Consider the following 99,032-nt stretch of genomic DNA (forward strand, 5'->3'; position numbering starts at 1 on the left):
CAGCTGCGGTGCCAACTGGCCGCAGGCCCTGGTCCGGGCGGTGCTGCCCAATCTGCGCGGGGCACTGCTCAACGCGGCCTTCCTCACCCTGGCGCTGGTGCTCGGCGAGTTCACCGTCGCCCGGCTGCTCGGCTTCCAGCCCTTCGCCGTGTGGATCTACAACGTCGGCGGCTCGCAGGCCCAGATGTCCGTCGCCGTGTCCGTGCTCAGTCTCCTGGTGACCTGGGCCCTGCTCCTCGCGCTCGCCGGTGCCGGCGGCCGTGACCGAACCGCTTCCTCCCGGGGATGAACCATGAGTGTCAGCACGCCTGAGAAGGCCACCACCGCCGCCACTGTCGAATTCCGGTCCCTGCGACGGGAGTTCGGCGCCACCGTCGCCCTCGACGGACTCGATCTGACCGTCCGCCCCGGCGAGTTCCTCGCCCTGCTCGGGCCGTCCGGCTGCGGCAAGACCACCGCGCTGCGCATGCTCGCGGGGTTCGAACACCCCGACTCCGGCGCGGTGCTGGTGGACGGCGAGGACGTCACCTCGGTCCCGGCGCACCGTCGTGACGCCGGGATGGTCTTCCAGTCGTACAGCCTCTTCCCGCATCTGAACGCCGTCGACAACGTGGCGTTCGGACTGCGCATGCGCAAGGTCCGTACGGCCGAACGGCGGTCCCGGGCCGCCGAGTTGCTGGACCTTGTCGGGCTCGGTGACAAGGGGGAGCGGTTCCCGCACCAGCTCTCCGGCGGCCAGCAGCAGCGCATCGCGCTCGCCCGTGCCCTCGCCCTGCGGCCCCGCGTGCTCCTCCTCGACGAGCCGCTGTCGGCCCTCGACGCCAAGGTCCGGCTGACGCTCCGCGAGGAGATCCGCCGGCTCCAGCAGGAACTCGGGATCACCACCTTGTTCGTGACGCATGATCAGGAGGAGGCGCTGTCCGTCGCCGACCGGGTCGCCGTGATGCGCGCCGGGCGGCTCGAACAGTGCGCCGAGCCCGCCGAGCTGTACGGCCGTCCGGCCACCGCCTTCGTCGCCGAGTTCGTCGGCACGATGAGCCGGATCCCGGGCACGTTGAAGGACGACCGGGTCGAGGTGCTCGGTCAGCGGCTGCCGGTCGACGGACAGGCGCCGGACGCGAGCGAGGTCGACGTGCTCGTACGGCCCGAGGCGGTCCATGTGCGCGCGGACGACACCGGTACGGCCACCGTCGTCGCCACCGCCTTCCTGGGCGCGGTCGTCCGGGTCACCGTACGGCTCGCCGACGGCACCGAGGCCAAGGCCGACCTGCCCGCCCACGAGGCCGCGGGTCTGGGCGCCGGAGCCGCCGTGAGCGTGTCGCTGCCCGAGCGGCCGGTGCTCGTGGCGGACCGTACCCAGAAGTAGCGCTTCCAGAAGCCCGGCCCGGAAGTATCCAGAAGCCAGAAGCCCAGAAGTAAGGAATGACAACAACGTGACCCCCCACCCCCGACTCCCGCTCCAGGCCGTCCTGTTCGACATGGACGGAACGCTCGTCGACACCGAGCGGCTGTGGTGGGAGGCGGTGGAACGCGTTGCCGGGCGGACGCTCGGCGAGGCCGACGAGCCCGATGTGCTGGGCCGGCCGGTCGAGTACACCGCCCAGTGGCTGGCCGGTAGCACCGGCAGGTCCGGCGCCGACCTCGCGGCCGAGCTGCACCGGGAGTTCGCGGACCGCGTCCGCACCGGCATCGTGCCCCGCCCCGGCGCCCTCGACCTGCTGGACGCGCTGGCCGCGGCCGGCGTTCCCACCGCCCTGGTCACCGCGTCCCCACGCGCGGTCGCCGACCTCGTGCTCGCCGCGCTCGGCGCCGGCCGGTTCGCCGCCTCCGTCACCGCCGACGACACCGGCCGCACCAAGCCCGCCCCCGACCCGTACCTCGCCGCCTGCCGGGCCCTCGATGTCGACCCGGCGGCCTGTGTCGCCGTCGAGGACACCGAGACCGGGGTCGCCTCCGCCGAGGCCGCCGGCTGCGCGGTCCTCGCCGTGCCCTCGCTCGCACCGATCGGGGGCGCCCTGGGCCGGACCGTCCGGGACACCCTCGTCGGGGTCACCCCGAAGGAGCTGAGCGACATGGCCGTACCCGAACTGCGGGTCATGTCCTGGAACCTGTGGCTCGGCGGCAGCCGGATCGACGACCACCGGGCCAAGCAGGTCAAGGCCGTTCTCGACGCCGGCGCGGACGTCGTCGGACTCCAGGAGACCGCCGGCACCTCGGCCCGGGAACTCGCCGGGGCCCTCGGCTGGCACCACCACACGGCCGGGGAGAACCTCGGGATCATCAGCCGGTACCCCATCACCGCCCGCTTCGGCGACCCGGAGGTCGGCTTCTACGGAGCCGCCGGGGTGCGGATCGCCGTACGTCCCGGACGCGAGGTCGACATCTGGACCGCGCATCTGCACTACACGCCATACGGTCCCTACGAGTTCCACTTCGACGGGCTCGGGGCGGCCGAGCTGATCGCCCACGAGGAGCTGCGGCTCGGGCAGTTCCGGGAGGCGCTGCGGCGGATCGGGGACGGTCCGGTGCCCGTGGTGCTCGTGGGGGACTTCAACTGCCCGTCCCACCTGGACTGGACGGACGTCGAGTGGCCGGTGACCAAGGCGGCCGAGGAGGCGGGGTTCCGCGACTCCTACCGGGAGGTCCATCCGGATCCGGTGACCGCGCCGGGGCACACCTGGTCGCCCATCCATCCCGTGCGGGAGGACGGCAGCGGGCGGCCCGAGCCGCAGGACCGGATCGACTACGTGCTGCACAGGGGGCTGCGCGTAGTCGATTCCCGGACCTACGTCAGCGGCATCCCCCTGCCCTGGCCCGAGGTGGCGGGCAACGACTGGCCCTCCGACCACGCGGCCGTCGTCAGCACGTTCGCCGTCGAGTCCTGACTCGGGGTTACCGGGGGCAACCATTGCGGTCATCGGGGGCATCCCGTAGGTTGTGCCGGGCTCCTTACTCGCTGGTAACACCGGTAGGCAATCCATGCGCTGGCCCTCCGCCACCCTCCGGCCGGGGGGACCCTCATCCCGCTTCGCTCGCCGACCCACCACCGTCCGCGCGCGGATCGTGGCGCTGGCCCTCGCACCGGCCGTCGCGCTGACGGCTCTGTGGAGCTTCGCCATGGTCTCCGTCACCGCCGAACTACGCGCGCTGATCCGGCTCCAGGGGGTGTACGACGACTTCGGCACCCCCGTCGACACCGCCGTCGGGCAGATCCAGATCGAACGGCGGCTGTCGGCGGCCTACCTGGGCGCCCGGCTCGACACGGCGAACGCCGCCGGCCTGCTCGCCCAGCAGCGGCGCACCGACCGGGCGGTGGACGCCATGCGGGACGCGATCCGGGGCGGTGACCGAGGCCGCCTCAGCGACCGGCAACGCGAGGCTCTCGACGCGATGGTGACCGCCACCGGCGGGCTGGAGGGACTGCGCGAGCGGGTGCTGTCCCGGAAGATCTCCTGGGACGGCGCCGTCAGCGACTACAGCGCCCTGGTGGAGCCCGGTTTCGACGTCGAGTCCACCCTCACCGCCCTGCAGGCCGGACAGCTGGCCCGGGAGTCGCAGGTGGTGATCGACCTGGTGCGGGTGCGGGAGTTCGTCTCGCGCGAGGACGCGCTGGTCGCGGGGGCACGGGCCGCCGGGCGGCTCACCGACGGGCAGTACGACGGCCTCACCGCGACCATCGAGGACCGGCGTGTCTTCGAGCGGACCTACGTCCCCGACCTGCCGTCCGACTCACGGGCGCTGTTCGAGCGGTTCCAGCGCGGCGAACTGCACCGCTCGCTGGTGCGCGGCGAGGACGCGCTGCTGCGGGCGGGCGCGGACCGGGCCGGTGCGGCCGTCGCCGCGGACACCTGGCGGTCGACCACAGACCGGGCCGTCAAGCAGTACATGCTGCTGTGCACCGAGTCCGCCGAGAACTCCGCCGCGCGCGGCCGGGCCTTCGCCTACGGGGAGCTGACCAAGGCGGTCGTCGTCGCTGTGGTCGGGCTGGCGGCGGCGGGGCTCTCGCTGTGGTTCGCGGTGCGTGGGGCACGCCGTATCTCGCGCCGTCTGGAGACCCTGCGGGACGCGGCCGACCTGCTCACCGCGCATCAACTTCCCGCCCTGATGGGCCGGTTGAGCGCGGGTGAGGACGTGGACGCGGTCACCGAAGCGCCGCCGCTGGCCGCCCGGGAGGCCGGGGACGACGAGATCGGGGACGTCGGCCGGTCGTTCAACAGGGCGCGGCTGGCCGCCGTCGAGGCCGCGGTGAAGCAGGCCACGCTGCGCAGGGGCCTGTTCGCGGTCCTCCTCAACATCGCGCGCCGCAACCAGGCCCTGGTCCACCGGCAGCTGAAACTCGTCGACACGTTGGAGCGGCGCACCGACGACCCGGCCGTCCTGGGCGAGCTGTTCCGTATCGACCATCTGACCACCCGGATGCGCCGGCACGCGGAGAGCCTGATCATCCTCTCCGGCGCCACCCCCGGGCGGCGCTGGCGGCGGCCCGTGCCGGTCGCAGACGTGGTGTCCTCGGCGGTCGGCGAGATCGAGGACTACACCCGGGTCGTGGTGCCGCCGATGCCCGAGGTCGGGGTCGCCGCGGACGCCGTCGCCGACGTCGTGCACCTGGTCGCCGAGCTGCTGGAGAACGCCACGGTGTTCTCGCCGCCGCATACCCAGGTCACCCTGCGCACCGGCCGGGTCGGCCGGGGCTTCACCCTGGAGATGGACGACCGGGGCCTCGGCCTGGACGCCGAGCAGCTCGCCGAGGCCCACCGCACCCTCACCGACCCCGAGGCCTTCGACCCGACCCGCCACGACCGCCTCGGCCTCTACGTCGTGGGCCGCCTGGCCGCCCGGCACGGCATCGAGGTGACCCTTCGGGACTCGCCGTACGGGGGCACCACCGCGGTGGTGCTGCTGCCGACGGCGGTGCTGGCGGAGGTGGAGCCGGAGAGCGGCCGACGGGGAGACGAGCGAGGGCGGCGGCCGTCCGCGGAGGAACACGGCAGTCGGCCGACGCGTGCGGAGGGCCGACCCGCGTCGGCGGTCGACGTCCTGCCGCCCCCCGGCGGTACGGCGAGCGCCGGGGAATCCCCGGCGCTCGGCGGAGTGGCCCCGTCGGCGCCGGCCGGCGGGGCCGGAGCGGGCCACGACATGGAGCCCCGGCCGAGCCGGATCGAGGATCCCGCCCCCGACGTGCCCCCGGCCCTGCCCACCCGCGACGTGCCCCCGGCCCTGCCCACCCGCACCCGCCAGGCCTCCCTCGCCCCCGAACTGCGCGCCGCTGGCCCGCCGGCCCCGGCGCCGCCCGTCGAGCGCGAACTGGACGCCGACGAGATGCGGGCGGTCTTCGGAGCCTTCCAGCGCGGCCTTGACCGAGGGCGCAGGGGGCTTCCGACCGGACCCGAGGAGCCGGACCACATCGAGGAAAGGACGCGCGCCGACCATGACCAGTGACGACCAGCCCCAGCCACCCGACTCGACCGCCGGCCCCGGCTCGGCCGCCGGTTCGGGTTCGTCCGCCGGCCCCGGCTCGGCCGCCGATTCCAGCTCGGCTGCCGTCCCCGGTTCGGCCGCTGCCCCCGGTTCGGCCGCCGGTTCCGGTGGCGCTGCCTCCGCTTCCCGGTCCGGCCGCGGCCCGCTGCCTGGCGACGGCCCAGGGCCCGGCGCCCGGCCCGGCAGTGATCTCGGCTGGCTGCTCGACGACCTGGTCGCCCGGACCGACCATGTCCGGCAGGCTGTGCTGCTCACCGCGGACGGGCTTCCGCTCAGCCACTCCGAGGGCATGCGGCGGCGGGACATCGAGCATCTCGCGGCCGTCTGCTCCGGCTTCCACAGCCTGGCCCGCTCGGCCGGAGACCGATTCGGCGCCGGAGAGGTGCGGCAGACCATGGTGATGCTCGACGACGCCTACCTCTTCGTGACCCCGGCCGGGCACGGCAGCCGGCTCGCCGTCCTCAGCGACGTCCGCACCGACGTCGGCCAGCTGGCCCACGAGATGGCCCTGCTCGTCCGCCGCCTCGGCCGCCACCTGGACGCGGCCGCCCGCTCGACCCCCTGACCCCGCGGTGAGCGACGAGTACTGGTACGAGGACGAGACCGGCTCGCTGGTCCGCCCCTACACCGTGACCCGTGGCCGTACCGAGCCGTCCGGACGGCACACCATCGACCTCATGTCCCAGGTCACGGCGGTGGACGCGGACCCGGCCGAGCCGGACGTCGACCATGCCCGCGCCGCCCTGCTCGCCCTCGTGCGGCGCGGTGCCCGCCCGGTCGTCGAACTCGCCGCGGACGCCGACCTGCCGCTCACCGTCGTACGCGTCCTGCTCGGTGACCTCGCCGAGGCCGGCCTGGTCCGCATCGACCGGCCGCGCCAGGTGGAACCGGCCGGTCAGGGCGCCGACCCCGCGCTGCTGAAGGAGATCATCGAGCGGCTGAGGGAGCTGTAGGGAGGACTCCGGCGCAACGAATCGCCGCCCGGCGCCTGTATCACGCAACGAACCGCTCGGCCACGCGCAACGGCTCCTCCTTGTCCGGCCCGGCCCGCCGACTTACCGTCTAAAGGGCCCCAGACCCCCTCCGTACCCGGTGAGGACCCGTATGCGCACCGCCCTGCTCCAGAGCTCCGGCCGTCCCGGCTCGACCGTCGAGAACCTCAAGGTGCTCGACGAGACCGCCGGCCGGGCCGCCGCCGCGGGCGCCGCGCTGCTCGTCGCCCCGGAGATGTTCCTGACCGGCTACGCGATCGGCGACGACATCGCCCGCCTCGCCGAGCCCGCCGACGGCGACAGCGCGGACGCGATCGCCGAGCTGGCCCACCGGCACGGCCTGGCGATCGCCTACGGCTACCCGGAGCGTGCCGGTGACGCCGTCCACAACTCCGCCCAGCTGATCTCCGCCGACGGCACCCGGCTCGCGAACTACCGCAAGTCCCACCTCTTCGGCGGCTTCGAGCGCGACCACTTCACCCCGGGCGACCAGCCGGTCGTCCAGGCGGAGCTGAACGGCCTCACCGTCGGGATCATGATCTGCTACGACGTGGAGTTCCCGGAGCCCGTCCGCGCCCACGCCCTGGCCGGCACCGACCTGCTGCTCGTCCCGACGGCGAACATGCACCCGTTCGAACTCGTCGCCGAGTCCCTGGTCCCGGTGCGGGCCTGGGAGAACCAGATGTACGTGGCCTACGCCAACCGCATCGGCCACGAAGGCGAGTTCGAGTTCTTCGGGCTCTCCGCGCTGGCCGGACCCGACGGGGTCGCCCGTGCCCGCGCAGGCCGCGGCGAGGAACTCCTCCTCGCCGACGTCGACCCCGCCCTCCTCGCCGCCTCCCGCGAGGCGAACCCGTATCTGAAGGACCGCCGCCCCGGCCTCTACGGGTCCCTGGTCTGACCTCCCCCCCCCCACCCCTCTTCTCGCACCTTTTCGCATGTCGCAAGGAGTCCGTACCCCATGACGTCCACCGTGCCCAACGCCGTCGAGCACGCAGACGAGCAGCAGCCGCCGATCACCATGTTCGGGCCGGACTTCCCGTACGCGTACGACGACTTCCTCGCGCACCCGGCGGGCCTCGGCCAGATACCGGCGACCGAGCACGGCACCGAGATCGCCGTCATCGGCGGTGGGCTGTCCGGCATCGTGGCCGCCTACGAGCTGATGAAGATGGGCCTGAAGCCGGTCGTGTACGAGGCCGACCGGATCGGCGGACGGCTGCGGACCGTCGGCTTCGAGGGCTGCGACCCCTCGTTGAGCGCCGAGATGGGCGCGATGCGCTTCCCGCCCTCCTCCACCGCCCTCCAGCACTACATCGACCTGGTGGGACTGGAGACCCGGCCCTTCCCCAACCCCCTGGCGGAGGCGACCCCTTCGACCGTCGTCGACCTCAAGGGCGAGTCGCACTACGCCGAGACGGCCGCCGACCTGCCGCAGGTCTACCGTGACGTCGCCGACGCCTGGAACAAGTGCCTCGAAGAGGGCGCCGACTTCTCCGACATGAACCGCGCCCTGCGCGAGCGGGACGTGCCGCGCATCCGCGAGATCTGGTCCCGGCTCGTCGAGAAGCTCGACAACCAGACCTTCTACGGCTTCCTCTGCGAGTCCGAGGCCTTCAGGTCCTTCCGGCACCGCGAGATCTTCGGTCAGGTCGGCTTCGGAACGGGCGGCTGGGACACGGACTTCCCGAACTCGATCCTGGAGATCCTGCGCGTCGTCTACACCGAGGCCGACGACCACCACCGCGGTATCGTCGGCGGCAGCCAGCAACTCCCGCTGCGGCTCTGGGAGCGCGAGCCGGAGAAGATCGTGCACTGGGCCTACGGCACCTCGCTCGCGACACTGCACGAGAACGGCGAGCCCCGCCCCGCCGTGACCCGGCTGCACCGCACCACCGGCAACCGGATCACGGTGACGGACGCCAACGGCGACATCCGCACCTACCAGGCGGCGATCTTCACCGCCCAGTCCTGGATGCTGCTGTCGAAGATCGCGTGCGACGACTCGCTCTTCCCGATCGACCACTGGACCGCCATCGAGCGCACCCACTACATGGAGTCCTCGAAGCTGTTCGTCCCCGTGGACCGGCCGTTCTGGCTGGACAAGGCCGTCGACGACAGGGGAAACCCGACCGGCCAGGACGTGATGTCGATGACGCTCACCGACCGCATGACGCGCGGCACCTACCTCCTCGACGACGGCCCGGACAAGCCCGCCGTCATCTGCCTCTCCTACACCTGGTGCGACGACAGCCTGAAGTGGCTGCCGCTGTCCGCGAACGAGCGGATGGAGGTCATGCTGAAGTCGCTCGGCGAGATCTATCCGAAGGTCGACATCAGGAAGCACATCATCGGCAACCCGGTGACCGTCTCCTGGGAGAACGAGCCCTACTTCATGGGCGCGTTCAAGGCCAACCTGCCCGGCCACTACCGCTACCAGCGGCGCCTGTTCACGCACTTCGTGCAGGACCGGCTGCCCGCGGACAAGCGGGGCATCTTCCTCGCCGGCGACGACATCTCCTGGACGGCGGGCTGGGCCGAGGGCGCCGTCCAGACCGCGCTGAACGCGGTCTGGGGCGTCATGCACCACTTCGGAGGCGAGACCGACCCGGCCAACCCGGGCCCCGGAGACGTCTACGACGAGATCGCGCCGGTCGAACTCCCCGAGGACTAGGGCGTGTTTCGAGTCGTGATCAAACTGTCTGCTTCGCCCGCCGCCTGTGCGACTCGCGTGAGAGCATCCGTCCATGAGCAGCGACCTGGAAGTGAGTGCTCTGGCGATCAACGTCACGATCCCGCAGGCTCTCCGCTGGACGGACACTCGACGTGGTGAAGAGTTCCAACTGACCACGCTCAACGTCCGGCTTCTCCCGGACGGTCACCTCGCCGCGAAAGCCTATGGCCGACCAGTCGGCGGTGGTCGGGGCGCATATGTCTCGTTCCCGGTCCCCGACGAACCAGAACTGGCAGCTCTGATTGTCGACGCGGCCAGCCGCGCCGGGACGTTGTGGGCCGCGCACAGCGGTCTCGGCTGAGCCTGGGCCGTGTCCGATGGGTCGCGTGACTCGCCTCGCGGTGGATCGTTTCGGTCGACGTGGGGCGGGGTGATCTCTCCGATGAGGAATGGGCTCGGCTGGAGCCGCATCTGCCACGGAGCGCGGGCCGGGGTGGCCGGTGGCATTGTCACCGCCGGGTGATCAACGGGATTCTGTTCCGGCAACGGACCGGTCGGTCACCGTCGCCTCGATCCGGCTGTGGCTGCGCACGTGAGATCCGCCCGCCTCTACTCCAGCATGCGTTCCGCACCATCCGGGACCCAGGGGAAGGGGACATCAGGCCACCGCGTGGCAGCCCACGCGTCGACATCGACGTCGAGAACGGCATCGATGAAGGCCTGAGGCGGGCAGTGGTCGTGGGCGGTGATGTAGTGCGTGATCAGGAACGGAGCAGCATAGGCAATCCCGGGCTCGCCCGGGATCCGCACCTCTCCGTTCCCCTCCGGAGCCACTCCCTCAGGACACAGGTCGCACTCGTGCACCCCCAGGCAGACGTTCATCCACTGGACCTGTTGAACAGCCTTCAGCTTCTCCACGAACGCCGTAGGGACGGTTCCTGTCGAGTGCCGTCTGCCGGCCTCCGACCACCCGATGTTCAGGCGGGTGTATTCCGGGCGGTACCAGAGTCCGTAGAAGCCTGACTCCCTGTCGATGAACGAATCATCATCCGGGTAGGCGTACTCGCTGAGATCGTCGTAGAACACCCGCACATCATCGCTGCGCTGCCAAGGCGAGGCCGCGCAATTCCACGACCCCTCGGACACGACCTGGTACCGCGACAGGCAACGTTCGCCGCGTCGCGACGCCCGACACGCGTTCTCGCCGCACCGGCCGAAAGCCCGAGTACATCCCGTACGAGGGCTTCCGTCCGGCACTCCCCCAGCCTCCGGCCGGGGGGACCCCCAGAGAACGCCCCGGACGCCGCTCCCGCACGGGCAGACGTTGCCTGCCGCGGCACTAGACCCCGGCCGCCCGAGCCTTCTCGTACACCTCCGCGGCGACGTCCTTGAGCTCCTGGACGTCCCGCGGAGTGGTCTGGAGGTCGACCAGGATCTCCTCCAGGCCGACCGCCGCGTGCGCCACCAGGTCCTCGACTATCTGGTCGGCGCTGCCCTGGAAGGGGCGGCGGTCGGTGCCGTCATAGGACTTGGCCGTGTACACGGCGTTGACCCGCACGACCGTCTGGATCGGGTCCGTGCGGCCGCGTTCGGCCGCCAGGTCCTGCAACTCCCGCCACTGGCCGGCCAGCTGCTCGGCGCCCATGCCCACCGGCAGCCAGCCGTCGGCGTGGTCGACCAGCCGCCGCTGGGCCTTCTTGTTGCCCGCGGCCAGCAGGATCGGGATCGGTCGGGCGGGTTTGGGACCGACCACGGCGGAGGCGATCTTCGTCAGCCGGCCGTCGTACTTCACCGGGTCCGGGCCCCACACCGCCCGGCACACCTCGATCAGTTCGTCGAGCACCCTGCCGCGCTCCTCGAATGGCCGGATGCCGGCGGCCGCGTACTCGTCGAGCGACCAGCCGGTGCCCAGGCCGGCGATCACCCGGCCGCCGCTCGCCGCGTCCAGCGAGGCCAGGGACTTGGCCAGTTGGAAGGGGACGTGCAGCGGCGCCACCAGCACGCTGCTGCCGAGCCGCGCCCGTTCGGTGGCCGCGGCGGCGAGGGCGAGCGTGACCAGGGGCTCGGCCACATCCCGGTACGAGTCCGGCCAGGGGAGGCCCGCGATGCCGTACAGGCCCTGGGTGGCGGGCTCCGGGAAGAGGGCCCGTTCGAAGACCCACAGGCTGTCGTAGCCGATCTCCTCGGCGGTGCGGGCCACGTCGGGAACGTCCGTGCCGAGGGAATACTGCCGCATCTGGGGGAGGCCGAGGCCTAGCCGCGTCGTCATTCCGGTGCTCCTTCGTGATCGGGTGCGGGCCGTCAACGTAAGGCGATCACAAAGGGATCCCGAAGCGGCTCGCGCGTCGATCGGATCAGGCCACGTCAGCCGCGCAGCGGGGTGAGCAGCATCCGGCCGGCCAGCCCCACGGCCGCGTCCAGCCGTTCGGTGAACTCCTCGGCCAGGTCCCCGAACCGGCGCAGCGCCCACAGCGCCCGCGCCGCCGACCAGGTGGCGTCCCGGGCCCGCTCCAGGCTCCAGGAACCGAGCAGATGGGTCAGCGGATCGGCGATCTGGAGCAGGTCGGGACCCGGCATCAGATCCTCGCGGATGCGCTCCTCCAACGAGACGAGGAGCTCGCCCACGCGGTCGAACTCGTCCTCCAGATCGGCCGGTTCGCAGCCGAGCGTACGACAGCTGTCCACCACGGCCAGCGCCAGGTCGTGCCCGATGTGGGCGTTGATGCCCGCGAGCGCGAACTGCAGCGGTCGTACACCGGGATGGCGGCGGAACTGGAACAGCGGCCGCCAGCAGGCCGGCGGACGGCGGTCGTCGGCGGCCGCGTCCACGGCGGCCAGGTACCGCTCCGCGAACCGTACGTCCAGCGTCGCGGCGGCTCTGGGGTCCCCGAACCGGCCGGCGTCCAGCCGCCGTTCGACCTCCTCCGTGACGGAGAGGTAGACACGGTTGAAGACCGCGATCCCGTCCCGCTCGGGCAGGGCCGCGTCCAGGGCGCGCATCCGGAAGACGACGGTGTCGACCGGAGCGGTGAGGTGTTCCGAGTGCGCCATGGGGGAAGGGTCCCAGCCCTAGGCTGGCGGGCGTGCCGACGGGCCCGGCGCATCCCCGGAACGGGGGACGGGCCCGTGGCGCGGGAGGGGGAGCACAGCGTGCCTGGCTCACATGCCCGGCCCAGCGGCGAGGGGAGGCGGGCGGTCGTGCTTGTCGTGGCCTCGGTCGTCGCCGCCGTGGGCACCGCGACCGGGATGCTCTCGGCGCTCGGCGAGGAGGGCGGCGGGGGAGCGGGTCAGGCCCGGCCGGCGGTGGTGCGCACGACCGTGGTGCGTACGACGGCGGTGCGTACGACGGGTTCGGTGCCACGGGACTCGGCGCCACGGGACTCGGTGCCACGGGAGACGGCGTCGTCCCGTACGCCGTCCGTCCCGAAGCCGTCACCGACTCCCCGGCGGACCACAGCGACCCCGGCCGCTCCCACGGTGCGCGGGCAGCAGGCGCCCCGCCTCTACCGCCACCCCGACTCCCAGGTCGCCGACTGGGTCCGCGCCCACCCGGACGATCCGCGCGCCGCCGTCATCGCGAACCGCATCGCCGGCCGGCCGGCCGCCGTGTGGTTCGCGGACTTCGCCCCGGCGACCATCACCTCCCGCGTCCGCGCCGTCACCTCGGCGGCCTTTGCGCAGGGCCGGGTCCCGGTGCTGGTGCCGTACGCGATCCCGGACCGGGACTGCGGCGGGGCCTCGCAGGGCGGGGCGCCGGATCTCGGCGCGTACGACGGCTGGATCGACGCCTTCGCGCGGGGGCTGGGCTCCGGCGAGGTGATCGTGATCCTGGAGCCGGACTCCATCGCCCAGTCCGGGTGCCTCTCGGCCACCCACCGTGCCGCCCGGTTCGCCTCGCTGGCCCGCGCCGGCCGGGTGCTGAAGGCGGCCGGCGCGAAGACCCGGGTCTACTATGACGCCGGGCACTCCGGCTGGAACCCGCCCGCCCGGCAGGCGGCCCTGCTCAGGCAGGCCGGAGCCAGGTCGGGCGACGGCGTCTTCAGCAACGTCTCCAACTTCCGGACCACCGCGGACGAGATCGCCTACGACCGCCGGGTCCTCGACGCCCTCGGCGGCCCGGCCGGGCTCGGCGCGGTGATCGACACCAGCCGCAACGGCAACGGCCCCCCGGCGAACGGCGCCTGGTGCGACCCGGCGGGGCGGCGGATCGGGCAGGCGCCCACGCTGCACACCGGTCAGGCGCGGATCGACGCCTACCTGTGGATCAAGCTGCCGGGGGAGTCCGACGGCTGCAAGGGCGCCGCCGGGACCTTCACCCCGTCGTACGCCTACGACTTGGCGTCGTCGGTGGTTCCACACGTCGGCCATCTGTTGCCCACGACGGCGCCGCACGCGTTCAATGCCATTGCCCGGGACTTCCTTCCCGGCGAATCCCAGCAGAGGCATTGAGTCGTGACGGTCCGAGACCGCTTCAAGCCGCGAGCGCCTGCGATCACGATCCGCCCGGCATGCCTCGGTCGTACCCCGGATTGCCCGGTTCAAGGAGCGGAGGCTCGTCCGTCATGTGGGCGGGAGCCAGGACGCGCAGGGCGTGGTAGCCGATGACGACGATCAGCGTTCCCAACGCGATGCCACTGAGCTGGAAGTTGGGCGTGAGGGTCAGGCTCACGTTGCCGATTCCGATGATGAGCCCCGAAGCCACCGGAACCAGGTGCAGGGGGTTGGAGAGGTCGACGCGGGAACGAACCCAGATCTGGGCGCCCAGCAGGCCGATCATGCCGTAGAGGATGACCGTGATGCCGCCGAGGACGCCGCCGGGAATGGCGGCCACAACGGCACCGAACTTGGGGCAGAGCCCGAACAGGATCGCGAAGGCGGCGGCGCACCAGTAGGCCGCGGTCGAGTAGACACGCGTGGCGGCCATGACACCGATGTTCTCGGCGTACGTGGTCGTGGCAGGGCCGCCCACGGACGTCGACAGCACCGTCGCCGTACCGTCGGCCATGATCGCCGTACCGAGCCTGTCGTCCAGTGGTTCACCGGTCATCTCACCCACAGCCTTGACGTGTCCCGCGTTCTCGGCGACGAGGGCGATGACGACGGGCAGGGCGACCACGACCGCCGAGAGGGAGAAGCTCGGGGCATGGAAAGTCGGAAGGCCGATCCAGTCCGCCTTGGGCACGCTCGAGAGGTCGAGACGCCAGTGGCCGACCGGCTTGGTGCCGCCGGCGGGGGAGTGGATCTTACCGAACGCGCGGTCGAAGACCCATGAGATGGCGTACCCGAAGGTCAGCCCGAGGAAGATCGCGATACGGGACCAGAAGCCGCGCAGTACCACAAGGGCGAAACCCGTGAACAGCATGGTCAGAAGCGCCGTCCACTGATCCTGGGGCCAGTAGGTGCCCGCGGTGACCGGAGCCAGGTTGAACCCGATCAGCATGACCACCGCGCCCGTGACCACGGGAGGCAGTACGGCGTGGATGACGCGGGCCCCGAGAGCGCGTACGACCGCCCCGCACAGGAAAAGGACCGCGCCGACGACCAGCAGCGCGCCGGTGAGCGTCGCCGCGTCACCCCCCTGTGCCTTGATGACGGCGGCCACACCGATGAACGACAGGCTGCTGCCCAGGTAGCTCGGAATATGGCCCCGGGTGATGAGCAGGAACAGGATGGTGGCCACGCCGGAGGCCATCACGGCAAGGTTGGGATCCAGACCCATCAGGATGGGGGCGACGAAGCAGGCGCCGATCATGGAGACCACATGCTGCGCGCCGAGACCGACAGTGCGCCCCCAGGCGAGTCGCTCGTCCGGTCTCACGACCTCACCCGGTGCGAGGCTCTTGCCGTCGCCGTGCAGCTTCCAGCCGAAGCCCGCCATGGTCTTGCTCCTTGATGTGCTGCCGGGTTGGTGCTGAGACCCGCCGGCCGTACCGGGGGCTCGACGACTAGCGGAACATGCGGTTCAGGTGCATGCCGACAGGACGGGCCGTGAGAGTGGGGATTCGTCCCGCGCCCTCGCGTTCTGCGGGGAAGCGCCGGTCTTCGCGCTCATCAGGGGTTCTGGGGCGCCACGAAGGACGCACCGGACATCGCGACCACGTGCTGGGCGCCGAGCCCGACCGTGCGGGGCCAGGAGAGCCGTTCGCCGGGGCGTACCACCGCTCCGGGCGCGGGCGTGCGCCCGTCACCGTGCACTTTCCGGCGCACGCCGAGATCCATGGTGGGGGATCGCCTTCTTCGAAGAGCTGTGAAGACGGTTTCGTACGTGAAGACGGTCCGAACCATTGTCATGGCCACCTGGCGGTCCTACGCTCGCACGGTCCCACTCGTGAACCAAGTTCACATACCTGATTACCGGCTGCTTCCTGTCTGATCGGAGTGCTCGATGAGTGGAAGATCCCGCGCGGCCGTCGTCCTGACGGCACTGGCGGCCATCGGGGCCGTCCTCGTCCCCTCCGCCCATGCGACCGCGAGGGCGCCGAAGGCCCCCGACACCGCCGTGCTCGACGGCGCTCGCCTCCAGCGGACCAAGGCTGACCTCGACCACGGCGACCCCCAACTCCGCCGCGCCGTCAAGGACCTGACGACCCGCGCCGACGCCTGGCTGGACCAGGGCCCCTGGACGGTCGTCGACAAACCGAAGCCCGCGCCCGGTGGTGACGTCCACGACTACCTGAGCCAGGCCCCCTACTGGTGGCCCACCACCACACCCACCGCCGACAACCCGTGGGGCTGCCCCTACGTCCAGCGCGACGGCCAGCGCAATCCCGAGGTCGACACCGGCACCGATCGCCAGGACGTGGAGAAGGTCTTCGACTCGACCTACGACCTCTCCCTGGCCTGGTACTACACGGGCAAGCAGCAGTACGCGCAGAAGGCCGGACAGGTCCTGCGCACCTGGTTCCTCGACCCGGCGACCCGGATGAACCCGAACCTCGACCACGCCCAGTTCATCCCGTGCAAGTACGACGGCCGGGCCATCGGCATCATCGACTTCTCCCAGTCGTACACGAGCGTGGTCGACGCCCTCGCGATCCTCGCCACCGGCGCACCCGGCTGGAGCGCCGACGACCGCGCCGGGATGCGCAGTTGGAACACGGACTTCCGTGACTGGCTGAAGAACAGCGCCTTCGGCAAGGAGGAGGGCGCCGCCGCCAACAACCACGGCACCTTCTACGACATGCAGCTCGCCGCCCTCGCCTACGCGACCGGCGACAAGGCACTGGCGAAGAAGACCGTGCTGGACGCGCGGGCCAGGCGGATCGACCCGCAGATCGCGGCCGACGGAAGCCAGCCGCAGGAGCTGGCCCGGACCAGGAGCTGGCACTACTCGACCTTCGACCTGGTCGCCTACACCCGGCTCGCGGCCATCGGCCGGCATGTCGGGGTGGACCTCTGGACCTACCGGGGGCCGGACGGGCAGAGCCTGTTCAAGGCCGTGGACTATCTGCTGCCCGCCGCGACCGGGGCCACCGCCTGGCCCTATCCCGAGCTGGAGTTCTACCGCTACGCGGCGTCCGACGTCGTCCACGCGGCGGCCGACGCCGGCGACAAGGCGGCCCAGCGGGCGGTACGACAGCTGGAGGCCCCGCCCGGCGGTGACCTCTGGGCACTGCGGCCGGCCGCCGAGCAGCTCGACTCGATCGCGGGCTGAGGCCGCCGGTAGGGCTCCTGAGCGCTCGCTTAGACTGGCGTCAGCTGAAGGTCAGCGCAATGTCAGCAACGCCCAGGAGCCCCACCCGTGACCGCCGAAGCCCCGACCGCCCCCGCCCTGTCCCACGGCCGGCTGATCCCCGTCACCGTCCACTTCGACGACCTGGACGCGCTCGGGCTGCTCCACAACGCCCGCTACCCGGTGATGGTCGAGCGGGCCTGGGCCGAGCTCTGGCAGGGGCACGGCTTCGCCTTCGAGGGCGACTGGGCCGCGGCCGAGGACGCCTGCAACGCGGTCCGGGAACTCCGGATCGGCTACGAGGCGCCGGTCACCCGCCCGGGCACCTACGCCGTCCATCTGTGGCTGGAACGGCTCGGCAACACCGGCCTGACCTACGGCTTCCGGTTCTGCTCGGCGGACGGCGCGACCACCTACGCGCACGGCACCCGGGTCCTGGTCCGGCTGGACGCGGCCACCCTGCGCCCCACGCCGTGGAGCGAGCGGTTCAGGGCCGCGGGCCGGGAACTGCTGCGGCCGGCGGGCTGACCTCCGCCCGCGCTCCGCGCTCCCCGGGCCGCAGCACACCCGCGAACGCCACCAGGCCGCAGGTGAGCGCCGTGACCACACCGAACGACACCACCAGGCTGGTCGCCTGGGCCACCCCGCCGATCAGGCTGGGCGCGATCAGCCCCGAGGTGTAGGTGATCGTCGCCACGCCGGCGATGGCCTGACTGGGGTTCGGCCCGGCGTGCCCGGCCGCCGCGAAGCACAGCGGTACGACGACCGCGATGCCGAGGCCCATCAGCGCGAAACCGGTCATCGCCACCGCCGGATGCCCGGCGAGGACGATCAGCAGCCCGCCGAGCGCGGCCAGCACACCCCCGGCGCGCACGGTGCGGACGGTGCCGAAGCGGTTCACCACCGCGTCCCCGCTGATCCGGGCGATCGCCATGGTCAGCATGAACCCCGTGGTGGTGGCCGCCGCGAGCCCGGCCGAACTGTCCATCCGGTCCCGCAGGAACACCGCCGACCAGTCCAGGCTCGCCCCCTCCGCGAACACCGCGCAGAAGCCGACCGTGCCGATCAGCAGCGCCGACCGGGGCGGCAGCGCGAACCGCGGCGGCGGCTCCTCGTCCTCGCCGGGCTGCACGTCCAGCACCCAGCCGGCCGCCAGTACACCGAGCGCGGTGAGGGCCGCGGCGGCCAGCGCGAAGTGCAGCCGGGCGTCCGAGCCGAGGTGTGCGGCGAGGGTGCCCGCCGCCGAGCCGATCAGGGCGCCTGCGCTCCACATGCCGTGCAGCCCCGACATGATCGACCTGCCGAGCAGCCGCTCGACCTCCACGCCGAGCGCGTTCATCGCGACGTCGGCCATGCCCGCGCTGGCGCCGTACACGAACATCGCCAGGCAGAGCGTGTACAGGTTCGGCGCGAGCGACGGCAGGACCAGTGAGAGCGTCCACATCGCGATCAGTCCGCGCAGCGCCGTACGGCTGCCGAAGCGGTGGCTGATCCGGCCCGCCAGCGGCATCGAGCACGAGGCACCGAACGCGGTGAAGGCGAGCGCGAAGCCGAGCTGGCCGGCGCTCAGGCCGGCATGGTCCTGGATCCAGGGCACCCGGGTCGCGAACGAGCCGGTGACGGCACCGTGCACGGTGAAGACGGCCGCGACGGCGTACCGCGCGCGTTTCACCTCGTGCTGCTCGTAGCCCGCGTCTCTCATGGCTTTCATGGTCCTGCCCCTCCCCGGGCGGTTGCCGCCCCGCTGTCGCGCCGTAAACTATCAGGGACCCTGCCTGATAGATAGGGAGCGATGTGGCCGTCCTGGGCCGCGTCGATCTGGGAGGATGCCCGTCATGCCCGCATCACCGAGCACCGCCCGGGCCATCAACGACCGGCTCGCGCTGACCCTGCTCCAGCAGCAAGGCCCGCTCACGGCAGGGCAGTTGAAACAGCTGACCGGGCTGTCCCGGCCGACCGTCGCCGACCTCGTGGAACGGCTCACCGCGTCCGGCCTGATCACCGTGGTCGGCGAGTCCGGTGAACAGCGCCGGGGACCGAACGCCCGGCTGTACGGCATCGTCGCCGACCGCGCCTGTCTGGCCGCCGTCGACGTCCGCACCGAGAGCGTCTCGGTGCTGGTGTCCGACCTGGTGGGGCGGGTGCTGGCCGAAGGGTCGGTGCCGGTCGGGCCGGAGGCGGGAAGGGTGGCCGCGGGGGAGGCGGCGGCCGTCGAGCAGGCGGTGGAGCTGGTCGAGCGGACGGCCAAGGAGGCGGGTGCCGTCGGCGGCGGGCGGTTGCACACCGTCGGCATCGGGGCGCCCGGGCTCATCGACCCGGCGAGCGGCGAACTCCGCGACTCGGCGGGCCTGCCGGCCTGGCACCGCCGGCTGGTCGCCGCCCTCCAGGAGCGGTTCCCGCAGGCCCGGGTCGGCGTTGAGAACGAGACCAATCTGGCCGCCCTCGCCGAGCAGCAGGAGGGTGTCGCCCGCGACCGCGACACCTTCGTGCTGCTCTGGCTGGGGCACAGCTGCGGCGCCGCCGTCGTCCTGGACGGCAGCCTGCGCCGGGGCGCCTCCGGCGGCACGGGAGAGATCGGCTTCCTGCCGGTACCGGGCACCCGCTCACTGCCGTCGGCGACGGACTGCGCGGGCGGCTACCACTCGCTGGTGGGGGCGGCCGCGATCACCGAACTGGCCGCGGAACACGGGCTGGACCCGGCCGGGCCGGCGGACCCCGAGCCCGCGGCCGCGCGGTTGGTGGCGGAGGCGGTCCGGCTCAGGGAAGCGCCCCGAAGGGGCACGGGACCGTATTCGATGTGCGGCTACCGCCGCGTGGGCGCGACCAGCCACGACGGACCCGCGGGGGACCGCCGGCCCCACCCGGCGGACTCCACCGGCTTCCTCGACGCCCTGGCCGACCGCATCGCCGTAGGCGTGGCAGCCGTCGTAGCCATCCTGGACCCGGGGTGCGTGGTCCTCGGCGGCGAGATCGGCTCGGCCGGCGGCGCCGCGCTCGCCGCACGGGTCGAGGAGCGGCTGCGCGGGATGTCCCCGCTGGCCACGGAGGTACGGGCGAGTGCCCTCGGCGGCGGGGCGGTGCTGCGCGGAGCGTTGCTGACGGCACGGGAGCGCGCACAGGACGAACTGTTCGCGCCGCGGGACCGCTGACCAGACCGCTGGGTGGACGACCCGGCGACGGGCAAGGGCCGTCGTCACCGCCGCCGGGCTCGCACGAACGATAAATGGACTAGACCAGTAGGGTCAATAGCTGCGGATCAAGTCAAGTTGCCTGGTCCGAGGGCCCGTTGGGCGCCGGTCAGGCGCGTGATGGCCCGTCAGGGAAGTCCAGTGGCATGGTCTGTGAGGCAGCCCACACGGTTCCCCTGCATGGACCACCCCCGGGCGTGGCACACTGGCCGTGTACCAGAAGCAGCGCACTCCGGGGTCGGTGAAACTCCGAACCGGCGGTTACAGTCCGCGACCCGTCCGCTTCCAGCGGCCGGTTGACCAGGTGAAATTCCTGGACCGACGGTTAAAGTCCGGATGGGAGGCAGTGCGCGGCGGGCGAGCATGTACCTGTGCGCGCCGCCGTATCTGGTCTCGTCCGTGACGGGCGGGACCTTGTCGGCGTCGCTCCCGGTGTGCTCTTCCGTCCTTTCTGTCGTTCGTCGACAGGCCCCGGAGTCCGTGCCCCGTTGAGGCAGGAGGACCCGGGAAGTGTTCACCGGAATCGTCGAAGAGCTGGGTGAGATCACCGCCGTCGAGAACCTCGGCGACGCCTCCCGTTTCCGGCTCCGTGGCCCCGTAGTGACCGAGGGCGCACAGCACGGCGACTCCATCGCCGTGAACGGGGTCTGTCTGACCGTCGTGGAGCACGAGGGCGACGAGTTCACCGCGGACGTCATGCAGGAGACCCTCAAGCGTTCCTCCCTCGGCGCGCTGGACGTCGGCTCCCGCGTCAACCTGGAGCGCCCCACCGCCGTCGGCTCCCGGCTCGGCGGCCACATCGTGCAGGGCCATGTCGACGGCACCGGTCAGGTGCTGTCCCGGACCCCGTCCGAGAACTGGGAGATCGTCAAGGTCTCGCTCCCCGCCGACCTCGCCCGCTATGTCGTCGAGAAGGGCTCCATCACCGTCGACGGCATCAGCCTCACCGTGGTCGAGGCCGGTCCCGACTACTTCACCGTCAGCCTCATCCCGACCACCCTCGACCTGACCACGCTCGGCCGCAAGCAGCCCGGCGACCCGGTCAACCTCGAGGTCGACATCGTCGCCAAGTACGTGGAGCGGCTGCTCGCGAACACGCAGGGAGCAGGCCGGTGAACTGGCTGAACTCCGAGGCCTACGTCCTGTTCGGCCAGCACATCCTCTGGTCGGACATGATCGGCAACATCCTCGGCCTGATCGCGCTCGCCCTCGGCTGGCGCCGCGACCTGTGGAGCTGGCCGGTCCAGTTCGCCTCCGGCCTCATCCTCTTCGGCGCCTTCTACGGCCATCTCACCGGCAGCGCCGGCAAGCAGGCCGTCGTCATGGTCGTCGCGCTGTACGGCTGGTGGCAGTGGAACCGCAACAAGGGGAGGGTCGAAGACGGCGGGGACGGCCACATCGCCCCCCGGTTCGCCACCTGGCGCGAGCGCAGCGCCATGGTCGCCGCCGCGGCCGTCGGCACCGTCGCCGTCGCCCTGCTCTTCAAGGCCAACCCGTCCCTGTCCTGGGACCCCTGGCCGGACGCCTACATCTTCGTCGGCACCGTCGTCGCCATGTACGCCCAGGCCCGCGGCATGGTCGAGTTCTGGATCGCCTGGCTCCTGGTCGACCTGGTCGGCGTCCCCCTCAACTTCGCCAACGGCTACGCCTTCTCCGGCTTCGTCTACGTCATCTACGGCGCGCTCGTCCTGTGGGGCATGCGCGACTGGTGGCTGCGCTCCCGCCAGGGCACGCGGCCCGCTCTGGAAGGGGCACCCGCATGACTGCCCACCCGTCGCCCACCACCACCCCGAACGAGGCGCTTCGCGCCGTCCCTCTTGTCCCACCGATTCTCTACCGCACCGACGGCATCGAGGACCTCACCCTCGACCCGGTCGAGCAGGCCATCGCCGACATCGCGGCCGGCCGCCCGATCGTGGTCGTCGACGACGAGGACCGCGAGAACGAGGGCGACCTCGTCATCGCCGCCGAGAAGGCCACCCCCGAGATCATCGCCTTCATGATGAGCGAGTGCCGCGGCCTGATCTGCGCGCCCATGGAGGGCGCCGAACTCGACCGGCTCCAGCTGCCGCAGATGGTCGAGGACAACACCGAGTCCATGAAGACCGCGTTCACCGTCTCCGTGGACGCCTCCGCCGCGCACGGCGTCACCACCGGCATCTCCGCCGCCGACCGCGCCACCACGCTCCAACTGCTGGCGAGCGGCGGCGCCGAGCCGACGGACTTCGTCCGCCCGGGCCACGTCTTCCCGCTGCGCGCCCGGCCCGGCGGCGTCCTCACCCGCAACGGTCACACCGAGGCCGCCGTCGACCTGGCCCGGCTCGCGGGCCTGCGTCCGGCCGGCGCCATCGTGGAGATCGCCGGCGAGGACGGCAGGATGCTCCGCCTCCCCGAGCTGATCCCGTTCGCCCGCAAGCACGGCCTGACGATCATCTCCATCGCCGACCTGATCACCTACCGGCGCTCCGCCGAGCCCACCGTCCGTCGCGAGGCCGAGGTCAACCTGCCCACCAGGCACGGGACTTTCACGGCGTACGGCTACCGCTCCACCACCGACGGCATCGAGCACGTCGCCCTCGTCCACGGCGAGATCGGCGACGGCGAGGACGTCCTGGTCCGGGTCCACTCCGAGTGCCTCACCGGAGACGTCTTCGGCTCCGCCCGCTGCGACTGCGGCCCCCAGCTCGACGCCGCCCTGGAGCGCATCCAGGACGAGGGCCGGGGTGCCGTCGTCTACCTGCGCGGACACGAGGGGCGGGGCATCGGGCTGCTGTCCAAGCTGCGCGCGTACGAACTCCAGGAGCGCGGCCGGGACACCCTCGACGCCAACCTGGAACTCGGCCTGCCCGCCGACGCCCGCGACTACGCCGCCGGCGCCCAGATCCTCACCGACCTCGGCGTCCGTGGCGTCCGGCTGATGACCAACAACCCCGACAAGACCGACGCGCTGCTCAGCCATGGCCTCAAGGTCACCGGCCGGGAGCCGATGCCCGTACAGGCGGGCGAGCACAACCTCCGCTACCTGCGCACCAAGCGGGACCGGATGGGCCACGACCTGCCCTGGCTGGACACCCCTGCCGTGTCCGGCTGCGGCAACCAGTAAAGAAACAGCACTGAGGAGAGACGTGAGCGGCAAGGGTGCACCGGAGTTGTCCGTACGCAATGTCAGCGACCTGCGGGTCGCCGTCATCGCGGCCCAGTGGCACGAGAAGGTGATGGACGGACTGGTGGACGGCGCCCTGCGCGCCCTGCGCGACCTGGGGATCGACGAGCCGACCCTGCTGCGGGTCCCCGGCAGCTGGGAGCTCCCGGTCGCCGCCAAGGCCCTCGCCGGCCGCGGCTACGACGCGGTGGTCGCCCTCGGCGTCGTCATCCGCGGTGGCACCCCCCACTTCGAGTACGTGTGCCAGGGCGTCACCCAGGGGCTCACCCAGGTCTCCGTCGAGACCGGCGTCCCGGTCGGCTTCGGCCTGCTCACCTGCGACAACGAGGAGCAGGCCCTGGACCGGGCCGGCCTTGCGGGCTCCAACGAGGACAAGGGCCACGAGGCGGTGACGGCGGCGGTGGCGACGGCGGCCACCCTCCGCTCAGTATCTGAACCCTGGCACTGAGCGACGCGGCGTTTGGCGTAGTCTGGCGCTCACCATGTCCAACAAGACTTTCGAGGAGCTCTTCACCGAGCTCCAGCACAAGGCCGCCCACGGCGACCCCGCCACGTCCCGCACCGCCGAGCTGGTCGGGAAGGGGGTCCATGCCATCGGCAAGAAGGTCGTCGAAGAGGCCGCCGAGGTCTGGATGGCCGCCGAGTACGAGGGCAAGGAAGCGGCAGCCGAGGAGATCTCGCAGCTGCTCTACCACGTCCAGGTGATGATGGTCGCCCGCGGGATCTCGCTGGACGACGTCTACGCCCACCTGTAGAACCTTTTCCGACAAACCCCCCTTTTTTCGAGTAAAGGAAGCCGACCTCATGCTGCGCATCGCCGTCCCCAACAAGGGTTCCCTCTCAGGACCTGCGGCGGACATGCTGCATGAGGCCGGCTACCGGCAGCGCCGGGAGTCCAAGGAACTCCGCATCGTCGACCCGGTCAACGACGTCGAGTTCTTCTACCTGCGCCCCCGGGACATCGCGATCTACGTCTCCTCCGGCCGCCTCGACATCGGCATCACCGGCCGTGACCTGCTTGTCGACTCCGGCGCCCACGCCGAGGAGATCCTGCCGCTCGGCTTCGCCCGCTCCACCTTCCGCTTCGCCTCCAAGCCGGGCGCGGCCGACGGCCTGGCGGACCTGAAGGGCAAGACGGTCGCCACCTCCTACGAGGGCATCGTCGCCAAGTACCTCGCCGACAGCGGCGTCGACGCCTCCGTCGTCCACCTGGATGGCGCCGTCGAGACCGCCATCGAACTCGGTGTCGCCGAGGTCATCGCCGACGTCGTCGAGACCGGCACCTCGCTGCGCAACGCCGGCCTGGAGGTCTTCGGCGAGCCGATCATGACCTCCGAGGCGGTCGTGATCCGCCGGGCCGGCGCCGACATCGAGGAACCCAAGGTCCAGCAGTTCCTGCGCCGCCTCCAGGGCGTCCTGGTCGCCCGGACGTACGTGATGATGGACTACGACTGCCGGGTCGAGCAGCTGGAGAAGGCCGTCGCGCTGACCCCGGGCCTGGAGTCCCCGACCGTCTCCCCGCTGCACAACGAGGGCTGGGTCGCCGTCCGCGCCATGGTCCCCACCAAGGACGCGCAGCGGATCATGGACGATCTGTACGACATCGGCGCCCGCGCCATCCTGACCACGGCCATCCACGCCTGCCGCCTCTGAAACGCCCTCGAGAGATGTCCGAGCTTCCTTCCCTTCCCGTCACCTTCCGGCCGGGCCACACCCGCGTGATCCTGCTCACCGCCGGCGTCGCCATCTTCGCCACCATCTCCGGGGTCGCGCTGCTCCTCGAACAGCTCGGCCCGGGGGAGCAGCTCAGCTTCGTCGTCACCGGCGCGCTGATCTTCTGGGTGCTGGCCCAGCTGGCCCGGGTGAAGGTGGTCGCCGACGAGTCCGGGGTCACCGTCGTCAACATCGCCAGCAAGCGGCGTCTGGACTGGGCGGAGATCCTCCAGGTGAACCTCCGACCGGGTGACCCGTGGGTGTTCCTGAACCTCAGCGACGGCACCAGCCTGCCCGTGCTCGGCATCCAGCCGGGCATCGCCAAGCAGCGCGCCATCGCCGACGCCAAGGCGCTGCGGGCCCTCGCCGAGGCCCACGCGATCCACGACCCCGAGCAGCACCAGGGCTGAAATCACGCAACTTCGGGGCCACCTCCGGGTCGTCCACCCTGCCGTAGTGGGCCCTGTCTTGATTAATCTGTTGGCGGAGGCTTTTCACGTCCCGCCTCCACCCCTGTAGCGCGCCCGGCGCACAGGGGTTCCTGCTACCCGAGGAGTGACCCTCTCCGGCGATGGACGGATCGTCCTGTAGTACCTGCGCCGCCCCCTCCCGACATACCGCGGACCCCCGCTTCGGGGTCCGTGACGAATCGGAGGCGGCGGCATCATGACCACCCCCCTGCTGCTCCTGGCGGCCGCGCTCCTGCTCATCCTCGCCAACGGCTTCTTCGTGGCCGCCGAGTTCGGCCTGGTGACCGTGGAGCGACCCGAGGCCGAGAAGGCCGCCGCCGACGGCGACAAGCGCGCCGGTACGGTCGTCGAGTCGCTGAAGGAACTGTCCTTCCAGCTCTCCGGCACCCAGCTCGGCATCACCATCACCTCCCTGGTCGTCGGCATGCTCGCCGAACCGGCACTGGCCGAGCTGCTGCGCGGCCCGTTCACCGCGATCGGCCTCCCCGAGGGCGCCGTCTCCGGTATCTCGGTCGTCGTCGGCATGCTGCTCGCCTCGGCGATCCAGATGGTGATCGGCGAACTCGTGCCCAAGAACTGGGCGGTCTCCAAGCCGCTCCAGGTCGCGCGCTTCGTCGCCGGCCCGCAGGCCCGCTTCTCGCGCCTGTTCCGCCCGGTCATCGCCGCGCTGAACACGGTCGCCAACCGGCTGGTCCGCGCCCTCGGCGTCGAACCCACCGCGGAACTGGCCTCCGCCCGCACCCCGGGTGAGCTGGTCTCGCTGGCCCGGCACTCCGCCCAGGCGGGCGCGCTGGAGCAGGACACGGCCGACCTGTTCGTCCGCACCCTGTCCCTGGGCGAGCTGACCGCGCAGCACGTCATGACCCCCCGAGTGAAGGTCAGCGCACTCCAGGACTCGGCGACCGCCGAGGACGTGGTCAACCTCACCCGGGCCACCGGCCTGTCCCGTTTCCCGGTATACCGGGAGAAGATCGACGAGATCGTCGGCATGGCCCACCTCAAGGACGCCCTGGCGGTCTCGGTCCACGACCGGCTGCGCACCCCCGTCGGCCGTATCGCCCGCAAGGCGCTGCTCGTCCCCGAGACCCTCCCGGTCCAGCCGCTGCTCGCCCGGCTCCGCTCCGAGCAGCCCATCGCGGTAGTCGTCGACGAGTACGGCGGTACGGCCGGGGTGGTCACCCTGGAGGACATCGTCGAGGAACTCGTCGGCGAGGTCCGCGACGAGCACGACAGCCCGGACGCGCCGGAACTCGCGGCCGCCCCGCCGCAGGACGGCAAGCCCGCATGGGACGTCGACGGCAGTGTCCGCGTCGACATCCTCCAGCGGATAGGACTCGACGTTCCCGAGGGCCCCTACGAGACGGTCGCCGGCCTGGTCGCCGACCTTCTCGGCCGGATCCCGGCGCCCGGCGACCGGGCCGAGCTGCCCGGCTGGCGGCTGTCGGTCCGCAGGGTCGGCCACTACCGCGCCGAGCGGGTCCGCCTGGTCCGCACCGCCCCCGCCGTCGCGGAGGCCGTCCGATGAGCGTTCTCCAACTGGTCTTCGCTGCCCTGCTGGTGCTCACCAACGGTTTCTTCGTGGGCGCGGAGTTCGCCCTTGTCTCGGTCCGCCGCAGCCAGATCGAACCGCTGGGCACGGCCCGGGCACGCCAGGTCCTCTACGGCCTGGAACGGCTCCCGCAGATGATGGCCGCGGCCCAGTTCGGCATCACCGTCTGCTCGCTGACGCTGGGCGCGGTGGCCGAGCCGACCGTGGCACACCTGCTGGAGCCGGTGTTCGAGGCCGTGCACCTGCCCGAGGGCGTGATCCACCCGCTGGGCTATGTGATCGCGCTCGCCGGAGTCGTCTTCTTCCACCTGGTCATCGGCGAGATGGTGCCGAAGAACCTGGCGATGGCGGCGCCCGAGAAGGCGGCGCTGTGGCTGAGCCCCGGCCTGGTGGCGTTCGCGCGCGTGTGCCGGCCGATCACGGTCGCCCTGGGCGCCTGTGCCCAGGGCATCCTGAAGCTGTTCCGGGTGGAGCCGAAGGACGAGGTCGAGGCCGTCGTCACCAGCGAGCAGCTCAACCGGCTCCTTGAGGACTCCGGCCAGGCGGGCCTCCTCGACCCCGAGGAGCAGGAGCGGCTGGAGGACGCGCTGGAACTGGGCTCCCGCCCGGTGACCGACGTACTCCTGCGCCGCGAGTCCCTGATCACGGTCCCCCCGTCGGTCACCCCGGGCCAGATCGTGGAACTCACCGCCCGCACCGGGTACTCCCGCTTCCCGGTCGCCGCCGAGTCCGGTGCGTTCATGGGCTACGTGCACGTGAAGGACGTGCTCGACCTGGAGGACTCCGACCGTGCGGTGCCGCAGCAGATATGGCGCCCGATGACGACCCTGCGGGCCGAGCTGCCCCTCGACGACGCGCTCACGGTGATGCGCCGAGCGGCGACACACCTCGCACAGGTGGCCGACGCCCACGGCAGGGTCCTGGGGCTGGCGGCACTGGAGGACGTGCTGGAACTGCTGGTGGGCGAGGTGACGGACCCGGCACACCGGGCGGAACGGCCGACCAGGCCGCCCGAGCCCCGGGCCAGCGGAGAGCCGGAGGAAGTGGCGGTGGGCTGAACACCGCGGGGAACTGCGGGCCGGCTGTGGCCGGTCGCGCGGTTCCCCGCGCCCCTACGGGGCACGGCCCGCCCGCACCTACATACCGGCCGGATCCTGCGGTCCCCGCCCCGACAGCACCTCCCCGTACGCCTGCATCAGGTCCGGCAGCCGTAACGTGGCCAGGTCGTCCCGCGACAGCGCCCCGGGATACACCGACAACCGCAGGTCCCGGTACGCGCAGCTCTTCTCGTACAGCGTCCGCAGGAACCGTCCGTTGCCCAGCTCGTCGATCCACCCCTGGTCGACCACGTGGCCGGCGATCGACCGCAGCTCCTCCAGCGCCTCCTCGTCCCAGGCGTCACCGTTCTCCGTGGCCAGCACCTCGCCGATCGAGGTCAGCTCGAGGGGGCGGTAGGAGGGAAAGTCCACGCGGGTCGTGAAGCGGGAGGAGAGCCCGGGGTTGGCGGCCAGCAGCCGGTCCATGCCCTCCGGGTAGCCGGCCAGGATCACCACCAGGTGGTCGCGGTTGTCCTCGGCCCGCTTCAACAGCACCTGCAATGCCTCGTCGCCGTACGCGTCCCCCTTGCCGTAGCCGGAGTTGGACAGCGAGTACGCCTCGTCCACGAACAGCACCCCGCCGATCGCGGAGTCGATCAGCTCGTTCGCCTTCACGGCTGTCTGGCCGAGATACTCGCCCACCAGATCGGCCCGCTGCGCCTCCACGAGGTGGTCCCCGCCCAGCAGACCGAGTGCATAGAACACCCGTCCGAGAATCCGGGCGACCGTGGTCTTCCCGGTGCCCGACGGGCCGGAGAAGACGAAGTGGCGTTTCGGCGGCTGCACCGGCAGCCCCTGCCCGGCTCGCAACCGGGCCATGTTCAGCTGCGCCGACAGCGCCTTGACCTGCCGTTTCACAGGCTCGAGCCCGACCATGCGCTCCAGCTCGGCCAACGCCTCCTCGAGCAACGCGGGGTCGGTCGGCCCGGCCGGCAGCGGAGGCGAGGGTACGACCTTCTCGCGCACCGCCGGATCGACCACGGACGGCATCGCCCCGGCCGGCGGCTCGGACTCCCCGAACCGCAGATCGCGGCCCTCCGTACCGAAGAGCGGGTCGAGCAGGTCCGGCCCGTCCACGACGTCCTGCCCGGCGCCGGTGAGCGTGATCGCCGCGAGGTCGGCGCTGTCGTCGTACCCGTCGCCCTCGGCGATCGCGGCCAGCCGTGCCGAGGTGTCCATGAACGCGGGGTCGACCCGGTGCACGGCCCGGTACAGCGGAAGCGCGGCGGCGCTGCGCCCGGTGCCCTCGTGCGCCCGCGCCAGCCAGTAGCGCAGCTCCTTGCGCTGCGGCTGCTCGCTGCGGCAGCGCATCAGCGCCGCCGAGAGCAGCGGTTCGGCCTGGCCGTACATTTCGAGGCGGACCCGGGCCATGCCGCCGAAGAGCCCCGCCTCGATGCCGAGCATGGCGTCGTCGAGGAGCGGGTCGGTGTGCCGTACCAGCTGCTCCCAGTCCTTGACCAGGTAGGCCCGGCAGGCGTGCAGGAAGCGGACCTGGGGGTCGGCGTCCACGGGCGGCAGCCCGGCGAGGGCCCGGTCGAGTTCCGGGACGTGCCGGCCGTCCAGCCAGTGGGAAGCATGGGCAAGCAGGAGATCGCGCGGGTTCTCAAGGACCGGCTGCACCCACCAGCCCAGCCAGTACCAGGAGTTGAGCGCCCGGCGGTGCCGGGCGCGCTGTTCTCCGAAGCGGTCCCGGTGCCGGAACATTCTGAGCAGCGCGGTCGTCGTGTCGACGCGCAGCGCGTGCAGCCCGAGCCAGGCGTCGGCCATCCCGGGATCCATCCGTACCGCGGCGCGGAACTCCTCCTCCGCCTGCGGATAGGCGCCCATCGTGTAGGCGTCCACACCTCGCAGCCAGGCGAGGTCGGCCGGGGCCTCGGGGCCCTGCGTGCCGAAATCCATCACGTCCCCCACAAACCGTGCCCCCGTGGTTGGCCCCCGGGCTCCCCCCGATGGCCGCCGTTGGTCGAACCGCTGTGCCGCGGACCGGAGTTGCAGATGCGCGAAGCAGCCGTTCGAAGGTCGCACCGAGGGCATCGTACCTGCGGTTCCACCGCCCGCCGAAGGGTGCCGCACAGGCCGTTTGGCGAGGTGGGAGCAGATCGGGCGGACGCGGCTCGGTGACCGAGGGTGAGCAAGGAAGCGCACGCCGCGTGCACAAAAGGGGTAAAGGGCAGAACGAAGCCCCCGATCACGGGGGAACAACCGGGGGCTTCGCGACTGCGGGGCGGCTCCCAAGGGCCGCACATTCAGAACGTAAGTCCTGTACGGCCCTTGGGTCAAGCCGAGTTGAGGTACTGAGGCAACTTCTTACAGGCCCCTCTTCACAAGTTCAGCACACTGCCGACGGTCCCTCACGGTGAGTGACCGTCTGGTCCGGTCCAACGGTGTTCACGGGCCCCGGAAGCACCTCGTACCCCTTCTGTGACTGTGTCACCAGAAGGTCGGAGTACGGCCTTGAGGGGTCCTCGGCGAAGTGCGCGCGTTCCGACCGGACCCATTCGACCCAGAAGTCCCGCTGTTCCGTGCCGTCCCGCAGTCTGCCCCGGGTCCAGGACTCGTCCGGTGGCACCTCCATCCACAGCAGCCGCGCCAGGAACGGGCGCAACGCCCGCCGGCCGGCGCCGACGCCCTCGACGAGGATCACCGGGGCCGGCGGCAGCGGGCGGGGCGGGCCGAAGGTGCGGGCGCGCCAGTCGTAGGGCGCGTAGTGAGCGGTCTCGCCGCGGCCGAGCGGCTCGATCACCTGGGTCAGCAGCCGGCCGGTCCAGGCGAACAGCTCCTCGTGGCTGGCGATGTCGTCGAGGTGGAGCACCGGCGCCCCGCCCAGCGCGGTGGCCAACCGCCCGGCGAAGGTGGTCTTTCCGGAGCCGGCGTGCCCGTCGACGCCGACGAGACGGACCGGGCCGCAGGAGGGCGGCAGGCCCTGGAGCGTGGCAGCGAGACGGTGAATGACGATTCCCGAGGTGTGCTGAGGTGTGGTGTGGTGTCGCGTGGTGTGGGGTGTTTTCCGGAAACATTCTAGTAGTGCGGCGCATAGCGGGCGTTCACCGCCCCGGAAAAGTAGCGGCTTGAACTAATTTCGAGCCGTTCTCCAGTGGCCCGCCAATATTTCCGACCCACTGACCGATATGTCGAAATCGGAAGTTCCCGGTGCGCCCGCCGCTGAGTAGGGTGCTTTCTGCGCGACTGCGACGCGTCGAACGGAGATGGACAGGGGAAGATGGCCGCGGAGTTATTCGAAGGGCAGTACGTATGGCATCCGGCGGCCGATGACCGCTTGCTCGCGAGCGTGTGCGTGGATGTGCGCGCCGGGAGATATCGCAGCGCCCGCGAGGCCCTGGCCGAGACGCGCACCGACTTCGCCCTACGCGCCCACCGCTCCCTGGTCCTGGCCTCCGAGGCGGCCGGTACCGATCTGGTGGAGCGCTGGCTGGCCGAGGAGCCGAGCCCGGAATCCGCGCTGATGTGGGCCCGGGTGGCCGTGCAGCGGGCGATCCGGGCGGCCGACGCCCGCGACGAGCGCGCCGAGGCGCTGGAGCGGATCGCCCTCGCCGCCTGCGACCGGGCCTCCGTCACCGACCCCGCCGACCCCACCCCCTGGGCCGCCAAGCTGGCCATGGCCCGGCTGCACCGCCCGCACGACCGGGCCCCCGGCGGCCTGCTGACCTCGCCGCCCGGCCCCTGGCGGCTGTTCGCGCACACCCTCGCCCTCGACCCCTGGCACCGTGAGGCCCACCACCGCTTCCTGTCCTTCTTCTTCACCCGCTACGGCGGCTTGGTCAACGCCGCCTGGGACGTCGCCGCCTTCCTCGCCCAGCGGGCCCCCGCGGACTCGGCGATACGGCTGTTGCCCCTGGTCGCGCTGGTGGAGAGCCACAACCCCACCCAACTGCTCGCCGAGCGGGTCTGGGAGCAGCCGCAGTGGCGCGCCACCGCGCTGTCGATCTACCGCAACTGGCTGCCCACGGTGGCCGGATACCGCTTCACCCCGGTGCTCGACCTGGCCTACCTCGCGCACGCGCTGGTCATGGCCCAGCGTGAGTTCGAGGCCAGGGCGGTCTTCACGGCCATGGGGCGGTACGCCTCACGGATGCCCTGGAGCGTCTTCGGCGAGCCCGTCGAGCAGCTCTCCCGGGCCCGCCGCGCCTGCGGCCTGCCCGTCCCCTCGTAGAGAGACCCTCACAGAGAGAAAGGCCGGTAAGTGTCAGAACGCACAGCGGACCCCGTCATCCGCGACGACGACGATGCGACCCTGCACGCGATGGGTTATCCACGGAAACTCACCCGCCGATTCCAGGCGTTCGACAATTTCGCGATATCCTTCACCATCATCAATATCCTCTCGGGTATTTTCTCGTCCTTCGGATTCGGTATGAACGCGGGCGGCCCCCGCATTCTCGTGTTCGGCTGGATCGGCGTCTGTGTGATGGTACTGTGCATCGGCGCCGCCATGGCGGAAGTCGCCTCCGCCTATCCGACGAGCGGCGCGCTGTATTTCTCCGCGGGCAAGCTCGCGAAGCGGCACAAGGGTGCCTGGTCCTGGTACACGGGCTGGCTGAACTTCGTGGGCCAGATCGGCGGCACGGCGGCCACCGGATACGCGGCCGCCACCTTCATCCAGGCCTTCGTCGCCCTGCAGTGGCCCTCGTACACCCCGACCGCCCACCAGACGGTCCTGATCACGGCCCTGATCATCGTGGTCCAGGGGCTCGCCAACACCTACACCGTGCAGCTCGTCGCCCTGCTGAACCGGATTTCCGTGTGGTGGCTGCTGATCGGACTCGTGGTGATCGTGAGCACACTGATCGTGATGCCGGCCCACCACCAGTCGGCGTCCTTCGTGACGCATTTCGTGAACAACACCGGCTTCACCAACGGCCTTTACGGCGGCATGCTCGGCCTGCTGGTCACCAGTTGGACCTTCACCGGCTTCGACGGCAGCTTCCACATGTCCGAGGAAACGGTCCGGGCGACCGTGAACGCCCCCAGGGGGATCATCCGCTCGATCGGCTATTCGGCGATCACGGGCCTCGTCCTGATGCTCGCGCTGGTGTACAGCATCGGCGACTACGACAAGGTGGCGAGCTCTTCCGCGCCGCCTGTCCAGATTCTCATCGACGGACTCGGCATGGGCTGGGCCAAGGCGATGCTGCTCGTCGTCATCGGCGCCATGCTCTTCTGCGGCCTCGCCAACCTCACCAGCAACACCCGGCAGATCTTCGCCTTCTCCCGTGACGGCGCCATGCCCGGCTCCCGCCTGTGGCACTCGGTCTCGCCGCGCACCCGTACCCCCGTCAAGGCCGTCTGGCTGGCGGTGGCCTGTTCCCTCGCCCTGGTCGTGCCGGGCTGGTGGTCGCACACGGCGTTCACCGCGATCGTCAGCGTCAACGTGGTCGGACTGTTCCTCGCCTACGCCGTGCCGGTGTTCCTGCGGCTGCGCCTCGGTGACGAGTTCCAGCCGGGGCCGTGGAACCTGGGCCGCTGGAGCAGGCCGGTCGGCTGGCTGGCGGTGATCTGGATCCTGCTGAGCAGCGTCCTGTTCATGCTGCCGCAGGCCTCACCGATCACCGTCGACACCTTCAACTACGCGCCGATCGCGCTGGCCGTCGTCCTGGTCGTGGCCACGGTCTGGTGGTTCGCCACCGCCCGCCGCCGTTTCCAGGGCCCGGTCAGCTACGGCCGCCCCGACGAGGTCGCCGCGATGGACCTCATCTGACGGCGGTGAAGGAGGCCCCGGCGAAGGGCGCCGGGGCCCTTTCAGTGGACAAGACCAATATTGGTGGGCGTGCCATGGGCGGAAGTGCTGGCAGGGGCATGCGGCCTGCTCCATAGTTGGCGCACAGTCTCGTACCGGACCAGCAGCTCCGTGCCCACCTGGGGGTCGTCCACCCATGAGCAGAGCCGAACAGCCGTCCCGCAGAACAGTTCTGGCCGCCGCCTGCGTCGCGGCCGCCGCCGTGGCCCAGGCAGTGGTCCCGGCGGTCCCCGCGGCCGCGGCGCCGGAGACCGACACCGAGGACACCGGCCGGGCCCAGACCCGTCCCGTCGACTACTGCTCGTGGACCACCCACGGCGACTGGGAGACCGGCACCGCCGAGGGCGTCGTTGCGGTCGCCGGGAACCGCCCCGGCGTGGTGATCGGCACCCCGGCCGGCACCACCTCCTACACCGACCCCCACACCGGCACCACCGCCCGCTGGGAGTACGGCACCTGGACCGGCCCGGTGCACCGGCTCACCGTGCCCGCCACCGAGACCATCGCCTCCTGGAACGCGGACACCCCGGCCGGTACCTGGATCCAGGTCGAACTGCACGGCACCTACTCCGACGGCACCGCGACCCCCTGGTACGTGATGGGCCGCTGGGCGGCCGGCGACCAGGACATCAGGCGGACCTCGGTGGACGGCCAGACCGACGGCAAGAGCAGTATCTGGACGGACACCTTCGCCATCGACGACGCCACCACCGGCCTGCGTCTCACCTCGTACCAACTGCGCCTGACCCTCTACCGCAAGCCCGGCACCAAACTCACCCCGACCGTCTGGCGGATCGGCGCCATGGGCTCGGACGTCCCGGACCGCTTCACCGTCCCGGCCTCCACCCCGGGCCTGGCCCGGGAGCTGAAGGTCCCGCGCTACTCGCAGGAGATCCACAAGGGCCAGTACCCCGAGTACGACAACGGCGGCGAGGCCTGGTGCAGCCCGACCTCCTCGCAGATGATCGTCGAGTACTGGGGCGGCCGGCCCACCCCCGCGCAACTGGCCTGGGTCGACCCGTCGTACACCGATCCCCAGGTCTGCCTCGCGGCCCGCTCCACCTACGACTACCAGTACGCGGGCTGCGGCAACTGGCCGTTCAACGCCGCCTACGCGGCCACCTACAAGGATCTCCAGGGCGTGATAACGCGACTCGGCTCGCTCACCGACCTGGAGACGCTGATCGCGGCCGGCATCCCGGCCATAACGTCCCAGTCGTTCCTGGAGAGCGAGCTGACGGGCGCCGGTTACGGCACCTCGGGGCACCTCATGACGGTGATCGGCTTCACCGCGGACGGCGATGTGATCGCCAACGACCCGTTCTCGGCCGACGACGACGCGGTCCGCCGGGTCTATCCACGGCGGGAGTTCGAGAACATCTGGCTGCGCACCAAGCGGTACAACGCCAGTGGCAAGGTCGCCTCCGGCACCGGAGGCGTCTGCTACCTGTACTTTCCCGCCTGCCCGACCGCGAGCCAGCGCAAGGCGCTCGCGGCGGTGGGCGTGCGCTGACCGGGTGCGACGGCGGCCCCCGTACGGACCGGGGGCCGCTCCGCTGTGACCAAGCTCTCCGCCGCAAAAGCCGCAATCGGTGGCATGGTGGACGACATGACCACGCACTCCACCACCGCCGCCCGCGCTCGCACCGGCGGCCCCAAGGACGACGGCCCGAAGGTCCTGGAACACGTCATGGGCTGGACCCTTGTCGTGGTCATCGCCATGCTGGTGACCCAACTCGGGCTGCTGTGAGCTGACCCACTATCCGACCTGGCATACTGCGGATGTCCCGCAGCCCGCTGAGACCAGGGTCTAAATTGAATATTAGTCAACAGCGTGCCGCCGCCCGTCCCCGGGCGCGCGGCACCGAGCGCTCGGTGGCCCGCCGTGCCGAACTCATCGCCATCGGGCGGAAGTTGTTCGCCGACACCTCGTACGACGCGCTCTCCATGGATGACATCGCCAGGCAGGCGCATGTCGCCAAAGGGCTGATCTACTACTACTTCCAGTCCAAGCGCGGCTACTACCTGGCGATCATCCAGGACTCCGTCGCCGACCTGGTCACCTACGCGGCGAGCGGCCTGGATCTGCCTCAGGTGGACCGCGTCCACCGCACCGTCGACAGCTATCTGCGCTACGCCGAGCACCACCAGGCCGCGTACCGCACGATCGTCAGCGGCGGCGTCGGCTTCGACACCGAGGTGCACTCCATCCGGGACGGGGTGCGCGAGGCGATGGTCGCGACCATCGCCGAAGGCGCCTACGGCCGCACCGACATCGCCCCGCTCGCCAGGATGGGCCTGCTCTCCTGGCTGTGCAGCGTGGAGGGTGCCACCCTCGACTGGATCGCCCACTCCGAACTCTCCCGCGACACGATGCGCGACCTGCTGGTCAAGACGCTCGGCGGCACCATGCGCGCGATCGAGGAACTGGACCCCGCGTACCGCGCCCCGGCCCCGGCCCGCCGGGAAGCCTGACACGTGCAAGGGGCGGAGGTCTCGTGGAACCCCCGCCCCAAGCCCCCCGTGACCGGGGTCAGTTGACGGCCTTGACCAACTCGCCGCCCGCGGTGTCGCCGCTCAGCTCCCAGAGGAACGTGCCGCCCAGGCCCTGCTGGTTCTTGTACGTCATCTTGGTCGCGATGGTCGCCGGGGTGTCGTAACTCCACCAGTCGCTGCCGCACTTGGCGTATGCCGTGCCGCCCACCGTGCCGGTCGCCGGGCACTTGGTCTTGAGCACCTTGTAGTCCTCGATGCCCTGCTCGTACGTTCCCGCCGCCGGACCGGTCGCCGTGCCGCCGGGGGCCGCCTGGGTCACTCCGGTCCAGCCGCGGCCGTAGAAGCCGATGCCGATCAGCAGCTTGGACGCCGGGATGCCGAGGCCCTTCAGTTTGGCGATGGTCGCCGATGTGTAGAAGTTCGCCTTCGGGATGCCCGAGTAGGAGTTCAGCGGTGAGTGCGGGGCCGTCGGCCCGGCCGCGTCCCAGGCGCCGAAGTAGTCGTACGTCATCGGGTTGTACCAGTCGACGTACTGCGCCGCGCCCGCATAGTCAGCCGCGTCGATCTTGCCGCCGGTGGTCGCGTCGGCGGTGATCGCGGCCGTGACCAGCGCGCTGCTCCCGAACTTCGAGCGCAGGGCCGCCATCACGTTCTTGAACGCGTCCCGGCCGCTGGTGTCACAGGTGTTGCCGCAGGCGTTCGGGTACTCCCAGTCGATGTCGATGCCGTCGAAGACACCCGCCCACTTGGAGTTCTTCACCAGGTCGTAGCAGGACTGGGCGAAGGCGGCCGGGTTCCTGGCAGCCTCGCCGAAGCCGCTCGACCAGGTCCAGCCGCCGAAGGACCAGAGGATCTTGAGGTTCGGGTGCTTCTTCTTCAGCTTCAGCAGCTGGTTGAAGTTGCCGCGCAGCGGCTGGTCCCAGGTGTCCGCGACCCCGTCCACCGACTCGGCGGCGGTGTGGGCGCGGTCGGTCGCCGCGTACGAGTCGCCCATCGCGCACTTGCCGCCGGTGACATTGCCGAAGGCGTAGTTGATGTGGGTGAGCTTCGCGGCCGAGCCGGAGGTCTCGACGTTCTTGACCAGGTACTTGCGGTCGTAGACACCCCATTCCGTGAAGTAGCCGACGACCTTGGAGCCGGCCTGCACCTGGGGAGCGGACGGGGTGGACGGGGCGGCCGCGGACGCCGTGCCCGCGCCGGCCAGCAGCCCGGCGCCGAGGACGGCACAACAGGCCGCGGAGAGCAGCGCCCGGAACCGGGAGCGGTGAGAGGTGTGCATCGGGTGTCTCCTCCTGGGGGAGAGGGGAACGCGCGCCGATTGGCATGAACGCGGTAAAGCGTTGGTCATGAACCTTAGGAGGACTAGACCAGTCGGGTCAATGGTTCGGACCAATTTCGGGACGCCCGGATGTTGTCCTGGAATTCGAGAAGTAAGCGGTCGTTAACTGGTGACGGAAGGTCCCCGATCGGGCATACTCACTGCGCAGCCCCTGGTCAGCAGCTTCCGTAACCCGGAACGCCCACCTCGGCCGCACTCGAACGACAGGCGGAGCCGCCCCTACCCGACGGGCTGTGGCCGCCGGTGCCCGACAGGGAGGAGACCGACGCCATGTCCGACCGCGACCCGCAGCCGGTGGAGCGTCAACTGCCCACGGACGAGGCGAGGGACCTGATCTCACTCGTCCGGGAGATCGCCCAGCGCGAGATCGCGCCCCAGGCGGCCGAGGAGGAGGACGCCGGACGCTTCCCGCGCGAGGTCTTCACCCTGCTCTCCGCGTCAGGCCTGCTCGGCCTGGTGTACGACTCGGAGTACGGCGGCGGCGACCAGCCGTACGAGGTCTACCTCCAGGTCCTGGAGGAGCTGGCCGCGGCCCGTCTCACCGTCGGCCTCGGAGTCAGCGTGCACACCCTCGCGAGCTACGCGCTCGCCGCCTACGGCACCAAGCAGCAGCAGGTCGAGCACCTGTCCGCGATGCTCGGCGGCGGCCTGCTCGGCGCCTACTGCCTGTCCGAGCCGGCCTCCGGCTCCGACGCGGCCTCCCTGCGCACGAAGGCGGTCAGGGACGGCGACGACTGGGTGATCAACGGCACCAAGGCCTGGATCACGCACGGCGGCATCGCCGACTTCTACACCGTCATGGCCCGCACGGGCGGTGAGGGCTCGCACGGGATCACCGCCTTCCTGGTCCCCGGCGACGCCGAGGGCCTGAGCGGGGCGGTTCCCGAGAAGAAGATGGGCATGAAGGGCTCGCCCACCGCCCAGGTCCACTTCGACGACGTCCGGGTCCCCGACGAACGGCGGCTCGGCGACGAGGGCCAGGGCTTCGCCATCGCCCTGTCCGCACTGGACTCCGGCCGGCTCGGCATCGCGGCCTGCGCCATCGGCCTCGCCCAGGCGGCCCTGGACGAAGCGGTCGTCTATGCCACCGGACGGCGGCAGTTCGGCCACCCCATCTCCGACTTCCAGGGCCTGCGCTTCATGATCGCCGACATGGCCACCCAGATCGAGGCCGGCCGGGCCCTCTATCTCGCGGCGGCCCGGCTGCGCGACGCGGGCCGGCCGTTCGCCAAGCAGGCCGCCATGGCCAAGCTGCACTGCACCGACACCGCGATGAAGGTCACCACGGACGCCGTCCAGATACTCGGCGGTTACGGCTACACCGCGGACTTCCCGGTCGAGCGCTATATGCGCGAGGCCAAGGTCCTGCAGATCGTCGAGGGCACCAACCAGATCCAGCGGATGGTCATCGCCCGTCATGTGGCGGGACCTGAAAGTCGCTGAACTGCCCGCGTGAGACCGTCGGAGCCGCCAGCCTGACCCACTCCGGGTCATGGCGGCCCGGCAGGGTGCGGCCCCGGTCGGCCCAGGTCCGCATCAGATCGCGGTAGATCGGCGGATCCTGCGGCGCGGGAGGCGGGGCCGATGCCGCGGGCGGGGGCACGAAGATACGGCGCTGACGGCCGAGGGCGGTGTAGGTGGTCGTCATGCCCGGCCAACGCGGGGGCGGCCGCCCTGGTCACCGATCCCTCGAATCGCGCGTGAGTTCGTGGACGTCCGGTCCCGGATCTGGCCTCCCTCTGTTTTCTGACGTACCGTCAGCCGGACCGTCTCCAGCCTCCGGGGAGGCCTGCCATGGCCGACGACCGTCCCGTACCGCTCGACGAGTACCCGGTGCACCAGGTCCCGCTCTCCATGAAGCACGTCGCCACCGGCGACCGGAACGCCTATGACCGCTGCATCTTCCACGTCTTCGACCACAGCGGCCGCGCCCTGCTCATCCTCGGCCTCGGCGTCTACCCGAACGTCGGAGTGATCGACGCCTACGCCACCCTGCGCACCGGGGACATCCTGCACGCGGTACGCGCCTCGGACGCCCTCGGCGACGACCGGATGCGGCTGGCGGTCGGCCCGCTGCGCATCGAGGTCGAGGAGCCGCTCCGGCGATTCCGCCTGACCTGCGACGACGACGCGCTCTCCTGCGACCTCAACTGGACCGGCGACTTTCCGGCCCTGTGGGAGCCGCACCACCTGCAACGCCGGGGCGACCGGCTGACCTTGGAGGGCCGCAGGTTCGTGCAGGCCGGGGGAGTGTCCGGGGCGATCCGGGCCGGCGGCGAGGAGTTCCGCGTCGACCCGGCCGGCTGGACCGGCACCCGGGACCGCAGCTGGGGCGTCCGCCCGATACCGGGGGAGGAAGGCGGGCGGCTCGCCGAGGAGAACCCGACCGAGGGCTTCCACTGGATCTGGTGCCCGGTCCGCTTCGAGGACCGCTTCCTGATGGTCGTCACCCAGGAGGACGCCGACGGCTACCGCACCCTGAACGACGCCACCCTGGTCCGTCCCGGCCGGCGCGACCGCCAACTCGGCTGGCCCCGGGCCGAGATCGGCTACCGCTCCGGCACCCGCCACCCGGAGCACGCCGTCGTCCACCTCGGCGACGCGCGGGGGCCCCAGGAACTGGAGGTGGAGATCCTCGCCTCCTCGCCGCTCGCGATCGGCGCCGGCTACCCACCGGCGGACGACTGGCAGCACGGCACCTGGCAGGGCCACGCCTGGGTGGACCGCCGTACCTACGACATGACAGCGCCCCACCCCCGCGCGGCCTACGGCGTCACCGACCACTCCGCCCGCTTCCGGCTGGACGGCCGGGTCGGCCACGGCATCTTCGAGCACGGCTCGTTCGGCAGACACGATCCGAGCGGCTTCACCGGCTTCGACTCGGTGGCGCCCTGACGGAGGAGACACCGGGATGACGACGACACCGCGCCCACGCACCACGACTCGCGACCCGGAGGACCTCACCCGCCGGCTGACCGCCTGGCTGGACGCCCGGCTCCCCGGCGCCAAGGCCGTCGGCGTCACGGTCCCCGCCGCCAACGGCATGTCCAGCGAGACCCTGCTGTTCGAGGTCGAGCACCCCCATCCGCCGCAGCGCGCCTGCGCGTTGAGACTGGCGGCGGACCCGTCGGCGTACACCGTCTTCCCGTCCTACGACCTCACCCGCCAGTACCGCACCATGCGGCTGGTCGCCGAACAGACGGATGTGCCGGTGCCCCGCGTCCTCTGGCTGGAGGAGGACCCCGGACCGCTCGGAGCCCCCTTCTTCGTCATGGAACGGGCCGAGGGCCACGTCCCACCCGACGTCATGCCCTATACGTACGAGGGGAATTGGCTGCACGCGGCGAGCGATGCCGAACGTGAACGACTCGAAGCGGCGTCCGTCGGCCTGTTGGCCCGGCTGCACGACCAGGTCCCGCTCACCCAGACGGAGTTCCTCGCCCTCCCCGGGGAGGGCGACACCCTGCGCCGGCATGTCGAGTCCCAACGCGCCTACTACGACTGGGTGGTGGACGGACTCGCCCGCTCACCCCTGATCGAGGCCGCGTTCGACCGGCTTGCGGAGCTGTGGCCGAGCGAGCCCGGCACACCGGTCCTCAACTGGGGCGACGCGCGCATCGGGAACGTCGTCTACGACGGCTTCGACCCCGTCGCCGTCCTGGACTGGGAGATGGCGGCACCGGCTCCGCGCGAGGTGGACCTCGGCTGGACCATCTATCTGCACCGCTTCTTCCAGGACCTGACGGCCGCCTCCGGACAGCCGGGACTGCCCGGGTTCCTGCGCCGCGACCGCGTCGAGGCCCGCTACGCCCGGCTGACCGGCCACACCCCGCGGGACATGGACTTCTACACCCTGTACGCCGCCCTGCGGCACGCGATCGTCATGCTGCGCATCGCCTATCGGCAGGTGTACTTCGGTGAGGTCGCCGTCCCGGCGGATCCGGACACACTGATCCTGCACCACGGCAGTCTGCGCGCCATGGTGCAGGGCAGCTACTGGGCTGCGGTGCGGTGACTCAGGCGGCCTGACGGCCGACGTCACTGCCGCCGAGGCGCATCGCCGGTACGCGCATCGGGCGCGAGCCCGGGCCGCCGACGTGCGAGAAGGGCTGCGTCCGCCAGTTCAGACCCTGCGGGAGGGTGAGCAGGAGAGCGGTGTCCTGCTCCTGCGGCTCGACCGACTCGTCCGCGGACGGGGCCTCGGCCGCCGCACGGCCCGTACCGGCACAGACCGTCAGACCGAACGGGTTCCACGGCGAGGCGCACAGCGCGTGCTCCGGCAGGAACTCCTCGTCCGCCAGCAGGGCGATGGGCTGCGCACAGTCCGGGCAGACCACCCGGTACATCTCGAACGTGTCGTACGCGTCCAGCTCCTCGGCCTCGTAGAGGTCGGGTTCGACGCCCTCCGGCTCGGGCTCGACAACCAACTGAGGGCGCTTGGGCGTGGGACGACCAGGGCGCTTAAGACTCTGCATGGGTAACTCCCCCTCGGGCTGGGCCGTGACGGCACTGCGGCCTCGACCACAGCAAGCACTTCCCGTCCGGTCTCGGCGGTAATCACGAGACCATCACGGACCCTGCCCGGGGGCTGTGTCCTTCGTCACATGCCGCCCGCAGGTGCCCGGTGCGGTGGTTTTGTCCCTCAGCAGGCTCACAACCTGCTCCTCGTGACATCACGAACCGGCCATGACCTGCGCCGCCGAGGTATCCCAGGAGATCAGCCGCACGGTAGCTTTTGCGCCATGGAGGAGCTGGACCGTCAAATCGTGCAGCTGCTCGTCAAGGACGGGCGGATGAGCTACACCGACCTGGGCAAGGCCACGGGTCTTTCCACGTCGGCCGTGCACCAGCGGGTGCGCCGGCTGGAACAGCGCGGCGTCATCCGCGGCTATGCCGCGGTCGTCGACCCGGAGGCCGTCGGGCTGCCCATGACGGCGTTCATCTCGGTCAAACCGTTCGACCCCAGCGCCCCCGACGACATCGCGGACCGGCTGGCCGGCGTCCCCGAGATCGAGGCGTGCCACAGCGTGGCGGGCGACGAGAACTACATCCTCAAGGTGCGGGTGGCGACCCCGCACGAGCTGGAGGAGCTGCTGGCCCGGCTGCGCGGCCTGGCGGGGGTGTCGACGCGGACGACGGTGGTGCTGTCCACGCCTTACGAGGCGCGGCCGCCGCGGATTTGAGCGCCGTTGAGCTGTCGGCCGTTCGTCGGCTGCGGGTGGTTGGGGGGCTGGTCGCGCAGTTCCCCGCGCCCCTTTCGGGGCACGTTCAGGGCGCCCCTCGTTCAGAGTGATCGGTGTGAGGCGCGAGACTGGTTCCCATGAGCGAGCGCAGCCCCGAATCCCAGACCGTCCTCCTCCGCCGCGGAGAGGTCCACAGTCCCGCCGATCCGTTCGCGACCGCGATGGTCGTGGAGCACGGGCAGGTCGCCTGGGTCGGGTCCGAGGGGGCTGCCGACGCCTTCGCGGACGGGGTCGACGAGGTCGTGGACCTGGACGGCGCCCTGGTGACCCCCGCCTTCACCGACGCCCATGTCCACACCACCTCGACGGGTCTCGCCCTGACCGGCCTGGACCTGTCCGGGGCCGGTTCCCTGGACGCGGCCCTCGCGCGGGTACGGGCCTTCGCCGCCGCCCGGCCGGACGACCGGGTCCTGCTCGGGCACGGCTGGGACGCCTCCCGCTGGTCGGACGGCCGCCCGCCGAGCCGCGCCGAGCTGGACGCGGCCACCGGTGGACGCCCGCTCTATCTCTCCCGTATCGACGTCCACTCGGCGGTCGTCAGCACGGCGTTGCTGGACCTGGTCCCCGGTGCGGTCTCCCGGGAGGACGCCCCGCTCACCAGCGACGCCCACCACGCCGTCCGCGCCGCCGCGTTCGCGGCCGTGACGCCCGCACAGCGCGCCGAAGCCCAGCGCACCGCCCTCGCACACGCGGCCTCCCTCGGCATCGGCACCGTCCATGAGTGCGGCGGGCCGAAGATCTCCTCCGAGGACGACTTCACCGGCCTGCTGCGGCTCGCCACAACGACGCGCGGACCCAGGGTCGTCGGTTACTGGGCCGAGGAGGACGCCGACAAGGCGCGGGAGCTGGGCGCGCTCGGCGCCGCCGGTGACCTCTTCGTGGACGGCGCGCTCGGGTCCCACACGGCCTGCCTGCACGAGCCCTACGCCGACGCCGGCCACACCACGGGCTCCGCCTACCTGGACGCGGCCGCCGTCGCCGCCCATGTCACGTCCTGCACCGAGGCCGGCCTCCAGGCGGGCTTCCACGCCATCGGCGACGCCGCTGTGAGCGTCGTCGTCGAGGGCGTGCGCGCCGCCGCCGAGAAGATCGGCCCGGCCCGCGTCCGCGCCGCCCGGCACCGCGTCGAGCACGCCGAGATGCTCACGCCCGAGCACATCGCCGCCTTCGCCGAGTTCGGTCTGATCGCCTCCGTACAGCCCGCCTTCGACGCGCTGTGGGGCGGTAAGGAAGGCATGTACGCCCAGCGGCTCGGCGCCGAGCGGGCCCGCACCCTCAACCCCTACGCGGCCCTCCTCAAGGCCGGGGTCCCGCTCGCCTTCGGTTCGGACAGCCCGGTCACCCCGCTCGACCCCTGGGGGACCGTACGCGCCGCCGCCTTCCATCACACGCCCGAACACCGGGTCTCCGTACGCGCCGCCTTCACCGCGCACACGCGGGGCGGCTGGCGGGCCATCGGCCGCGACGACGCGGGCGTCCTGGTGCCGGGCGCGCCCGCCGACTACGCGGTCTGGCGGACCGGGGAACTGGTGGTCCAGGCCCCGGACGACCGGGTCGCCCGCTGGTCCACCGACCCGCGCTCCGGCACTCCCGGCCTGCCCGATCTGACCCCCGGCCGTGAGCTGCCGGTCTGTCTGCGGACCGTGGTGGGCGGCCGGACCGTGTTCGTACGACCGGGCGAGTGACCCGGCCGCATTCGTACGGCCGGGCGAGTGATCTCCCGGGGTGGCGCGGCCGTGATCGACGGCCGCCGCCCCGTCGCGCGACCTGCGCATCCTCCGCGCTGACCAGCGGTTTGAGGCTGTTCGCGCAGGTCAAACGGCTGTTGACAGCCAGCGGCAGCGGGCCGGTAGGTTCGGCCGAGTCCACCACCGGACGCCCGACCGGGGAGCAGTTCGCGCACTCGTCGCAGCGCCGCTGGGTCAGGGACGGTGTGCCGCACCGGGGCACCGTCACTGGGAGCCAGGCTCAGCGCCCGCGCCGACGAGGGAACGTTCCGGCCGGTCGGGAGGTGTGACCCGGGTGGGGCCCGGACGCTCAGTAGACAACGGCTTTCGGTCGACCCGCAGCCAGCGGGTCCCTGGTCGGCCCGAAGGGCGCCGGGCCCCCATCCGTAGTCGAACGGGCTGGCGAAATCACGGATGAACGCCACCCGAAACGGGCATCCTTACCCCGTTCTTTCGGAATTGACACCACCACACGAACGAGCTGTCACGTCAGTGCAGGCTGTGGCCACTATGGTGGTCCCCTGCGTACGACATGAAGGGGCAGCAGTGAACGACGGCGACGGGACCCTCGCGGCACAGGCCCAGGAGAGGCGGTTCGGCCCGCTCGGCATGGCCTTGGTGATCATTCCCACCTACAACGAGGCGGAGAACATCAAGTCCATCGTCGGCCGGGTACGCCAGGCCGTCCCCGAGGCGCACGTTCTGGTGGCGGACGACAACAGCCCTGACGGCACCGGCAAGCTCGCCGACGAACTGGCCGCCGAGGACGACCACGTCCAGGTGCTGCACCGCAAGGGCAAGGAGGGCCTGGGCGCCGCCTACCTCGCAGGCTTCCGCTGGGGCATGGACAACGGCTACGGCGTGCTCATCGAGATGGACGCCGACGGCTCCCACCAGCCGGAGGAGCTGCCCCGCCTGCTGACCGCGCTGAAGAGCGCCGACCTGGTGCTCGGCTCCCGGTGGGTGCCCGGCGGCCGGGTGGTGAACTGGCCCAAGTCCCGCGAGTTCATCTCCCGGGGCGGTTCTCTCTACTCCCGCCTCGCACTCGACCTCCCGCTGCGGGACATCACCGGCGGCTACCGCGCCTTCCGCCGCGAGACCCTGGAGGGCCTGGGGCTCGACGAGGTCGCGTCGCAGGGCTACTGCTTCCAGGTCGACCTGGCCCGCCGGGCGATCAAAGCCGGCTTCCATGTCGTCGAGGTGCCCATCACCTTCGTCGAGCGTGAGTTGGGCGACTCCAAGATGAGCCGCGACATCATGGTGGAGGCCCTGTGGCGGGTCACGTCATGGGGTGTCACCGAGCGGATGGGCAAGATCACCGGCAAGGGCAAGCCGTCCTAGCCGGTACAGCGGGCACCGCCGTCACAGCGAACGCCCGGAAACCCCACAGTTCTCGTTGATCATCCTCTTATCCCGCGCTGAGCCGGGCCCAGGCACACTGGGAGCATGACGACTGGCGCGCAGACCCCTCCGCAGACCACCCGGCCCCGGCGTTCCCGGCTCGGCAGATACCTGCCGCTGGGCATCGCCGCCTGGCTGGTGCTGGAGATCTGGCTGCTGACGGTGGTCGCTGGCGCGGCGGGCGGCATGACCGTGTTCCTGCTGCTGGTGGCGGGCTTCGTCGCCGGAGCCGTGGTCATCAAGCGGGCCGGGCGCCGTGCCTTCCGGAGCCTCAACGAGGCGATCCAGCGCGGCGGCTCACCGGAGCGCGGTGGTGGCAACGGCCTGATGATGCTGGGCGGCCTGCTCCTCATGATCCCCGGCCTGGTCTCCGACGCCCTCGGCCTGCTGCTCCTGCTGCCGCCGGTCCAGAAGGCGGTCTCCCGCCTCACGGAGCGCACCCTCGACCGCAAACTCGGCGCGTCTGCCCCCGGCACCCTCGGCGACGCCTTCCAGCAGGCCCGCATCCACCGCCCGGACGGCAAGGTGGTCCAGGGCGAGGTGATCATCCGGAACGACGGTCCGGAGCCGGGCGACGGGCCGACGGGGGAGCGGCCGCCGCTGACGCGCTGACGGCACTCCAAGAGGGCCGGTCACTCCGAGAGGGCCGCTCACTCCGAGAGGGCCGCTCACCCCACCAAGAACCGAGGGCGCCGTACGTTCACTGAACGTACGGCGCCCTCGATGGGTTGTGTCGGCTTCCCGTTACACGGAACTATGCGGACTTACGGCTGTCCCGGGGATGAATCGCGATGTTCATCGCGCCGGAGCGCAGAACCGCCAGACGCTCCTCGAGGACCTCTTCGAGTTCCTCACGGGTGCGTCGCTCCATCAGCATGTCCCAGTGGGTACGCGCGGGCTTGGCCTTCTTCTCTTCAGGGCCGTCACCGTCCACGAGGAGTGCCTGGGCCCCGCAGACCTTGCACTCCCACTCCGGCGGGATCTCCGCCTCGACCGAGAAGGGCATCTCGAACCGATGCCCCTTCTCGCATGCGTACTCCACGGCCTGGCGCGGGGCCAGGTCGATACCGCGGTCCGTCTCGTAGCTGGTCACTACGAGGCGCGTACCGCGAAGAGCTCGCTCACTCATGAATCGTGCCTCCCGGGCTTGTCGCCCACAGGACAGGTGTCGCTGTCGTCGTCATCCGGTCAACGTCCGGTCGGCGGTAAAGATTCCCGTTCCGGGTCATGCGTCGCCGTCGTAGCCGCCCCTTGTTGTACCCACCAGCGCCCGGTTTGTCACATCTGCTAACAGATGTCACCCACCGTTTCGGCATCTTTGACGCGCAGTAACGGTACGCCTGGCAGGCCAAACGCGTACACTACCGCCCTTCCGCGTTGAACGCTAAATCTTCCCGCTGGATCTTCTGCTAGACCTTCTGCGGAACCGGGTTGCCGGCCTCACCGATCGCCCGCCGCACCGGAACCCGCGCAAGCAGCGCGAAACCGATGACGAAGAAGGCCACCAGCGAGATGATCGCCGAGCGGTAGCTTCCGGTCAGCTGGAAGGTGATCCCGAACAACAGAGGTCCCAGCCAGCTCATCCCCCGATCGCTCATCTCGTACGCCGCGAAGCACTCGGCTTCTTTGCCGGGCGGTACGAGATGCGAGAACAGGGAGCGGGACAGCGCCTGGCTGCCGCCGAGGACGAGACCGATGCCGGCCGCCAGGACGAAGAACCACACCGGAGCCCCGGCGGGCAGGAAGTACCCGGCCGCCAGCGTCACCGTCCACGCCACCAGCGACCCGAGGATCGTGCGCTTGGCCCCGTACGTCCGAGCCAGCCGCCCCATCGTCAGGGCGCCGACCACCGCCAGCACCTGGACCAGCAGGACGGCCCCGATGAGCGTCGACTGACCGAGGCCCAGCTCCTCGGAGCCGTAGACGGACGCCTGGGAGATCACGGTCTGGATGCCGTCGTTGTAGACGAGGTACGCCAGCAGGAAGGACAGCGTCAGCGGATGGCGGCGCATGTCCCGGACGGTCGCCGCGAGTTGGCGCAGTCCGGGCGCCGTCGCCTCGGCCGTCCTGCCGCCCCGGTCACGCAACCGTCGTAGCGGTACGAGGGTGAAGGCGCCCCACCACAGACCCGCCGCGGCCAGGCAGATGCGGACCGCCTCCGTCTCGGAGAGGCCGAAGGAGTCGTGGGCGGAGTACAGGACCAGGTCGGCTATCAGCACCAGCGAACCGGCCGCGTAGCCGAAGGCCCAGCCCCGGGAGGAGATCGTGTCGCGTTCCTCGGGCGGGGCGATCTGGGGGAGGTAGGAGTTGTAGAGCATCAGGGCGACGGACTGGGCGGCGTTCGCCACGATCAGCAGCAGCCCGCCGAGCAGGTAGCGGTCGCCGTCGAGGAAGAACATGCCCGTGGTCGCCAGGGCCCCGGTGTACGCGGCCACGCCGAGCAGCTGCTTCTTGCGGCCCGTGCGGTCGGCCACGCTGCCCACCAGGGGCATCAGCACGACCGCCAGGATCACCGACAGGGAGACCGAGTAGGCGAAGAACGAGCCCGACCGGACCGGGATGCCGAGCGGGTGCACATAGCCGTCCCCGTCGGCCGCGTGGTCGGCGACCGACGTGAGGTACGGGCCGAGGAACACGGTGAGCACGCTCGTCGAGTAGACCGAGCACGCCCAGTCGTAGAAGTACCAGCCGCGCTGTTCGCGCCGCAGCTCGGTGACCTCGTCCGAGGCCCCCGCCCGCACGGTTTCGGTGCCCACCCGTGCCCTCGCCTTTCCCGCAGCAGTGCCGTCGCGCGTCTCAGACCCAGACGCCGCGGTCCTGCATGACCTCACGCAACGTGTCGATGTGATCGGTCATGATGCCATCGACTCCCAGGTCCAGGAGCCGGTGCATCCGTTCGGGTGCGTTGATGGTCCACACGTGGACGTGCAGCCCGCGCGCGTGGGCCGCGCGGACGAAGCGCCGGTCGACGACCGGGACACCCGACTGCGACTCGGGCACCTGTGCGGCGACCGCCGACCGGCGCACCGAGGCGGGCAGCCCCCAGGAGCGCAGCCGCAGTCCGACCACACCGCGGGTGCCGAACGAGGTGGCCAGCCGCGGCCCGGCGATGCGCTGCGCGCGCAGCACCCGCGCCTCCGAGAACGAGCCGACGCACACCCGGTCGTAGGAGTCCGTCCGGTCGATCAGGTCCAGCAGCGGCCGCAGTGCCGGCTCCGCCTTGGCGTCCACGTTCCAGCGGACGTCCGGGAACTCCTCGAGGAGTTCCTCGAAGAGGGGGAGCGGCTCGCGGCCCGCCACGCGCGCGTGCCGTACGTCCTCCCACGGCAGGTCGCCGATCCGGCCCGTCCCGTCGGTGACCCGGTCCAGGGTGTCGTCGTGGAAGGCGACGAGCCGGCCGTCCGCCGTGGCGTGCACATCGGTCTCGATGTACCGGTAGCCGAGCGCCACGGCACGCCGGAACTGCGCCACGGTGTTCTCCAGGCCGTCCGCGGCCCCGCCACGGTGGGCGAAGGCGATGGGGCCGGGGTGGTCCAGGTACGGGTGGCGTATCAGCGTGCTCACGGTCGAAGTATGGCCTGCTCAGATGACCCCTTGGCAACGACCGTGCTGCCTTGGGATGCCACCGGAACGGCGAACACCTTCAGGAACAACTGGGCGAGGGGCCCGATGGAGACGGCGTAGAGCAGGGTCCCGACGCCGATGGTCCCGCCGAGCGCGAATCCCGTGACGACCACCGCGACCTCGATCGCCGTCCGGATCAACCGGATCGAACGTCCGGTTCGCCGGTGCAGACCCGTCATCAGACCGTCCCGGGGACCCGGCCCGAAGCTCGCCGCGATGTACAGCCCGGTCGCCGCTCCGTTGAGTACGATTCCCGCCGCCATCAGCGGAATCCGCACGGCGAACGCGTGCGCGCCGGGAACGACGGCGAGCGTGGCGTTCATGGCGAGGCCGATGACGAACACGTTGGAGACCGTGCCGAGGCCCGGGCGCTGGCGCAGCGGGATCCACAGGAGCAGCACGGCCGCGCCCACGATGATCGACACCGTGCCGATGCTCAGCCCGATGTGCTCGGCCAGACCCTGGTGGAGCACACCCCAGGGCTCCAGGCCGAGGCCCGCCTCGACGAGAAGCCCGGAACTCACGCCGTACAACGTGAGCCCCGCGTAGAGCTGGATCAGCCGTCGCCCGACCCGGCCTGGCGTGGACAAGAGGTACCCCCTGCTGGTGATGGTGGACTGGTTCATGTCACTCTGTGGCTTGGGGGGAAAGCCATCCATGGCCAATTCGGGGAAGGTGGACTGATTCTCATGGCGCAGTGGACCTCGGCGGTGGGTGCCGCACAGCTCGGTCGGTTGCTCAACTCGCAGCAGGACCGCCCGGCCGGCCCCGGCACCCGGCGCCCGCCCGCCTACCGTGCGCTCGCCGACGGGATCCGGCTGCTGGTCCTCGAAGGACGCGTCCCGGTCGCCGCCCGACTGCCCGCCGAACGCGAACTGGCCCTCGCCCTGTCCGTCAGCCGTACGACCGTGGCGGCGGCGTACGAGGCGCTGCGCGCGGAGGGATTCCTGGAGTCCCGGCGGGGCGCCGGCAGCTGGACCGCCGTCCCGGCGGGCAACCCGCTGCCCGCCCGCGGCCTCGAACCACTGCCGCCGGAGGCCCTAGGTTCGCTGATCGACCTGGGCTGCGCCGCCCTGCCCGCGCCCGAACCGTGGCTGACCCGCGCCGTCCAGGGCGCCCTGGAGGAACTCCCGCCGTACGCCCACACACACGGCGACTACCCGGCCGGGCTCCCGGTGCTGCGCGCGATGATCGCGGAGCGCTACACCGCGCGCGGGATCCCCACGATGCCCGAGCAGATCATGGTCACCACCGGTGCGATGGGTGCGATCGACGCGATCTGTCATCTCTTCGGCGGGCGGGGCGAGCGCATCGCCGTCGAGTCACCCTCGTACGCCAACATCCTCCAGCTGATGCGGGAGGCCGGCGCCCGGCTGGTCCCCGTGGCGATGGCGGAGGGCCTCACGGGCTGGGACATGGACCGCTGGCGCCAGGTCCTGCGGGAGGCGGCGCCCCGGATCGCGTACGTCGTCGCCGACTTCCACAACCCCACCGGGGCGCTCGCCGACGAGGACCAGCGCCGCCGGCTGGTCGACGCGGCCCGCTCGGCGGGCACGGTGCTGGTCGCCGACGAGACGATGAGCGAGCTGTGGCTGGACGAGGGGGTGGAGATGCCCCGGCCGGTCTGCGGCTTCGACCCGGCGGGCTCGACCGTCGTCACGGTCGGCTCCGCGAGCAAGGCCTTCTGGGCGGGCATGCGCATCGGCTGGGTGCGGGCGGCCCCCGACGTCATCCGCAGCCTGGTCGCCGCGCGGGCCTACGCCGACCTGGGGACGCCGGTGCTGGAGCAGCTGGCGGTGAACTGGCTGTTCGGCACGGGGGGTTGGGAGCATGCGGTCGAGCTGCGCCGCGTCCAAGCCCGCCAGAACCGGGACGACCTGCTGACCGCGGTACGGCGGGAGCTGCCGAGCTGGGAGTTCGAGGTCCCGCGGGGAGGGCTCACGCTGTGGGTCCGGGCGGGCGGTCTGTCCGGCTCCCGGCTGGCGGAGGCGGGGGAGCGGGTGGGGGTGCGGGTCCCGTCCGGGCCGCGGTTCGGGGTGGACGGCGCGTTCGAGGGCTACGTGCGGCTTCCGTTCACCGTGGGGGGACCGCTGGCGGAGGAGGCGGCGGCTCGACTGGCCGCGGCGGCGCGGTTGGTGGAGGCGGGGGCGTCCGGCGGGGGCGAGGCGCCGAGGACGTTCGTGGCGTAGGGGTAGGCGGTGGTTCGGTTGTGGCTGCGGCTGTGGTGGGGGCTGGTCGCGCCCAACGTGGCGGAGCCGCACGTCGATACTGCCCCGTGCCCCATACGGGCACGTGCAGCTGCGGGCAGTCGTGCCTCCCCCCGGTGCCTCCAGGGCCTGGGAGGGGCCCCAGGACGGCGCGGGTGGGCGCGGCGGCACCCTGCGAGGCCGGTAAGCGACCCACCCCCCACCTCAGCCCTCGGCGACCGCCGCTTCCATGGGCACCGGCTGCTCCGCCGGCTCACTCCGCGGCGGCAGCAGCTCCAGTACCGCCTGCCGGTCCGCGTCGCTCGTCGCGTCGTCGTACGGGTCCGGCGTGGCCGGCACCTGGAGCCGCAGCACCGGGCCGTGGCCCAGCCGGGCATAGCCCCGGCCCGGCGGCATGTGGGCCAACGGTGTCGTGTGCGGCGGCGCCCCCAGTGCCGCCTCCAGTTCGTCCGGCAGCGCCGGCCCGAGCACGACACGCGCGCGCGTGTGCTGTCGTAGCGCCTCGCTCACCGCGTCAGTGCTGTCGAGGTGCTCGGCGACCACCACGGTGACGTTCGCCGCGCGGCCGTGCCGGAGGGGGGTCTGGAGGAGGGCTCCCGGGTCCTTGTGGCCGTTCGCCGAGGCCAGGTGGACGAAGGCGCCGGGACGGTCCAGCAGGATCCACAGCGGGCGTCGGCAGTCGTCCGGCGGCGGCTGGCCGGCCTGCCGCGCGCCGTTGAGGGCGATGAGCCGCCGTTCCGTCTCGTGCGCGGCCCATTCGAGGCCGGCCAGCGCTCCGGCGAGACCGCACTCCACAGCGAGGACCCCGTCCCGGCCGGAGAGGCACGCGTACTCGCCGGTGCCGCCCCCCTCGAGGATGAGCACGTCGCCGTACTGGAGGGCCTGCAGCGCAACCGAGCGCAGCAGGGTCGAGGTGCCGCTGCCGGGGCGGCCCATGACCAGCAGATGGGGTTCGGTGGAGCGGGCGCCGGTGCGCCAGACGACCGGCGGGACGTCCCGCTGCTCCTCGCCGTGGGCGAGCGGGAGCGTGCGCTGGATCTCGGTGGGGTCGGTGAAGCCCAGCACCGTCTCGCCCGGCGCGGTGACGAAGCGCTGGGCGGCGATGTCGGTGGGCAGCGGGGCGAGGACCGTCACCGTGAGCCGGTTGCCCTCCTCGTCCCAGGCGAAGTGGTACTCGCGGCCGCGCCCGGACTTCGCGGTGAGCAGGTACTCGATCCGGGCGCGGGCCTCGGGCTCGCCGTCCGGGAAGTACGCGGGGTAGCGGATCATGAGCTGGCTGACACGGCCGGCGTCGTCGAACTCGTGGGTGAGGAAGGCCTTCTCCCACTCCCCGCCGTGCGCGTACAGCGGCGCCGGGTCCTCGGCGGCCGAGAAGTACGGCACGAGGGCCTCGTACAGGGACTGGAGCCGCTGGGTCTGCGACTCGTCGGGGCCCTCCGGCGGGGGCGGGGTGCGGTCGCGGCCGTGCCAGGCGCTCGCCGCCATCAGGGTGATGACGGCGAGCAGGGGTCCGTACGGCACCAGAGCCACGACCAGGACGACCGAGGCCACCAGGAACAGCAGCGGCCCACGCTTGTCCTTCGGTGTCTCCGCCCACCTGTGCCGCCCGGCCGAGGCCAGCCGACTCAGCCCGCGGGTCACGGTGATGAGCGGGTGGAGGACGTCGGTGGCGTTGTCGGCAGCCGTCCGGGCCAGCTCCCGGCTTCGGGCGAGCTGCGCGGTGCCGTTGCTCAGAATGCGGGGGAGAGGGCGCCGGGCCACTGCTGTCTCCTGATGGTGCGTAGGGACGGAAGGGGCGTCAGAACTTGATGCCGCCGAGCAGGCTCGCCAGGCTCTCGCCGCCTGCCTTGATGCTCGGTGCGATGGCCGTGCTGGCGAGGTAGAAGCCGAAGAGTGCCGAGCACGTGGCGTGCGACGGCTTCAGTCCGTCCTTGCGGAAGAAGAGGAAGACGATGATGCCGAGCACGATGACGCCTGAGATGGAGAGGATCATTTGAGATCTCCTGGTGTCGAAGGGGGACAGTCACCATGAGTTCTTCCAGCATCACAGCAGGTATCTATACGATTAAAGGTGCAAATGAGTGAATTTCGGCTGATTTCACTCGATCGGCGGATCATTCCTGACCGCTGCCGCCCAGCTCGGGCGGTGTCCGGTGGGGTCTCGGCGACCGCTCGGAGGAGCTGTGGAGATCTTTACCTCGGACAGTTCCGGTCATGTGCCCCCTGAAGCCAGTACGCTGGCGATTCACTCGTACGGCCGCGTGGCCCACCCGTTGCCGTACGCTCCCTCCGTCCACGGAAGTCCCCGCAGCACACAGGAGAGGCGGTCCGTTCGATGAGCGAAGCCCCCGACCCCGAGGTCGTGGAGCTGGCGACCAAGATCTTCGATCTGGCCCGGCAGGGGCGGACCGAGGCGCTCGTGGCGTACCTCGACGCGGGCGTTCCGGCCAACCTCACCAACGACCGCGGTGACTCCCTCGTGATGCTCGCCGCCTACCACGGGCACGCCGACGCGGTGCGCGAGCTGCTCGGCCGGGGTGCCGAGGCGGACCGGATCAACGACAGAGGCCAGACCCCGCTCGCCGGAGCGGTCTTCAAGGGCGAGACAGAGGTCATCAAGGCGCTCGTGGAGGCCGGCGCGGACCCCGCGTCGGGCACTCCGTCGGCCGTCGACACCGCGCGGATGTTCGGCAAGACAGAACTTCTCGAATTGTTCGGCATCCACTGAACCATCCCTTCCGACCAGCGAAAACACACAAAACGGGGGAGGCGGTACAGGGCCGCCGAAATTTCGGTCGCGGCAGGTCGAAGTGCCGAGTCATCATGACGTCGTGATTCACGGACGCGATGGCTGGGCAGGTGTTGCCGCACCGCGCGGGCCGTGATGCGGCCCGCATGGGCCACTGACGAGAGGCAGAGAGAAATGGTCTACAGCAAGCAAGAGACGGCGGGCGCTCCGACGTTGTGTCACGCGGCCAGGTAGTGCGTGTTCTCCGGTTGCGTCGACGCTTGATGTGAGGCTGTTTCCCATGTTCGATCCGGTCATAGCGCCCAGCGGTACGCTGCTCGGCCTGCTCCAGCGGGGCCGTGGCGACGGCACGCTGCACGCGCTCACCGCCCCGCGCGCCGAAGCGCTCGCGGCGCTGAACCACTGCGTGCTCCGCGACCCCCGCCACGACTGGCAGGTGGAGAACCGCTCCCTCTACTACGCCCGCCTCTATCTCGACCTGAACGGCGAGCTGGACGCCATCGAGGCGCATCTCTTCGACCCCGACGACGTCCTCGACTCCGAGGAGTCCCGCACCGGCCTCGCGCTGGCCGTGCTCGGCCACCTCGCCTCCTACGGCAGGCGGGACGCGCTCGAACTGCTGCGCAGGTACGCCGCCACCGGCACCAACTGGGCCTGGGCCCTGGACGAGCTGGCGCTGCGCGACGACGACGCGGCCCTGTGCGCGCTCGCCGCCCCGGTGCTGGCACGCTTCACCACGGACGCCGAGGGCGAGGCCGAGCTGGCCGCCGCCGTACGGGACGCCTTCGAGCCACGGCCCTGGCGGCTGTGGGCCGAGGATCCCCGCGAATCGATCGCCACGCGCGTGCGTGCCGCACAGGAAACCGGCTGTTTCGACCGCTGGCAGCGCCAGATGCGACCTACCGGGCCCCGTCCGGGGTGGAGCGTGCGCGCGGTCTTCGAGTGGGCCCAGCAGGGCGTCGAGCGGGGCGCGGCCCTCCATGTGCCGGCCGCCCGCTGCCTGGTCGCCGTGGCCGGGCCCGAGGACCGGCCGGAGATCCTCCAGGCAGCCAAGGACGGCACCGACGGGGCCCGCTGCACCGCGTTGCGCTACCTCGCCGACAGCAACGACTCCGACGCGCTGACCCTGATCGAGGCCGCGGTGATCGACGGCACCTCCGTCGTCGTGGAGGCCGCCATCGACGCCTTCGAACGCATGCGCAGTATCGCCGCCGTCGACCGCGCCCGCGGCTGGGCCCGCCGGCCCGACGCCCTCGGCGCCGCCGCCGGCCGGATGCTCGCCTGCCGGGGCGGCGCCCAGGACAGCGAACTGGTCCTCGCCGCCCTGCGGGAAGCCGTACGCGGCGAAGGCCCCGACGCACCGACCCTGTGGACCCTCGTCGACGGCACCGGACGCCTCGGCATCGCCTGTGCCGCGCCCGTCCTGCGGCACGTCTACCGTGAGACGGCCTCGTCCCATCTCCGCGGCCGCGCCGCCCGCGCCCTGGCCGCCACCGATCCCTCCTTCGCCACCGGCTTCGCCGTCGAATGCCTGTGGGACTGCGAGGAGACCACCCGCGAGATCGCCGCCCGGCACGCCGAGACCGGTGACGCCCGGGTCGTCGAACAGCTCCGCCGGCTCGCCGCCGACCCCGCCGAGGAGGACGAGGTCCAGACGGCCGTCCGCAGCCGTATCGGACCGGACACCCCCGCCGTGTGAGACATCGCCACGGGGGACCACGGCGTCAACTCGGGAACCACGGGGGATCCCGCATACGTTCCATGCGCGGAAGTCCGCCCGCCAAGTGAACGACCGGTGACCGGCGGACCAGCCGGATGTGGACGGGGTCTGACCTGCTCGGGTGTGCAGGGCAACGCTCATGGGACGTTTAACCATCGGAAAGATCCACTTTGACGCGGCCACGTCCAGCGCGGCGACAACACCGGTATGCGTGTCGTCATCGTGACCGAATCCTTTCCCCCCGATGTGAACGGCGTGGCCCACTGCGCGCTCCAGACCGCCCGACACCTCGTCGATCGCGGTCACGCTCCCCTCGTCGTCGCTCCGGCTCCCGCCCCCGGAAACAGGCTCGCCGCGGCCGCCGCGCCGTGCCCTGTCGTCCACGTCCCCTCCCTTCCGCTCCCGGGCTATCCCCAGGTCCGCGTGGCTCTCCCCAGCCGCAAGCTCGCCGCCGCACTGATCGAGCACCGCACGGACGTCGTCCACCTGGCCAGCCCCTTCATCCTCGGCGTCCGCGGCATGGCCGCCGCCGCCCGGCTCGGCATCCCCGCCGTCGCCGTCTACCAGACCGACCTGGCCGGATATGCCCGGACCTACGTGGGCGCCGGTGAGGCGGCCGCCTGGCGGCGGATACGGTCCGTCCACGGCGCCGCCGACCGCACCCTCGCTCCGTCCACCGCGTCGATCGGCGACCTGGAGTCACACGGGGTCCCCCGGATCCAGCTGTGGCAGCGTGGCGTGGACACCGTCCGCTTCCGCCCCGAGTTCCGCGACGAGGCGCTGCGCCGCGAGATCGCCCCGAACGGTGAGGTCATCGTCGGCTACGTCGGCCGTCTCGCCCCCGAGAAGCAGGTCGAACTCCTCGCCGGGGTCTGCGGCCTGGAAGGCGTCAAGGTCGTGATCGTGGGCGACGGGCCGAGCCAGGTCCACCTCACCGAGGCGCTGCCCGGCGCGGTCTTCCTCGGCCGCCGCACCGGCGCCGACCTCGCCCGGATCTTCGCCTCGTTCGACGTCTTCGCGCACACCGGCCCCTTCGAGACGTTCTGCCAGACCGTCCAGGAGGCCATGGCCAGCGGTGTCCCGGTCGTCGCGCCCGCCGCCGGCGGGCCGATCGACCTGGTCGACCACGGCCGCACCGGGTTCCTGGTCCCGCCGCGCGACGCGGGCGCCGTCCGTGAGGCCGTGGCCTCCCTGGTGGCCGACCCCGCGATGCGGGCCGGCTTCGGCGCCGCCGCCCGCGCGACCGTCGAGGGCCGCACCTGGGCCGCGGTCGGCGACCAGCTGATCCAGCACTACGAGGACGTGCTCGCGGCACGTCGGCCGGTGGTGGCGGCATGAGCGGTGAATCCCTGCGCATCGTCCGGCTCGCCAACTTCGTCGCGCCCTCCTCCGGCGGCCTGCGCACCGCCCTGCGTGAACTCGGGAAGGGTTTCGTGGCCGCCGGTCACGAATCCGTCCTGATCGTGCCCGGCGAGCGCTACTCGGACCGGGTCGAGGAGCAGGGCCGGGTCATCACCCTGCCCGGCCCGGTGCTGCCCGGCACCGGTGGCTACCGCGTCCTCGTCGACAAGACACGCGTGCAGACCCTCCTGGAGCACCTCGCCCCGGACCGCCTGGAGGTGTCCGACCGCACCACCCTGCGCTGGACCGGCCGCTGGGCCCGGCGCGCCCGGATCCCCGCCGTGATGGTCTCCCACGAGACCGCCGACGGCGTCCTGCGCACCTGGGGCATGTCGGAGAACATGTCCCGGCGCACCGCCGACGCCCTCAACATCCGTACTGCGCACACCTACGCGCGCGTGGTGTGCACCACCGAGTTCGCCGAGCGCGAGTTCATCCGCATCGGCGCGCGCAATGTCGTACGCGCCCCCCTGGGCGTCGACCTGACGGGCCGCCACCCCTCGATGCGCGACCTCGACCTGCGGGCGCGGTACGCCGGCGAGGACGAGGCACTGCTCGTCATGTGCTCGCGGCTGTCCGTGGAGAAGCGGCCCGGGACCGCCCTCGACGCCGTGGAGGCACTGGTCCGGCGCGGCCGCCGGGTGATCCTGGTCGTCGCCGGTGACGGGCCGCTGCGGGCGCGTCTGGAACAGCGCGCGCGGGAGCGCAGGTTGCCGGTGACCTTCCTGGGGCACGTCTCCGACCGGGACATCCTGGGCGCGCTGCAGGCGTCCGCCGACGTGGCCATGGCGCCCGGCCCCGCCGAGACCTTCGGGCTCGCCGCCCTGGAGGCCATGGCCTGCGGGACGCCCGTGGTCGCCAGCGCCTCCTCCGCGCTGCCCGAGGTGATCGGGTCCGCGGGGGCCACCGCGGCCGATCGCGGGGAGGCGTTCGCCGACGCCGTGGAGATGCTCCTGGAGCGGCCCGGACCCGAGCGCCGGGAAGCGGCACGCGCGCGTGCGGAGTGCTTCGGCTGGGGGACGGCCGTGGAGGCCTTCCTCGCCGCGCACGACGCGTCGGTGCTGTGCCGTCGTGACGAGAACGGAACGACGGAACCGATCCGTCGTGTCGTGCCGGAGGGCGTGGCATGAGAGCGGTTCGGTTCGTGGCGCTGGGGGACTCGCTGACCGAGGGCGTGGGTGACCCCGCCGGCGACGGGTGGCGCGGCTGGGCCGCGCTGCTGTCCGGCGGACTCGCCGCGAAGGACGTGGACTTCACCAACCTCGCGGTCAGCGGGGCGCAGACCCGGGACGTGCTGGAACGCCAGACCCCGGCCGCACTGGACCTGCGCCCCGACATCGTCGCCGTCGTCATCGGCGTCAACGACACCCTGCGCTGCACGTTCGACATCCACGCGGTGGCCGAACGGCTCGACAAGGTCTACGCGGCCCTGACCGCGCAGGGCGCGACCCTGCTCACGGCGTGTCTGCCCGACCCCGGCTCGATGTGGGGACTCCCGGGCGCCCTGTCCCGCCCGCTGGCCCGCCGGGGGCGCGCGGTCAACATGGTGGTGCACGCGCTGTCCGAGCGGTACGGGGCCGTCCACCTGCACGCGGCGGAGGGCGCCTGGCTCACCGACCGCGAGATGTGGAGCGCGGACCGGCTGCACCCGGGCGAGCGTGGGCACCGGCAGCTCGCCGTCCGCTTCCACGCCCTGCTCGCCCCGCTGGGTATGGCGACGGGCACGGCGCCGTCCCCCGAGCCCGAGTTCCCGCCGCCGACCAAGAAGGCGAGTCTGTTCTGGCTGGCCACGGCCGGCACCGCCTGGGTGATCAGGCGGTGCCGCGACCTGCTGCCCCAGCTGCTGCGGCTGGCCGTCGACGAGATGCGGCACCGCCGGAAGGGCACCAGCGCCCGCCTGGACCTGAGCGCGTCCGCCGCCGTGTCCGCCGCGCTGGCCGCCCTCCAGCCGCCGGAGCGGCCCGCCGACGCCGCGTGAGGACGATGACGTCACGCGCGGACGACGGTGCCGGTGGTGGCACGCGGACGACGGCGTCGGCGGTTGGCACGCGGATGGCGCCGGTGGTGGCACGACGGTGCCGGATGAGGCCGTTACGGCGGCTCAGCGACGGCGTACGGCCACGAAGCGGACCGGGATGCCCGGGACCGCCTGGGCCGCCGCCGGAAGGTCGGCGGCGCGCACCACCGCGATCACCGGATAGCCGCCGGTGGTCGGATGGTCGGCCAGGAACACCACCGGACACCCGTTCGGCGGCACCTGGACGGCGCCGAGGACCATGCCCTCGCTGGGGAGTTCACCCGGACGGGCCCGCTCCAGGGCGGGCCCTTCCGTGCGCAGCCCGATGCGGTTGCTCGCCGACGACACGCGGTACGCGCGCGAGGTGAACGCCCGGACGGCCGCGGGCGTGAACCAGTCGGCGCGCGGGCCGAGCGTCACCCGCAGCACGAGCTCCGTGGGCGGGGACGGCTGCGGTACGACGTCCACGCGCGCGTGCGGGCCCACCGGAGTGCCCAGCGGCAGCACCGTGCCGTCCGCCAGGGGGGCCGGCCCGAGCCCGGAGAGCAGATCCGTGGCACGGCTGCCCAGCACCGGCTCGACGGCGATCCCACCGGAGACGGCCACATAACTGCGTACGCCGCACCGCGCCGCTCCCACTTCGAGCAGCTCCCCGGCCGGAACCACCACGGGCGCGCCCCACGCCACCGGGCGCCCGCCCACCGCCACCGGACCCGGCGCACCCCCGACCGCGACCACCACCGCCGAACGCGGCCGCACGGCACACCCGTTGAGGGTCGTCTCCAGGACGGCCGCGTCGGGGGAGTTGCCGACCAGCCGGTTGACGAGCGCCGCGGCGGGCGCGTCCAGCGCCCCCGAACGGGGTACCCCGAGATGCGCGTACCCGGGGCGTCCGCGGTCCTGCACGGTGGTCAGCGCACCGGCCCGTACGACGACGAGCGCACGGTCGGTCATACGCCCCCCACCGGCACGAACCGCACGCGCGCACCCGGCGTCAGCAGCGCGGCCGGCACCCGCGCGTGGTCCCACAGCACCGCCTCCGTCGTTCCGATCAACTGCCAGCCGCCCGGCGAGGAGCGTGGGTACACGCCCGTGTACGGCCCGGCCAGCGCCACCGCGCCCGCGGGCACCGCCGTGCGCGGAGTGGCGCGGCGCGGCACGTCGTAGCGGGCGGGGAGTCCGGTGAGATAGCCGAAGCCGGGCGCGAAACCGCAGAAGGCGACCGTGAACTCGGTTTCCGCGTGAATGCGGGCCACCTCCCGCTCGGGCACCCGCCAGTGGGCGGCGACCTCGGCGAGGTCCGGGCCGTCGTACCGCACCGGCAGCTCGATCGCCGCATGCGCGCGTGGCGGGGTGGGCGGAATCTCCGCGGCGGCCAGTTCGGCGGCCCAGCGGGTCGGGTCGTCGAGGCCGTCGAGCAGGACCGTGCGGGCGGCCGGCACGATCTCGCGGACCCTCAGCGAGCCCTCCGCACGCCGCCGCGACAACTCGGCGTGCAGGGCCTGGGCCTCCGCGCCGGAGCCGACCTCGACCAGGAGGGCGTCGTCACCGACGAGATGGGTTGTCATGGTCATGGGCGCGCTGGCCTCGGTCGTCGGGCTCGTGTTCAGGCTGGGGTTTGTGTCCACGCTCGAGTCCGTGCTCGTGTTCATGTTGATGTTCGTGCTTGTGCTCATGCGAAGGCCGCTACGGTCACGCCCGCCTCCGTGAGCCGCGTGCGCACCCTGCGCGCCAGCTCCACGGCGCCCGGGGTGTCGCCGTGCAGGCAGAGTGAGCGGGCGCGCACGGCGATGCGCGCGCCGGAGTGTGCTGTGACCGCGCCGGAGCGCGCCAGCTCCACCGAGCGCTCCACGACCGCCTCCGGGTCGCTCACCACCGCACCCTCCCGTCCGCGCGGGACGAGGGTGCCTTCGTCGGTGTAGGCGCGGTCCGCGAACGCCTCCGTGACAGCCGGCAGCCGCGCCTTCCCGGCCAGCTCCAGCAGCCGCGAGCCGGGCAGCCCGAGGACGGGCAGCGAGGCGTTCGCGAGGAGCACGCCGTCGATCACCGCGGCGGCCTGCTCCTCGTCGTGCACGACCCGGTTGTAGAGCGCGCCGTGCGGCTTCACGTACGCCACGCGCGCGCCGGCCGCGCGAGCGAAGACCTCAAGGGCACCGATCTGGTAGGCCACCTCGGCCGCCAGTTCGCCGGACGGCACGTCCATGGCGCGCCGGCCGAACCCCGCGAGGTCCCGATAGGACACCTGGGCTCCGATCGTCACCCCGCGCCCGGCCGCCAGCTCGCACACCCGCCGCATGGTGGCCGCGTCCCCCGCGTGGAAGCCGCAGGCCACGTTGGCGCTGGTGACGACGGACAGCAACTGCTCGTCGTCGGTGAGCCGCCAGCGGCCGAAGCCCTCGCCGAGGTCGGCGTTCAGGTCGATCGAGGTCATGGATCCGGTGTCTCTCGTGTCAGGCCACGCGGTACTGCTCGTCGCGGGCGTCGCTGATGAACATCTGGCCCGGTGCGTGCGTGATGGCGAACGGCGGCCGGGAGGCCGTCAACACCGCCTGCGGGGTCACCCCGCAGGCCCAGAACACCGGGATGTCGTCGGGGCCGGCGTCCACCGGGTCGCCGAAGTCGGGTCGGCCGAGATCGTCGATGCCGAGCGCCGAGGGATCGCCGCAGTGCACGGGGCCACCGTGCACGGCCGGGAGCCGACTGCTCTCCTGGATCGCGGCCGACAGACGCTCCGGCGGGACGGGGCGCATCGAGACCACCAGCGGCCCGCTCAGCCGCCCCGCCGGACGGCACGGGCGGCTCGTCACGTACATCGGCACGTTCCGGCCCTGCTCGACATGGCGGATCGGCACACCCGCCTCGGCCAGCGCCCACTCGAACGTGAAGCTGCACCCGAGCAGGAACGACACCAGATCGTCCCGCCAGTAGGCTTTCGCGTCCGTCGGCTCGTCCACCAACTCCCCGTCCCGCCAGACCCGGTAGCGCGGCAGGTCGGTGCGCAGGTCCGCGCCGTCCGCGAGCACGGTGGCCGTGGCGCCGGCGTCGGTGACGTCGAGCACCGGGCAGGGCTTGGGGTTGCGCTGGCAGAACAGCAGCATGTCGTACGCCCAGTCGGCGGGCACCGAGACCAGGTTGGCCTGGGTGTGGCCGGCCGCGACCCCGGCCGTGGCGCCCGTGAGGCCCTCCCGGAAGCGGGCCCGGGCGGTTTTCGGGCTCCACGCGTGCGCGTGCTCGTCGGCCAGGGCGACCGGGCGGTCTTCGGTACGGTTCACGCCAGTTCCTTCCCGCGCGTCTCCGGCAGCCCGAACAGGGCCAGGGCGGCGAGCCCGTACCCGGCCGCGCCGAAGACCAGCGCGCCGCCCACGCCCCAGCTGTCGGCCAGGAAGCCCACCAGGGTCGGGAAGATCGCGCCCACCGCGCGGCCCGCGTTGTACGTGAAGCCCTGGCCGGTGCCGCGCACCGCCGTCGGGTACAGCTCGCTCAGGTAGGAACCGAAGCCGCTGAAGATCGCCGACATACAGAAGCCGAGCGGGAAACCGAGCACCAGGAGTGTGGTGTTGGCGCCGTCCGGGATGTTCGCGTACGCCAGCACACAGACCGCCGACAGCAGCGCGAACAGCCAGATGTTGCGGCGCCGGCCCAGCCGGTCGGTGAGGTATCCGCCGGTCAGATACCCGAGGAAGGCCCCCGAGATCAGGAAGGTCAGATAGCCGCCGGTACCGACGACCGACAGCCCGCGCTCGGACTTCAGATACGTGGGGATCCAGGTGGCCAGCGTGTAGTAGCCACCCTGGACACCCGTGGACAGCAGGCCCGCGAAGACCGTGGTGCGCAGCAGACCCGGTGTCTCGGCGGTGCCCGGACGGAAGATCGCGGCGAACGAGCCGCGCCGTGGGCTCTGTTCACGTACCGCGACCGCCTGTGGGGCGTCGTGCACCCGGCGGCGCAGCCACACCACGAGCAGCGCGGGCAGCGCGCCGGTCCAGAACATGACCCGCCAGGCGAAGTCGTCGCCGACGAACGAGAAGACCAGCGTGTAGACGATCACGGCGAGCGCCCAGCCGACGGCCCACGAGCTCTGGATCGCGCCGAGCGTGCGGCCGCGGTGCCGGGCGCTCGCGTACTCGGCGACCAGGATCGCGCCGACCGCCCACTCGCCGCCGAAGCCGAGGCCCTGGAGGGCGCGGAACACCAGCAGCGTCTCGTAGTTGGGTGCGAAGCCGCAGGCCACGGTGAAGACGGCGTAGGTGATGACCGTGATCATCAGGGCGCGGACCCGGCCGACCCGGTCCGCGACCACGCCCGCCGCGGCGCCGCCGACCGCGGAGACCACCAGGGTGACGGTGGTGAACAGGCCGGTCTGGCCGCTGTCCAGGCCGAAATAGGCCGCGAGCGCGACCATGCTCAGCGGCAGGGTGAAGTAGTCGTACGAATCCAGCGCATAGCCGCCGAAGGCGCCGGCGAACGCGTGCCGGCCGCGCGGACCGAGGGCGCGCAGCCAGCCGAACGCGCCGTCCTCGGCGGTGCGTTCACCCTTGCCCGGGTGCGCGTCGGAGGTCAGGGCCTGCGGTGGAGGAGTCGTGCTCATGGGCACCTCGCAGAAGCATGAAGAGGGGACGGAGGGTGCGGGGACTGAGCGGTGCGGTGCCGTGCCAAGGTGAGCGTGCTGAGCACCGTAGAGGATCGTTCAACGATCCTTCAATACCCACGTTGTTTCGTTCCTGTGTCTGCGGTTGAATTCCGGGCATGGCAGAGCAACTGACGGGACTGGCCGACGATCGTGCCCTCCTCGGGCGCACCAGCACCGCCGAACGGGTCTCCGACATCCTCAGGAGCCGGATCGCCGACGGTTATTTCCCGCCAGGCACCCGCCTGTCGGAGGACGGCATCGGCGGCGCGCTGGGTGTCTCCCGCAACACCCTGCGCGAGGCGTTCCGGCTGCTCACCCACGAACGCCTGCTGGTCCACGAACTCAACCGGGGCGTCTTCGTCCGGGTCCTGACCATCGAGGACGTCGAGGACATCTACCGCACCCGGTCCCTGGTCGAGTGCGCCGTCGTACGCGGCCTCGGCGAGCCCCCGTACGCCCTGGACGGTCTCTCGGCGGCGGTCGCGGAAGGCCGGCAGGCGGCGGCCGGAAATGACTGGAAAGCAGTGGGTACGGCCAATATCCACTTCCATCGGGAGCTGGTCGCCCTGGCCGGCAGCGAACGCACCGACGAACTGATGCGCAGCGTCTTCGCCGAACTCCGCCTCGCGTTCCACATCGTCGACGACCCGCACGCCCTGCACGAGCCGTACCTGGGGCGCAACCAGGAACTCCTCCGGTCCCTGGAGGGGGGCGACAGGCGTGGTGCGGAGCGACTTCTGGAGACGTACCTCACTGATTCACTGGAGCGAGTGGTGGAGGTCTACCGCCGCAGGGTCGGTGAGGACAGCGCCCCCTAGGGGCGCGGGGAACTGCGCGATCAACCCCCACCGGCCCGCACCCGAAGAACCGGCCTGAAGTCACCCCGGCCCCACCGGCGGACCCACCCGCGTCGTTTGGGCCGTTGTCAGACCAAGGACCTAGTCTGTGCACCGTGACTTCGCCTGCGACGACGGACAGCGTTCCGCCCCAGCTCAGCGCGGGGCCGCGCCCCGCACCGGGCCCGGCCGCCGACGAGGGGCTGGCGCGGCGGCTGCGCGCGCTCGCCTGCACCGCGCCGCTGCACGACCTGGACACGCGCAAGGCGAACCTCGCGGGCGAGTACTCGGTCTACGGCATGGCCGAGGTGGCGCTCTCCGCCATCGACCTGGTCACCCTGAACATGGACTTCGACACCGGTGCCGACCACGAGCAGATCGTCGCCCGGCTGATCCCGCGCATCTCCGCCCAGACGCCACACCGCCCCGTCGCCGAGCACGAGCGCGTGGCGCGCTGGGTCCTGGAGAACCTGATCAACGTCGGCAGCGTCGACCGCGGCTTCCGCGCGGTGTACGGCACCTTCGCGCCCGACGGGTCGTATGTCCGCCGGGACTACGACTTCAAGCTGATCGAGGAGGTGCCGGGCCCCGGCGGCACGGTGTATCTCCGGACCACCGACGAGGCGGTCAACGTCCTGGTCGGCGCCCTCGACACGGACGTCACCAGCGCCCAGATCGCGGCCGAGGTCAAGCTGGAGGTGCTGATCAACCGCGGCCGCCTCGCCGACGCCCAGCTCGCCGCCGAGCAGGCCCGCTACCGGACCGTGCAGTACTCGGAGACCCTGCGCCGCGCCCTGGACGCCACCCGGCGCAACGTCCGCGCGGTGGACTGGCTCAACGCCGTCCCCGACATGATCGCCGAGGCCCTGGACCACGTGGCCGACCGCTACCGGCACGAGAACGCGATCCTCACCAACATCCGCAAGGCCCGCGACGAGACCGAGGAGCCGGAGAACAAACGGCGCGCCGCCGAGCTCGTCGACATCGTCAAGGACTGCATCCGGCGCCACACGCAGTTGCAGTCGCGTCTGCTGGAGGCCGGGCCGCTGTTCCGCGCGGAGCAGGACCGGCAGGCGTTCGCGACGCCGATGACGACGTCGGGGACGGACCTGTACGGTCACCTCTTCGCGCCACTGCTGCCGTTGCCGCTGGAGCAGGCGAGCCGGGTCACCGGGGCGTTCTTCGCGCGCGGGACCGGGCTGCGGACGCCGGTGTCGGTGCGGGTGGGCGATCTCGTCGACATACTGCTGACGCCGCCCGTGGAGCGGGAGCATCTGGGTGCGGAGATGCCGGAGCCGGACCTGATCGCCACGCCGGACGACAGCCGGTTCAGCGAGGAGCAGCTGGCGGACGCCATGCGGTTGCTGGACCTTCCGGCCGACGCGCCTCGGCGGTTGTCGGGATTGCTGGCGGAGGCGCGGCGGGCAGGGGGCGAGGATCTGGCCTACCTGGTCGCGTTGCTGGCGGTGCACGCCGCCAGCCCGGCCGTGGGCACGGCCTACCGGCAGGGTGAGGAGAAGCTGCTGTTCGCGGTGGACGACGGCACGGAGCTGGACGACCCCGGCTTCGGCGGCGCCGATCTGATCGTCGGGACCGCGTTGCTGGATGCGGTGGGGATGGCTGCGGATCGGACAGAGGCCGCGTGATGGTGTGTGCCGGGTGCGGGCCGGTGGGGGCTGATCGCGCCCTCGCGGCGGTAGCCACAGAGCCAACACGGCCCCGCGCCCCTGAAGGGCCGCACCAGCGCATCCCTGTTTTCAAGATCGAGGAGTTGTCGTCGTGACCGAGTACGCCGAGGCCGAGGTGTCTGCCGGGTCGGCGCATGCTGCCGTCACCCCGGCCGATGCCGCCGATGCCGCGCGGCTCGTCGCCTTCGGGTTGCAGCCCAAGCTGCAGCCCGCGCGTGATCAGGAGTACACCGAGCTGCTGCGGCGCTACCGGGAGGACCCGGCGTTCGCGCGGCTCGCGGATGCCGTGGCCGCCGGGCTCGGGCTGGTGGTGCTGGAGGTGTCGCCCCGCGCCGGGATGGCAGTGACCGCCGCCGAGGACTCGGTGTTCGCCGTTCGCATGGGCGACTACGCGCGTCGTACGTCCGCGGACGGCAGCGACCGGTTCCTGCACGGGCTCGCGCATCTCGCCGTCGCCGCACTGGCGTTCCCGCGCCCCGAGGACCTGGCCGACGACGGCTACATCGGGCGGATCACGGTCAACGGCGTCGACGCCTTCGTCCGGCAGGCCTGCCGCCGCCTGGAGGAGCGGGCCGACGAGCTGGGAGAGAACACCGACCCGGCCACCGACGCGCCGGGCCTGGAGGCCGCCTGGCGTATCTGGGCCAGACGCAGCGCGACCGGCGCCACCAAGGACGCCCGCCGGCTCGCCGGATCCACCACGGGCATCATCGGCAAGGCGGTCGTCTTCCTCACCGACTCGGGGTTCCTCCAGCGCACCGGCGACGACCAGGGCGGTACCTACCGCACGACGGCCCGCTACCAGCTCCAGGTACGGGACATGGCCGGCAGCGCCGCCATGGCCGAACTGCTGGAACTCGGCGTCGTCCCGGTCACCGACGGCACGGCCGGCCTGCTGCCCGCCGATGACAGCGACGACCTGGTCGCCGACGCCGGACTGCCGTTCCACTCCTGACCGTCCAAACCCCCGCACCTTTCCCCAGACTTACGAGAGTCCGCCATGTACGAGCTGTCCCGGGTCCGCCTCTACTCCATCGGGCCCGCCGGTGCGCGCTACGCCGACACCGTGCTGGACCTGCGGGGCGTCGGCCAGCCGGTGCCCGACCCGGCCCCCACCCAGGCGGAGTTCTTCGAGGAGGAGCCGGTCGGTCCGCCCCGCCGCCCCGCGCCCGCCGGCGTGCTCTTCCTGGAGAACGGCGGCGGCAAGTCGGTGCTGCTCAAGCTGATCTTCTCGGTGATGCTGCCGGGCCACCGCAACACCCTCGGCGGCGCCAGCTCGGGCGTGCTGCGCAAGTTCCTGCTCGCCGACGACTGCGGGCATGTCGCCCTGGAGTGGCAGCACACGCTCACGGGTGAGTGCGTGGTCGTGGGCAAGGTGAGCGAGTGGCGGGGACGGCAGGTCTCCAACGACCCGCGGAAGTTCGCCGAGGCCTGGTACTCGTTCCGCCCCGGGCCCGGACTCTCCCTGGACAATCTGCCGGTCGCCGAGTCCACCGCCGTACGGCCGCCCGTGGAGGGCGCCTCCGGGGCGCAGGGGCGGCGGCGCACCATGAAGGGCTTCCGGGACGCCATCACCGAGGCGGGCAAGGCGTATCCGCATCTGGAGGTGCACTGGGAGGAGATCCACGACCGCTGGATCGAGCACCTCGGCGACCTCGGCCTGGACCCCGAACTCTTCCGCTACCAGCGGGAGATGAACGCCGACGAGGGCGAGGCCGCAGGTCTGTTCGCGGTCAAGAAGGACTCCGACTTCACCGACCTGCTGCTGCGGGCCGTGACCGACACCCGGGACACCGACGGGCTCGCCGACCTGGTCGGCGGCTTCGGCAACAAGCTGGGGCGGCGCGCCGAGCTGATCGCCGAACGGGACTTCACCGCCGGGTCGGTGGATCTGCTGGGCCGGATCGTCGAGGCGGCCGAGGCGCGGGCACGCGCGCGTGACATCCACACCGGCGCGGAGCGCCGTACCCGCACGCTCGCGCGCCGGTTGTCCGCGCGGGGCGCGCAGGAGCGGGTGCGCGCCGCCGACCTCGCCCAGCGCGTCACGGCCGCCGCGTACGCCGTCACGCACTCCGAGGGCGCCCGTGAGCGCAGCGCACTGATCGCCGCCGAACTCGCCTACCGGCACGCCTCGCTGGCACTGGCCGCCGGCGAGAAGTCCGCTGCCGGGCAGAAGCGCGAGCTGGCCGACGCCCGCACCCTGCACGCAGCCTGGCAGGCCGCCGAAGCCGTGCTGCGCCACCGCGCCGCCGCCGACCGCGTCGCGCGCGTGGCCGCCGCCATCCAGGATGCCGAACGGGACGCGGCCCCCGCGCTCGCCGCCCGCGCCAAGGCCGCGGTCGATCTCGTACGGGCCCTGCACGCCGCCGCCGGGAGCGCGGAGCACCTCGCCAACGAGGAGGAGGAGCGCTCCGCCGCCCTCCAGGAGGTCAGCGACTCCGCCTACCGGGACTCGACCTCCGCCGCCACCGAGGCGCAGCGTGCCCGCAGCGAGGTCGGGCATCTGCGCCAGCGCCTCAGCGAGGTCGAGCAGGAGACCGCCGAGGCCGTCCGTGCCGGCTGGCTCGACGACAGCGCGCCGGACGCCGACCCGGCCCGCGCCGCCCTCGCGGCCAGCGACGCCGAGAAGACCGCCGTGGCCGCCTGGGACACCGCGCGCGAGGCCTCCCGCAAGGCGTCCGAGCACGCGCGCGAGGCAGCCTCCGCCGAGTCCCGCGCCGAACTCACGGCCGCCCGCGCGGCAGACGCGGCGACCGCCGCCGAGCGGACCTACGACGCCGAGAAGCGCCTGGCGGAGGCCCTGGCGGCGGAGGAACGGCTCACCGAACTGCTGGGCCTCACCGGTTCGCGTACGACCATCCCCCGGCCCCAGGGCGACAGCACGGAGGACGCCCTCAGCGCCGAGGAACTCGACCGGTTCGCCGACGAGTTGCGCGAGCTGCTCGACGACGCCGTCGGCTCCGCCGAACGGCACCTGTTCGAACTGCGCACCGCGGCCGCCGACGACTCCCGGATCCTCGGCGCTCTGGGCGACGGCGGGCTGCTGCCGCCCGGCCCCGATGTGCTGGCCACCGTCGAGTATCTCGGCGAGCACGGCATCCCGGCGCTGCCCGGCTGGCGCTATCTCGCCCAGGCCGTCGCCCCGACGGACCACGCACGCGTGCTCGCCGCCCGCCCCGAACTCGTCGACGGCGTCATCATCACCGACCCGGACACCCACGCGCGGGCCCGTGAGGCGCTCGGCGCGGCCGCGCTGCTGCCGCGCTCCGCCGTCGCCGTCGGCACGGCCGCCGCCCTGCTCGCGCCGACCCCGGCCGACGACGCCACCCCGGGCGACGTGTTCCTCGTACCGCCGAACCCGGCCATGCACGACGAGCACGCCGCCGACGAGGAGCGGCAGGCGCTGCGCGCCCGGGCCACCGAGCGGGACGAGGAGATCCGCACCCTCGCCACCCGGCTCGGCAAGGACCGCGAGCTGGCCGCGCGGCTCGCCTCCTGGCGCACCGGCTGCCCAGCCGGGCAGCTCGTGGAACTGGCGCAGACCGCGCGGGAGGCGCGCGCGTTCGCCGAGGAGTCCGAGGCCGAACTGGCCGAGGCACGGACGGTACGGGCCGAGACGGAGGAGACGGCCGCCGAGACCGCCCAGGTGCGCGACGAACGGCAGGAGGCCGCACAGAAGGCCCGGCGCGCCGCCGACGCCCTCGCCGGCCTCGCGTTCCGGCTGCGCGAGCGGGCCGGCTGGCAGGTCAAGCTGCGCGAACTCGCCGACGAGGCCGCCGAGTCGGAGGCCCGCGCCCAGACCCGCCTGGAGCGCGCCCGCGCCGCCGACGAGGACCGGCGAGGCGCCCAGCGCGCCGCCGACGACGCCCGCCGCACCGCCCGGGCGCTGCGCGCCGAGCGCGCCGAGATCGCCGGCGCCCCCGACGACGTACCGGAAGCCGACGAGGACGCCCTCAAGTCCTCGCTGCCCGCCCTGCGCGAGGCCTACCGGGCCGCCTCACAGGTGTACGAGAAGGTCGGCGTCGGCGCCGATCTCCGTGCCGAGCAGGCCCGTTCGGAGAGCGACGAGAGCGCCGCGCTCGCGGAGCTGGAACGGCTGACCAACAAGGTCCGCACCCGCGCGGAACAGCTGCTCCAGTCGCCCGACGGCTCCGACGGGCCCTCCCGGCAGGCCGCCGCCGCCCGCGCGGAGGAGCTGGTGCAGCTCCTGGAGACCAGGATGTCCACCGCGAGCGAGCAGCTCGGCCGGCTGCGCGGCGAGGCCGAGCGGCACGCCCCCGAGGACGGCGGGGCACACACCGAGCTGCCCGAGGAGCTCCAGCCGCGCGACGCCGAACACGCGCAGGCCCTGCTGCGCACCACGACCGCCGAACTCGCCGCCCGCACCGAGGCCCTGGCCCAGGCCCGCGAGGCGCACACCGAACTGCTGGACGCCCACCGCGCGGCCGAGGACGCGGCCGGCGGCATCGACGAGATCGCCGCCATGCTCCGCGACCTGCTGCGCGAACACACCACCGAGGAGGAGCAGGAGGAGCCTGAGCCCTACCCCGGCACCCTGGAGGAGGCCCGGCAGTCCGCCGCCGAGGCGCGCCGGTCGCTGCGCGGCTGCGCCGGTGATCTCTCCGCCGCCGAGTCCGCGGTACGCGAGGCGAGCGATGTGCTCGTACGGCACGCCAACTCCACACGGTACGAGGCGGTCCGGACGCCCGCACGACAGCAGATCCGTGAACTGCCCGCCTCCGCACTGCCCGAGCACGCCCAGAAGTGGGCGGACGCCTTCGCGCCCCGACTGCGGGTACTGACCGACGAGTTGGCCCAGCTGGAGCGCAACCGCGATTCGATCGTGGACCGGCTGCGCGGGCTCGTCGAGTCGGCCCTCGCGACCCTGCGGTCCGCCCAGCGGCTGTCCCGGCTGCCCGAGGGGCTCGGCGAGTGGTCCGGGCAGGAGTTCCTCCGCATCCGCTTCGAGGAGCCCGACCAGGCCACGCTCACCGAACGGCTCGGCGAGGTCGTCGACGAGGCGACCCGGGCCGCCGTGAAGAAGAACTCCGACCTGCGACGGGACGGAATGTCCCTGCTGCTGAGGGGGGTGGGGGCGGCCCTGCAGCCGAAGGGGGTCGCCGTCGAGATCCTCAAGCCGGATGCCGTGCTGCGCGCGGAGCGGGTGCCGGTGGGACAGATGGGGGACGTGTTCTCCGGTGGGCAGCTGCTCACCGCGGCCATCGCCCTGTACTGCACCATGGCCGCGCTCAGGTCCAACGACCGCGGGCGCGACAAGCACCGGCACGCGGGGACGCTGTTCCTGGACAACCCCATCGGACGGGCCAACGCGACTTATCTGCTGGAGCTGCAGCGGGCCGTGTCGGACGCGTTGGGTGTGCAACTGCTGTACACGACCGGACTGTTCGACACCACCGCGCTGGCCGAATTCCCGCTGGTCATCCGATTGCGGAACGACGCCGACCTCAGGGCCGGGCTGAAGTACATCAGCGTGGAGGAGCACCTGCGCCCCGGCCTGCCGCAGCAGCCGCAGGCGGGGGAGGCCGGGCACAGCGAGATCACGGCGACCCGCATGTTCAGGAGGCCGTCGGTCTGAAGTACCCAACAGACCGCCGGCCCGAAGTGCTCAAGAGGCCGTCGGCGTGGCCCCTGTCTTCCAACGGCGGCGCCGGTCTCAGGGGTGGGACAGCTGCCCGGTGTTGCCGCCGCGCCGCCGTATCCGCTCCTGTTCGCGCTCGGTGGCCCGCTGTCGCCGCCGCGCCGCGCGCCGCTCGCGGCGGAGCGAGCGTGCCGTGCTGCTCGGCTCGGAGATCACGCCGTTGCGCTGGTTCCACACCTGACGGGTCACCAGGACGTCGACCGCGCCCCAGGTGGCCACCACCGTGCTCGCCACACTGCTGATCACCATCGGGAACGCCAGCCAGGACTCCGCCATCGTGCAGAAGAACGCCACCATGGCCTGGATCAGCGTGACGGCGACGATGATGAGCGCCCGCACCGCCGACGTACGCACCGGATCCGGCATCCGGTACCGCTTGGCGGGCTCCTCCACCCACAACGGTCGGTACTGCGCCTTCTGTTGAGTGCGCGTCCGCGCACCGGAGAGCTCGTCGCCGCCGCGCGGCGAAAGGCCGCCGTCCGGCGCCTCGGGCTCCGGACGCACCGTCGAGCGTGTCGCCGTGCCGTCCTCGGGCGCCAAGTGCCGCTGAGCCGTCCCCATCAAGGTGTCACTCCCCACCGCCGACAGACCCCCTCGCACCGGTGTCCGACGACCCCGGCTCCCCAGTGGCTGCCCGGCTTGCGCTGTTTTACGCCGCCCGGATGCGAGATACGGCTCCTGTGGCCGATTTCGCACCCCTCGCCCATCAACAAGGACGAACGAACTCGCCCGATGATTCCCCACCAGTGAAAATTTCCGGCCAACTGATCCTTCGTGTCGTTCCCGCCTCCATACACGCGAAGTCGGCGCGATCGTGGTGGCAATCTCCCGCAATGCCCGGACATCTCTCCCTGTCCGTTCCCCATGTCCCGGCTCCGAGGCGGAAGTTCATCGTCCGGACGCGTCTTCGAGTTATCCCTGTGGCGGTAGTAGGCTCGCGCCGTTTGTTGACGTACATGTGTACCCCCGGCCGGCGGGGGTCGAGCTGGGGGAGGCCATGCGCTTTCGCGGGAAGTCCATCCGCCGGAAGATCGTGGCGCTGCTTCTCGTGCCGCTGGTGTCCCTGACGGCTGTCTGGGGCTTCGCGGCCGTGCTCACGGGGCGCGAGGTCACCCAGCTGTTCCAGGTGTCGCACATCGTCGAGGACATCGGCTACCCCACCGAGGACACTGCCCGTGTTCTCCAGCAGGAACGCCGGCAGACCCTCGTCTATCTCGCCGACCCGCGCGCCGCCGACGCGCTCGCCGCCCTGCACCGCACCCGCGCCGCCACCGACGGCGCTCTCGCCGAACTGCGGAAGAACGCCGACAAGCAGGACGCCCGCGACGGCATGAGCGCCGACGACGCCGAACGCCTCACCGCCGTGCTCGACGCGTTCGACGGCATCGACGCCCTGCGCCGCAGCGTCGAACAGGGCACCGTCAGCCGCGCCCAGGCCCTCGACCTCTACAACCGCGTCGTCGACCCCTGCTACACGCTGCTCGCCTCCCTCGGCGGGATCGACGACGTCGAGATGGACAAGCAGGCCCGGGCCCTCATCAACATCACCCGAGCCCGCGAACTCCTCTCCCGCGAGGACGCCCTGCTCGGCTCCGCCCTCGTGGTCGGGAAGATCTCCCGCGACGAGACCCGGGAGATATCCGACCTCGTCGCCCAGCGCACCCTCCTGTACGACATCAGCCTGCCGCTGCTGCCGTCGTCGGAACGCGACCGCTTCGACCGCTTCTGGAAGAACGCCGCGACCGCCCCGCTGCGGACCGCGGAGCAGTCCGTGATCGACGCCGGATCCGGTGTGCCGAACGACGTCAGTGCCAAGAGCTGGGACACCGCCGCCGGCAATGTGCTCGACGAACTGCGTACCCTCGACGACCAGGTCGGTGACCGCTACCAGGACCGCATCCGGCCCGTCGCCGTCTCCGTGATCGTCCAGGCGGCCGTCGTCGGTGTCCTGGGCATGGTCGCCGTGATGTTCTCGCTGGTCGTGTCGGTCCGGGTCGGCCGTAGCCTCATCCGCGACCTGCGGCTGCTGCGCCAGGAGGCGCACGAGGCCTCCGGGGTCCGGCTGCCGAGCGTGATGCGCCGGCTGTCCGCGGGCGAACAGGTCGACGTGGAGACCGAGGTCCCGCGCTTGGAGTACGACAGGAACGAGATCGGCGAGGTCGGCCAGGCCCTCAACACCCTGCAGCGCGCCGCCGTGGAGGCCGCCGTCAAGCAGGCCGAACTGCGCTCGGGTGTCTCCGAGGTCTTCGTCAACCTGGCCCGCCGCAGCCAGGTCCTGCTGCACAAGCAGCTCACCCTGCTCGACACCATGGAGCGCAGGACCGAGGACACCGACGAACTCGCCGACCTCTTCCGCCTCGACCACCTCACCACCCGCATGCGCCGGCACGCCGAGGGCCTGGTGATCCTCTCCGGCGCCGCCCCCTCACGGCAGTGGCGCCGCCCCGTCCAGCTGATGGACGTGGTGCGTGCTGCCGTGGCCGAGGTCGAGGACTACGAGCGCATCGAGGTCCGTCGGCTGCCCCGGGTCGCCGTCACCGGCCCCGCCGTCGCCGACCTCACCCACCTCGTGGCCGAACTCCTGGAGAACTCCACGGTGTTCTCGCCGCCGCACACCGCCGTCCAGGTCCTCGGCGAGCGTGTCGCCAACGGCTTCACCCTGGAGATCCACGACCGGGGTCTCGGCATGGCCGCCGAGGCGCTCCTCGATGCCAACCTGCGGCTCGCCGAGACCCCCGAGTTCGAGCTCTCCGACACCGACCGGCTCGGCCTGTTCGTGGTCAGCCGCCTCGCCCAGCGCCAGAACGTTCGCGTCTCCCTCCAGCCGTCCCCCTACGGAGGCACCACCGCCGTCGTCTTCATTCCCGACGTACTGCTGACCGACGACATCCCCGACACCAACGGGATCGGCTTCCGCCTCGACCGCGAGCGGCCCGCCTCGGAGACCGGACCCGAGGAGAGCCGCGCCACCACCCTGACCCAGACGTCGGCGCAGCGCCCCGGGCTGCCGACCGCGCTGCTGGGCGGACCGGTCGAGCTGGAGGCACCCGTCGACCTGGACGCGCTGGACGACTTCCCGGGCGCCCTCACCGAAGAGGACAGCGAGCGCGGCGGTCTGTTCCGACCCCGCCGCTCCCTGGCCCGCGCCGACGACGACACCGCGCCCGTCGTGAGCGAGCTGCGTCAGTCCGCCTCCGACACCGCGGACGGCTTCCGCGACGAGCGTCCCAGCGGCCCCGTGCCGCTGCCCAGACGGAGTACGCCCAAGCTGGTCAGCTCGCACGGCAAGCCCGTCACCGAGCAGCGCTCCCACCGCGCCGAACCGGACGACCGGGACCCGGCGGGTGCGAGCCGGCCCGAACCGGGCGGACTCGCCCCGCTGCCCTCCCGCCGCCGCACCGAGCCGTCCCCGCAGCGCACCGGCGGCCCGGCCGACGGCGTCGAGCCACGGACGGCGCCCGAGCCAGGCGGCCCGGACGAACCCTCCGGGCCCCCCGCCCTGCCCCGGCGCACCCGCCGCTCCGCGATCACCTCCGGCAGCGGCACCGACGACTCCGTCCCGCCCCTCGGCAGCACACCCCCGGAGGCCGCATCCGGCACCCGGCCGCTGCCCAGGCGGGTACGGCAGGCCAACCTGGCCCCACAGCTGCGACAGGACCCCGCCCGACCCGCCGGGCACGAGCCGGATCCCGTCGAGCGTGACGCCGACGAGGTCCGCAGCCGCATGGCCTCGCTCCAGCGCGGCTGGCAGCGCGGCCGGGCGGAGAACACCGCGGGCGACGGGTCCCGGGACGGCACAGCACAAGGAACGACTAAGGGGGACGGTCGATGACCGATCCGAAGGCGACCGGCCACACGGCGACGAACAAGGGTGAGCTGAACTGGCTGCTGGACGACCTGGTGGACCGGGTCGCCAGTATCCGCAAGGCCGTGGTGCTCTCCGGCGACGGCCTGGCCACCGGTGCCTCCAAGGACCTCACCAGAGAGGACGGCGAGCACCTGGCGGCCGTGGCCTCCGGCTTCCACAGCCTCGCCAAGGGTGTGGGCCGGCACTTCGAGGCGGGCAGCGTCCGGCAGACCGTCGTCGAGCTCGATGACGCCTTCCTGTTCGTCACCGCAGCCGGCGACGGCAGCTGCCTGGCCGTCCTCTCCGACGCCGACTCCGACGTCGGCCAGGTCGCGTACGAGATGACACTCCTGGTCAAGCGGGTCGGCGTACATCTGGTGTCCGCTCCGCGCACCGATCTGCCCTCGGGCGGGTAGTGGGATGACATGAGCGGAGACGGTCAGGGAAGAAGTCACTGGTTCGACGACGAGGCCGGACCGGTCGTCCGTCCGTACGCCATGACGCGGGGCCGCACCACCAGTGCGGCCCAGCACCGCCTCGATCTGATCGCGGTGGTCGTCACGGAGGCCCACGCGGACGACCCGGAGGACGACCGGACGCTGTCCCCGGAGCACGTGGACATCGTCGAGCTGTGCCGTGACACCCCGCAGTCGGTCGCCGAACTGGCTTCCGGACTCGATCTGCCCGTCGGAGTGGTCCGGGTCCTCATCGGCGACCTCGTCGACGGGGAACTCGTCCATGTCAACCGCCCCGTACCCCCGGCCGAGCTGGTCGACGAGAGTATTCTGCGTGACGTGATCGACGGCCTCCGGGCGCTGTGACCGGCGCGGATGCGGAGAAGTGACGTGACAGGCTGGCAGTTCTGGGTCGATCGGGGCGGTACGTTCACCGACGTCGTCGCGCGGCGCCCGGACGGCCGGCTGCTCACCCACAAACTGCTCTCCGACAACCCTGCGCGATACGCCGACGCCGCGGTGGCCGGCGTGCGTGAGCTGCTCGACGGCTCCGGCGACCAGGTCGACGCCGTCCGCATGGGCACCACGGTCGCCACCAACGCGCTGCTGGAACGCAAGGGCGAGCGCACCCTGCTCGTCATCACCCGCGGCTTCCGCGACGCCCTGCGCATCGCCTACCAGAACCGCCCCCGGATCTTCGCCCGCCGCATCGACCTGCCCGAGCTGCTGTACGAACGGGTCGTCGAGGCCGACGAGCGCATCGCGGCCGACGGCACCGTCCTGCGCGCCCCCGACCTGGACGCGCTGGCGGGTCCGCTCCGGGAGGCGTACGACGACGGGATCCGGGCCGTCGCCGTCGTCTGTATGCACAGCCATCTCCACCCCGCCCACGAGCAGGCGATCGGCGCGCTGGCCGCCCGCACCGGCTTCCCGCAGATCTCGCTGTCCAGCGAGGTCAGCCCGCTGATGAAGCTCGTCCCGCGCGGCGACACCGCCGTCGTCGACGCCTACCTGTCGCCCGTACTGCGCCGCTACGTCCGCCATGTCGCCGACGAACTCGAAGGCGTCCGGCTGATGTTCATGCAGTCCAACGGCGGGCTCACCGAGGCCGGGCAGTTCCGCGGCAAGGACGCCATCCTCTCCGGACCGGCCGGAGGGATCGTCGGCATGGCCCGGATGTCGCAGCTCGCCGGCTTCGACCGGGTCATCGGCTTCGACATGGGCGGCACCTCCACCGACGTCTCCCACTTCGCCGGCGAGTACGAACGGGTCTTCACCACCCAGATCGCGGGTGTCCGGCTGCGCGCCCCCATGCTGGACATCCACACCGTCGCCGCGGGTGGCGGCTCGGTGCTGCACTTCGACGGCTCCCGCTACCGCGTCGGCCCCGACTCGGCCGGCGCCGACCCCGGCCCGGCCTGCTACCGGGGCGGCGGCCCGCTCACGGTGACCGATGCCAACGTCATGCTCGGCCGGATCCAGCCCGCCCACTTCCCCCCTGTGTTCGGACCCGACGGCGACCAGCCCCTCGACGCCGGCCTCGTCCGCGACCGCTTCACCGGCCTCGCGCGGGAGATCCGCGAACAGACCGGCGACGACCGGACCCCGGAACAGGTCGCCGAGGGCTACCTCAGCGTCGCCGTGGCCAACATCGCCAACGCCGTGAAGCGGATCTCCGTCCAGAAGGGCCACGACGTCACCCGCTACGCCCTCACCACCTTCGGCGGGGCCGGCGGCCAGCACGCGTGCATGGTCGCCGACTCGCTCGGCATCCGCACCGTCCTGGTGCCGCCCATGGCGGGCGTCCTGTCCGCGCTCGGCATCGGCCTCGCCGACACCACCGCCATGCGCGAACAGTCCGTCGAGGCACCCCTGGAGCCCGCCGCCATGCCCGGCGTCCGCAAGACCGCCGACGACCTGGAGGCCGCGGCCCGCTCCGAACTCCTCGCCGAGGACGTCCCGGAGGACCGCATCGAAGTCACCCGCCGCGCCCAGCTCCGCTACGACGGCACCGACACCACTCTCACCGTCGAGCTCACCGAGCCCGACGCGATGAAACACGCCTTCGAAGAACGCCATCACGCCACGTACTCCTTCACGCTCGACCGCCCGGTCGTCGTCGAAGCCCTCTCCGTGGAAGCCACCGGCATCACCCAACCCCCCGATCTCTCCGCCCTCGCCCCGTACGAAGGCCATCCCGCCGACCCGGAATCCGTCCGCCTCCACACCGGCGGCGCCTGGCGCGACGTACCCCTCCACCGCCGCGAGGATCTTCCCCCCGGCGGATCGGTCACCGGCCCGGCGATCATCACCGAGGCCGGCACCACGACCGTCGTCGACGACGGCTGGCGGGCCGCGGCGACCGACGACGGGCATCTGGTCATGGAACGCGCGGCGGTTACGCAGAGTTCCGATCTCGACACAGAAGCGGATCCGGTTCTGCTGGAGGTCTTCAACAACCTCTTCATGTCGATCGCCGAACAGATGGGCGCCCGGCTGGAGTCGACGGCACAGTCCGTCAACATCAAGGAACGCCTGGACTTCTCCTGCGCCCTGTTCGACCCGGACGGGAACCTGGTGGCCAACGCCCCGCACATCCCCGTCCACCTGGGCTCCATGGGGACCAGCGTGAAAGAGGTCATCCGCCGCCGCGGCACCTCGATGCGCCCCGGCGACACCTACGCCGTGAACGACCCGTACCACGGCGGCACCCATCTACCCGATGTCACCGTGATCACCCCGGTCTTCGGCACTGGTGGCACCGACGGCGCGACGGACACGGAGGGTGACCCCGGCACGGCACCCGAGATCCTCTTCTACGTCGCGTCCCGCGGCCACCACGCCGAGATCGGCGGCATCGCCCCCGGCTCGATGCCCGCCGACAGCCGCACCATCGACGAGGAGGGCGTCCTCTTCGACAACTGGCTCCTCACCGAGAACGGCCGGTTCCGCGAGGCCGAGACCCGGCGGCTGCTCGCCGAGGCCCGCTACCCCTCCCGCAACATCCGCACCAACCTCGCCGACCTGCGCGCCCAGATCGCCGCCAACCGCAAGGGCGTCGACGAAGTCGGCCGCATGATCGAGGAGTTCGGCCTCGACGTCGTCCAGGCCTACATGCGCCACGTCCAGGACAACGCGGAGGAAGCGGTCCGCCGCGTCATCGACGCCCTCGACGACGGCGAGTACGCCTACGAGACCGACTCCGGCGCCGTCATCCGCGTACGCGTGCGCGTGGACCGCGACGACCGGCGCGCGACCGTCGACTTCACGGGCACCTCCGCGCAGCTGGACACCAACTTCAACGCCCCGTTCGCCGTCGTCAACGCAGCCGTGCTGTACGTCTTCCGCACCCTGGTCGCCGACGACATCCCGCTCAACGACGGCTGCCTGCGCCCCCTGGACATCGTCGTACCATCCGGATCGATGCTCGCCCCCGAGCCGCCGGCCGCCGTCGTCGCAGGCAACGTCGAGACCTCCCAGGCCATCACCGGCGCCCTCTACGCGGCGCTCGGCGTCCAGGCCGAGGGCTCCGGCACCATGAACAACGTCACCTTCGGCAACGAGCGCCACCAGTACTACGAGACCGTCGCCTCCGGATCCGGAGCGGGCGACGGGTTCCCCGGCGCGAGCGTCGTACAGACCCACATGACCAACTCCCGGCTCACCGACCCGGAAGTCCTGGAGTGGCGACTGCCCGTCCGCCTCGACGAGTTCGCCGTACGGCGGGGCAGCGGCGGCACGGGCCGCTGGCACGGCGGGGACGGCGCGGTGCGCCGCATCCGCTTCCTCGAACCCATGACCGTCTCCACCCTGTCCCAGCACCGCCGCGTGCCGCCGTACGGCATGGCGGGCGGCGCACCCGGGGCGCTCGGCGCCAACCGGGTGGAGCGGGCCGACGGCACGGTCACCGAGCTCGGCGGCAGCGACAGCGCGGACGTCGGCGCCGACGACGTACTAGTCATCGAAACCCCAGGTGGCGGCGGATACGGAAGCCCGTCACCCGATACCCATCAAGCAGGAGAAGAGATCGATGATCTTCGGGCGATCTGAGCGCGGCAAGCCCCCGGTCGAGCCCGTCACGCTCAAGATCCTCGTGGCCGGCGGCTTCGGCGTGGGCAAGACGACCCTGGTCGGCGCGGTGAGCGAGATCAGGCCGCTGCGCACCGAGGAGGTGCTCACCGAGGCCGGGCGTCCGGTCGACGACACCAACGGCGTCGAGGGCAAGCACACCACCACCGTCGCCATGGACTTCGGCCGCATCACCCTGCGCGAGGACCTGGTGCTGTACCTGTTCGGCACGCCGGGGCAGGAGCGGTTCTGGTTCATGTGGGACGAGCTGTCCGAGGGCGCGCTGGGCGCTGTCGTGCTCGCCGACACGCGCCGTCTGGAGGACTGTTTCGCGGCCGTCGACTATTTCGAGCGGCGCTCCATACCGTTCCTGGTCGGCGTCAACTGCTTCGAGGGCGCGGACCGTTACCCGGCCGAGGACATCCGCAAGGCCCTCGACCTCGATGCGGACGTACCGGTCCTGCTGTGCGACGCCCGGGACCGCGAGTCGGTCAAGAAGGTGCTCATCGGCGTCGTCCAACACGCGATGGCGTACGCGGCGGACCACCGGCAGACCGTCACCACCTGAGGCGCCGGCACGGCCCGTACCCCCGCCGACCGGGGTACGGGCCGTGGTCCCGGGGCAGGCGGCTACTCGCCGTCCTCCAGCCAGCCGAAGCTCTTCTCCACGGCCTTGCGCCAGTTCGCGTACTCCCTGTCGCGCACCGACGCCTCCATGGCGGGCGTCCACTCCACGTCCTTCTGCCAGTGCGACTTGAGCTCGTCGAGGTCGTTCCACACGCCGGTCGCGAGGCCGGCCGCGTAGGCGGCGCCCAGACAGGTCGTCTCGGAGACCCGGGGCCGGATGACCGGCACCCCGAGGACGTCGGCCTGGTGCTGCATCAGGAGGTTGTTCCTGGTCATGCCGCCGTCCACCTTCAGGGTCGTGATCTGCACCCCGGAGTCCTGGTACATGGCGTCCACGACCTCCCGCGTCTGCCAGCTGGTGGCCTCCAGGACCGCGCGGGCGAGATGCGCCTTCGTGACGTACCGGGTGAGCCCGGTGACGACCCCGCGCGCGTCCGAGCGCCAATAGGGCGCGAACAGGCCGGAGAAGGCGGGCACGATGTAGGCGCCGCCGTTGTCGTCGACGCTCGCGGCCAGGGTCTCGATCTCGTCGGCGGTGCGGATGATGCCGAGCTGGTCCCGGAACCACTGGACGAGCGCGCCCGTGATGGCGATCGACCCCTCAAGGCAGTACACCGGCGCCTCGTCGCCGATCTTGTAGCCCATCGTCGTCAGCAGTCCGTTCTTGGACGGCACCGGCCGGTCGCCGGTGTTGAGCAGCAGGAAACTGCCCGTCCCGTAGGTGTTCTTCGCCGTGCCGACGTCGTAGCAGGCCTGCCCGAAGACCGCCGCCTGCTGGTCGCCCAGCGCGGACGCCACCGGCACCCCGGCGAGCTGGCCGACGGCGGTGCCGTACACCTCGGCGGAGGACCTGATCTCGGGCAGAACCGCCTCGGGGACGTTCATCGCGGACAGGATGGAGGTGTCCCACTGGAGGGTCTCCAGGTTCATCAGCATGGTCCGCCCGGCGTTGGTGACGTCGGTGACGTGCCGGCCGCCGTCCGTGCCGCCGGTGAGGTTCCAGATCAGCCAGGAGTCGATGGTCCCGAAGGCGATCTCACCACGCTCGGCCCGGTCCCGGAGCCCGGGCACGTTGTCCAGCAGCCAGGCCGCCTTGGGCCCGGAGAAATAGCTGGCCAGGGGCAGTCCGGTCTGGTCGCGGAACCGGTCCTGGCCGTCGCTGCCGCCGAGTTCGTTGCACAGTGCCGCGGTGCGGGTGTCCTGCCAGACGATCGCGTTGTGCACGGGCTTGCCGGTGGCGCGGTCCCACAGGACCGTGGTCTCGCGCTGGTTGGTGATGCCGAGCGCGCTCAGCTGGTCGGCGCGCAGCCCCGCGCCCGCGAGCGCCCCGGCGACCACGGCCTGCACCTTGGACCAGATCTCGGTGGCGTCGTGCTCCACCCAGCCGGGCTTGGGGAAGATCTGCCGGTGCTCGCGCTGGTCGACGGCGACGATCGCGCCGCCGTGGTCGAAGATGATGCAGCGGCTCGACGTGGTGCCCTGGTCGATTGCGGCGACGTACCTCTCGGCGGTGTCCGTCATGGCTACCCCTTGGTCGCTGGGTCGGAAGGCTGCGTGGGATCGGAAGGTCGCGTTTCAGAAGGCCGCGTTGTAGATGAGGCCCGCGAGCGCCCCGCCGACCAGGGGGCCGACGACCGGGATCCAGGCGTAACCCCAGTCGGAGGTGCCCTTGTTCGGGATCGGCAGGAAGGTGTGCACGATCCGGGGGCCGAGGTCGCGCGTCGGGTTGATGGCGTAGCCCGTGGGTCCGCCCAGGGACAGCCCGATCCCGACGACGAGCAGCGAGACGATCAGCACCGTGGTGCCGGACTCGCCGAGCCCCTTGGTCAGCCCGAACGCGAGGATCGGCAGGACCAGCGCGATCGTCGCGATGATCTCGGTGATGAGGTTGGCGACCGGGTTCCGGATCTCCGGGATGGTGGAGAAAATACCGAGCGTCGGTGTCGGTTCCTCCGCGGTCTCCTCGTCGGGCACGTTGGCCTGGAACTGGGCCAGGTACACCAGATACGTCAGAACGGCGCCGAGGATCGCGCCCACGAACTGGCCGAGCAGGTAGACCCAGACCTTGCCCCACTCGCCGGTGTCGACGGCGATGCCGATGGTGACGGCGGGGTTGAGCTGGCCGCCGGAGAGGGGAGCGGCGGTGTAGGCGCCGGCCAGCACGCCGAATCCCCAGCCGAACGCGATCACCACCCACCCCGCCGCTCTCGCCTTGGAGTGTCTGAGGGTGACGGCGGCGCAGACACCGGCACCGAAGAGGATCAGGATGGCCGTGCCGATGACTTCGCCGACGAAAATGTCTCCGTTGCTCATGGCGGCTCCTAGGGCGCTGGCCGGGGAATCGACCCCGGCGCATTGAGCAGGAACGGTTCCCTTGACGACGTCAGCCGAAGGCAGGGAAAGTCCCGCGCCCCGCCCGGCGTCTGTGACGAGCGTGCCGTAGCAGCCGAATCGCCCATGGGGGAGCGGGCCTCAGGACAGGAGCAGCCCATGGCGTAGTGCCTGATTACGCCGAGAATGTACGGCGATGTCGACCGACACCGGAAGTTTTCACCGGCACTCAGGGAGCGTCAAGGTCGCCGACGGCAACGATGACAGGCAACTCGCCGGGAAACAGCTTTCACGGCTCCACCGTCGCACGGTCGGCCCGGGTCGGATACGCGCCCGAGCCGCGCCGGATCTCGTGCCCGGGCAGTCCCGCCCGCCCCAGCACCCAACTCGCCCCGTGCAGCGCCTTGGCCGCCTTCTTGAGGGGCGCGAGACACGCGGCCGCCTCCCGGTGGTCGGCCACACCGCCGGGGCCGCACACGACGGTGGCCAGAGACAGCGTGACGGGACGGCCGCCCGCGGACCAGGGCGCGTCGAGCACGTCGGTCACCAGCCGGTTCAGCCCCTCCTCGTCGGCGAGCACCAGGAAGTCGTCCCCGCCGATGTGCCCCACGCGCGCGTGCCCGGCCACGGCCTGCTGGAGCGCCTGTCCCACCGCACGGATCAGTTCGTCGCCCGCGGCGAACCCGGCGCCGTCGTTGACCTGCTTGAAGTGATCGATGTCCAGCCAGCTCAGGGCGAAGACGCGGCCTTCCGCGATCCACCGGTCCGTCTCGCCCGTGATCGCGTCCGAACCGGGCAGCCGGGTCAGCGGATTGAGTCCGGCCGCCTCCTCGACGCGGGTCTCGGTGAGGGCGCGTACCAGGTCGGCGAGGCGCACGACGCCCACGCAGCGCCCGAGCCGGTCGACGACCGCCACATCGTCCGAGGTGCGGTCCCGGCCGCCGACGGCCACCACGTCCAGGACCTCCCACGCGGTCGCGTCGACACCGACCGTGCGCGGTGCGTCGCCGAGCTTGAAGGCCGGGCGGTCCGCGTACAGGGCGTGGCCGTAGCGGCCGGACATCGACAGCAGGAAGCGGGAGCGGTGCACCGAGCGGACCGGGACGCCCGTCTGGTCCACCAGGAGGACGCCGGAGACGTCCGGGGAGCCGGTCAACAGGGCCCGCACCTGCAACGCGGACGCGGTGACCGGCAGCAGCGCGGCGGGCCGGACGAACTCGCGCACGGACGGCCCGGAGCGCGGCGGGGGCACGGCGGTGGCCGAACGCGGCGGAACGTACACGTCCGCCACCGGGATCCGGGCCGGGGGCGCGAACAGCTCGCCCTGGGCCAGCTGGGCCCCGGCCGACAGCGCGGACGCGTACTGGAGTTCGCTCTCCACGCCCTCGACGGCCAGCAGGGCGCCCAGTTCCTCGCACAGGGTCCGCATCGCCCGTACCGCGGCCGGCCGGCCGAGCAGCGAGGCGTCGAGCTTGATCAGGTCGGGGGAGAGGTCGGTGAGCAGCCGCAGGGGCACGTCTCCGTCGCCGATGCCGTCGGCGCTGATCCGGAAGCCCTGGCCGCGCAGTGCCGCCACGGCCTCCAGCAGGGCCCGGTGCGGCACATGCGTGTACGGCGGCACGATGTCCAGGGTCACCTCCCAGGGCATCCGTCCGGCTTCGCGGATGGCCCCGGACAGTGGGCCGATGCCGCCCAGGTCGGCGAGAGTGGCCGCGAACACGTTGATGTGCAACGGCAGCAGCGCCTCCGTGCGGGCCGCCGCGCGGAGGGCCAACACGGCCAGCCTGCCGTCGAGTTCGGGGTTGCGGCGGGCTTCGGCGAGGATGTCACCGGTCTCGGGGCGGGCGAGGATCTCCAGTGCGGTGATGCCGCCGGTCGTCAGATTGACCACCGGCTGGAAAGCGAAACGGAGAGCATCCGTCCAGGTGCGCACGGGAGCATGATGACGCCATCGGCCTATGCCCAGGGGCAGTTCATAAGACGTTCACGCACCATTTCGAGGTGGTCACGCACGGTGTACAACCTCTGCCGTCACACCTGTCCCGTCAGCGCACCGCTATCACGGACGAGCCGTGTCCGAACAGCCCCTGATTGGCCGTGATCCCCACGCGCGCGTGCGCCACCTGGCGGTCGCCCGCAGCGTCCCTCAACTGCCAGGTCAGCTCGCAGACCTGGGCGATCGCCTGGGCCGGCACGGCCTCCCCGAAGGAGGCGAGCCCCCCGCTGGCGTTGACGGGAATCCGGCCGCCCAGGGATGTCGCTCCCTCGCGCAGCAGCTTGGCCGCCTCGCCCTCGGCGCACAGCCCCAGGTCCTCGTACCACTGCAACTCCAGTGCGGTGGACAGGTCGTACACCTCCGCCAGGGAGAGCTCCTCGGGGCCGATGCCCGCCTCCTCGTAGGCGGCGCGGGTGATCGAGGCCCGGAAGGGCTCCGCCGGGGGCTCGACCGCCGCCGCGGAGTCCGTGGCGATGTCCGGCAGGTCCAGCACCGTGCTCGGATAGCGCGGTGTGACCGTGGACACCGCGCGGATCCGCACCGGCCGGGCCGCCCCGTGCCGGTGCGCGAACCCCAGGCTGGAGAGCACCAGGGCGGCCCCGCCGTCGGAGGTCGCGCAGATGTCCAGCAGCCGCAGCGGATCGGCGACCACCTGGGAGGCGGCGACCTGCTCGGCGGTGACCCGTTCGCGGTAGCGGGCGTACGGATTGAGCGCGCCCAGGGCCGCGTTCTTCACCTTGACCAGAGCGAAGTCCTCCGGGGTGTCCCCGAACACCGCCATCCGCCGGCGCGCGTACAGCCCGAAGTACGTGGGATTGGTCGCGCCCAGCAGACGGAAGCGCAGCCAGTCGGGATCCTCGGGGCGGTCTCCTCCGGCGGGCCGGAAGAAACCCTTGGGTGCCGCGTCCGCGCCCACCACGAGCACCACGTCCGCGAGCCCCGCGAGGATCTGCGCACGCGCCGCGGCGATCGCCTGTGCCCCGGACGCGCATGCCGCGTACACACTCGCGACGCGCGCTCCCTGCCAGCCCAGCGCCTTGGCGAAGGTCGCGCCCGCGACATAGCCGGGATACCCGCCACGCACCGTGTCCGCGCCCACGACGGATCCGATGTCCCGCCACCGCAGTCCCGCGTCCGCAAGGGCCGCGCGGGCCGCCGCCGTCCCGTACTCGACGAAGCTGCGCCCCCACTTGCCCCACGGGTGCATGCCCACGCCGAGGACCGCCACGTCCGCCGTCATGCCCTCACCTCCGTCGGTCGCCAGTGCCAGGTCGTCCAGGCCGTCTCCGCGTCCTCGCTCAGCACTCCGGGGACGACCTCGACCTCCATGCCCACCGCCAGATCGGCGACGGTGATCCCGGGAACCGCCTGCCCCAGCACCACGATCCGCTCGGACTCCAGCTCCACCGCGATCAACGCGTAGGGTTCCCAGGGAAGTTCCGGATCGCTCACATAGGGTGACGGCGGCCGGTATCGGCTGTCGGTGTACGACCAGATCCGCCCGCGCCGGGAGAGTGCGACCTCCTCCAGGTGGCCGCCGGCGCACCCGGGATTGCGGCAGTGGGCGACCTCACGCGGGAAAAATACCGAGGCGCAGGCCGCGCAACGGGTGCCCAGGAGCCGGAACCCGTCCCCCTCGCCCATGAACCAGCCCTCGACCGCGGGCGTGCGTGTGCGCGACAAAGCTCCTCCAGGGCACGAGATCTGACGGAACGTCAGAAGTGTGCCACGGGTCTCCGCAATTGGGCAGGCCGCACCCTCGGGTCACATCCCGCTGTCCGTTCCTGGCCGTTGGCACCGGTTCACTTCCGGAACGAGACGTTCCCCCGACCGTAAGACGTCGCCTTCGTGATCGGATAAAGTCCGCGCGTGTCCGAAAATCAGCACCCAATTGCCAACTCCGCTCCGGACTCGCACTGTTCGAGCTGCGGAGCGCCCTACGGAGCGGGAGCCTCCGGCTGGCCGCGCACCTGCCCGGCCTGCGGCCACGTCGCCTACCGCAACCCCCTGCCGGTGGCGATCGCCCTCCAGCCCGTGTACGACACGAAGGGCGCCGCCCTGGTCGTCATCACCCGGACCGTCGCCCCCGCGCGCGGAGGCACGGCGCTGCCCGGCGGCTACGTCGACGACCGCGAGGACTGGCGGCACGCCGTCGTGCGCGAACTCAAGGAGGAGACCGGCATCGACGCTGCCGCGCGGGACGTACGGCTCGCCGACGCCATGAGCTCACCCGACGGGCACCTGCTGCTGTTCGGGCTCCTCCCGGAACGCCCGGCCGAAGGACTCCCGCCGTCCCGCAGCACGGACGAGACGGAGGGCTGGTACCTGCTGCGCAGGCCCGAGGAACTCGCCTTCCCGCTGCACAGCGTGGCCGTACGCGCGTGGTTCGAGGGCCGCTACTGAGCCCACCGGCTCACCCCAGCCCCCGGATGCGCACCGGGTGCGGCGGTTCGCCCACGCCGTTGTCCCCCTCCCGCCTCACCACCACCCGCCGGCCCTCCCAGCGGGCGACGTAACGCTCGATCTCCGGCTCGTCCCAGCCGTCGCCCGCGTCCGGCACGAACAGCCCGCCCCCGGTCCGTCCCCGGGCGGGCGCCCACACCTCCAGCCGCACACCGCCGTCCTCGTCCCGCACGGGAAGGACGGCACCCGCGCGCGCGAGCACCGGAATCCGCGACAGCGGAGCGTCCACGAGCACCTGCCCCGGTCCCTCGTACGCCCGCTCCGTCAACGTGTCGTACCAGCGCCCACGGGGCAGCTGCACCGCACGCCGGTCGGCGCCCGGGTCCAGCACCGGAGCCACCAGCAGACCGTCGCCCAACAGGAACGCGTCCTCGCAGTCCCGCAGCGCCCGGTCCTCCGGCGCACCCCACCACAGGGGCCGCACATAGGGCGCGCCGGTCCGCCGTGCCAGATGCGCCAGCGTCATGAAGTACGGCAGCAGGCGCCGCCGTTCCAGGAGCGCCACGCGCGCGTGCTCCAGCACCTCGGCCCCGAACTCCCACGGCTCCCTGCGTCCCGCCCGCATGCTCGCGTGCGTGCGGAACAGTGGCAGGTAGGCGCCCAGCTGGAACCAGCGCAGAAACAGCTCGGGCGACGGGCTCCCGTCGAAACCGCCCACGTCCGGCCCGGAGTACGGCACCCCGCACAGCCCGAGCCCCAGCACCAGCGACAGGGACGCGCGTAGCCCCGGCCAGCCGGTCGCGACATCACCGGACCAGGTGCCCCCGTAACGCTGCATGCCGGCCCAGCCGGCGCGGGAGAACAGGAACGGCCGCTCCTTGGGCGCCAGTTCGCGCAGCCCTTCGTAGGCGGCCCGCGCCATGCAGAGCGCGTAGACGTTGTGCGCCTCCCGGTGGTCGCCGCCGCGCCCCTCCAGGGCGTGCCGTGACGCGCGTGGCAGTGTGGACTCGCCGAAGGCGGTGAAGGACGTCGGCTCGTTCATGTCGTGCCAGAACCCGGCGAAGCCCTGCGCGAGCCGCTCCTCGTACAGCCCGCCCCACCACTTGCGCACGCGCGCGTGCGTGAAGTCGGGATAGACCGCCTCGCCGGGCCAGACCACACCCTCCACCAACCGCCCCGTCGGATCCCGCACGAAGGCGTCGACCCCCGTCCCGCTGTCGTAGACCGCGTTGCCCGGCGCGGCCTTCACCGCCGGGTCCACGATCGACACCAGCCGGATCCCGTCCCGCCGCAGCTCCTCGGAGAGCATCGGCAGCTTCGGGAAGTGCTCGTGATCGACGGTGAACACCTGATGGGCGTCGTAGTGGTCGATGTCCAGATGGACGGCGTCCAGTGGCAGACCCCGCTCCTGGTAACCGCCGACGATCCGCCGGACCTCCTGCTCGCCGCCGAAACCCCAGCGCGCGTGATGATGACCCAGCGCCCAGGCCGGCGGCAACGCGGGCGCGCCCGTGAGCGAGGCCCAGGTGTGCAGCACGCGCGCGGGCGTGCCCACCATCACCCAGCAACGCAGCGGACCGCCGTCCATCCGCAACTCGCACCGACCGGTCCGGTCATGGCCGGAACCGGCACCCTCCTCGCCCTCCCGGAGGGTCACCGTGCCGTCCCACGAGGTGTCGTGGAACACCAGATGCGCGGCCGCGTCCGCCACCACCAGCTGCACCGGCATGGTGACGTACAGCGGATCGTCATCGGACCCGAAAGCATGGCCGGGGTCGGTGTTCCACAGCCGGTACGTGCCGTCGCGCAGCCGCGGCCCCGAGGCGCGCCCGCCGAGACCGAAGAACCGCGCGTCCGCGGCCACCTCCGACCGCTGTACCCAGCGCGCCTGGCCACCGCCCACCGGCTCCCACCACCGGGGCGGCTGGTCCCGCCGCAGCATCACACCACCGGGCGTGCACACCTCCACCGCGCCGTGCCGCGAGACGCTGACCGTCACCCGCTCCGCCACGACCCGCCAGCCGCCGTCCGTGTCCGGTTCGAGGACCGCCCGCGGATCCGGCTCCGGACAGCGGCCCGCGAGCGCGTACGACGGCTCGGGACCGGCCCCGTCCCAGCCCCAGAAGACCGCCCCGTTCACCGCGACCGTGATCCGCAGCTCCGAACGGCTGAAGCGGATCACACCGCCACCCGGCCCCGGCACCGCCTCCTGCACCGGACCCGGCACCCGGGCACGCTCGGCCCCCCGCGCGGGCAGCCCGGCGGCGTCGATCCGCCTCCTGCGCCACGCCGCCCGTACGGTACGCAACCCCTGAGCCGCCTTCCTCGAACCGACCACTCTCACCGAACGCACCAGGTCACGACCGTCCATGCTGCTCACCCTGCCACTCAGCGCTCCACACGCGCGTGCCGTTCAACTGCCGTTCACCCGTGCCGGGACCACATCTTCACGACACGGACTATGTGGAGCGCACCCTGGTGTAGAAGTCGATCACATGGCATCGTCCCTGTCAGCCGCGTACGCGCACACCCCAGCCCGTGCGCGTCCGACGCACACCAGCGCAGAAGCCCGGGAGCCGCCCCATGTCGACCGCGTACCCCCAGCCGCTCTGGCAACCCGATCCGCAACGGATCGCCCAGGCACACATCACCAGGTTCCAGTCCTGGGCGGCGGAACACCACGGAGCCCCCGCCGAGGGCGGGTACCCGGCACTGCACCGCTGGTCCGTCGACCATCTGGACACGTTCTGGAAGGCCGTCACGGAGTGGTTCGACGTCCGGTTCTCGACGCCCTACGCGCGCGTGCTCGGCGACCGCACGATGCCCGGCGCCGAATGGTTCCCCGGCGCGAAGCTGAACTACGCCGAGCACGCCCTGCGCGCCGCCGCCACCCGCGCGGACGAACCCGCGCTCCTGTATGTCGACGAGACCCACGAACCGCTCCCGGTCACCTGGTCCGAACTACGCCGCCAGGTGGGCTCCCTGGCCGCCGAACTCCGCGCCCTCGGCGTCCGACCGGGAGACCGCGTCAGCGGCTACCTCCCGAACATCCCGCAGGCGGTGGTCGCCCTTCTCGCCGCCGCCGCCGTGGGCGCCGTATGGACCTCCTGCGCCCCCGACTTCGGCGCCCGCAGCGTCCTGGACCGCTTCCAGCAGGTCGAACCCGTCGTCCTGTTCACCGTCGACGGCTACCGCTACGGAGGCAAGGAACACGACCGCCGCGAGATCGTCGCCGAACTCCGCCGCGAACTGCCCACCCTGCGCGCCGTCGTCCACATCCCGCTGCTCGGCACCGCCGCCCCCGAAGGCGCCCTGGAGTGGTCGGCCCTGACCTCCGCCGACACCCAGCCTGAATTCGAAAAGGTCCCGTTCGGCCACCCCTTGTGGGTCCTGTACTCCTCCGGCACCACTGGCCTGCCCAAGGCCATCGTCCAGTCCCAGGGCGGCATCCTGGTCGAACACCTCAAACAGCTCGGCCTGCACTGCGACCTGGGCCCCGAGGACCGTTTCTTCTGGTACACCTCGACCGGCTGGATGATGTGGAACTTCCTCGTCTCCGGCCTCCTCACGGGCACCACGATCGTCCTGTACGACGGCAGCCCCGGCTACCCCGACACCGGCGCCCAGTGGCGGGTCGCCGAACGTACCGGGGCCACCCTCTACGGCACCTCCGCCGCCTATGTGATGGCCTGCCGCAAGGCCGGCGTCCACCCCTCCCGCGACTTCGACCTGTCCAAGGTGCGGTGCGTCGCCACCACCGGCTCACCACTGCCCCCGGACGGCTTCCGCTGGCTGCACGACGAGGTCCGCGACGACCTGTGGATCGCCTCCGTCAGCGGCGGCACCGACGTGTGCTCCTGCTTCGCGGGCGCCGTACCCACCCTCCCGGTCTACACCGGCGAACTCCAGGCACCCGGCCTCGGGACCGACCTCCAGGCCTGGGACCCGAACGGCCTCCCCGTCATCGACGAGGTCGGTGAACTGGTCGTCACCAACCCCATGCCCTCGATGCCGATCCACTTCTGGAACGACCCCGACGGCAGCCGCTACCACGACAGCTACTTCGACATGTATCCCGGCGTCTGGCGGCACGGCGACTGGATCACCGTCACCTCCCGCGGCTCGGTGATCATCCACGGCCGCTCCGACTCCACGCTCAACCGCCAGGGTGTACGGATGGGCTCGGCCGACATCTACGAGGTCGTCGAGCGCCTTCCCGAGATCAGGGAATCCCTCGTCATCGGCATCGAACAGCCCGACGGCGGCTACTGGATGCCCCTGTTCGTCCACCTGGCCCCGGGTGCCGTCCTCGACGAGGCCCTGCTGAACCGCGTCAAGCAGGCCATCCGCGAACAGCTCTCGCCGCGCCATGTCCCCGACGAGATCATCGAGGTCCCCGGCGTCCCGCACACCCTCACCGGAAAGCGCATCGAGGTCCCGGTCAAGCGCCTTCTCCAGGGCGCGCCCCTGGAGAAGGCCGTCAACCCCGGCTCCATCGACAACCTCGACCTGCTGAGCTTCTACGAGGACCTGGCCCGCAAACGCGCCTGACCCTCCCAGCTCACCCGCCGTAGGTGGCCTCGGACTCGCCCAGTACGGCGGCGAAGTCCGAGGCCAGCCGTACCGCGTCGGCCGGCTCCAGACCGGCGGTCGAGATCCGCACGCCCGGGCCGGCCGACATCCGGAACCGTGCTCCCGAGGCCACCCACCAGCCGTACGACCGCAGGCCGTTCACCACGGCCGACTCGTCCCGCACGGGCACCCACAGATTCATCCCGCTCACCCCGTGCGAGGCGATCCCGCGTCCCGCCAGCTCCCTGGCCAGCGTCTCCCGGCGCAGTGCGTACGTCGCGCGCGCGCGTGCCACCAACGCGCGTGTGCCCGCGTCCGTCATCAGCCCGAGCACCGTCTCCTGCAACAGGTGACTGACCCATCCCGACGTCAGGAGCAGCAGCCCGTCGTGCCGGGCGAGCGAGACCGGATCGCAGGCGGCGGCCGCCCACCTCAGATCGGTGCCCAGGAACTTGCTCACCGTCCGCACATGCACCCAACGCGCCGGTCCCGCGGCGGTCAGCGAGTGCAGCGGGGCGTCGGTCACCGAGGACGCGTGATCGTTCTCGATCACCAGGACGTCGGATTCCTCCCGCAGTACATCGGCCAGGGTGTCCCGGCGGGCCGCCGAGAAGCAGCCACCGTACGGATTCTGCGCCCTGGGGCTGCACACCACGGCGCGCGCACCCGCGCGCAGCGCCGTGCGCAGCGCCTCCGGGCGCATCCCCTCGTCGTCCACGGCCACCGGCACGATCCGCAGCCCCAACGCCGGGACGAGGTCCAGCAGGTGGTGGTAACCGGGGTCCTCCATGGCCACGGCGTCCCCGGGCCGCAGCTCCACGGTGAGCAGCCGGCCGATCAGATCCAGCGCTCCGTGCGCGAACGTCACATGTTCCACCGGCACACCGTCCGGCCTCAGCCAGTCGCGTACGGCCTCCTCAAGCCGGGCGAGCCGGGGCGTCGAACGGTGCGACCGGGCGCCGGGGGAGAGCCGTGAGGGCGGCACCAGGCCGGGGAGCAGGGCGGGATCCGGATGCCCGCCGGCCAGGTCCCGGAGCCCTGCGGGGACCCTGGGCGGCCGTCGTGACGCCACCGCCGGAGCGGGTGCCACCACGGTGCCGCCCCGCCCGCGCGTGACGACGATCCCGCGGCGCCGCAGTTCCTTGTACGCCGTCGCGACCGTGCCTGGACTCACCCCCAGATCCTCCGCGAGCCGCCGCACCGGAGGCAACGCGGCCTCCGGTGCCAACGAGCCCTCGGCCACGCCCTGTTCGACGGACGCGGCAATCCCCTTGGCCGTCGTACCAGTGATCCCATATTGTGTTACCACATTGGTAAGTATGTATCAGTACATAATTTCCGGCAAGGGGGAGCAGTGAAGACGAAGCCCGGTGCGACCACACGGCCCCAACGGGTACCCGGCGGCCGGGACGGACGCAGAATGCTCGCCATCGCCCTCGTCGACCGCGTCGGCAGCGGCCTGTGGGCATCGGTCTCGGTCCTGTACTTCACCTACGTCTCCGGCCTCTCCCTCGCCGAAGTCGGCACTCTCGCCGCCGCATCGGGTGCCATCGGCATCGTCGGAGCACCTCTGGCCGGCCGTATCGCCGACCGGCTTCCCCTCACCCGCGTCCTGATCGCACTCCAACTCCTGCGCGCACTCGCCTCTTTCGCCCTGCTCACCACGGACGACTACGCCCTGCTGCTCGCCGTCTCGGCCCTCGGCGCCCTCGGCGACCGCGCCGCCAACGTCCTCACGAAGCTGTACGCCACCCGCATCGCGGGCCCCGACCGTGTCCGCTACCAGGCCCTCAACCGGACCGTCGCCAACGCCGGCTGGGCCCTGGGCGGCCTCGCCGCCGCGGCGGCCCTGGCACTGGACAGCACCGCGGCCTACCGCTGGCTCCTGGCGGGCGACGCCCTCTCGTTCGTCGCGGCCGCACTCCTGACCCTGCGCTGCGGCGAGCCCCCGTCGCCGACCCGGGTCGTGGCCGGCTCGGAATCCACACCGCGAACCGCGAGGCGGGCCAACCCCTGGCGCGACCGCGACTACCTGGCCTACGTCGCCACCGACACCGTCCTCTTCCTCGACGACGCCGTCTTCAAGGTCGGCCTGCCGCTCTGGATCGCCCACAGCGACCAGGTGCCCCACGGCCTCGCACCCCTGCTGCTCGTCCTCAACAACGTCATGGTCGTGGCGCTCCAAGTCCCCCTGGCCCGCCTCGGCACCAGCAGCGAAGCCGCCCGCCGGCTCCTCGTTCCGCTGTCCGCCGCGTTCGCCCTCGGCGGCATCACGATGTCCCTCTCCGCCACCGGCGGCACCCTCACGGCCATCCTCCTGCTCACCGCCGCGGCCGCCGCCTTCACCGCCGCCGAGATGCTCCACGCCACCATCTCCTGGGAACTCTCCGTCGCCCTGGCCCCCGACACCGCCCTGGGCGCCTACCTCGGGGTCCACGGCCTCGCCCAATCCGCCCAGCGCAGCATCGGCCCACTCGCCGTCACCGCCGCCATCGCCACCGGCCCTCTAGGCTGGACCGCATTCGGCGCCGCCATCGCTCTGACCTGCGGAATGCAACACCGCCTGGTCCGTGGCCGGCTTCCGCAGCCCCCATTGTCAGTGGCGCCGATTACTGTGAGTGAGCATTGATCGACCGCTCACAGGGGGAACCATGGGGCACACCGACCACCGGGTCATGCGACGCGTCCTGCGCCGCGAAATCGCGGGCACCATCGGCCTGCTGACCGACGAACACGACTTCCGCGCCATGCGGCGCTACCGCACCTTCACCTTCGACGACCACCCTACCTACCTGGGACAGATCGAAGCCCTCCTCAGGACCCGCGCCGCGGAAGGCACCCACACCACACTCGCCCTCTTCGACCCCGAGGAATACGCCGAATTCTGCACGGACACCGGACTCGATCCGGACAACCCCGCGAGCCGCACCCGCTTCACCGCCGAACTCGCGGCCACCGGCGCCACCGTCCCCTACGACGGACGACCCCTCACCGACCTCGTCCCCGTCCTCGTCGACGAAGCGGTACGCCAGGCCACCTGGGAGTACGCCAGTACCCTCCTGGCCCGCCTCGGCCCCTGCCCCACCTGCGGCGAGGACATCGGGCGCGCCGCCTTCGCCCGCGCCTCCCGCCTCCTCAGCCGCATCCTCGACGCCGCCCCACCGGGCGACCGGCACCTCGTGTGCAGCGTCTCCGGACCACCCGAAACGCTCGTCACCGTCCTCCACGCCGACCAGGACACCGACGGCACCACCCACCTCGACGAAGCCGAAGCCCTCGAATTCACCAGTGTCCTCGCCCTCGGCCTCGCCACCCGCAGCCCGGGCGGACTCGTCATGCGCACCAGCGCCCCCGGCATCGCCGACCGCGTCTACGGCTGGCGACTGCGCGGCGACCGCCTCGCACCCCTCACCGCGGCCGAGGTCTTCGACGCCTACTGCACCGACGTCGAATCCGGCGACCTCATCTCCCCGGAATCGGACGTCGACTACTGCGCACCGCCCGACCTGGGCGACCAGGAGACGACACCGGGCCACCATCACTGAAACCCAGCGGGGGCGCCCCACCCGCAGGTGGAGCGCCCCCGGAAGGAGAGCCGATCAGGGCCGCGCCCGGCTATTCGCCGGACAGCACCGCCTGAGCCGCCGCGCGGGCCTCGTCCGCGCTGTCGGCGGCACGCGCGGCGGAAGCGGCCCGCTCGCACTGGGCCAGCGTGTACTTGGCCAGCGCCGCCCGGACATAGGGAATCGACGCCGCACCCATGGAGAGCGAGGTGACACCCAGACCCGTCAGCACACACGCCAACAACGGATCGGACGCGGCCTCGCCGCAGACACCACAGCTCTTGGCCTCGGCCTTCGCCGCCTCCGCGGACAGCGCGACCAGGTCGAGCAGCGCGGGCTGCCACGGGTCCTGCAGCCGGGACACCGCACCGACCTGACGGTCCGCGGCGAACGTGTACTGCGCCAGGTCGTTCGTGCCCAGCGACAGGAACTCGACCTCCTGGAGGATCGAACGCGCCCGCAGCGCGGCCGACGGAATCTCCACCATCGCGCCGAACTTGGCCCGCAGCCCCGCCGCCCGGCAGGCGTCCGCGAACGCCTTGGCGTCGGTACGGTCCGCCACCATGGGCGCCATGACCTCAAGGTAGACGGGCAGTCCCTCGGCCGCCTTCGCCAGCGCGGTCAGCTGCGTGCGCAGCACGTCAGGGTGGTCCAGCAGCGTCCGCAGACCGCGCACGCCCAGCGCCGGGTTGGGCTCATCCGCAGGAGTCAGGAAGTCCAGGGGCTTGTCCGCACCCGCGTCCAGCACCCGCACGACGACCCGGCCCTCCGGGAACGCCTCCAGTACCTGACGGTAGGCCTCGACCTGCTTCTCCTCGGACGGCGCGTTCTTGCTGTCGTCCAGGAACAGGAACTCGGTACGGAACAGACCCACGCCCTCGGCGCCGGCCGCCACGGCCGCCGGCACATCCGCCGGTCCGCCCACATTGGCCAGCAGCGGCACCTTGTGCCCGTCGGCGGTGACACCCGGACCGGTCGAGGCGGTCAGCGCGGCCCGGCGCTCGGCGGCCGCGGCCTCCAGCTCGGCCTTCTTCTCCGCACTCGGGTTCACGAAGATGTCACCGGTGCTGCCGTCGACGGCGATCACCGTTCCCTCGACCAGCTCACCGGCGCCCGGCAGCGCCACCACGGCCGGTACACCGAGCGCCCGCGCCAGGATCGCGCTGTGACTCGTCGGCCCGCCCTCCTCGGTCACGAAACCGAGCACCAGAGTCGGATCCAGCAGCGCGGTGTCCGCCGGCGCCAGATCCCGCGCGACCAGTACGTAGGGCTCGTCGCTGTCCGGGACACCCGGCATCGGAACCCCCAGCAGCCGGGCGACGATACGATTCCGCACGTCGTCCAGGTCGGCCACGCGGCCGGCCAGGTACTCGCCGGCTCCGGCCAGCAGTTCGCGGTACGCGGCGAACGCGTCGTACACGGCACGCTCGGCGGTGCTGCCGACGGCGATCCGCCGCTCCACGTCGGCCATCAGCTCCGGGTCCTGGGCCATCATGGCCTGCGCCTCGAGGACCGCCTGGGCCTCACCGCCCGCGAGGTTGCCGCGCGCCATCAGGTCGGCGGCCACGGCCTCCACGGCCTGCCGGGCACGCCCCGGCTCCCGCTCCGCCTCTTCCGCCGGAATCTGCTTGGCAGGCGGCTCCAGCACCGCCGTTCCCATGTGCCGAACCTCGCCGATCGCCACACCGTGGCTCACGCCGACGCCTCGCAGCGTTGTCTCCATCTCACCCGTCTCCGATAGTGCGGCGGGTCCCGCCGCCGCGATGGTTGTCGTGGTCGCCGCCTTCTCCGTCATACGACGGGACGGTGGCGGGGTCGTCAGTTCCAGACGAAGAGGCTGTCGCCGGCCTTCACGTCACCGTCGTCACGGACGTCGGAAAGGGAGTCGGCCGTGGCCTCCAGGGCCACGACAGGGCACACCGGGGACTTGCCGGCGGCCTCGACCTCGGCCGGGTTCCAGCGGATGACGCCCTGGCCGCGGGTCACGGTGTCGCCCTTGTTGACGAGGAGTTCGAAGCCCTGGCCGTTGAGCTGCACCGTGTCGATACCGAGGTGGGTGAGCACGCCGTGGCCGCTCTCGTCGACGACGACGAAGGCATGCGGGTGAAGGGAGACGATGACGCCGTCCACGGGCGCCACGACTTCGGAAGGCTCACGCGCGGGGTCGATCGCTGTGCCCGGGCCGACCATGGCCCCGGAGAAGACCGGATCCGGCACGGCGGCCAGTCCGATGGCACGTCCTGCCAGAGGGGACGTCACGGTGGTCATGGGAAGCCTCCCAGAGATGGAGCTGCTTACGGGCCGTCACCGCTTGGTCCGGACGGCACTGAGCAGCAGCGTATGTCATATGAAGTGGCGGTTCCGCATGGAAGCTACCAGCTAGTGGTCTAGACCACCAGCCTAAAGGATTTGCACGGGCTCCGAGGCTCCGTGTACAGTCGTACTCCTGCTTGAGACCGAGCGGCGCGGAAAAGCGCCCTCGCTTAGCAGCACCCAAATTTGTCAGATCCTAACTCAGGATCATCTTCCGCATGTCTGCGGGACGGTGGTCAGAGGGCCGGAAAAACACTGATAGAGTTTGGAACACCGAAGGGAAGCCCGGAGGAAAGCCCGAGAGGGTGAGTACAAAGGAAGCGACCGTTCCTTGAGAACTCAACAGCGTGCCAAAAGTCAACGCCAGAT

83 protein-coding genes, 2 pseudogenes and 1 riboswitch (1 of these 86 running past the window's edge) are annotated in these 99,032 nt (G+C 71.7%); of the genes and pseudogenes, 54 read left to right on the forward strand and 31 right to left on the reverse strand.

Annotated features, from left to right (window positions below; genetic code table 11):
* The 10 genes and pseudogenes from AB0D59_RS16710 to AB0D59_RS16755 all read left to right on the forward strand — a co-directional run.
* Positions 1–289: the 3' portion of an ABC transporter permease subunit gene (locus AB0D59_RS16710; RefSeq protein ID WP_362565395.1), read on the forward strand. It extends 530 nt beyond the left edge of the window; 289 of the gene's 819 nt are visible here — the last part of the coding sequence; its start codon lies beyond the left edge, outside the window; the stop codon is at positions 287–289.
* A 3-nt stretch (positions 290–292) separates the two neighbouring features.
* Positions 293–1,366 (forward strand): ABC transporter ATP-binding protein, encoded by a 1,074-nt coding sequence (locus AB0D59_RS16715; protein ID WP_362565397.1) that lies wholly within the window; start codon positions 293–295, stop codon positions 1,364–1,366.
* A 67-nt stretch (positions 1,367–1,433) separates the two neighbouring features.
* A complete protein-coding gene (locus AB0D59_RS16720) occupies positions 1,434–2,885 on the forward strand; it encodes an HAD-IA family hydrolase (RefSeq protein WP_362565398.1) in 1,452 nt (483 codons plus the stop codon).
* A gap of 178 nt (positions 2,886–3,063) precedes the next feature.
* Positions 3,064–5,439: a nitrate- and nitrite sensing domain-containing protein gene (locus tag AB0D59_RS16725; RefSeq protein ID WP_362565400.1), complete on the forward strand. Its 2,376-nt coding sequence runs from the start codon at positions 3,064–3,066 to the stop codon at positions 5,437–5,439.
* Between the two features lie 184 nt (positions 5,440–5,623).
* Complete coding sequence (locus tag AB0D59_RS16730; RefSeq protein ID WP_362565548.1) at positions 5,624–6,043, forward strand: roadblock/LC7 domain-containing protein; 420 nt, start codon at positions 5,624–5,626, stop codon at positions 6,041–6,043.
* A gap of 7 nt (positions 6,044–6,050) precedes the next feature.
* Positions 6,051–6,431: a DUF742 domain-containing protein gene (locus AB0D59_RS16735; protein ID WP_362565401.1), complete on the forward strand. Its 381-nt coding sequence runs from the start codon at positions 6,051–6,053 to the stop codon at positions 6,429–6,431.
* A gap of 151 nt (positions 6,432–6,582) precedes the next feature.
* A complete protein-coding gene (locus tag AB0D59_RS16740) occupies positions 6,583–7,371 on the forward strand; it encodes a carbon-nitrogen hydrolase family protein (RefSeq protein ID WP_362565403.1) in 789 nt (262 codons plus the stop codon).
* A gap of 60 nt (positions 7,372–7,431) precedes the next feature.
* Positions 7,432–9,144: an NAD(P)/FAD-dependent oxidoreductase gene (locus AB0D59_RS16745; protein ID WP_362565404.1), complete on the forward strand. Its 1,713-nt coding sequence runs from the start codon at positions 7,432–7,434 to the stop codon at positions 9,142–9,144.
* Between the two features lie 73 nt (positions 9,145–9,217).
* Positions 9,218–9,505 carry a hypothetical protein gene (locus tag AB0D59_RS16750; protein WP_362565405.1) on the forward strand — a complete coding sequence of 96 codons (288 nt, stop codon included), beginning with the start codon at positions 9,218–9,220 and terminating at the stop codon, positions 9,503–9,505.
* Positions 9,506–9,564: 59 nt separating this feature from the next.
* Positions 9,565–9,699 (forward strand): annotated as a pseudogene (locus AB0D59_RS16755) (transposase); the annotation flags it as partial.
* A 54-nt stretch (positions 9,700–9,753) separates the two neighbouring features.
* Here the strand turns inward: AB0D59_RS16755 and AB0D59_RS16760 are convergent.
* The 3 genes from AB0D59_RS16760 to AB0D59_RS16770 form a co-directional block, all read right to left on the reverse strand.
* Entirely contained in the window at positions 9,754–10,230 is a 477-nt protein-coding gene (locus AB0D59_RS16760) for a hypothetical protein (protein WP_362565407.1), read from the reverse strand.
* Positions 10,231–10,483: 253 nt separating this feature from the next.
* On the reverse strand, positions 10,484–11,413 hold the full coding sequence (locus AB0D59_RS16765; RefSeq protein WP_362565409.1) for an LLM class F420-dependent oxidoreductase: 930 nt from the start codon (positions 11,411–11,413) through the stop codon (positions 10,484–10,486).
* Positions 11,414–11,508: 95 nt separating this feature from the next.
* Positions 11,509–12,195 (reverse strand): DUF5995 family protein, encoded by a 687-nt coding sequence (locus tag AB0D59_RS16770; protein ID WP_362565411.1) that lies wholly within the window; start codon positions 12,193–12,195, stop codon positions 11,509–11,511.
* Between the two features lie 147 nt (positions 12,196–12,342).
* Here AB0D59_RS16770 and AB0D59_RS16775 point away from each other — a divergent pair, with 147 nt between their 5' ends.
* Positions 12,343–13,593: a glycoside hydrolase family 6 protein gene (locus AB0D59_RS16775; RefSeq protein WP_362565550.1), complete on the forward strand. Its 1,251-nt coding sequence runs from the start codon at positions 12,343–12,345 to the stop codon at positions 13,591–13,593.
* A 43-nt stretch (positions 13,594–13,636) separates the two neighbouring features.
* Here AB0D59_RS16775 and AB0D59_RS16780 read toward each other — a convergent pair whose 3' ends face one another.
* On the reverse strand, positions 13,637–15,022 hold the full coding sequence (locus AB0D59_RS16780; RefSeq protein WP_362565413.1) for a solute carrier family 23 protein: 1,386 nt from the start codon (positions 15,020–15,022) through the stop codon (positions 13,637–13,639).
* 185 nt (positions 15,023–15,207) lie between these two features.
* A pseudogene (locus AB0D59_RS16785) lies at positions 15,208–15,363 on the reverse strand (nitrate reductase); the annotation flags it as partial.
* Positions 15,364–15,529: 166 nt separating this feature from the next.
* On the opposite strand from AB0D59_RS16785, the gene AB0D59_RS16790 reads away from it, so the two are divergent.
* Together AB0D59_RS16790 and AB0D59_RS16795 are read left to right on the forward strand one after the other, a co-directional pair.
* On the forward strand, positions 15,530–16,798 hold the full coding sequence (locus AB0D59_RS16790) for an alginate lyase family protein (RefSeq protein WP_362565415.1): 1,269 nt from the start codon (positions 15,530–15,532) through the stop codon (positions 16,796–16,798).
* 87 nt (positions 16,799–16,885) lie between these two features.
* Complete coding sequence (locus tag AB0D59_RS16795; protein WP_362565417.1) at positions 16,886–17,344, forward strand: hotdog domain-containing protein; 459 nt, start codon at positions 16,886–16,888, stop codon at positions 17,342–17,344.
* On the opposite strand, the gene AB0D59_RS16800 is transcribed toward AB0D59_RS16795, so the two are convergent.
* Positions 17,304–18,518: an MFS transporter gene (locus tag AB0D59_RS16800; RefSeq protein WP_362565552.1), complete on the reverse strand. Its 1,215-nt coding sequence runs from the start codon at positions 18,516–18,518 to the stop codon at positions 17,304–17,306. The genes AB0D59_RS16795 and AB0D59_RS16800 overlap by 41 nt on opposite strands.
* Before the next feature lie 133 nt (positions 18,519–18,651).
* Between AB0D59_RS16800 and AB0D59_RS16805 the strand changes: the two genes are divergently transcribed.
* The 10 genes from AB0D59_RS16805 to AB0D59_RS16850 all read left to right on the forward strand — a co-directional run bounded on the left by AB0D59_RS16805 (position 18,652) and on the right by AB0D59_RS16850 (position 27,957).
* On the forward strand, positions 18,652–19,965 hold the full coding sequence (locus AB0D59_RS16805; RefSeq protein WP_362565419.1) for an ROK family transcriptional regulator: 1,314 nt from the start codon (positions 18,652–18,654) through the stop codon (positions 19,963–19,965).
* Between the two features lie 262 nt (positions 19,966–20,227).
* A riboswitch (FMN riboswitch) is annotated at positions 20,228–20,358 on the forward strand.
* Between the two features lie 156 nt (positions 20,359–20,514).
* Positions 20,515–21,120, forward strand: a complete 606-nt coding sequence (locus AB0D59_RS16810) for a riboflavin synthase (protein WP_351707034.1) — start codon at positions 20,515–20,517, stop codon at positions 21,118–21,120.
* On the forward strand, positions 21,117–21,767 hold the full coding sequence (gene pnuC / locus AB0D59_RS16815; protein WP_362565421.1) for a nicotinamide riboside transporter PnuC: 651 nt from the start codon (positions 21,117–21,119) through the stop codon (positions 21,765–21,767). The genes AB0D59_RS16810 and pnuC overlap by 4 nt, the downstream gene beginning before the upstream one ends.
* A complete protein-coding gene (locus AB0D59_RS16820) occupies positions 21,764–23,107 on the forward strand; it encodes a bifunctional 3,4-dihydroxy-2-butanone-4-phosphate synthase/GTP cyclohydrolase II (protein WP_362565423.1) in 1,344 nt (447 codons plus the stop codon). Before pnuC ends, AB0D59_RS16820 begins: the two co-directional genes overlap by 4 nt.
* A gap of 22 nt (positions 23,108–23,129) precedes the next feature.
* Complete coding sequence (ribH, locus tag AB0D59_RS16825; RefSeq protein WP_362565425.1) at positions 23,130–23,615, forward strand: 6,7-dimethyl-8-ribityllumazine synthase; 486 nt, start codon at positions 23,130–23,132, stop codon at positions 23,613–23,615.
* 34 nt (positions 23,616–23,649) lie between these two features.
* Positions 23,650–23,922, forward strand: coding sequence for a phosphoribosyl-ATP diphosphatase (locus AB0D59_RS16830; RefSeq protein ID WP_030946750.1), 273 nt, complete (start codon positions 23,650–23,652; stop codon positions 23,920–23,922).
* 49 nt (positions 23,923–23,971) lie between these two features.
* Positions 23,972–24,820: an ATP phosphoribosyltransferase gene (gene hisG / locus AB0D59_RS16835; RefSeq protein ID WP_362565427.1), complete on the forward strand. Its 849-nt coding sequence runs from the start codon at positions 23,972–23,974 to the stop codon at positions 24,818–24,820.
* 14 nt (positions 24,821–24,834) lie between these two features.
* Positions 24,835–25,290, forward strand: coding sequence for a PH domain-containing protein (locus AB0D59_RS16840; RefSeq protein WP_362565429.1), 456 nt, complete (start codon positions 24,835–24,837; stop codon positions 25,288–25,290).
* Between the two features lie 256 nt (positions 25,291–25,546).
* Complete coding sequence (locus AB0D59_RS16845) at positions 25,547–26,875, forward strand: hemolysin family protein (protein WP_362565431.1); 1,329 nt, start codon at positions 25,547–25,549, stop codon at positions 26,873–26,875.
* On the forward strand, positions 26,872–27,957 hold the full coding sequence (locus AB0D59_RS16850; protein ID WP_362565433.1) for a hemolysin family protein: 1,086 nt from the start codon (positions 26,872–26,874) through the stop codon (positions 27,955–27,957). The genes AB0D59_RS16845 and AB0D59_RS16850 overlap by 4 nt, the downstream gene beginning before the upstream one ends.
* A 78-nt stretch (positions 27,958–28,035) precedes the next feature.
* Here the strand turns inward: AB0D59_RS16850 and AB0D59_RS16855 are convergent, their stop codons facing one another.
* Together AB0D59_RS16855 and AB0D59_RS16860 are read right to left on the reverse strand one after the other, a co-directional pair.
* Positions 28,036–29,895 (reverse strand): AAA family ATPase, encoded by a 1,860-nt coding sequence (locus tag AB0D59_RS16855; RefSeq protein WP_362565435.1) that lies wholly within the window; start codon positions 29,893–29,895, stop codon positions 28,036–28,038.
* A gap of 430 nt (positions 29,896–30,325) precedes the next feature.
* Positions 30,326–30,946, reverse strand: a complete 621-nt coding sequence (locus AB0D59_RS16860) for a hypothetical protein (RefSeq protein WP_362565554.1) — start codon at positions 30,944–30,946, stop codon at positions 30,326–30,328.
* A gap of 270 nt (positions 30,947–31,216) precedes the next feature.
* Here AB0D59_RS16860 and AB0D59_RS16865 point away from each other — a divergent pair, with 270 nt between their 5' ends.
* The 5 genes from AB0D59_RS16865 (at position 31,217) to AB0D59_RS16885 (ending at position 36,226) form a co-directional block, all read left to right on the forward strand.
* Complete coding sequence (locus AB0D59_RS16865) at positions 31,217–32,167, forward strand: hypothetical protein (protein ID WP_362565437.1); 951 nt, start codon at positions 31,217–31,219, stop codon at positions 32,165–32,167.
* Between the two features lie 90 nt (positions 32,168–32,257).
* Positions 32,258–33,712 carry an amino acid permease gene (locus AB0D59_RS16870; protein WP_362565556.1) on the forward strand — a complete coding sequence of 485 codons (1,455 nt, stop codon included), beginning with the start codon at positions 32,258–32,260 and terminating at the stop codon, positions 33,710–33,712.
* Between the two features lie 175 nt (positions 33,713–33,887).
* Positions 33,888–35,264, forward strand: a complete 1,377-nt coding sequence (locus tag AB0D59_RS16875; protein WP_362565439.1) for a peptidase C39 family protein — start codon at positions 33,888–33,890, stop codon at positions 35,262–35,264.
* A gap of 96 nt (positions 35,265–35,360) precedes the next feature.
* Positions 35,361–35,501 carry an SCO1431 family membrane protein gene (locus AB0D59_RS16880; protein ID WP_351735532.1) on the forward strand — a complete coding sequence of 47 codons (141 nt, stop codon included), beginning with the start codon at positions 35,361–35,363 and terminating at the stop codon, positions 35,499–35,501.
* Between the two features lie 65 nt (positions 35,502–35,566).
* A complete protein-coding gene (locus tag AB0D59_RS16885; RefSeq protein WP_362565441.1) occupies positions 35,567–36,226 on the forward strand; it encodes a helix-turn-helix domain-containing protein in 660 nt (219 codons plus the stop codon).
* 58 nt (positions 36,227–36,284) lie between these two features.
* Here AB0D59_RS16885 and AB0D59_RS16890 read toward each other — a convergent pair whose 3' ends face one another.
* Positions 36,285–37,526, reverse strand: a complete 1,242-nt coding sequence (locus AB0D59_RS16890) for a glycoside hydrolase family 18 protein (RefSeq protein WP_362565443.1) — start codon at positions 37,524–37,526, stop codon at positions 36,285–36,287.
* Positions 37,527–37,856: 330 nt separating this feature from the next.
* Between AB0D59_RS16890 and AB0D59_RS16895 the strand changes: the two genes are divergently transcribed.
* From AB0D59_RS16895 to AB0D59_RS16905, 3 genes are all read left to right on the forward strand, one after another.
* Positions 37,857–39,029 carry an acyl-CoA dehydrogenase family protein gene (locus AB0D59_RS16895; protein WP_362565445.1) on the forward strand — a complete coding sequence of 391 codons (1,173 nt, stop codon included), beginning with the start codon at positions 37,857–37,859 and terminating at the stop codon, positions 39,027–39,029.
* 351 nt (positions 39,030–39,380) lie between these two features.
* On the forward strand, positions 39,381–40,481 hold the full coding sequence (locus tag AB0D59_RS16900; protein WP_362565447.1) for a hypothetical protein: 1,101 nt from the start codon (positions 39,381–39,383) through the stop codon (positions 40,479–40,481).
* A gap of 16 nt (positions 40,482–40,497) precedes the next feature.
* Positions 40,498–41,601: a phosphotransferase family protein gene (locus tag AB0D59_RS16905; protein ID WP_362565449.1), complete on the forward strand. Its 1,104-nt coding sequence runs from the start codon at positions 40,498–40,500 to the stop codon at positions 41,599–41,601.
* A 1-nt stretch (position 41,602) separates the two neighbouring features.
* Here the strand turns inward: AB0D59_RS16905 and AB0D59_RS16910 are convergent, their stop codons facing one another.
* A complete protein-coding gene (locus tag AB0D59_RS16910; protein WP_362565451.1) occupies positions 41,603–42,061 on the reverse strand; it encodes a hypothetical protein in 459 nt (152 codons plus the stop codon).
* Positions 42,062–42,328: 267 nt separating this feature from the next.
* Between AB0D59_RS16910 and AB0D59_RS16915 the strand changes: the two genes are divergently transcribed.
* The 4 genes from AB0D59_RS16915 to fxsA all read left to right on the forward strand — a co-directional run bounded on the left by AB0D59_RS16915 (position 42,329) and on the right by fxsA (position 46,569).
* Positions 42,329–42,769: an Lrp/AsnC family transcriptional regulator gene (locus tag AB0D59_RS16915; protein ID WP_053759891.1), complete on the forward strand. Its 441-nt coding sequence runs from the start codon at positions 42,329–42,331 to the stop codon at positions 42,767–42,769.
* Positions 42,770–42,906: 137 nt separating this feature from the next.
* Positions 42,907–44,514 carry an amidohydrolase gene (locus tag AB0D59_RS16920; RefSeq protein WP_362565453.1) on the forward strand — a complete coding sequence of 536 codons (1,608 nt, stop codon included), beginning with the start codon at positions 42,907–42,909 and terminating at the stop codon, positions 44,512–44,514.
* A gap of 588 nt (positions 44,515–45,102) precedes the next feature.
* Entirely contained in the window at positions 45,103–45,897 is a 795-nt protein-coding gene (locus AB0D59_RS16925; protein WP_362565455.1) for a polyprenol monophosphomannose synthase, read from the forward strand.
* A 105-nt stretch (positions 45,898–46,002) separates the two neighbouring features.
* Complete coding sequence (fxsA, locus tag AB0D59_RS16930) at positions 46,003–46,569, forward strand: FxsA family membrane protein (protein ID WP_362565457.1); 567 nt, start codon at positions 46,003–46,005, stop codon at positions 46,567–46,569.
* Between the two features lie 142 nt (positions 46,570–46,711).
* Here the strand turns inward: fxsA and AB0D59_RS16935 are convergent, their stop codons facing one another.
* The 4 genes from AB0D59_RS16935 to AB0D59_RS16950 all read right to left on the reverse strand — a co-directional run bounded on the left by AB0D59_RS16935 (position 46,712) and on the right by AB0D59_RS16950 (position 50,207).
* The gene (locus AB0D59_RS16935) at positions 46,712–47,086 is read right to left on the reverse strand and encodes an RNA polymerase-binding protein RbpA (protein ID WP_010046329.1); all 375 of its coding nucleotides are present in this window, start codon (positions 47,084–47,086) and stop codon (positions 46,712–46,714) included.
* 280 nt (positions 47,087–47,366) lie between these two features.
* Positions 47,367–48,713 carry an MFS transporter gene (locus tag AB0D59_RS16940; RefSeq protein ID WP_362565459.1) on the reverse strand — a complete coding sequence of 449 codons (1,347 nt, stop codon included), beginning with the start codon at positions 48,711–48,713 and terminating at the stop codon, positions 47,367–47,369.
* 40 nt (positions 48,714–48,753) lie between these two features.
* Positions 48,754–49,521, reverse strand: a complete 768-nt coding sequence (locus tag AB0D59_RS16945) for a glycerophosphodiester phosphodiesterase (protein WP_362565461.1) — start codon at positions 49,519–49,521, stop codon at positions 48,754–48,756.
* Entirely contained in the window at positions 49,518–50,207 is a 690-nt protein-coding gene (locus AB0D59_RS16950) for a hypothetical protein (RefSeq protein WP_362565463.1), read from the reverse strand. The genes AB0D59_RS16945 and AB0D59_RS16950 overlap by 4 nt, the downstream gene beginning before the upstream one ends.
* A gap of 63 nt (positions 50,208–50,270) precedes the next feature.
* Between AB0D59_RS16950 and AB0D59_RS16955 the strand changes: the two genes are divergently transcribed.
* The gene (locus AB0D59_RS16955; RefSeq protein WP_362565465.1) at positions 50,271–51,770 is read left to right on the forward strand and encodes a PLP-dependent aminotransferase family protein; all 1,500 of its coding nucleotides are present in this window, start codon (positions 50,271–50,273) and stop codon (positions 51,768–51,770) included.
* Between the two features lie 222 nt (positions 51,771–51,992).
* On the opposite strand, the gene AB0D59_RS16960 is transcribed toward AB0D59_RS16955, so the two are convergent.
* Both AB0D59_RS16960 and AB0D59_RS16965 read right to left on the reverse strand, forming a co-directional pair.
* A complete protein-coding gene (locus AB0D59_RS16960) occupies positions 51,993–53,549 on the reverse strand; it encodes an ABC transporter ATP-binding protein (protein ID WP_362565467.1) in 1,557 nt (518 codons plus the stop codon).
* A 37-nt stretch (positions 53,550–53,586) separates the two neighbouring features.
* On the reverse strand, positions 53,587–53,781 hold the full coding sequence (locus tag AB0D59_RS16965) for a hypothetical protein (RefSeq protein ID WP_351706957.1): 195 nt from the start codon (positions 53,779–53,781) through the stop codon (positions 53,587–53,589).
* A gap of 342 nt (positions 53,782–54,123) precedes the next feature.
* Between AB0D59_RS16965 and AB0D59_RS16970 the strand changes: the two genes are divergently transcribed.
* The 5 genes from AB0D59_RS16970 to AB0D59_RS16990 all read left to right on the forward strand — a co-directional run bounded on the left by AB0D59_RS16970 (position 54,124) and on the right by AB0D59_RS16990 (position 59,636).
* Positions 54,124–54,516 (forward strand): ankyrin repeat domain-containing protein, encoded by a 393-nt coding sequence (locus tag AB0D59_RS16970; RefSeq protein ID WP_362565469.1) that lies wholly within the window; start codon positions 54,124–54,126, stop codon positions 54,514–54,516.
* 301 nt (positions 54,517–54,817) lie between these two features.
* Entirely contained in the window at positions 54,818–56,236 is a 1,419-nt protein-coding gene (locus AB0D59_RS16975) for a HEAT repeat domain-containing protein (protein ID WP_362565471.1), read from the forward strand.
* A 228-nt stretch (positions 56,237–56,464) separates the two neighbouring features.
* The gene (locus AB0D59_RS16980; RefSeq protein ID WP_362565473.1) at positions 56,465–57,595 is read left to right on the forward strand and encodes a glycosyltransferase family 1 protein; all 1,131 of its coding nucleotides are present in this window, start codon (positions 56,465–56,467) and stop codon (positions 57,593–57,595) included.
* Positions 57,592–58,788: a glycosyltransferase gene (locus AB0D59_RS16985; protein WP_362565475.1), complete on the forward strand. Its 1,197-nt coding sequence runs from the start codon at positions 57,592–57,594 to the stop codon at positions 58,786–58,788. Before AB0D59_RS16980 ends, AB0D59_RS16985 begins: the two co-directional genes overlap by 4 nt.
* Complete coding sequence (locus AB0D59_RS16990; RefSeq protein ID WP_362565477.1) at positions 58,785–59,636, forward strand: SGNH/GDSL hydrolase family protein; 852 nt, start codon at positions 58,785–58,787, stop codon at positions 59,634–59,636. The genes AB0D59_RS16985 and AB0D59_RS16990 overlap by 4 nt, the downstream gene beginning before the upstream one ends.
* Positions 59,637–59,759: 123 nt before the next feature.
* Here the strand turns inward: AB0D59_RS16990 and AB0D59_RS16995 are convergent, their stop codons facing one another.
* From AB0D59_RS16995 to AB0D59_RS17015, 5 genes are all read right to left on the reverse strand, one after another.
* Positions 59,760–60,629 (reverse strand): biotin-dependent carboxyltransferase family protein, encoded by an 870-nt coding sequence (locus AB0D59_RS16995; RefSeq protein ID WP_362565479.1) that lies wholly within the window; start codon positions 60,627–60,629, stop codon positions 59,760–59,762.
* A complete protein-coding gene (locus AB0D59_RS17000; RefSeq protein ID WP_362565558.1) occupies positions 60,626–61,243 on the reverse strand; it encodes an allophanate hydrolase subunit 1 in 618 nt (205 codons plus the stop codon). Before AB0D59_RS17000 ends, AB0D59_RS16995 begins: the two co-directional genes overlap by 4 nt.
* 104 nt (positions 61,244–61,347) lie before the next feature.
* Positions 61,348–62,106, reverse strand: a complete 759-nt coding sequence (locus tag AB0D59_RS17005; RefSeq protein WP_362565481.1) for a 5-oxoprolinase subunit PxpA — start codon at positions 62,104–62,106, stop codon at positions 61,348–61,350.
* 19 nt (positions 62,107–62,125) lie between these two features.
* Entirely contained in the window at positions 62,126–62,947 is an 822-nt protein-coding gene (locus AB0D59_RS17010) for a putative hydro-lyase (protein ID WP_362565483.1), read from the reverse strand.
* Positions 62,944–64,263: an MFS transporter gene (locus tag AB0D59_RS17015; protein WP_362565485.1), complete on the reverse strand. Its 1,320-nt coding sequence runs from the start codon at positions 64,261–64,263 to the stop codon at positions 62,944–62,946. The genes AB0D59_RS17010 and AB0D59_RS17015 overlap by 4 nt, the downstream gene beginning before the upstream one ends.
* Before the next feature lie 158 nt (positions 64,264–64,421).
* Here AB0D59_RS17015 and AB0D59_RS17020 point away from each other — a divergent pair, with 158 nt between their 5' ends.
* The 4 genes from AB0D59_RS17020 (at position 64,422) to AB0D59_RS17035 (ending at position 72,425) form a co-directional block, all read left to right on the forward strand.
* Positions 64,422–65,123, forward strand: a complete 702-nt coding sequence (locus AB0D59_RS17020) for a GntR family transcriptional regulator (protein ID WP_362565487.1) — start codon at positions 64,422–64,424, stop codon at positions 65,121–65,123.
* Between the two features lie 134 nt (positions 65,124–65,257).
* Positions 65,258–66,787 carry a hypothetical protein gene (locus AB0D59_RS17025; protein ID WP_362565489.1) on the forward strand — a complete coding sequence of 510 codons (1,530 nt, stop codon included), beginning with the start codon at positions 65,258–65,260 and terminating at the stop codon, positions 66,785–66,787.
* Positions 66,788–66,920: 133 nt separating this feature from the next.
* Positions 66,921–67,784, forward strand: a complete 864-nt coding sequence (locus AB0D59_RS17030) for a hypothetical protein (RefSeq protein WP_362565491.1) — start codon at positions 66,921–66,923, stop codon at positions 67,782–67,784.
* 45 nt (positions 67,785–67,829) lie between these two features.
* The gene (locus tag AB0D59_RS17035) at positions 67,830–72,425 is read left to right on the forward strand and encodes a hypothetical protein (protein WP_362565493.1); all 4,596 of its coding nucleotides are present in this window, start codon (positions 67,830–67,832) and stop codon (positions 72,423–72,425) included.
* Between the two features lie 78 nt (positions 72,426–72,503).
* Here AB0D59_RS17035 and AB0D59_RS17040 read toward each other — a convergent pair whose 3' ends face one another.
* Positions 72,504–73,049: a hypothetical protein gene (locus tag AB0D59_RS17040; protein ID WP_362565495.1), complete on the reverse strand. Its 546-nt coding sequence runs from the start codon at positions 73,047–73,049 to the stop codon at positions 72,504–72,506.
* Between the two features lie 436 nt (positions 73,050–73,485).
* Here AB0D59_RS17040 and AB0D59_RS17045 point away from each other — a divergent pair, with 436 nt between their 5' ends.
* From AB0D59_RS17045 to AB0D59_RS17065, 5 genes are read left to right on the forward strand one after another with little or no spacing between them, the layout of a single operon-like run.
* Positions 73,486–76,320 (forward strand): nitrate- and nitrite sensing domain-containing protein, encoded by a 2,835-nt coding sequence (locus tag AB0D59_RS17045; RefSeq protein WP_362565497.1) that lies wholly within the window; start codon positions 73,486–73,488, stop codon positions 76,318–76,320.
* On the forward strand, positions 76,317–76,751 hold the full coding sequence (locus AB0D59_RS17050; RefSeq protein ID WP_362565499.1) for a roadblock/LC7 domain-containing protein: 435 nt from the start codon (positions 76,317–76,319) through the stop codon (positions 76,749–76,751). The genes AB0D59_RS17045 and AB0D59_RS17050 overlap by 4 nt, the downstream gene beginning before the upstream one ends.
* Positions 76,752–76,760: 9 nt before the next feature.
* The gene (locus AB0D59_RS17055) at positions 76,761–77,156 is read left to right on the forward strand and encodes a DUF742 domain-containing protein (protein ID WP_362565501.1); all 396 of its coding nucleotides are present in this window, start codon (positions 76,761–76,763) and stop codon (positions 77,154–77,156) included.
* A gap of 24 nt (positions 77,157–77,180) precedes the next feature.
* Complete coding sequence (locus tag AB0D59_RS17060) at positions 77,181–80,840, forward strand: hydantoinase B/oxoprolinase family protein (protein ID WP_362565503.1); 3,660 nt, start codon at positions 77,181–77,183, stop codon at positions 80,838–80,840.
* On the forward strand, positions 80,821–81,426 hold the full coding sequence (locus tag AB0D59_RS17065; RefSeq protein ID WP_362565505.1) for an ATP/GTP-binding protein: 606 nt from the start codon (positions 80,821–80,823) through the stop codon (positions 81,424–81,426). Before AB0D59_RS17060 ends, AB0D59_RS17065 begins: the two co-directional genes overlap by 20 nt.
* A 62-nt stretch (positions 81,427–81,488) precedes the next feature.
* On the opposite strand, the gene glpK is transcribed toward AB0D59_RS17065, so the two are convergent.
* The 5 genes from glpK to AB0D59_RS17090 all read right to left on the reverse strand — a co-directional run bounded on the left by glpK (position 81,489) and on the right by AB0D59_RS17090 (position 87,456).
* Positions 81,489–83,006, reverse strand: a complete 1,518-nt coding sequence (gene glpK / locus AB0D59_RS17070) for a glycerol kinase GlpK (RefSeq protein WP_362565507.1) — start codon at positions 83,004–83,006, stop codon at positions 81,489–81,491.
* A gap of 54 nt (positions 83,007–83,060) precedes the next feature.
* Entirely contained in the window at positions 83,061–83,798 is a 738-nt protein-coding gene (locus tag AB0D59_RS17075; RefSeq protein ID WP_362565509.1) for an MIP/aquaporin family protein, read from the reverse strand.
* A gap of 307 nt (positions 83,799–84,105) precedes the next feature.
* Complete coding sequence (locus AB0D59_RS17080) at positions 84,106–85,749, reverse strand: GGDEF domain-containing protein (protein WP_362565511.1); 1,644 nt, start codon at positions 85,747–85,749, stop codon at positions 84,106–84,108.
* A 112-nt stretch (positions 85,750–85,861) separates the two neighbouring features.
* The gene (locus tag AB0D59_RS17085) at positions 85,862–87,052 is read right to left on the reverse strand and encodes a lipid-transfer protein (protein ID WP_362565513.1); all 1,191 of its coding nucleotides are present in this window, start codon (positions 87,050–87,052) and stop codon (positions 85,862–85,864) included.
* Positions 87,049–87,456, reverse strand: coding sequence for a zinc ribbon domain-containing protein (locus AB0D59_RS17090; protein ID WP_362565560.1), 408 nt, complete (start codon positions 87,454–87,456; stop codon positions 87,049–87,051). The genes AB0D59_RS17085 and AB0D59_RS17090 overlap by 4 nt, the downstream gene beginning before the upstream one ends.
* A 225-nt stretch (positions 87,457–87,681) precedes the next feature.
* On the opposite strand from AB0D59_RS17090, the gene AB0D59_RS17095 reads away from it, so the two are divergent.
* A complete protein-coding gene (locus AB0D59_RS17095; protein ID WP_362565515.1) occupies positions 87,682–88,215 on the forward strand; it encodes an NUDIX domain-containing protein in 534 nt (177 codons plus the stop codon).
* A gap of 10 nt (positions 88,216–88,225) precedes the next feature.
* On the opposite strand, the gene AB0D59_RS17100 is transcribed toward AB0D59_RS17095, so the two are convergent.
* Entirely contained in the window at positions 88,226–90,586 is a 2,361-nt protein-coding gene (locus AB0D59_RS17100) for a glycoside hydrolase family 31 protein (RefSeq protein ID WP_362565517.1), read from the reverse strand.
* A gap of 212 nt (positions 90,587–90,798) precedes the next feature.
* Here AB0D59_RS17100 and AB0D59_RS17105 point away from each other — a divergent pair, with 212 nt between their 5' ends.
* Positions 90,799–92,766 carry an acetoacetate--CoA ligase gene (locus AB0D59_RS17105; protein ID WP_362565519.1) on the forward strand — a complete coding sequence of 656 codons (1,968 nt, stop codon included), beginning with the start codon at positions 90,799–90,801 and terminating at the stop codon, positions 92,764–92,766.
* A 10-nt stretch (positions 92,767–92,776) separates the two neighbouring features.
* Here AB0D59_RS17105 and AB0D59_RS17110 read toward each other — a convergent pair whose 3' ends face one another.
* Positions 92,777–94,096 carry an aminotransferase class I/II-fold pyridoxal phosphate-dependent enzyme gene (locus tag AB0D59_RS17110; protein ID WP_362565521.1) on the reverse strand — a complete coding sequence of 440 codons (1,320 nt, stop codon included), beginning with the start codon at positions 94,094–94,096 and terminating at the stop codon, positions 92,777–92,779.
* 111 nt (positions 94,097–94,207) lie between these two features.
* On the opposite strand from AB0D59_RS17110, the gene AB0D59_RS17115 reads away from it, so the two are divergent.
* Together AB0D59_RS17115 and AB0D59_RS17120 are read left to right on the forward strand one after the other, a co-directional pair.
* The gene (locus tag AB0D59_RS17115) at positions 94,208–95,416 is read left to right on the forward strand and encodes an MFS transporter (protein ID WP_362565523.1); all 1,209 of its coding nucleotides are present in this window, start codon (positions 94,208–94,210) and stop codon (positions 95,414–95,416) included.
* A 22-nt stretch (positions 95,417–95,438) separates the two neighbouring features.
* A complete protein-coding gene (locus AB0D59_RS17120) occupies positions 95,439–96,332 on the forward strand; it encodes a hypothetical protein (RefSeq protein WP_362565524.1) in 894 nt (297 codons plus the stop codon).
* 70 nt (positions 96,333–96,402) lie between these two features.
* On the opposite strand, the gene ptsP is transcribed toward AB0D59_RS17120, so the two are convergent.
* Positions 96,403–98,073, reverse strand: coding sequence for a phosphoenolpyruvate--protein phosphotransferase (gene ptsP / locus AB0D59_RS17125; RefSeq protein WP_362565562.1), 1,671 nt, complete (start codon positions 98,071–98,073; stop codon positions 96,403–96,405).
* Positions 98,074–98,168: 95 nt separating this feature from the next.
* Complete coding sequence (locus tag AB0D59_RS17130) at positions 98,169–98,618, reverse strand: PTS glucose transporter subunit IIA (protein WP_362565526.1); 450 nt, start codon at positions 98,616–98,618, stop codon at positions 98,169–98,171.
* Positions 98,619–99,032 lie beyond the last annotated feature (414 nt).

Source organism: Streptomyces sp. NPDC048417 (genome assembly GCF_040651615.1).
Taxonomy (GTDB): Bacteria; Actinomycetota; Actinomycetes; order Streptomycetales; family Streptomycetaceae; genus Streptomyces.

Coding starts and splice junctions, on each gene's coding strand:
- AB0D59_RS16715 (WP_362565397.1), top strand. CDS start 293: ATGAGTGTCAGCACGCCTGAGAAGGCCACCACCGCCGCCACTGTCGAA.
- AB0D59_RS16740 (WP_362565403.1), top strand. CDS start 6,583: ATGCGCACCGCCCTGCTCCAGAGCTCCGGCCGTCCCGGCTCGACCGTC.
- AB0D59_RS16745 (WP_362565404.1), top strand. CDS start 7,432: ATGACGTCCACCGTGCCCAACGCCGTCGAGCACGCAGACGAGCAGCAG.
- AB0D59_RS16750 (WP_362565405.1), top strand. CDS start 9,218: ATGAGCAGCGACCTGGAAGTGAGTGCTCTGGCGATCAACGTCACGATC.
- AB0D59_RS16765 (WP_362565409.1), bottom strand. CDS start 11,413: ATGACGACGCGGCTAGGCCTCGGCCTCCCCCAGATGCGGCAGTATTCC.
- AB0D59_RS16770 (WP_362565411.1), bottom strand. CDS start 12,195: ATGGCGCACTCGGAACACCTCACCGCTCCGGTCGACACCGTCGTCTTC.
- AB0D59_RS16780 (WP_362565413.1), bottom strand. CDS start 15,022: ATGGCGGGCTTCGGCTGGAAGCTGCACGGCGACGGCAAGAGCCTCGCA.
- AB0D59_RS16790 (WP_362565415.1), top strand. CDS start 15,530: ATGAGTGGAAGATCCCGCGCGGCCGTCGTCCTGACGGCACTGGCGGCC.
- AB0D59_RS16800 (WP_362565552.1), bottom strand. CDS start 18,518: ATGAGAGACGCGGGCTACGAGCAGCACGAGGTGAAACGCGCGCGGTAC.
- AB0D59_RS16805 (WP_362565419.1), top strand. CDS start 18,652: ATGCCCGCATCACCGAGCACCGCCCGGGCCATCAACGACCGGCTCGCG.
- AB0D59_RS16820 (WP_362565423.1), top strand. CDS start 21,764: ATGACTGCCCACCCGTCGCCCACCACCACCCCGAACGAGGCGCTTCGC.
- AB0D59_RS16830 (WP_030946750.1), top strand. CDS start 23,650: ATGTCCAACAAGACTTTCGAGGAGCTCTTCACCGAGCTCCAGCACAAG.
- hisG (WP_362565427.1), top strand. CDS start 23,972: ATGCTGCGCATCGCCGTCCCCAACAAGGGTTCCCTCTCAGGACCTGCG.
- AB0D59_RS16840 (WP_362565429.1), top strand. CDS start 24,835: ATGTCCGAGCTTCCTTCCCTTCCCGTCACCTTCCGGCCGGGCCACACC.
- AB0D59_RS16845 (WP_362565431.1), top strand. CDS start 25,547: ATGACCACCCCCCTGCTGCTCCTGGCGGCCGCGCTCCTGCTCATCCTC.
- AB0D59_RS16850 (WP_362565433.1), top strand. CDS start 26,872: ATGAGCGTTCTCCAACTGGTCTTCGCTGCCCTGCTGGTGCTCACCAAC.
- AB0D59_RS16855 (WP_362565435.1), bottom strand. CDS start 29,895: ATGGATTTCGGCACGCAGGGCCCCGAGGCCCCGGCCGACCTCGCCTGG.
- AB0D59_RS16865 (WP_362565437.1), top strand. CDS start 31,217: ATGGCCGCGGAGTTATTCGAAGGGCAGTACGTATGGCATCCGGCGGCC.
- AB0D59_RS16870 (WP_362565556.1), top strand. CDS start 32,258: ATGGGTTATCCACGGAAACTCACCCGCCGATTCCAGGCGTTCGACAAT.
- AB0D59_RS16875 (WP_362565439.1), top strand. CDS start 33,888: ATGAGCAGAGCCGAACAGCCGTCCCGCAGAACAGTTCTGGCCGCCGCC.
- AB0D59_RS16880 (WP_351735532.1), top strand. CDS start 35,361: ATGACCACGCACTCCACCACCGCCGCCCGCGCTCGCACCGGCGGCCCC.
- AB0D59_RS16890 (WP_362565443.1), bottom strand. CDS start 37,526: ATGCACACCTCTCACCGCTCCCGGTTCCGGGCGCTGCTCTCCGCGGCC.
- AB0D59_RS16895 (WP_362565445.1), top strand. CDS start 37,857: ATGTCCGACCGCGACCCGCAGCCGGTGGAGCGTCAACTGCCCACGGAC.
- AB0D59_RS16900 (WP_362565447.1), top strand. CDS start 39,381: ATGGCCGACGACCGTCCCGTACCGCTCGACGAGTACCCGGTGCACCAG.
- AB0D59_RS16905 (WP_362565449.1), top strand. CDS start 40,498: ATGACGACGACACCGCGCCCACGCACCACGACTCGCGACCCGGAGGAC.
- AB0D59_RS16910 (WP_362565451.1), bottom strand. CDS start 42,061: ATGCAGAGTCTTAAGCGCCCTGGTCGTCCCACGCCCAAGCGCCCTCAG.
- AB0D59_RS16915 (WP_053759891.1), top strand. CDS start 42,329: ATGGAGGAGCTGGACCGTCAAATCGTGCAGCTGCTCGTCAAGGACGGG.
- AB0D59_RS16920 (WP_362565453.1), top strand. CDS start 42,907: ATGAGCGAGCGCAGCCCCGAATCCCAGACCGTCCTCCTCCGCCGCGGA.
- fxsA (WP_362565457.1), top strand. CDS start 46,003: ATGACGACTGGCGCGCAGACCCCTCCGCAGACCACCCGGCCCCGGCGT.
- AB0D59_RS16935 (WP_010046329.1), bottom strand. CDS start 47,086: ATGAGTGAGCGAGCTCTTCGCGGTACGCGCCTCGTAGTGACCAGCTAC.
- AB0D59_RS16950 (WP_362565463.1), bottom strand. CDS start 50,207: ATGAACCAGTCCACCATCACCAGCAGGGGGTACCTCTTGTCCACGCCA.
- AB0D59_RS16955 (WP_362565465.1), top strand. CDS start 50,271: ATGGCGCAGTGGACCTCGGCGGTGGGTGCCGCACAGCTCGGTCGGTTG.
- AB0D59_RS16965 (WP_351706957.1), bottom strand. CDS start 53,781: ATGATCCTCTCCATCTCAGGCGTCATCGTGCTCGGCATCATCGTCTTC.
- AB0D59_RS16970 (WP_362565469.1), top strand. CDS start 54,124: ATGAGCGAAGCCCCCGACCCCGAGGTCGTGGAGCTGGCGACCAAGATC.
- AB0D59_RS16975 (WP_362565471.1), top strand. CDS start 54,818: ATGTTCGATCCGGTCATAGCGCCCAGCGGTACGCTGCTCGGCCTGCTC.
- AB0D59_RS16980 (WP_362565473.1), top strand. CDS start 56,465: ATGCGTGTCGTCATCGTGACCGAATCCTTTCCCCCCGATGTGAACGGC.
- AB0D59_RS16985 (WP_362565475.1), top strand. CDS start 57,592: ATGAGCGGTGAATCCCTGCGCATCGTCCGGCTCGCCAACTTCGTCGCG.
- AB0D59_RS16990 (WP_362565477.1), top strand. CDS start 58,785: ATGAGAGCGGTTCGGTTCGTGGCGCTGGGGGACTCGCTGACCGAGGGC.
- AB0D59_RS16995 (WP_362565479.1), bottom strand. CDS start 60,629: ATGACCGACCGTGCGCTCGTCGTCGTACGGGCCGGTGCGCTGACCACC.
- AB0D59_RS17000 (WP_362565558.1), bottom strand. CDS start 61,243: ATGACAACCCATCTCGTCGGTGACGACGCCCTCCTGGTCGAGGTCGGC.
- AB0D59_RS17005 (WP_362565481.1), bottom strand. CDS start 62,106: ATGACCTCGATCGACCTGAACGCCGACCTCGGCGAGGGCTTCGGCCGC.
- AB0D59_RS17015 (WP_362565485.1), bottom strand. CDS start 64,263: ATGAGCACGACTCCTCCACCGCAGGCCCTGACCTCCGACGCGCACCCG.
- AB0D59_RS17020 (WP_362565487.1), top strand. CDS start 64,422: ATGGCAGAGCAACTGACGGGACTGGCCGACGATCGTGCCCTCCTCGGG.
- AB0D59_RS17035 (WP_362565493.1), top strand. CDS start 67,830: ATGTACGAGCTGTCCCGGGTCCGCCTCTACTCCATCGGGCCCGCCGGT.
- AB0D59_RS17040 (WP_362565495.1), bottom strand. CDS start 73,049: ATGGGGACGGCTCAGCGGCACTTGGCGCCCGAGGACGGCACGGCGACA.
- AB0D59_RS17045 (WP_362565497.1), top strand. CDS start 73,486: ATGCGCTTTCGCGGGAAGTCCATCCGCCGGAAGATCGTGGCGCTGCTT.
- AB0D59_RS17050 (WP_362565499.1), top strand. CDS start 76,317: ATGACCGATCCGAAGGCGACCGGCCACACGGCGACGAACAAGGGTGAG.
- AB0D59_RS17055 (WP_362565501.1), top strand. CDS start 76,761: ATGAGCGGAGACGGTCAGGGAAGAAGTCACTGGTTCGACGACGAGGCC.
- AB0D59_RS17065 (WP_362565505.1), top strand. CDS start 80,821: ATGATCTTCGGGCGATCTGAGCGCGGCAAGCCCCCGGTCGAGCCCGTC.
- glpK (WP_362565507.1), bottom strand. CDS start 83,006: ATGACGGACACCGCCGAGAGGTACGTCGCCGCAATCGACCAGGGCACC.
- AB0D59_RS17075 (WP_362565509.1), bottom strand. CDS start 83,798: ATGAGCAACGGAGACATTTTCGTCGGCGAAGTCATCGGCACGGCCATC.
- AB0D59_RS17085 (WP_362565513.1), bottom strand. CDS start 87,052: ATGACGGCGGACGTGGCGGTCCTCGGCGTGGGCATGCACCCGTGGGGC.
- AB0D59_RS17090 (WP_362565560.1), bottom strand. CDS start 87,456: ATGGGCGAGGGGGACGGGTTCCGGCTCCTGGGCACCCGTTGCGCGGCC.
- AB0D59_RS17100 (WP_362565517.1), bottom strand. CDS start 90,586: ATGGACGGTCGTGACCTGGTGCGTTCGGTGAGAGTGGTCGGTTCGAGG.
- AB0D59_RS17105 (WP_362565519.1), top strand. CDS start 90,799: ATGTCGACCGCGTACCCCCAGCCGCTCTGGCAACCCGATCCGCAACGG.
- AB0D59_RS17115 (WP_362565523.1), top strand. CDS start 94,208: ATGCTCGCCATCGCCCTCGTCGACCGCGTCGGCAGCGGCCTGTGGGCA.
- AB0D59_RS17120 (WP_362565524.1), top strand. CDS start 95,439: ATGGGGCACACCGACCACCGGGTCATGCGACGCGTCCTGCGCCGCGAA.
- ptsP (WP_362565562.1), bottom strand. CDS start 98,073: ATGGAGACAACGCTGCGAGGCGTCGGCGTGAGCCACGGTGTGGCGATC.
- AB0D59_RS17130 (WP_362565526.1), bottom strand. CDS start 98,618: ATGACCACCGTGACGTCCCCTCTGGCAGGACGTGCCATCGGACTGGCC.